This is a genomic window from Enterococcus sp. DA9, from assembly GCF_008000875.1.
GTDB lineage: Bacteria > Bacillota > Bacilli > Lactobacillales > Enterococcaceae > Enterococcus_B > Enterococcus_B lactis.
In genome coordinates this window covers 2,117,572-2,232,914 of sequence record NZ_CP042839.1, presented here as the reverse complement: position 1 = coordinate 2,232,914, position 115,343 = coordinate 2,117,572, and the positions used below count along the sequence as shown (strand labels likewise).

At 38.5% G+C, this 115,343-nt stretch carries 108 protein-coding genes, 2 tRNA genes, 1 other RNA gene and 2 pseudogenes (2 of these 113 only partly in view); 89 read left to right on the top strand and 24 right to left on the bottom strand.

Going from position 1 to position 115,343, the window contains the following annotated elements:
* On the bottom strand, positions 1–127 hold the 5' portion of the coding sequence (locus tag FTX43_RS11690) for an MBL fold metallo-hydrolase (RefSeq protein ID WP_047929585.1). The gene continues 500 nt to the left of window position 1, outside the view; the window shows 127 of its 627 coding nt (coding positions 1–127); the start codon lies at positions 125–127; the stop codon falls past the left edge of the window.
* Positions 128–453: 326 nt separating this feature from the next.
* Here FTX43_RS11690 and FTX43_RS11685 point away from each other — a divergent pair, with 326 nt between their 5' ends.
* Entirely contained in the window at positions 454–2,829 is a 2,376-nt protein-coding gene (locus tag FTX43_RS11685; RefSeq protein WP_002348579.1) for an ATP-dependent DNA helicase, read from the top strand.
* A 24-nt stretch (positions 2,830–2,853) separates the two neighbouring features.
* On the opposite strand, the gene FTX43_RS11680 is transcribed toward FTX43_RS11685, so the two are convergent.
* On the bottom strand, positions 2,854–3,345 hold the full coding sequence (locus FTX43_RS11680) for a YajQ family cyclic di-GMP-binding protein (protein WP_002309430.1): 492 nt from the start codon (positions 3,343–3,345) through the stop codon (positions 2,854–2,856).
* A gap of 184 nt (positions 3,346–3,529) precedes the next feature.
* On the opposite strand from FTX43_RS11680, the gene FTX43_RS11675 reads away from it, so the two are divergent.
* Both FTX43_RS11675 and FTX43_RS11670 read left to right on the top strand, forming a co-directional pair.
* A complete protein-coding gene (locus FTX43_RS11675; protein WP_002316215.1) occupies positions 3,530–4,450 on the top strand; it encodes a YitT family protein in 921 nt (306 codons plus the stop codon).
* Positions 4,451–4,601: 151 nt separating this feature from the next.
* Entirely contained in the window at positions 4,602–4,946 is a 345-nt protein-coding gene (locus FTX43_RS11670) for a metal-sulfur cluster assembly factor (protein WP_002292174.1), read from the top strand.
* Between the two features lie 188 nt (positions 4,947–5,134).
* Here the strand turns inward: FTX43_RS11670 and FTX43_RS11665 are convergent, their stop codons facing one another.
* Positions 5,135–5,635: a GNAT family N-acetyltransferase gene (locus FTX43_RS11665; protein WP_047929586.1), complete on the bottom strand. Its 501-nt coding sequence runs from the start codon at positions 5,633–5,635 to the stop codon at positions 5,135–5,137.
* A 295-nt stretch (positions 5,636–5,930) separates the two neighbouring features.
* On the opposite strand from FTX43_RS11665, the gene FTX43_RS11660 reads away from it, so the two are divergent.
* Both FTX43_RS11660 and FTX43_RS11655 read left to right on the top strand, forming a co-directional pair.
* A complete protein-coding gene (locus tag FTX43_RS11660) occupies positions 5,931–7,451 on the top strand; it encodes a hypothetical protein (protein ID WP_047937668.1) in 1,521 nt (506 codons plus the stop codon).
* A 21-nt stretch (positions 7,452–7,472) separates the two neighbouring features.
* Positions 7,473–7,556, top strand: a tRNA-Leu gene (locus FTX43_RS11655).
* A gap of 225 nt (positions 7,557–7,781) precedes the next feature.
* Here the strand turns inward: FTX43_RS11655 and FTX43_RS11650 are convergent.
* Positions 7,782–8,408 carry a LysM peptidoglycan-binding domain-containing protein gene (locus FTX43_RS11650; RefSeq protein ID WP_002310878.1) on the bottom strand — a complete coding sequence of 209 codons (627 nt, stop codon included), beginning with the start codon at positions 8,406–8,408 and terminating at the stop codon, positions 7,782–7,784.
* A 334-nt stretch (positions 8,409–8,742) separates the two neighbouring features.
* Between FTX43_RS11650 and FTX43_RS11645 the strand changes: the two genes are divergently transcribed.
* The 3 genes from FTX43_RS11645 (at position 8,743) to FTX43_RS11635 (ending at position 9,854) form a co-directional block, all read left to right on the top strand.
* The gene (locus FTX43_RS11645) at positions 8,743–9,177 is read left to right on the top strand and encodes a universal stress protein (protein WP_147607078.1); all 435 of its coding nucleotides are present in this window, start codon (positions 8,743–8,745) and stop codon (positions 9,175–9,177) included.
* 22 nt (positions 9,178–9,199) lie between these two features.
* Positions 9,200–9,520: a hypothetical protein gene (locus FTX43_RS11640; RefSeq protein ID WP_002292931.1), complete on the top strand. Its 321-nt coding sequence runs from the start codon at positions 9,200–9,202 to the stop codon at positions 9,518–9,520.
* Between the two features lie 142 nt (positions 9,521–9,662).
* Positions 9,663–9,854 carry a hypothetical protein gene (locus FTX43_RS11635; RefSeq protein ID WP_002344183.1) on the top strand — a complete coding sequence of 64 codons (192 nt, stop codon included), beginning with the start codon at positions 9,663–9,665 and terminating at the stop codon, positions 9,852–9,854.
* 69 nt (positions 9,855–9,923) lie between these two features.
* Here FTX43_RS11635 and FTX43_RS11630 read toward each other — a convergent pair whose 3' ends face one another.
* Positions 9,924–10,181 (bottom strand): hypothetical protein, encoded by a 258-nt coding sequence (locus tag FTX43_RS11630; RefSeq protein ID WP_002292934.1) that lies wholly within the window; start codon positions 10,179–10,181, stop codon positions 9,924–9,926.
* 157 nt (positions 10,182–10,338) lie between these two features.
* Between FTX43_RS11630 and FTX43_RS11625 the strand changes: the two genes are divergently transcribed.
* Both FTX43_RS11625 and FTX43_RS11620 read left to right on the top strand, forming a co-directional pair.
* Entirely contained in the window at positions 10,339–10,602 is a 264-nt protein-coding gene (locus FTX43_RS11625; protein WP_002292935.1) for a hypothetical protein, read from the top strand.
* Positions 10,603–10,625: 23 nt separating this feature from the next.
* The gene (locus FTX43_RS11620; protein ID WP_002344185.1) at positions 10,626–10,814 is read left to right on the top strand and encodes a hypothetical protein; all 189 of its coding nucleotides are present in this window, start codon (positions 10,626–10,628) and stop codon (positions 10,812–10,814) included.
* 154 nt (positions 10,815–10,968) lie between these two features.
* On the opposite strand, the gene FTX43_RS11615 is transcribed toward FTX43_RS11620, so the two are convergent.
* Positions 10,969–11,157, bottom strand: a complete 189-nt coding sequence (locus FTX43_RS11615) for a hypothetical protein (RefSeq protein WP_002292937.1) — start codon at positions 11,155–11,157, stop codon at positions 10,969–10,971.
* Positions 11,158–11,372: 215 nt separating this feature from the next.
* On the opposite strand from FTX43_RS11615, the gene FTX43_RS11610 reads away from it, so the two are divergent.
* Positions 11,373–11,744 (top strand): YxeA family protein, encoded by a 372-nt coding sequence (locus FTX43_RS11610; RefSeq protein WP_002292938.1) that lies wholly within the window; start codon positions 11,373–11,375, stop codon positions 11,742–11,744.
* A 147-nt stretch (positions 11,745–11,891) separates the two neighbouring features.
* Here the strand turns inward: FTX43_RS11610 and FTX43_RS11605 are convergent.
* The 3 genes from FTX43_RS11605 to FTX43_RS11595 all read right to left on the bottom strand — a co-directional run bounded on the left by FTX43_RS11605 (position 11,892) and on the right by FTX43_RS11595 (position 13,256).
* Positions 11,892–11,964 (bottom strand) — tRNA-Gln (locus FTX43_RS11605).
* Positions 11,965–12,009: 45 nt separating this feature from the next.
* On the bottom strand, positions 12,010–12,438 hold the full coding sequence (locus FTX43_RS11600) for a hypothetical protein (RefSeq protein ID WP_002292939.1): 429 nt from the start codon (positions 12,436–12,438) through the stop codon (positions 12,010–12,012).
* Between the two features lie 59 nt (positions 12,439–12,497).
* The gene (locus FTX43_RS11595) at positions 12,498–13,256 is read right to left on the bottom strand and encodes a C39 family peptidase (protein WP_002292940.1); all 759 of its coding nucleotides are present in this window, start codon (positions 13,254–13,256) and stop codon (positions 12,498–12,500) included.
* A gap of 294 nt (positions 13,257–13,550) precedes the next feature.
* On the opposite strand from FTX43_RS11595, the gene FTX43_RS11590 reads away from it, so the two are divergent.
* Complete coding sequence (locus FTX43_RS11590; protein ID WP_002288059.1) at positions 13,551–13,748, top strand: hypothetical protein; 198 nt, start codon at positions 13,551–13,553, stop codon at positions 13,746–13,748.
* Positions 13,749–13,853: 105 nt separating this feature from the next.
* Positions 13,854–14,336: a hypothetical protein gene (locus tag FTX43_RS11585; RefSeq protein ID WP_002292941.1), complete on the top strand. Its 483-nt coding sequence runs from the start codon at positions 13,854–13,856 to the stop codon at positions 14,334–14,336.
* A gap of 55 nt (positions 14,337–14,391) precedes the next feature.
* Here FTX43_RS11585 and FTX43_RS11580 read toward each other — a convergent pair whose 3' ends face one another.
* Complete coding sequence (locus FTX43_RS11580; protein WP_002309425.1) at positions 14,392–14,988, bottom strand: nitroreductase family protein; 597 nt, start codon at positions 14,986–14,988, stop codon at positions 14,392–14,394.
* Between the two features lie 386 nt (positions 14,989–15,374).
* On the opposite strand from FTX43_RS11580, the gene FTX43_RS11575 reads away from it, so the two are divergent.
* From FTX43_RS11575 to FTX43_RS14980, 8 genes are all read left to right on the top strand, one after another.
* On the top strand, positions 15,375–16,841 hold the full coding sequence (locus FTX43_RS11575) for a peptide MFS transporter (RefSeq protein WP_002309423.1): 1,467 nt from the start codon (positions 15,375–15,377) through the stop codon (positions 16,839–16,841).
* 180 nt (positions 16,842–17,021) lie between these two features.
* Positions 17,022–20,549 (top strand): PD-(D/E)XK nuclease family protein, encoded by a 3,528-nt coding sequence (locus FTX43_RS11570; RefSeq protein WP_002309421.1) that lies wholly within the window; start codon positions 17,022–17,024, stop codon positions 20,547–20,549.
* Positions 20,546–24,268 (top strand): helicase-exonuclease AddAB subunit AddA, encoded by a 3,723-nt coding sequence (gene addA / locus FTX43_RS11565; protein WP_002335032.1) that lies wholly within the window; start codon positions 20,546–20,548, stop codon positions 24,266–24,268. The genes FTX43_RS11570 and addA overlap by 4 nt, the downstream gene beginning before the upstream one ends.
* 68 nt (positions 24,269–24,336) lie before the next feature.
* Positions 24,337–24,678, top strand: a complete 342-nt coding sequence (locus FTX43_RS11560) for a helix-turn-helix domain-containing protein (protein ID WP_002292948.1) — start codon at positions 24,337–24,339, stop codon at positions 24,676–24,678.
* 310 nt (positions 24,679–24,988) lie between these two features.
* The gene (gene pheS / locus FTX43_RS11555) at positions 24,989–26,032 is read left to right on the top strand and encodes a phenylalanine--tRNA ligase subunit alpha (RefSeq protein WP_002292949.1); all 1,044 of its coding nucleotides are present in this window, start codon (positions 24,989–24,991) and stop codon (positions 26,030–26,032) included.
* A gap of 4 nt (positions 26,033–26,036) precedes the next feature.
* Positions 26,037–28,457: a phenylalanine--tRNA ligase subunit beta gene (pheT, locus tag FTX43_RS11550; protein ID WP_002309416.1), complete on the top strand. Its 2,421-nt coding sequence runs from the start codon at positions 26,037–26,039 to the stop codon at positions 28,455–28,457.
* Between the two features lie 500 nt (positions 28,458–28,957).
* Positions 28,958–29,092 carry a hypothetical protein gene (locus FTX43_RS15275; RefSeq protein WP_002292952.1) on the top strand — a complete coding sequence of 45 codons (135 nt, stop codon included), beginning with the start codon at positions 28,958–28,960 and terminating at the stop codon, positions 29,090–29,092.
* A gap of 270 nt (positions 29,093–29,362) precedes the next feature.
* Entirely contained in the window at positions 29,363–29,536 is a 174-nt protein-coding gene (locus FTX43_RS14980; protein WP_002309415.1) for a hypothetical protein, read from the top strand.
* A gap of 164 nt (positions 29,537–29,700) precedes the next feature.
* On the opposite strand, the gene trpS is transcribed toward FTX43_RS14980, so the two are convergent.
* Positions 29,701–30,711, bottom strand: coding sequence for a tryptophan--tRNA ligase (gene trpS, locus FTX43_RS11545; protein WP_002288045.1), 1,011 nt, complete (start codon positions 30,709–30,711; stop codon positions 29,701–29,703).
* A 253-nt stretch (positions 30,712–30,964) separates the two neighbouring features.
* On the opposite strand from trpS, the gene FTX43_RS11540 reads away from it, so the two are divergent.
* The 9 genes from FTX43_RS11540 (at position 30,965) to FTX43_RS11495 (ending at position 38,875) form a co-directional block, all read left to right on the top strand.
* Positions 30,965–31,702 (top strand): amino acid ABC transporter ATP-binding protein, encoded by a 738-nt coding sequence (locus FTX43_RS11540; RefSeq protein WP_002309413.1) that lies wholly within the window; start codon positions 30,965–30,967, stop codon positions 31,700–31,702.
* 13 nt (positions 31,703–31,715) lie between these two features.
* On the top strand, positions 31,716–32,531 hold the full coding sequence (locus FTX43_RS11535; protein WP_002309411.1) for a transporter substrate-binding domain-containing protein: 816 nt from the start codon (positions 31,716–31,718) through the stop codon (positions 32,529–32,531).
* 12 nt (positions 32,532–32,543) lie between these two features.
* Positions 32,544–33,191: an amino acid ABC transporter permease gene (locus FTX43_RS11530; RefSeq protein WP_002344190.1), complete on the top strand. Its 648-nt coding sequence runs from the start codon at positions 32,544–32,546 to the stop codon at positions 33,189–33,191.
* A gap of 15 nt (positions 33,192–33,206) precedes the next feature.
* Complete coding sequence (locus FTX43_RS11525) at positions 33,207–33,863, top strand: amino acid ABC transporter permease (protein ID WP_002309409.1); 657 nt, start codon at positions 33,207–33,209, stop codon at positions 33,861–33,863.
* 161 nt (positions 33,864–34,024) lie between these two features.
* Positions 34,025–34,858: a glutamate racemase gene (gene racE, locus FTX43_RS11520; RefSeq protein ID WP_002316225.1), complete on the top strand. Its 834-nt coding sequence runs from the start codon at positions 34,025–34,027 to the stop codon at positions 34,856–34,858.
* Positions 34,848–36,203, top strand: coding sequence for a ribonuclease PH (gene rph / locus FTX43_RS11515; RefSeq protein ID WP_002309406.1), 1,356 nt, complete (start codon positions 34,848–34,850; stop codon positions 36,201–36,203). The genes racE and rph overlap by 11 nt, the downstream gene beginning before the upstream one ends.
* Positions 36,204–36,722, top strand: a complete 519-nt coding sequence (locus tag FTX43_RS11510; RefSeq protein ID WP_002309405.1) for a metallophosphoesterase — start codon at positions 36,204–36,206, stop codon at positions 36,720–36,722.
* A 106-nt stretch (positions 36,723–36,828) separates the two neighbouring features.
* Positions 36,829–37,329, top strand: a complete 501-nt coding sequence (gene cbpB / locus FTX43_RS11505) for a cyclic-di-AMP-binding protein CbpB (RefSeq protein ID WP_002309404.1) — start codon at positions 36,829–36,831, stop codon at positions 37,327–37,329.
* 328 nt (positions 37,330–37,657) lie between these two features.
* Entirely contained in the window at positions 37,658–38,875 is a 1,218-nt protein-coding gene (locus FTX43_RS11495) for an IS110 family transposase (protein WP_073490895.1), read from the top strand.
* 345 nt (positions 38,876–39,220) lie between these two features.
* Here the strand turns inward: FTX43_RS11495 and FTX43_RS11490 are convergent, their stop codons facing one another.
* On the bottom strand, positions 39,221–40,141 hold the full coding sequence (locus tag FTX43_RS11490) for a mechanosensitive ion channel family protein (protein ID WP_002313813.1): 921 nt from the start codon (positions 40,139–40,141) through the stop codon (positions 39,221–39,223).
* A gap of 125 nt (positions 40,142–40,266) precedes the next feature.
* On the opposite strand from FTX43_RS11490, the gene FTX43_RS11485 reads away from it, so the two are divergent.
* Positions 40,267–41,319 (top strand): branched-chain amino acid aminotransferase, encoded by a 1,053-nt coding sequence (locus FTX43_RS11485; protein WP_002316226.1) that lies wholly within the window; start codon positions 40,267–40,269, stop codon positions 41,317–41,319.
* 110 nt (positions 41,320–41,429) lie between these two features.
* Here the strand turns inward: FTX43_RS11485 and fabI are convergent, their stop codons facing one another.
* Positions 41,430–42,185 (bottom strand): enoyl-ACP reductase FabI, encoded by a 756-nt coding sequence (gene fabI / locus FTX43_RS11480; RefSeq protein WP_002309397.1) that lies wholly within the window; start codon positions 42,183–42,185, stop codon positions 41,430–41,432.
* A gap of 218 nt (positions 42,186–42,403) precedes the next feature.
* On the opposite strand from fabI, the gene fabZ reads away from it, so the two are divergent.
* Positions 42,404–42,844 carry a 3-hydroxyacyl-ACP dehydratase FabZ gene (gene fabZ / locus FTX43_RS11475; RefSeq protein WP_002309395.1) on the top strand — a complete coding sequence of 147 codons (441 nt, stop codon included), beginning with the start codon at positions 42,404–42,406 and terminating at the stop codon, positions 42,842–42,844.
* Positions 42,845–42,969: 125 nt separating this feature from the next.
* Here the strand turns inward: fabZ and FTX43_RS11470 are convergent, their stop codons facing one another.
* Positions 42,970–43,722, bottom strand: coding sequence for a peptidylprolyl isomerase (locus tag FTX43_RS11470; RefSeq protein WP_002313811.1), 753 nt, complete (start codon positions 43,720–43,722; stop codon positions 42,970–42,972).
* 188 nt (positions 43,723–43,910) lie between these two features.
* Here FTX43_RS11470 and FTX43_RS11465 point away from each other — a divergent pair, with 188 nt between their 5' ends.
* Positions 43,911–45,005, top strand: coding sequence for a DUF871 domain-containing protein (locus tag FTX43_RS11465; RefSeq protein WP_002309391.1), 1,095 nt, complete (start codon positions 43,911–43,913; stop codon positions 45,003–45,005).
* A 162-nt stretch (positions 45,006–45,167) separates the two neighbouring features.
* Positions 45,168–46,103 carry an alpha/beta hydrolase gene (locus tag FTX43_RS11460; protein ID WP_047937876.1) on the top strand — a complete coding sequence of 312 codons (936 nt, stop codon included), beginning with the start codon at positions 45,168–45,170 and terminating at the stop codon, positions 46,101–46,103.
* An 85-nt stretch (positions 46,104–46,188) separates the two neighbouring features.
* Here FTX43_RS11460 and gap read toward each other — a convergent pair whose 3' ends face one another.
* Positions 46,189–47,199, bottom strand: coding sequence for a type I glyceraldehyde-3-phosphate dehydrogenase (gap, locus tag FTX43_RS11455; RefSeq protein ID WP_002309387.1), 1,011 nt, complete (start codon positions 47,197–47,199; stop codon positions 46,189–46,191).
* Positions 47,200–47,487: 288 nt separating this feature from the next.
* On the opposite strand from gap, the gene obgE reads away from it, so the two are divergent.
* From obgE to FTX43_RS11420, 7 genes are all read left to right on the top strand, one after another.
* Complete coding sequence (gene obgE / locus FTX43_RS11450) at positions 47,488–48,801, top strand: GTPase ObgE (protein ID WP_002313807.1); 1,314 nt, start codon at positions 47,488–47,490, stop codon at positions 48,799–48,801.
* Positions 48,802–48,965: 164 nt separating this feature from the next.
* Positions 48,966–49,553 (top strand): hypothetical protein, encoded by a 588-nt coding sequence (locus FTX43_RS11445; protein ID WP_002309384.1) that lies wholly within the window; start codon positions 48,966–48,968, stop codon positions 49,551–49,553.
* A gap of 184 nt (positions 49,554–49,737) precedes the next feature.
* Positions 49,738–50,679 carry a ribonuclease Z gene (gene rnz / locus FTX43_RS11440; protein WP_002313806.1) on the top strand — a complete coding sequence of 314 codons (942 nt, stop codon included), beginning with the start codon at positions 49,738–49,740 and terminating at the stop codon, positions 50,677–50,679.
* Positions 50,676–51,464, top strand: coding sequence for an SDR family oxidoreductase (locus FTX43_RS11435; protein WP_002309381.1), 789 nt, complete (start codon positions 50,676–50,678; stop codon positions 51,462–51,464). Before rnz ends, FTX43_RS11435 begins: the two co-directional genes overlap by 4 nt.
* Positions 51,465–51,908, top strand: coding sequence for a lipopolysaccharide assembly protein LapA domain-containing protein (locus FTX43_RS11430; protein ID WP_002309380.1), 444 nt, complete (start codon positions 51,465–51,467; stop codon positions 51,906–51,908). It abuts the gene before it with no gap.
* Positions 51,909–52,049: 141 nt separating this feature from the next.
* Complete coding sequence (gene recJ / locus FTX43_RS11425; RefSeq protein ID WP_147607077.1) at positions 52,050–54,347, top strand: single-stranded-DNA-specific exonuclease RecJ; 2,298 nt, start codon at positions 52,050–52,052, stop codon at positions 54,345–54,347.
* Between the two features lie 13 nt (positions 54,348–54,360).
* The gene (locus FTX43_RS11420; RefSeq protein ID WP_002295813.1) at positions 54,361–54,873 is read left to right on the top strand and encodes an adenine phosphoribosyltransferase; all 513 of its coding nucleotides are present in this window, start codon (positions 54,361–54,363) and stop codon (positions 54,871–54,873) included.
* Between the two features lie 221 nt (positions 54,874–55,094).
* On the opposite strand, the gene FTX43_RS11415 is transcribed toward FTX43_RS11420, so the two are convergent.
* Together FTX43_RS11415 and lexA are read right to left on the bottom strand one after the other, a co-directional pair.
* Positions 55,095–55,313 (bottom strand): hypothetical protein, encoded by a 219-nt coding sequence (locus FTX43_RS11415; protein ID WP_002297436.1) that lies wholly within the window; start codon positions 55,311–55,313, stop codon positions 55,095–55,097.
* Positions 55,314–55,490: 177 nt separating this feature from the next.
* Positions 55,491–56,114, bottom strand: coding sequence for a transcriptional repressor LexA (lexA, locus tag FTX43_RS11410; RefSeq protein WP_002309378.1), 624 nt, complete (start codon positions 56,112–56,114; stop codon positions 55,491–55,493).
* Between the two features lie 146 nt (positions 56,115–56,260).
* Between lexA and FTX43_RS11405 the strand changes: the two genes are divergently transcribed.
* The 8 genes from FTX43_RS11405 (at position 56,261) to FTX43_RS11370 (ending at position 64,241) form a co-directional block, all read left to right on the top strand.
* Positions 56,261–56,512, top strand: coding sequence for a DUF896 family protein (locus tag FTX43_RS11405; RefSeq protein WP_002309377.1), 252 nt, complete (start codon positions 56,261–56,263; stop codon positions 56,510–56,512).
* A gap of 101 nt (positions 56,513–56,613) precedes the next feature.
* Positions 56,614–58,611 (top strand): transketolase, encoded by a 1,998-nt coding sequence (gene tkt, locus FTX43_RS11400; RefSeq protein ID WP_002309376.1) that lies wholly within the window; start codon positions 56,614–56,616, stop codon positions 58,609–58,611.
* A gap of 246 nt (positions 58,612–58,857) precedes the next feature.
* The gene (locus FTX43_RS11395) at positions 58,858–59,751 is read left to right on the top strand and encodes a glucosaminidase domain-containing protein (RefSeq protein ID WP_002309375.1); all 894 of its coding nucleotides are present in this window, start codon (positions 58,858–58,860) and stop codon (positions 59,749–59,751) included.
* 140 nt (positions 59,752–59,891) lie between these two features.
* Positions 59,892–60,818: a cysteine synthase A gene (gene cysK, locus FTX43_RS11390; protein WP_002309374.1), complete on the top strand. Its 927-nt coding sequence runs from the start codon at positions 59,892–59,894 to the stop codon at positions 60,816–60,818.
* 240 nt (positions 60,819–61,058) lie between these two features.
* The gene (locus FTX43_RS11385) at positions 61,059–61,505 is read left to right on the top strand and encodes a Fur family transcriptional regulator (RefSeq protein ID WP_002289542.1); all 447 of its coding nucleotides are present in this window, start codon (positions 61,059–61,061) and stop codon (positions 61,503–61,505) included.
* Positions 61,506–61,775: 270 nt separating this feature from the next.
* Positions 61,776–63,128 (top strand): NADH oxidase, encoded by a 1,353-nt coding sequence (locus FTX43_RS11380; protein WP_002348029.1) that lies wholly within the window; start codon positions 61,776–61,778, stop codon positions 63,126–63,128.
* A 232-nt stretch (positions 63,129–63,360) separates the two neighbouring features.
* Positions 63,361–63,648: a DUF5960 family protein gene (locus tag FTX43_RS11375; RefSeq protein ID WP_002309371.1), complete on the top strand. Its 288-nt coding sequence runs from the start codon at positions 63,361–63,363 to the stop codon at positions 63,646–63,648.
* A 149-nt stretch (positions 63,649–63,797) separates the two neighbouring features.
* Positions 63,798–64,241 (top strand): MarR family winged helix-turn-helix transcriptional regulator, encoded by a 444-nt coding sequence (locus tag FTX43_RS11370; RefSeq protein ID WP_029743112.1) that lies wholly within the window; start codon positions 63,798–63,800, stop codon positions 64,239–64,241.
* 2 nt (positions 64,242–64,243) lie between these two features.
* On the opposite strand, the gene FTX43_RS11365 is transcribed toward FTX43_RS11370, so the two are convergent.
* Positions 64,244–65,431, bottom strand: coding sequence for an MFS transporter (locus FTX43_RS11365; protein ID WP_147607076.1), 1,188 nt, complete (start codon positions 65,429–65,431; stop codon positions 64,244–64,246).
* Between the two features lie 267 nt (positions 65,432–65,698).
* On the opposite strand from FTX43_RS11365, the gene FTX43_RS11360 reads away from it, so the two are divergent.
* Positions 65,699–66,397, top strand: coding sequence for a DnaD domain-containing protein (locus FTX43_RS11360; protein WP_002309366.1), 699 nt, complete (start codon positions 65,699–65,701; stop codon positions 66,395–66,397).
* Between the two features lie 6 nt (positions 66,398–66,403).
* On the top strand, positions 66,404–67,081 hold the full coding sequence (gene nth / locus FTX43_RS11355) for an endonuclease III (RefSeq protein ID WP_002309365.1): 678 nt from the start codon (positions 66,404–66,406) through the stop codon (positions 67,079–67,081).
* A gap of 16 nt (positions 67,082–67,097) precedes the next feature.
* On the opposite strand, the gene FTX43_RS11350 is transcribed toward nth, so the two are convergent.
* Together FTX43_RS11350 and recU are read right to left on the bottom strand one after the other, a co-directional pair.
* Positions 67,098–69,473 (bottom strand): PBP1A family penicillin-binding protein, encoded by a 2,376-nt coding sequence (locus FTX43_RS11350; protein WP_002309364.1) that lies wholly within the window; start codon positions 69,471–69,473, stop codon positions 67,098–67,100.
* Complete coding sequence (recU, locus tag FTX43_RS11345) at positions 69,463–70,110, bottom strand: Holliday junction resolvase RecU (protein ID WP_147607075.1); 648 nt, start codon at positions 70,108–70,110, stop codon at positions 69,463–69,465. Before recU ends, FTX43_RS11350 begins: the two co-directional genes overlap by 11 nt.
* A 63-nt stretch (positions 70,111–70,173) precedes the next feature.
* Here recU and FTX43_RS11340 point away from each other — a divergent pair, with 63 nt between their 5' ends.
* The 11 genes from FTX43_RS11340 to FTX43_RS11290 all read left to right on the top strand — a co-directional run bounded on the left by FTX43_RS11340 (position 70,174) and on the right by FTX43_RS11290 (position 82,664).
* Positions 70,174–70,713: a DUF1273 domain-containing protein gene (locus FTX43_RS11340; protein WP_002309361.1), complete on the top strand. Its 540-nt coding sequence runs from the start codon at positions 70,174–70,176 to the stop codon at positions 70,711–70,713.
* Positions 70,714–70,802: 89 nt separating this feature from the next.
* Entirely contained in the window at positions 70,803–71,222 is a 420-nt protein-coding gene (gene gpsB, locus FTX43_RS11335; protein WP_002309359.1) for a cell division regulator GpsB, read from the top strand.
* Between the two features lie 21 nt (positions 71,223–71,243).
* Positions 71,244–71,611: RNase P RNA component class B (gene rnpB / locus FTX43_RS11330), an RNA gene on the top strand.
* Positions 71,612–71,768: 157 nt separating this feature from the next.
* On the top strand, positions 71,769–72,935 hold the full coding sequence (locus FTX43_RS11325) for a class I SAM-dependent RNA methyltransferase (RefSeq protein ID WP_002309357.1): 1,167 nt from the start codon (positions 71,769–71,771) through the stop codon (positions 72,933–72,935).
* A 45-nt stretch (positions 72,936–72,980) separates the two neighbouring features.
* Positions 72,981–74,477: a carboxypeptidase M32 gene (locus FTX43_RS11320; protein WP_002309354.1), complete on the top strand. Its 1,497-nt coding sequence runs from the start codon at positions 72,981–72,983 to the stop codon at positions 74,475–74,477.
* An 80-nt stretch (positions 74,478–74,557) separates the two neighbouring features.
* Positions 74,558–75,241, top strand: a complete 684-nt coding sequence (locus tag FTX43_RS11315) for an HD domain-containing protein (protein ID WP_002313797.1) — start codon at positions 74,558–74,560, stop codon at positions 75,239–75,241.
* Positions 75,242–75,736: 495 nt separating this feature from the next.
* On the top strand, positions 75,737–76,927 hold the full coding sequence (locus FTX43_RS11310) for a glycine C-acetyltransferase (protein WP_002309350.1): 1,191 nt from the start codon (positions 75,737–75,739) through the stop codon (positions 76,925–76,927).
* A 101-nt stretch (positions 76,928–77,028) separates the two neighbouring features.
* The gene (locus FTX43_RS11305; RefSeq protein WP_147607074.1) at positions 77,029–77,982 is read left to right on the top strand and encodes an L-threonine 3-dehydrogenase; all 954 of its coding nucleotides are present in this window, start codon (positions 77,029–77,031) and stop codon (positions 77,980–77,982) included.
* 63 nt (positions 77,983–78,045) lie between these two features.
* A complete protein-coding gene (locus tag FTX43_RS11300; RefSeq protein ID WP_002309348.1) occupies positions 78,046–79,395 on the top strand; it encodes an APC family permease in 1,350 nt (449 codons plus the stop codon).
* Positions 79,396–79,483: 88 nt separating this feature from the next.
* A complete protein-coding gene (gene pepV, locus FTX43_RS11295; RefSeq protein ID WP_002348020.1) occupies positions 79,484–80,902 on the top strand; it encodes a dipeptidase PepV in 1,419 nt (472 codons plus the stop codon).
* Between the two features lie 220 nt (positions 80,903–81,122).
* Positions 81,123–82,664 carry an AbgT family transporter gene (locus FTX43_RS11290; protein ID WP_002344202.1) on the top strand — a complete coding sequence of 514 codons (1,542 nt, stop codon included), beginning with the start codon at positions 81,123–81,125 and terminating at the stop codon, positions 82,662–82,664.
* A gap of 39 nt (positions 82,665–82,703) precedes the next feature.
* Here FTX43_RS11290 and FTX43_RS11285 read toward each other — a convergent pair whose 3' ends face one another.
* Positions 82,704–83,027, bottom strand: coding sequence for a hypothetical protein (locus FTX43_RS11285; RefSeq protein ID WP_002309344.1), 324 nt, complete (start codon positions 83,025–83,027; stop codon positions 82,704–82,706).
* A gap of 128 nt (positions 83,028–83,155) precedes the next feature.
* Between FTX43_RS11285 and FTX43_RS11280 the strand changes: the two genes are divergently transcribed.
* Together FTX43_RS11280 and FTX43_RS11275 are read left to right on the top strand one after the other, a co-directional pair.
* The gene (locus tag FTX43_RS11280) at positions 83,156–84,319 is read left to right on the top strand and encodes a VanZ family protein (RefSeq protein WP_147607073.1); all 1,164 of its coding nucleotides are present in this window, start codon (positions 83,156–83,158) and stop codon (positions 84,317–84,319) included.
* 69 nt (positions 84,320–84,388) lie between these two features.
* A complete protein-coding gene (locus tag FTX43_RS11275) occupies positions 84,389–85,738 on the top strand; it encodes a DEAD/DEAH box helicase (RefSeq protein ID WP_002309341.1) in 1,350 nt (449 codons plus the stop codon).
* Positions 85,739–85,782: 44 nt separating this feature from the next.
* Here the strand turns inward: FTX43_RS11275 and FTX43_RS11270 are convergent, their stop codons facing one another.
* Positions 85,783–86,214: a GNAT family N-acetyltransferase gene (locus FTX43_RS11270; protein WP_002309339.1), complete on the bottom strand. Its 432-nt coding sequence runs from the start codon at positions 86,212–86,214 to the stop codon at positions 85,783–85,785.
* 390 nt (positions 86,215–86,604) lie between these two features.
* Between FTX43_RS11270 and alaS the strand changes: the two genes are divergently transcribed.
* The 3 genes from alaS to FTX43_RS11255 all read left to right on the top strand — a co-directional run bounded on the left by alaS (position 86,605) and on the right by FTX43_RS11255 (position 91,319).
* Complete coding sequence (gene alaS / locus FTX43_RS11265; RefSeq protein ID WP_002313789.1) at positions 86,605–89,247, top strand: alanine--tRNA ligase; 2,643 nt, start codon at positions 86,605–86,607, stop codon at positions 89,245–89,247.
* Positions 89,248–89,451: 204 nt separating this feature from the next.
* Positions 89,452–90,048 carry an ECF transporter S component gene (locus FTX43_RS11260; RefSeq protein ID WP_002309336.1) on the top strand — a complete coding sequence of 199 codons (597 nt, stop codon included), beginning with the start codon at positions 89,452–89,454 and terminating at the stop codon, positions 90,046–90,048.
* A gap of 122 nt (positions 90,049–90,170) precedes the next feature.
* Entirely contained in the window at positions 90,171–91,319 is a 1,149-nt protein-coding gene (locus FTX43_RS11255; RefSeq protein WP_002309334.1) for a cation diffusion facilitator family transporter, read from the top strand.
* Between the two features lie 46 nt (positions 91,320–91,365).
* On the opposite strand, the gene FTX43_RS11250 is transcribed toward FTX43_RS11255, so the two are convergent.
* Positions 91,366–91,770, bottom strand: coding sequence for a ribonuclease HI family protein (locus tag FTX43_RS11250; RefSeq protein WP_002309332.1), 405 nt, complete (start codon positions 91,768–91,770; stop codon positions 91,366–91,368).
* A 78-nt stretch (positions 91,771–91,848) separates the two neighbouring features.
* Here FTX43_RS11250 and FTX43_RS11245 point away from each other — a divergent pair, with 78 nt between their 5' ends.
* A complete protein-coding gene (locus tag FTX43_RS11245; RefSeq protein ID WP_002309331.1) occupies positions 91,849–92,298 on the top strand; it encodes an EbsA family protein in 450 nt (149 codons plus the stop codon).
* Positions 92,299–92,401: 103 nt separating this feature from the next.
* Here FTX43_RS11245 and FTX43_RS11240 read toward each other — a convergent pair whose 3' ends face one another.
* Entirely contained in the window at positions 92,402–92,632 is a 231-nt protein-coding gene (locus FTX43_RS11240) for a cold-shock protein (RefSeq protein WP_002309330.1), read from the bottom strand.
* Between the two features lie 182 nt (positions 92,633–92,814).
* Here FTX43_RS11240 and FTX43_RS11235 point away from each other — a divergent pair, with 182 nt between their 5' ends.
* The 21 genes and pseudogenes from FTX43_RS11235 to FTX43_RS11140 form a co-directional block, all read left to right on the top strand.
* Entirely contained in the window at positions 92,815–94,485 is a 1,671-nt protein-coding gene (locus tag FTX43_RS11235; protein ID WP_025478054.1) for a formate--tetrahydrofolate ligase, read from the top strand.
* A 173-nt stretch (positions 94,486–94,658) separates the two neighbouring features.
* Complete coding sequence (locus FTX43_RS11230; protein WP_002309328.1) at positions 94,659–95,045, top strand: hypothetical protein; 387 nt, start codon at positions 94,659–94,661, stop codon at positions 95,043–95,045.
* Positions 95,032–95,730, top strand: a complete 699-nt coding sequence (locus tag FTX43_RS11225) for a CBS domain-containing protein (protein ID WP_002309327.1) — start codon at positions 95,032–95,034, stop codon at positions 95,728–95,730. Before FTX43_RS11230 ends, FTX43_RS11225 begins: the two co-directional genes overlap by 14 nt.
* A 4-nt stretch (positions 95,731–95,734) precedes the next feature.
* Complete coding sequence (gene lspA / locus FTX43_RS11220; RefSeq protein WP_002309326.1) at positions 95,735–96,199, top strand: signal peptidase II; 465 nt, start codon at positions 95,735–95,737, stop codon at positions 96,197–96,199.
* On the top strand, positions 96,196–97,107 hold the full coding sequence (locus FTX43_RS11215; RefSeq protein WP_002309325.1) for an RluA family pseudouridine synthase: 912 nt from the start codon (positions 96,196–96,198) through the stop codon (positions 97,105–97,107). The genes lspA and FTX43_RS11215 overlap by 4 nt, the downstream gene beginning before the upstream one ends.
* Positions 97,108–97,342: 235 nt before the next feature.
* Positions 97,343–97,881 (top strand): annotated as a pseudogene (gene pyrR / locus FTX43_RS11210) (bifunctional pyr operon transcriptional regulator/uracil phosphoribosyltransferase PyrR).
* A gap of 13 nt (positions 97,882–97,894) precedes the next feature.
* Complete coding sequence (locus tag FTX43_RS11205; protein ID WP_002309324.1) at positions 97,895–99,178, top strand: solute carrier family 23 protein; 1,284 nt, start codon at positions 97,895–97,897, stop codon at positions 99,176–99,178.
* 12 nt (positions 99,179–99,190) lie between these two features.
* A complete protein-coding gene (locus tag FTX43_RS11200; RefSeq protein ID WP_002309323.1) occupies positions 99,191–100,117 on the top strand; it encodes an aspartate carbamoyltransferase catalytic subunit in 927 nt (308 codons plus the stop codon).
* An 18-nt stretch (positions 100,118–100,135) separates the two neighbouring features.
* Positions 100,136–101,416 carry a dihydroorotase gene (locus FTX43_RS11195; protein ID WP_002313786.1) on the top strand — a complete coding sequence of 427 codons (1,281 nt, stop codon included), beginning with the start codon at positions 100,136–100,138 and terminating at the stop codon, positions 101,414–101,416.
* A 4-nt stretch (positions 101,417–101,420) separates the two neighbouring features.
* A complete protein-coding gene (locus tag FTX43_RS11190; protein ID WP_002309321.1) occupies positions 101,421–102,497 on the top strand; it encodes a carbamoyl phosphate synthase small subunit in 1,077 nt (358 codons plus the stop codon).
* A gap of 4 nt (positions 102,498–102,501) precedes the next feature.
* Positions 102,502–105,687 (top strand): carbamoyl-phosphate synthase large subunit, encoded by a 3,186-nt coding sequence (carB, locus tag FTX43_RS11185; protein ID WP_002309319.1) that lies wholly within the window; start codon positions 102,502–102,504, stop codon positions 105,685–105,687.
* Between the two features lie 53 nt (positions 105,688–105,740).
* Positions 105,741–106,517 carry a dihydroorotate dehydrogenase electron transfer subunit gene (locus tag FTX43_RS11180; RefSeq protein WP_002309317.1) on the top strand — a complete coding sequence of 259 codons (777 nt, stop codon included), beginning with the start codon at positions 105,741–105,743 and terminating at the stop codon, positions 106,515–106,517.
* Positions 106,514–107,446 carry a dihydroorotate dehydrogenase gene (locus tag FTX43_RS11175; RefSeq protein ID WP_002309316.1) on the top strand — a complete coding sequence of 311 codons (933 nt, stop codon included), beginning with the start codon at positions 106,514–106,516 and terminating at the stop codon, positions 107,444–107,446. The genes FTX43_RS11180 and FTX43_RS11175 overlap by 4 nt, the downstream gene beginning before the upstream one ends.
* Positions 107,443–108,156, top strand: a pseudogene (pyrF, locus tag FTX43_RS15270) (orotidine-5'-phosphate decarboxylase); the annotation flags it as partial. The gene FTX43_RS11175 and the pseudogene pyrF, both read left to right, overlap by 4 nt.
* Positions 108,157–108,165: 9 nt before the next feature.
* Positions 108,166–108,795 carry an orotate phosphoribosyltransferase gene (gene pyrE, locus FTX43_RS15265; RefSeq protein ID WP_029680876.1) on the top strand — a complete coding sequence of 210 codons (630 nt, stop codon included), beginning with the start codon at positions 108,166–108,168 and terminating at the stop codon, positions 108,793–108,795.
* 452 nt (positions 108,796–109,247) lie between these two features.
* A complete protein-coding gene (locus tag FTX43_RS11165) occupies positions 109,248–109,664 on the top strand; it encodes a PTS sugar transporter subunit IIA (protein ID WP_002309312.1) in 417 nt (138 codons plus the stop codon).
* On the top strand, positions 109,661–110,131 hold the full coding sequence (locus tag FTX43_RS11160; protein WP_002309310.1) for a PTS sugar transporter subunit IIB: 471 nt from the start codon (positions 109,661–109,663) through the stop codon (positions 110,129–110,131). The genes FTX43_RS11165 and FTX43_RS11160 overlap by 4 nt, the downstream gene beginning before the upstream one ends.
* A 19-nt stretch (positions 110,132–110,150) precedes the next feature.
* Positions 110,151–110,930: a PTS sugar transporter subunit IIC gene (locus FTX43_RS11155; RefSeq protein WP_002313784.1), complete on the top strand. Its 780-nt coding sequence runs from the start codon at positions 110,151–110,153 to the stop codon at positions 110,928–110,930.
* Positions 110,931–110,944: 14 nt separating this feature from the next.
* A complete protein-coding gene (locus FTX43_RS11150; protein WP_002344209.1) occupies positions 110,945–111,757 on the top strand; it encodes a PTS system mannose/fructose/sorbose family transporter subunit IID in 813 nt (270 codons plus the stop codon).
* A 52-nt stretch (positions 111,758–111,809) separates the two neighbouring features.
* A complete protein-coding gene (locus FTX43_RS11145) occupies positions 111,810–112,787 on the top strand; it encodes an SIS domain-containing protein (RefSeq protein ID WP_002313783.1) in 978 nt (325 codons plus the stop codon).
* 105 nt (positions 112,788–112,892) lie between these two features.
* Positions 112,893–115,343: the 5' portion of a sigma 54-interacting transcriptional regulator gene (locus tag FTX43_RS11140; RefSeq protein ID WP_147607072.1), read on the top strand. The gene runs 279 nt beyond the window's last position; the window shows 2,451 of its 2,730 coding nt (coding positions 1–2,451); its start codon is at positions 112,893–112,895; its stop codon lies off the right edge, out of view.

Genomic DNA, 115,343 nt, shown 5'->3' with positions numbered 1-115,343 from the left:
TTTTTTTGATTTCTTGTTTGATTTGTTCCGCATCTTCTCCAGGGTCAATGATCAAAAGTGCTTCTTCGTTGTAGACCAAATAACAGTTTTCTTCAATCATTCCTGTTTTTAATCTTTCGATATGCATGTGCATTCCTCCTTGATAGCCAAAACTTCTTTCATCCATTAGTATAACGCATTCATTGCTAGGAAACAAAAACAGGTACTTATTTCTCTTTACTTATCTGAATTATCAGACTATATGAAAAGTATTTGGATATTCTAAAGAGAAGGAAAGTAAGTTTTCATAGCATTTTAATATGTCCTTGTTACATTAGACTCATCCAAAAATCCAAATTCTATATCCTATATCCCTGCCTAATCAGCAGGGTGTTTTTTTTATGCTTGAAAAGAGAGCTCTTTTTGCTAAACTAGGCTTTTTCAGGTAATCTTAGAGAGAAAGAGGTGGTGGAAATGATCAAACAGTCAAAAATATCTGTGCGGCACTTAGTAGAATTTATTTTGCGACGTGGAAGTATCGACAATCGTAAAAAAAGTAGCCATACTGCATTGGAAGGAGCAAGAATCCACCGCAAGCTCCAAAAAGATGCGGGAGAAGACTATGAAAAAGAAGTTTTTTTAAAAACAACAGTTCCATTAGATGAATATCACCTGATCGTTGAAGGCCGTGCAGACGGTATTTTCAAAAGAGACGGTATTTATTATATAGATGAAATCAAAACCTCCGAACCACGATTTGAAGATTTAGAACCAGAACAAGTGGAACTTTTCTTTCATCAAGCAAGGGTATACGCCTATATCTATAGTCAAGAGCATGATTTACAAGAAATAAATCTGCAGTTGACTTACTTTCAGACGGCAGAAGAAGTGATTACGAGAAAGGTCGAACATCAGACAAGAGAGCAGTTAGAAATTTTTTTTAAAAAACTGACTGAAGATTATAAAGAATGGCTTGTTTTTCAAGAAAACTGGCGTACTGTACGCAATGCCTCTTTGATGGCTTTGAAATTTCCCCATGATGAGTATAGGAAAGGCCAGCGTGAACTAGCAGTAGCTGCTTATAAAACAATCCGTACGAAACAGAAATTGTTTGTAGAAGCACCTACCGGAACTGGAAAAACAATCTCTACGTTATTCCCCGCTTTGAAAGCTGTAGGGGAAGAAGAGGGAGAAAAGATTTTTTATCTAACGGCCAAAACAATAACTAGACAAGTAGCTGAAGATGCCATGACAGCATTAAAAGATACTGGAGCTGAAATAAAAAGTGTCACTTTGACGGCTAAAGATAAGATCTGCTTTTTAGATGAGACGACCTGTAATCCAGATCAGTGCCCGTATGCCAATGGTTATTACAATCGTATCAACGAAGGATTATGGGATCTTTTGAATCATGAGAATCAGATCACTCGAGAAGTCATCGAAACTTATGCAAGGAAGCATACACTTTGTCCTTTCGAACTATCATTAGATGTCAGTATCTGGTGCGACGTGATCATTGGGGATTACAATTATTTGTTTGATCCCACTGTTTATTTAAGACGTTTTTTTGAAGATGAAAAAAACGAGGATTATCTGTTTTTGATTGATGAGGCACATAATTTGGTGAATCGTTCCCGAGAGATGTATTCGGCAGAACTATCTTATGAAAAAACGAAACGAAGTAAGGAAGCTATACCAAAGGAATTCAAAAAACTCCATCGTCGTTTCAACAAACTATTGAAAGAATTTGATTCGATCCGAGAAATAGCAAAAGAAGATCATTGGGATTATCATCATCAAAAAGCACCGGCTGAATCTTTAGTAAAGGCAGGTTATCAATTAAGCGAAAAAATCAAAGAATGGCTAGCAGAATTTCCTGAGCATCCATCACAAGAACAATTGCTTCCTTATTATTTTGATTTGCTTCATTTTTTGAAGGTCAGTGAATTTTATGATGATCACTATGAAACAACGGTCGAAAAAACGTATCGCGATCTGATAGTAAAAGAGTTTTGTATTGATCCAAGCTTGTTTCTTGAGCATTCGTTGGATAAAGGAAGAAGCAGTATCCTTTTTTCTGCGAGTTTTTCACCCCTATCTTATTATCAGGAAACACTGGGCGGACAAAAAAGTCTCGCTTACAAACTGCCGAGTCCTTTTCCAGAAGGAAACCAGCAAGTTTTCATCGCAAATTACTTAGAGACGACTTATCGAAAAAGGGAACAAAGTCTGGCACAATTAGTTGAGACAATCCATGCTTTTGCTGATGGAAAGGTCGGAAATTATTTCGTTTTCTTTCCTTCTTATCAATATTTAGACCTTGCGGCGGAAGCATTCAAACAGCAATATCCTGACAGCGATGTGCTGATTCAAGAAACGGACATGAATGAAGAAGAACGCGAACGATTTTTAGCAAAATTCCAAGCAGATCCCGATGAAACATTGATAGGATTTTGTGTACTTGGTGGGATTTTTTCAGAAGGAATCGATTTGAGAGGGAACCGATTGATCGGCAGTATGATTGTAGGTGTAGGTTTGCCGCAGATGAATCATGAGCAGGAACTGATCAAATCATATTATGATGAGAAGGAACACCTTGGATTTGCTTACGCTTATCAGCTTCCTGGAATGAACAAAGTCTTGCAAGCTGGTGGTCGAGTGATTCGTGGCATGGCGGATCAAGGAATCGTAGTATTGGCAGATCAACGATTTGCTCGTTTTTCTTATCGACGTTTATTCCCACAACATTGGCAAACAGCAAGAGAAGTACGAAGTGTTGGAGAATTGGAAGAAGGAATACAGCGTTTTTGGTCATCCAAAGAAGCAGTAAATCAAAAAAACGAGGGATGACAGATGTCAGCCTCGTTTTTTTCATTAACGATAGTTAGTGAATTGCAACTCGATTGGTAAGTCAAGTTTACGTAATAAAGCAATCACAGCTTGAAGATCATCACGGTTTTTACCTGTCACTCTAATCTGATCTTCTTGGATTTGTGCTTTTACTTTCAGTTTTTCATTTTTGATAGCTGTAGTGATTTTTTTCGCGTTTTCACGATCGATTCCGTTGACAAGATCGGCAGTTTGACGAGCTTTGCCACCTAGCGCGTGTTCCGATTCGGAAAAATGGATATTTTTGATTGGCACATTTCTTTTGATCAACTTACCAAATAATACATCTTTGATCTGTTCGATTTTGAAATCATCATCGCTCAAGACAACTAGATTGCTGTTCTCTAATTTGATTTCTACCGTAGAATCCTTGAAGTCAAATCGATTAGTCAATTCTTTTGTTGTTTGCTGAATCGCATTTTTTACTTCTTCTGTATTGACTTCTGATACAATGTCGAAGCTAGCATCTTTTGCCATAAGAACCCTCCTGATATACGTATAAGTTTACTATACATCTATCTTATCATAGGAATGGGGCAGATTCTTACTTGTTTGCTAAAATTCTTCTCATTTGAGTTCGAAGTATTTTATTTTAATAGATAAACTGTTATTCTTACATTTGGAATAACAAAGTAGAGGAGAGGTGCTTGTGAGCAAAATTATGACTGCGTATCATAAAAATGAAAGATTAAAAAAAATAGTGGTTATTTTGATAACCGGATTGACCGCTGCGGTCGCTTTAAATTATTTTTTGATTCCAGCCAATGTCTTTTCTGCAGGGATGAATGGGATCGCTCAAATCATTTCCTCGCTTTTATATGAATGGTTTCATATCAAGGTAGACACAGGAACATTTATTTTTATTTTGAATATCCCTGTGTTTGTATTAGGGTTCCTCAAAGTAGGAAAACGAGCAACGATCCTTAGTTTTGTGAACGTTGTATGCGTATCAGTGATGACGATGCTACTTCCAGTCGGACAGATCACTGATAATATTTTGATGAATGCCTTAGTAGGCGGTGTTTTATTAGGTCTTGGCGTAGGGTTATCTTTAAAAATGGGCTTTACAACTGGGGGAATGGACATCATCTCTCTTGTGCTTTCACAAACAACTGGAAAAACAGTCGGAAATTACATGCTGATTCTAAATGGGATCATTGTAGTCATCGCAGGCTTCTTCTTTAACTGGGAAAGTGCCTTGTATACGATTATTTCCATTTATGCAATGACTCAAGTGATTGATGCCATCCATACGAGTCATCAAAAAGTAACAGCGATGATCGTGACCGTCAAACCGGAAGAGGTAACAGAAGAACTAGCGAAACGGATGGTACGTGGAATGACATTGCTTCCGTCTGTCGGTGGCTATTCAAAAAAACAAGGAAATATGATCATGATGGTCATCACCCGCTATGAAATGTATGATCTTGATCAGATCGTTCATGAAATCGACGACGATGCATTTATCAATATTTTACCAACTCATTCAGTATTTGGCCGATTTGCAAATGAAAACGAACAAAAAATGTATCGAACAACAGGTGTGTTGCCAGAAATAAAAAATCGTTCACAAAAAAAATGAGGAATCAGTTTTATTTAGAATGAATTTAATGTATTCCATCTAATAAGGACATTTTATAAATTTAAACGAGAATCTTCCTTCTAAATTCTCATTTACAAGTAGTTAAAAAAAGAGTATGATAAATAAAAATCGTGTTAAGGAGTGTCGTACGATGAGCGAAGCAAACCAAGAACGGTCTGCGCAAGAAATAGAACTGATCAAAGAACGTATTCTTGCTGCCTTGGAAATGGTGATCGATCCTGAATTAGGAATCGATATTGTCAACTTAGGCTTGATTTATGATATAGAATTCAATCCTGAAAACGGAGAAACAGTCATCAAAATGACGCTAACAACTATGGGCTGTCCACTAGCCGATATTTTAACAGAATCTATCCATGACGCATTGAAAGAAGTACCAGAAGTAACGAAAGCAGAAGTAAAACTTGTCTGGTATCCCGCATGGACGACCGATAAGATGAGCCGTTATGCACGGATTGCGTTGGGGATTCGATAGGGATCTTGACTGACTAGCTATGAGAAGCAAATAGTAAAAACAAAAAACCTTTTATCCTTTCTAGAAGAAAAGAGATAAGAGGTTTTTTTGTTTATAAAATTTTGTCTGCTATATTAGAAGTTAATCAAATAAATGTGTTCTATTGATAAAGGACATTCAAATCTCTTTTCTTTTGCCATCCATATTTTTTACATCAATTTGATTTTCGTATAGTATTCTTTCCCATCTTCACGATAAATCGTGGCCCCATTTTTTTGCTGCGCCTTAAGACTGCCAAGATTTTTTTTATTTACAGACAAAAGTGCCTCATCGATGCCGATTTTTTTTGCCTCTTGTAGTACTAATGCTAAACCTTGTGTTGCATATCCTTTTTTACGATAGTCAGGGGAGATGCCGTAACCGATATGGCCAGCGCCGTTTCTTAATGATTCGTTCAGTTTATGGCGCAGATTAAAAATTCCTACATACTCATGTCCATCATTTTCCAAAATAAAGACGGTTGCGGGAACGTAATTCTCAGGAAGATCAATACCTAAAGAAGTGGTTTCGCATTTTTTTACATAATCTAAAAATTCAGCAAGTGTATAGCCATAAGCACTGTTGATAAATCCATTCTCGTTTGGTCCGAAGCTAGTTTGCAGCCGATAAGCTTTCTCCAAATCTGCTTCCCATAGTTTGATCAATTTCATCGAATCCGCCTCTTCCTAAGTAAACATATTTTTTCTACTATAGCACTATTTTGGCGAATAGCCATTCTTATTTTTATTTTTTTGTGATGTATCGTATTAAGAATAATTTAACAAAATAAATGATTGCAGATTTTTGTTATTTATTGTATTGTTTTTATAATAGATGAATCCTCGTTATCTTTTAAAAATGATCTTATTGATTGATATTGAAAGTTCAAGATAAATTGAATTTTTAATAAATGTGTTATTTAAAGTTTTTTCGTCCGTTGCTTATGATCACTAGAAAGGAGATCTCGTGAACTACTTTTGCGGTTATAAAAGAATTCCAGAAGGATGGCGGCAAACAGAAGCAAAAAATGATCAGTATCAAAATGAAAGAAGAAGACAGTTGTTGGAGAAAATGCAGCAAAAACAGCTGAATCGAGAGAAAAAGAAGAACAAAGAAACGAAGAAAAAGCAGCAAAATAAAATAGCTACCGATCCCAGAATCGTTCGTTTAAACAATGAAATGAATCAATTGAAGCAAGAATTGAGTAAAGCAAAAAAACAAGTAGCTACTGTGAGCAAGAAAAGAAGAGAGGACAAGAAACACATCAGAGAGCTGTCACAGCAACTCGAACGACAGCACCAACAAGCAAAAGTAGAAAAAGAAGAGATGAGACAAAAAGCCATCGAACAGCAGAGGAAAACAGAACTATTGTATCAAAAATTAGAAGAAGTGGGCTGGAATACAGATAATCACGCACTTCAGGAACTCCAAAAACGTAACCAGATCATCATTTATTTGCTGCAAAAAAATAGCCAAATGCAACATTATCTAGAGAGCATACATAAAGCGTCAGGTTTATTAAAGAAAAGAAATGATCGACTGAACAAGAAATTAGAAAAGCTTTCAAATAGAAATGCTACGTATCTGAAAATCATGGAGAAGAAAAAACAAGAACTGCAACAGTTGTATAAAGTCAACCAGCGACAAACAGAACAATTAGCAAAGAAAAAACAAAACTTCGTACAAGCAGCTCCTCAAGATCTGATCCATGCATTGATCCAACAGTTAGATACCCAATCATTTTATAAGTTCAATCAGCTGAACAAGCTGTTCAATAGGTATCAATGGATCTTTGAACAACAAGCGAATAATTTGCAGTATCAAGAAACAAATATTTTTTATGGTTTTGTAGAAATAGAAGAGGACAACATTTATTTCTATGAGGTCAATACGGAGCAAAGAAGACCACTGATAGTAGAAGAGAGCTTTAAACGCAAAGATCTTTTAACAGATGGCATAGCAGTACGAGTACATCAAAAAATAGTAGACGGTCCAGTATATCTAAGGTATTGCTATCCTATCGTTGAACAGAATAAGTCAAAAAGAAGAAGCGACAAATATCTAAAGAGAACAAGACAAAAATCTAAACAGTCAAGTAAAAAGCAATTGAGCATAGACGCTGAAAAGTGGGCATCATCACTCAAAATTGCTGTGATCGGGAACAAACAAATAAAAGGATTCGTAAAAGGATTGCAGAAATATGTAGAAACTGTCGAAAGAATCGATGCATATGAGTACGGGGAGAAAGCACTATTTGAAAGAATCCGTGCTGTTGACTATGTCTATGTTTGCATCGACAGCGTCCCGCATCATGTGACCAATTTTCTGAAAAGTGAAATTGAGCTTATGGAAAAAACAGAATTTTTTTATCGCCCTTCAATAGATGATGGAGTTATTCGGATGAACTATTTGTATTGGTTGCAAGAGGGAAAACGCGTAGAGATAAAAAAGAACAAAAAATATGTTCTTGACAAAAAACAAATGTAATCCTAAACTAGAACATATGATGCGGCTATGGCGGAATTGGCAGACGCGCTAGCTTCAGGCGCTAGTGAGGGCGACCTCGTGGAAGTTCGAATCTTCTTAGCCGCATAATTTTTATATATACTGAGAAAAGATGTCGAGGGAGAGATCCCATCGGTATTTTTTTATAAAATCTGATATAAAATAGATTTCGGTAAGAAAGTCATAGAAGTAATAGATGAGCAAAAAACTCGCTCTAATGTGACAAAACAACTCAAAAAGAGGCCATGCGATGTATTCTTTCGCATGGCCTCTTCCTATTTTGAATGTGTTTAAACGTTCAAATAATGAATCTTAGTACCAACCGTTTGCTTCCCAGAATGCTTTCGCAGCTTCCCAAGAACCATAACGTGAAGCAACATATTGTTCTGCCACTTTTTCTTGGTTCGCAGCAGAGTAATCACCATTCAAGTAAGAAGAATCTAATTGGTAACGTCCGATGTAACGTCCGTTCGTTGCTGTGTAAGAACCGCTTGATTCTTTTTGTGCGATCCATTCTTTTGCAGCATTCGTGCTTGTTGCCGTTGTTTCTGTTGTAGCAGATTGTGTTTCAGCAACAGGGGCTGCTTGTGTTTCCGTTTGAACCGTTTCTTGTACAACAGGTTGTTCAGCTTGAACAGGTTCAGCTTGGACTGGTGCTTCTTGAACGGCTGCTTGAGGTTCAGCAGCTGCTTGTGTAGAGCCTTCTGTTGGAATCGTTAATTGTTGTCCTGAGTAGATCAGGTTAATGTCAGAAATTGAATTTGATTCTGCAATGGCATTGATCAAGGAGTTGTCACCAACGTATTTTTGAGAAATCGTTGATAGAGTATCACCTGATTGAACGGTATAAGCTTCGTCCGCATGAGCAGTCGTTCCCATGAAGAATGCAGCACCGGCAGCCAAAGTTGTTCCAAAAAGTAAAGTTTTAAGTGATGTCATGAAAAATCTCCTTTATTCGTTAAAAAGTTTTATTTGTTGTGTTCAACGAGGAATACTTTAACACGTGAAAATATTTCATAGGTAAAAGAAGCATGACAATTTATGACAAATCCACGTTTTTTGTAACAGAATGATGTTCATCTCATGTGAAAAATGATGAGGAAATTCACATAATGCAGAAATAATAGGTTTAGAACAAGAGTTCTGATGAGAACAGAAATGTATAAATAACTTGAAAAAAATTGCTATTAATCATCATTTTATTTACACATTGCGTATATTTATTGTATTTTTGCTTGAGATGTTACAATAAAAGAAAAAGGAGGCGGTTCCAATGAATAAGAGATACCAGAACATCATGGTAGCAGTTGACGGATCAAGACAATCGATCAAAGCGTTCGCTGAAGCCCTTGACTTAGCAAAGGACAATGAAGCCCGCTTATTTATCGTGTCAATCATCAACAAAGTTGAGCTGACCCATAGTGCCTATGCCTTTTCAAAAATCTATGCAGATGAAAAACAAAGAACAGAAGTAGCCATGCTGAAAAAAATCAATGATGCCAAAGAGTTCGGTATTGCTGAGATCCATGCAATAGTTGAAACTGGAGATCCAAGAAATTTGATTGCCAATGTCATCCCTGGACAAGAAAATATTGATTTGATTGTTATGGGAGCGACAGGAAAAGGAGCGATACAACAAGCACTAGTAGGATCGACCGCTTCTTATGTCGTTTCACATGCCCCTTGCAGTGTATTGGTTGTGAAGTAATTAGATAAGGGAGGAATAGAAAATGGTTCGCCCTCAAGAAGTTCGTGCACCAAAAGAAAAAATAGAAATTTTAGCAATTATTGAAGACGGCACACAAACAAAAAAAGGATACTCGATTGCTTTAATAAAGTGGAAAGGAAAAAAAGGTGTTGCTGTAAGGTGGGATGGAGATAATCAACAAGACAAAGGATTCCCAATCACTGCGAACGGCTACCATCCAGCGTGGTTTGTTCTGCCTGATAAATTTACAGAATTATACAGCTATGATTATGCGAAAACCGTCACATCCCTCAAAGCATTAGACAAATTAGCAGAAGAGCAGCATAAAATGGATGAAAAATAAAAAAGACGAACCAATCAGTCTTTAGAAAACTGACTGGTTCGAGGAGTAAAAAATGAAAAAAGGTTATTTGGGATGAATATAGAATAATGCGTATAGCTTAAATCAAACTTAAAGCCATAAAAAAGGCAAGAGGGTGAGGTAAATGGAAGCAGGAAAAGTTTTACAGGAAGTAAAAGTATTATGTGCAGATAAAAAATATGAAGAAGCAAAAAGTCTGATTGAAAAGAACAAAGAAAATTTGGAAGAAAAATATTCGATTGCACAAGAATTTGTAGAATTAAAACAAGGAACGCTTCTTCACCGATTCAAACATTTTTTTGGTATCACAGAATAGAAAAAAACGATTAAAGATACAGCAAATCTCTGCTGATCTTTAATCGTTTTCTTTTGAAACTGCTAGGATTCAATTCTGATTTTTATATAAAAAATAAATCCAAATGATTAGAAAAACTACTGCAAGCGTCAATTCGATGATGTGTATCACTAATACAGATGTTGTTTCCCAATGTCTAAAAGAAAAAATCTGATAAGTAAAATATACGGCAGGTAAAGAGGCCAGTAAAACTGAAAACTTCTTTTTCGTCCATTTTATGTAATAGAAAAGAATGCTTAGCATAATAAAAAAAGGAATATAAAAAACAAACTGACCGATCGCAATCATACTATTGCCTCCAATAAATAAAGTCCAAGATACAAAATAACACTTTGTGCGTGAAGGCGCAAGCAGCTCTATGGATTTATCCAGTAAAATATGTATTGTTTTTGAATTTATAGGGGAAAATTGCTATAATCAAAGTGAAAGAAGGAGTGGAATTTTCATGGATCATGTAGTGTTAGAAATCGATTTGCATTTAATCAATAATATTCGGGTGATTTACTATGTTGTAAGCAATAGTGTCGAACAACGTGTACTGACGAATAAAATCAATGGTATTTTAGCAAAGAAAGACGTTCACCGATTCAATAACGGTGAAGGTAGTTATTATAGTATCCCAGTAGAAAAAATCATTTATACGACAGTCAAAGTCAGAGAAGATCTGGATACTAAAAAGGCATATGAACCTATTTTTACAACTTATTGATTAACAGCAAATGGAGGAAAAAAATGAATCCATATGAACAACTTATCCAAGATTTGATTAATGGAAAAATCGAAAAAATTGATGTAAAAAGAGAAGAATTGATGGCTTTTCGAGAAGCATGGCTGAAATTGGAGAATCGTAAATATGTGGTAGGAAAAGCATCGCTGAACGGCAATGTGACTTATCATTATGATCCAACACGCTTATTTTAGTAAGGATGATTCAGAAAGAAGAAGGGACTGTGACAAAAATCGTGTCACAGTCCCTTCTTCTGGACAAACGGTGTTCAAGAGACAGCCTATCGGCAATAAGGCTGAACGTCTCTTTTACAACTTCTGATTCCCGGTGTTCCAGAAATGAAAATTCCTACTTATTAAATAGATTTTTGAATTTGTCTTTCACACTGTCGATATTTACGTCTTTTAGAAGATTTTGTGCTTTCTCTTTGTAAGGACCTAGTTGTTCTTTATGTTCTTCGATAAATCGTTTTGCGCCGTCGAAGTTGCCGCCTTTTATCATTTCCTTGACTTTTTGAAATAATTCTTCTTGATTCATTTTGAACACATCCTTTGCCATCAACTTGATTTTTTAACATGGATAAAGTGAGAAAAACTACATTATCCACACCTCCATAATATCAAATAACGATCATTTTTACTAAAAAAACATTTGTTTCTCGCTTCTAAAGTAGGAGAAAAATCTCCAACTTAGGTCGGATGGAATTTTTCTAATTGCCCCATATACTGAATATATAACAAGGAGGTAGAAAGATGAAAGTGATTAAATATTTGATAGGATTGGCGGCGATTAGTGGTATTTTGCTATTTGGACTGAAATACTATACTGAAGGAAGTTACGGGGAAATCCCTGGTATACTTGATCAACTAAATCCATTAGTTGAAAAAGGTGAGGTCTATGTAAAAACACAAAAACCAGAGGAAGTAAATGAACATGGAACGGCAAGGTATGTTCAAAAAGCTGCTAATGTCGATGGGGAAGAGCGTACAATTGAATTTAATGGACTTTCTGTGTTAAAAGAAAATCATTATTTGAAAATCAGCAATAAAGGAGCGCACATAGAAACGTATGAAGAAGTTCCTAGAGAAAAAGTTCCGGAAAAAGCATTAGCAATTATTGGCTAAATTTACTGTATGAGTGCTACAGATTTAATTGTTAATTATAATAAAATTATGTAAACTATATAATAAATAATAAAAATATTCCAAAAACCCCTGAAAAAAGATTAATCTTTTTTCAGGGGTTCATTTTTTATCAACAAGTCCATCAAATTGGGATGGCAGGGTTCGAACCTACAATTGCTTGATTCAGAGTCAAGTGCCTTACCAGTTTGGCTACATCCCATTTATTCAACAAAATAATCATAGCACTTTTCTAAAAAAACGCAAGTTATTTTTCTTGATCAGATAGTTGTTGTTTTACTCGTAAAAGGCGGCGCACCAGTTTCTTTTCCAATCCAGCAGGAAGGGCAATCCGCTCTGCTACTGACAAGACGGAGTCAAGCAAGTGATATTCTTTGACAGGTTCATTCATGATATGGTAAATGTTTGCTAAACGTTCGATATATTCAAAATGGGTGTACTCCGTTCGAGCGATCAGAAATTTTAATAAATCGATTGCTTTTCCATACTCTTGGTCTCCATAATAGACAAGAGCTTGACGATACAGTTTGATTTCTAGTTCATTGAGGGTAGCAGGTCTGCACCGTTCGTTCCACTCATTAATAGAAACTTTACCTTGAACATTTCCTTTGCGGTCACGGACAAAAATAATCGGAATTTCATTTGGATCCATTTTTTTATGAGTGAATTTTTCCATTATCTGTGCTCCCTTCAAAGGTTCGGTATCTAGAGTATAAGGGATTTTTACTTTAATTACTAGCTTTTCTCCAAAGTTAGCATTTGTCCACCCATTGCAGTGAAAATGGCCGAAAAATCATTGATCGGTACTGCTCGATTTTTTACGCCATAGGGGTCGTTGACGTAAATATTTTCTTTGTCGTATCCAGTGACTACACAAGCATGAACAAGTGGAGTGACTCTTACTTCTCCGTTGTTTGTTGTCCAAGTCATAAAATCAGTTTCATCAGGGACTTCAAAATTGATAGTCACGGAAGTCCATACAGGATTTCCTTTAGATAGAGCTTTTTTGATATCATCTAGTTGAGCGTCTGTTTTTGGAAAAGTATGATAATCCGTTTGGACGATTTGTTGAGCAAGAGAGGCAACAGGAGGGACATAGACGCCCATAGCCCAGTCTCCGCCACTGATATCTCCAACAAATCCTTCATTAGGATCGCCGTGAGTCCCGTCTGCATTGAAAACAAGGACGTAATCCAATTGTTCAGCTAACTGGTTTTTAGTCGTTTCATAACCATAAAAAGATAAAAGCATGGAAAGCGAAGTGACCTCGCAGCCATTTTCTAGAGAAGGAGAGTCAAACTGGCTCTCTAATGGAACATCTAGCAAAACTTCTGCTTTCTCTTTTGTCTTTTTCGTTTTTTGTGTTGAACTTTTTTGTGTAGTATTCATTGTATGTTCTGGAGAATGGATATGTAGGTAATAACTTGTACCGCTTAATAAAAGAGTAGCTGTACCTCCTAGAAACAATAGTTTTTTAAATGTTTTTTTCTTCATTGGAAATCTCCCTTTTCAGCTGTTTATCTTTCCTATTATAAGTGTATTTTTATTGGGAAGGGAAGTATTTTATTTAAATATGTAAGAAATAATCAGTTTTTGAGGAATATTATTTATTATTCTAGAACAAATTCTTCTAGATACAACAGCTGTTTTAATTGTGAAAACGAAAACAGTACGCTATAATGCCTGTAAGGTTGATTTTTGACTGTAAACAAAAAATCAAATAATTAAATCTCCAAAAAATAGCAGTTGTAATATGGAGAAAAGTTCCAGCAGTTTAGGAGGATTTTGATGACGGAAGAAATGATTAATTTAGGAGAACAATATGCATGCAAACCAATTGGCTTTACAAAAACGGTCATTGGTGAAGTTGTATCAAAAATGACAAACTGTGCCGTGGTCAAAGTTGCCCAATGTGCTGCAGAGGATCAAGAGTTATTAGATGAAAAAGCAAGCATGGTTGTTGCAAAATATGATACATTTGAATAAAGAAAATAATTGGACGTGCGGCGTGCTGCAAGTCCAATTTCTTTGAGAAGGTAAATCAGTATTCTTTTCCTGTTTTCAGGAGAAGAAAAAGCGAGGCGAGTTGTCATGGTAACATTTTTTACGGTTCTATTGTTTTTATTCGTTGTTGTTATGTTCTTATTTCTTTGGCTGGTTCGAAAAGAAATTATTTATCGGACTGTTCGGAATCGATGGGTTTACTTGGTCATACCATTCTTAGTAGTACTAGTCGTTTGGTACACACTCATCAGTCAGCCTACAGCAGATGAATTGGCAAAAGGGATTTTGTCAGCGATGATTTTTATTAGTTTTTTGTTGGACAGTCGAGGAATTACAGAAGAAGGGCTTGTCTTGAATAGCTTTGATAAAAAAGGTGTTCCTTTTTCTGAAATCAATAAAATCGTGTTGTACCAACCAAAAGGTTCTAAAATTGTAAAAATGAATTTTTTCCGAAACGGATGGCGGGGACCAATGCTGAAATTTTCTGCATCATTAGAAGAATTAGTTCCATTTTTGTCCCAACGCTTGAACGATGAGGCGGAGATTGATATTATGATCGATCCAGAATAAAAAACAGAGGTTACGACAAGATGTTTGTCACAACCTCTGTTTTTTTCAAGTAAAATTATCCGAATACACGGAAGCGATCTGCATCGTTCATATATTCTTTTTCCCCAGCTGGTGTTTCTGGTGAACCGAATACTAATTGTGAACGTAGTTTCCAGTTTGAAGGGATATTCCATTCTTTTGCAACTGCTTCGTCAATAACTGGGTTGTAATGTTGCAAGTTTGCGCCCAATCCTTTATCAACTAATGCTACCCAAGTGTTCGCTGTTGCGATTCCGTTTGATTGTTCTGACCAATCTGGGAAGTTGTCTGCATATAATTCAAATTGTTCTTGTAGACCTTTTACCACGTCAGTATCTTTGAAGAATAATACTGTACCATAACCATTTTTGAAACCAGCTAATTTGTTTTGTGTATTTGGAAAAGCTTCTGCTGGAGTCAATGGGCGAAGTGCTTCTTCAGTGATTTCCCAAAGTTTTTCATGTGCATCTCCGAAAAGAATAACTGCGCGTGTTGATTGAGCATTGAAAGCAGTTGGGCTTTCTTTAATTGCTTCTTTGATCAAAGCTGTCAATTCTTCATTAGAAAGTGAAACGTTACGTCCTAGATGATAGATTGAACGGCGGTTTTTTAAAGTGTCAGTAAAAGTTGTCATATTAAAATTTCTCCTTTGATTTGCGTTTTGCATTTTTTTAATTGATTACGAAATGAAGTATATCATCTTACAAAAAGTAAGTAAATAGATATGCTCACAAAAAATAAGCGAAGTTCAAAAAACAATTTTGATAAGGGAAATCGTTAGAAAAGGATTTCCTTGGTTATCGCTTTCATTGTTGTGTTTGAGGAATTTTTGCTTATTTGAAAAAAACGTCTGATATATAATTATTAAATCTCTATCTTCTTTTTTTTATGATATTGCCATTAAAAATTACTTGTTTTTATAGAAAATTAGTTTATATTTCTTAAATAAGTTTTTTAGTTAAATTTTTCGGTAAAGATGTATAATATTTTCTGAAAATTTAAAGAATTGGGGTATAGATTATGGAAAAACAGCAAGACAAGGGCTTCTTCGGGCAGCCGAAGGGATTGTCAACTTTGTTCTTCACTGAGATGTGGGAACGATTTAGTTATTATGGTATGCGTGCATTACTTATCTATTATATGTACGATACAGTTGCCAACGGGGGACTTGGATTACCACGAGCAACAGCATTAGCTATCATGTCGATATACGGATCTCTGATCTACATGTCTAGTATCGTCGGCGGATGGGTATCTGACCGAGTGTTAGGAGCAAAACGCACTGTATTCTTTGGTGGAGTCTTCATTATGCTTGGACACATCGTCTTGGCTTTACCATTTGGTGTAAGTACATTATTTGTTTCAATGGCATTGATCATTATTGGAACCGCCTTTTTGAAACCGAACGTTTCTGGCATGGTCGGACATCTTTATTCAAAGACTGATTTGCGAAGAGATGCAGGATTTTCGATTTTTTACATGGGTGTCAACTTAGGGGCGTTATTAGCACCACTAATCGTTGGGACAATCGGTCAAGAATATAACTACCATTTAGGGTTCTCTTTAGCTGCTATTGGGATGTTCTTTGGATTATTACAATACATCATCCAAGGGCGCAAGACATTAGACGGAGTGGGTACAACACCACCGAATCCTTTGACAACTGAAGAACGTAAAGGATTCATCCGTAACTTGATCATCGCACTTGTTGTTATCGTTGCAGTATTCGGTGGCGCACAATTAACTGGTCATTTGACAATCGACTTTTTTGTCAATACAATCAGTGTATTAGGGATTATCTTACCGTTGTATTACTTTATCAAAATGTTGACTTCAAAAGATGTAACTGCTGAAGAAAAACCAAGAGTATGGGCGTATATCCCATTATTCCTTGCAGCAATCATTTTCTGGTCATTACAAGAACAAGGTTCATCTATCTTAGCTTTATTTGCTAGTGAACGTACGCAATCTACACTATTTGGTGTGACGATCCAAGCAAGCTGGTATCAATCATTGAATCCGATTTTCATCTTTATTTTGACGCCGGTATTCGTAACAATGTGGACAAAACTTGGCAAACGCCAACCATCTACAGTAGTGAAATTCTCTCTTGGTCTTTTGTTTGCAGGATTATCATACTTACTATTGATGTTGCCAGGTATGCTTTACGGAACAAGTGGAAAAGTAAGTCCATTGTGGTTGTTAGGAAGTTTCTTCATCGTGGTTATTGCTGAATTGTGTCTTTCACCAGTTGGTTTGTCTGTGACAACGAAATTAGCACCACGAGCATTTGAATCACAAACAATCGCTATTTGGTTCTTAGCTGATGCTTCTTCACAAGCAATCAATGCACAAATTGCACGCTTCTACACACCAGGAACAGAATCTGCCTACTTCGGTATTATCGGTGCAGTAGCAATCGTCGGTGGTATCTTGCTATTTACTGTGAAAGAACCAATCAAAAAACTAATGGGATCTATCCATTAATCAACTCATGAAAAGACAGGAATTGCTTATTTGTAGCGATTCCTGTCTTTTTGCGTATACTCAAAAAAGATAGAAATATCAGAACCATAAAAGTATATAATTTGAAGAATATAGAACAAATGTTCAGTATTTTTTGATATAATAAAGAAGCACCGTATCATGTGTTGAAGGAGGAAAAGCATGTCTTTACAATTTATTCTTGGAAACGGGAAAAAAGATCACCGTCAAGTCTTGATTGACGAAGCATCAGCTTGGCTCGACCAAGATGCAAGCAACCAAGTATTTTTCCTTGTTCCCAATTACAGCAAATTCGAACAGGAACAAGAAATTTTAGCGGAGATGCGAAGAAGAAGCGGGAAAAAAGCTTTCAGCACAACAAATGTTCAAGTATTCAGTTTTTACCGTCTGGCTTGGTATTTGCTGCAACAGACAACCCTTCTTACAGGAAATGAATTATCAGAATCCGGATCTGCGATGATCTTGCGACAGATTTTAGAAAAACATGAGGAAGAATTAACGATCTTTCGCGGAGAAATCAATAAAAGAGGATTTATTCGCCAATTGCAAGAACTCTATAGTGAGTTGCGCACAGGGAATATTCAACCGGAAGACTTGATGCTTTTATTTGGTGATTCACCGAATGCAGAAGACCAGCAACTTAAAATGAAAGACTTGAAGCTGATTTTTTCAGCTTATGACAGCGAATTGACCGAACGTGCACTATCAAATGAAGATGCACTGGCTATACTAGCAAATTATATGCAGACACAAGATTTCACCAACGTCCAATTTATCGTCAGCGGTTTTTCCCGAATCAATGGGCAAGAGTATCAATTACTGCAGGCAATGATGGAAAAGGGGCAATTAGTTGTCGATTTATTGTTGGATCGTCCTTATACAGCGGATCTTCCAGAAGTACTTACGCTCTTTCATGAGACTGGAAAGCTTTATTTCCGTCTTTTTCAAAGTGCGAGAGAACGGAAAGTTCCTATATTAGTAGATCGTTTTGCGCCAGAGCAGAATCGTCCGACAGAGCTTCAGTTGCTGCAAACGATGTGGGAAGAGACTTCCAGCCAAAAGAAAGCAACCGTCCGCAAATTAGGGGAACAAGAGGCTCTCCATTTGTGGGAAGCTGAAAATCCAACTGAGGAAGTCCGACAGCTAGCTGTTGAAATCAGACGGCTAGTCAGTGAAGAAAACTACCGTTATCGTGATATCCAAGTACTGACAAAAAATATGTCCTTATATGGAAATATTCTTCGACCAATCTTTCAAGAAATGGCGATTCCTTTTTATATCGATGAAGAACAAATGATGGAAAATCATCCGCTGATTGAATGGGTCAACAGTCTGTTCGCTCTTGACCGATATTCTTATCGACTAAGTGATATTATGCGTTTTTTCAAGACGGAATTGTTCCTATCGATGGAAACAGAAACCGAACTGGATGAATGGAAACAAGAACGAGATGAATTCAGGAAAAAATTGGACATCACAGAAAATGTTGCACTTGCTTATAATTATCAAGGCACTTACTGGACGCGTGAAAAAGACTGGCAGTTTGTGGCGTATGATTTTGAAGCAGAACAGATTGAAGACGTACAGTATCTGGAAGAACAGTCAAATACGATTAGACGATTATTTCAGAAATCTGTACCTGCATTTTTTAAAAAAATAAAGAAAAGTAAAACAGGTCAAGCGGCCGCAAATGTTTTTTATCAATTTTTGATTCAAAGTGGTGTACAGCAACAATTATTGTTTTGGCGTAATCAGGAAGTAGACAGAGGAAACTTAGAAGCGGCAAGAAACCATGAGCAGACATGGGGAGCGCTGATTGATCTGCTGGATGAATATGTAGTCATTTATGGTGAATCGGCTTTTGACTGGTCTCTGTTCCAAGAAATCATTACGAGTGGTCTCGAAAATCTAAGTTATGGTAAAATCCCTACCGCAATCGACCAAGTGCGAATCAACCGTTTGGAATTAGTTCGACCGAATCAAGCTGCCGTCACTTTTGCATTAGGTTTGAATGATCAAGTGTTTCCAGACCGTAAAGAAACAAAAGGATTGTTGTCCAGTGAAGAACGAGAAGTATTAAATCAAGCTTTGCCAGATGGACAGTTTTTATTCGACCCATCAAAAGAAAGTATCTCTTTTGAGCCTTTCCAAGCCTACCTTGTTTTTCTTTCCGGAACGGATCGATTATATCTTAGCTATGCACAAAGCTATGACACAGATGGTTCACTGAAGATGTCTCCTTATTTGCGCAGAATCACAGAATATTTATCAGTTCCCGTCGAGAGAAAAGAGCATTTGACAATCGAAAGCGATCCTGATTGTTATGTAGGAACTTACAGAAGCGGAATCAATACAGTCAATAGGATTTATCGATTAGCTTTAGATGAAAAGAAACCTGTACCAAAACATTGGCAAAAGCTCAAAGAATTAGTACTGAATTCCTCATGGCGCAATTTTGCTTTACAAATCTTTGAAAGTCAGGAACATTTGAATGTGCCTGTTTCGATGCCAGAAAAAATGGCGGAAGAGCTTTATGGAAAAGAAATTTATACTTCGATTTCACGTATGGAGAATTTTTATAATTGTGAATACAAATACTTCATGCAATTTGGGTTGAAATTGAAAGAACGAACTGTTTATGGTTTGACTCCAGCAGCAACAGGTGATTTTTATCATGAATCATTGGATCGTTTCTTCAAGCTACTGTTTTCAAACCAATTATCCTTAGTGAATATGACCGATGCGCAGCGTAAAGACTTTACTGAAAAAGTGCTGCAAGAAGTGTTCGGAGAACTTCGGTTTGAGATATTGGATAGTTCCGCAAGAATGAACTATATCCGCTATCAGTTAGGACAGACGATCCAAAAAGTAGCATGGGCTTTGCAAAAACAGAGCAAAAATACGGGCATGCATCCTCTTCAGACGGAGATTTTATTTGGTCAGATTGCTGGAGCAAAAGGTATCACAGGTCTGGAATTACCGTTGAGTAATGGTGGAAAACTCCACGTTCGAGGAAAAATCGATCGGATCGATGTAGCTTCTGAACAAGAAGATACTTGGTTAAGCGTTATTGATTACAAATCTAGTGGACGTTCATTCGATGTCACAGAAGCTTATTATGGCATGGCTATGCAATTATTGACGTATCTGGACGTAGCATTGATGGATGCGGTACGTTTGACTGGAAAGGCGGCTGTTAAACCAGCAGGATCATATTATTTACATGTTCATAATCCTGTATTGACGGAGACCGATGATGTAGAGAAGAATACATTGAAAAAATTTAGTTATGATGGCGTTTTTGTCGATGATCCCGCTCTTTTAGAAGTACTAGATCATTCACTGGAAGCAAAAGAACAATCACTGATCTATCCAGTGAAAAAAAATGCGAAAGATGAATACCAAAAAGGTAGTTTCAGCAAAGATAAATTTTTCACGGAAGAAGAACTGCAACTGTTCATGGCGCATAATCGGGAAAATATGCGGTTAGCTGGAGATGCAATCACTTCCGGAGAAATCAAACTGAACCCAGCTTATAAAGATAAACAGCGAATTGCCTGTGAATTTTGTCCATTCAGAAGCATCTGTACGTTTGATGTGATGCTGAAAGAAAATAATTACCACCGTCTGGAGAAAATAGATAAGGAAGAAGCACTGCGCAGAATATTGAAAAGGAGTGAAGAAGAGTGAATCAAATTCCTTTAAAACCGCAAAATGAACGATTTACAGATGATCAGTGGCAGGCGATTTTCGATCAAGGAGATAATTTGTTAGTCTCTGCGTCTGCCGGATCAGGTAAAACTACAGTGCTTGTTCGAAGAGTGATTGAAAAATTAAAAATGGGTTTTGATATCGATGAATTACTGATTGTGACATTTACTGAAGCAGCTGCAAGAGAAATGAAAGAAAGAATTCAAGAGGCATTGCAAGAAGCGGTCAACAGCGAAAGCGACCCTGTACGAAGACAGCATTTTACTAAGCAGTTAGTTTTATTGCCCACAGCGAATATCTCAACCTTACATGCTTTTTGTCTAACAGTTATTCGACGTTATTATTACTTAATTGATATTGATCCGGTCTTTCGCATGTTAACAGATGAAACAGAAACGATCTTGATGAAGGAGGATGTGTGGGACGAGCTGAGAGAAGCACTTTATGCAGAAAATGATGAACGATTTTTCCAATTAACAATGAATTTTTCTAATGATCGTTCAGATGACGGCTTGACGAATCTGGTATTTTCGCTTTATGAGTTTGCCCGTGCCAACCCTGACCCCAAAAAATGGCTAGAACAGTTAAGCGCTAATTATCGTTTGACTGAGGGGCTAGCGAAATCTCGATTATATCAAGAACAAATCCGTCCTTTAGTTTTGGCAGATGTATACCAATGTGTACAATTATATGAACAGATGACTCAGTTAGCACAAGGTGAAGGATTAGAAAAAATGTATGAGCAAGTAGCTGGAGAACAACAGCAGATCAAAAATATCTATGAAGCTTTCTCGCAAGATCGGTTAGAAGATGCTTATGCTAGTTTGGAACAACTGACTTTTTCAACTTTTAAGAGCAGTCGTAAAGCAGAATTGAAAGAAATCTCCAATGAAGTCAAGGGCATGAGGGATAAAGCAAAAAAATTGATTCAGCAGATAAGTAAAAGTTACTTTCCTGTTTCACCAAGCCAAATGGAAGAATTAACGGAAAAAGCACTACCGTTAGTCGAAGAAATGACAAAAGTCACGCAAAGCTTTATGGACGGTTTCAGTATGCGTAAACGGGAAAAAGGCGTATTGGACTTCAATGATCTGGAACATCTAGCGTTGCAGATTCTCACAGAAAAAACGAAAGATGCATGGCTGCCAAGTGAAGCTTCAAAACATTATCGAAAAAAATTCAAAGAAGTAATGGTAGATGAATATCAAGACGTGAACCAATTACAAGAAGCCATTTTATACTGGCTAAGAGAACCTGATGATACAAAAGGAAATATGTTCATGGTTGGGGATGTCAAACAATCCATTTATTCTTTCCGTTTAGCAGATCCTAGTTTATTTATCGGGAAATACGAGAATTTTTCAAAGAAAGAAGGCGGACGTCGGATCGTTTTGGCTGAGAACTTCCGCTCTAGAAAAGAAGTCCTTTCTTTTACGAATCTTATTTTTGAACAACTAATGGATCCAGCAGTTGGTCAAATCAATTATGACGAAGCAGCCAAACTGATACAGGGATTTTCAGACTTTCCAGAGAATGAACAGTTTGAGCCAGAAATCATGATCTATGAAAAAGAACAGGAAGAATCAGAGATCGAGATTCCCACTGACGATATACTGGAGGACAAAACAGAAGGCGAACTTTTTATGACAGGACTGAAGATTCGTCAATTGATTGATTCTTCCTTTATGATTTATGATAAAAAATCAAAGAAAGATCGTCCGATAGAATACAGAGACATTGTTCTCTTGACACCTACAAAAAAGAACAACTTAACAATTTTAGAGATTTTCAAAACATTGGATATTCCTTTGGAGATGAATGATGCTCAAAATTATTTTCAAGCGACAGAAATTCGCACGATGATCTCGTTGCTACAATTAATTGACAATCCCTATCAAGATATTCCGCTTGCAGCTGTATTGCGTTCGCCAGTCGTGGGTTTGATTGAACCAGAATTAGCAAGTATCCGATTAGCCGACCGTGCACATACTTACTATGATGCTGTGCTTGCTTATCAAGCATCAAACGAAGATGAATTAGCGGTTAAGCTGGAACATTTTGGCAAACAACTAGATCATTGGCGAGAACTTGCTCGCCGTTCTTCGATCACTGACTTACTATGGGATATCTATTATGAGACGGGATATCTAGAGTATGTGGTCGGTCTGCCAGCAGGGGCACAGAGACAAGCCAATCTTTATGCATTGGTCGATCGTGCCAAAGCATACGAGCAAAGTTCTTTCAGAGGATTATATCAGTTCGTGCGTTTCATTGAAAAAATGCAAGAAAAAGATAAAGACTTAGCAGAACCAGTCATTTCAATAGAAGATAATGCTGTTCGCGTAATGACGATCCACGCAAGTAAAGGCTTGGAATTTCCAGTTGTATTTTTGTTAGATATGACGAAAGAATTCAACTTACAAGACTTGCGCAATCGGTATGCTTTTGAAGAAAAACTTGGAGCAGGTATTCGCTATATGGATCCTGAAACACGGGTACTGTATGATACGTTACCGTTTCAAGCCATCAAATTGGCAAAGCAAAACAAATTGTTATCGGAAGAAATGCGTAAATTGTATGTAGGATTGACTCGGGCAGAACAAAAGCTTTTCATTGTCGGTTCCTATAAAAATAAAGAGCAAATGATCCAAACGTGGTCTGAAGCAGCTGATCATGAGGAGTTGGTTTTTGATCCTGCGCTACGTTTGAAGGGCAGAAGCAGCTTGATGAATTGGATTGGTTACGGATTGATCCGTCATCCTGAAATGCAGAAATACTTAGAGGAAGAAGTTTCGACTTCTCTCCTTCAATATTCAAATGCACAGTTTTCCATTTCATGGATGAATCAGCAATCAATCATTGAACAAAGACAGTTGCTTGCTGAAAAAGAACTGGTTAACTTAGATCAGCAGGTGAAAGAAAAGGAAACTGTATTAGCAGATTCGTTACAAAAACGTCTAGCCTATGAATATCCTTATCAGGCTTCTTCGCAAACCACAAGTTATCAATCTGTATCTGAGATCAAACGATTATTCGAAGATCCAGATGATACACAAGAATCACGCTTGACTCTGGAAAGTAGTCAGACAAAGGCAGCATCTCGTCAATTCCGTTATACGCAAGAACAACTAGCAGAACCAAAATTTTTACAAAAAGATCGGCAAGTGTCGGCAGCTGCTGTTGGAACAGCTACCCATGCTTTATTGCAATTGCTGCCATTAGAGATGCCAACTACAGAGAGCATCAATCAAAAGTTGCAGGAATTAGTAAAGAAACGTTTAATAGACGAAAAGGTCGCAAAAAAAGTAGATGTTTCTTCTATTATATGGTTCTTTCAAACAGAACTTGGGCAACAGTTGATTGCCAACAAAGAAAACGTAAAACGGGAACAACCTTTTTCCATGCTGCTTTCTGCTGATGAAGTATTTCAAGACTATCCAAATCAGGAAGATGAGCTATTGATCCACGGAATCGTCGATGGATACTTAGAAGAAAAAGATCATCTCCATATCTATGATTTTAAAACAGATTTCATTTTACATCCGGATGATCCAGCAGAAATAGACGCGATCGTCCAAAAATATCAGGGACAGCTAAGACTTTACCAACAAGCAATGACAGAAGCACTGAATAAACCTGTAGAAAATGTTTTCCTAATTTTACTTCGAGTGAAACGAATCATAAACATTAATAAATAATTATAATTGAGCAAACTTGACTTATATTTTGTAAGGATTATGCTATACTCTGGGAAGAGGTGAGTATGATGGAGCTAACACAGACAGAATTCGTTTTGTGTCCTAAATTTGAAAAAACGTTCTCTATTTTAGGAAAAAAATGGAACGGATTGATTATCGATGTACTACTCGAAAATGGTCCGCAACGCTTTGTCGAGCTTGCGGCAAAAATCCCGATGGTTAGTGATCGGGTATTGGTCGAACGCTTGAAGGAATTGGAAAAAGAAGGAATAGTCACTCGAAACATTGCCTGTAGTGAAAAAAGCCGTTCAGAATATCTCTTGACTGAAAAAGGAGCAGACTTGCAAAAAGCAATGCGTCAAATACAAGTTTGGAGCGAAAAATGGGTCACAGAGGAAGAATGCGGTTGATTTTGTAAAAAAAATCTTGTAAACTATAGTCCATACGAATAAGTAAAAGAACGATGACGAAAAAGAGTAGTTTGGCTAAACCAGTTCAGGGAGATCTGTCACAGACTGAAAACAGGTCCTGTGTTTGAAAAATGAAGTTCACTTTCCGAGTTCGTCTGATCATTATCAGACCGGCAACTGTCGTTAACGAAGTAAGAGTGCGATGTAAGTTTATTTATCGCAAATTAGGATGGTAACGCGAAGACCTCGTTCCTTAACAGGAATGAGGTCTTTTTGTTTTGTATTTGGAATTTAAAGGAGGAACAAGCACATGTCTTTACAAGCACAATTAGAGAGCTTGAAAGAAGAAACAATCGTCAAAATCACGGCGGCACAAGATTTAAAAGAATTAAATCAAATACGTGTTGAAACGTTAGGAAAAAAAGGACCGATCACAGAAGTATTGCGTGGGATGAAAGATCTAAGTCCAGAAGAACGTCCAAAAGTCGGAAGTTTCGCAAATGAGATCCGAGACCTTTTGACAGAAGAAATAGAGCGAAAAAAACAAGTGTTAGAAGAAGAAGCGTTAAATGCGGCTTTGGCAAAAGAAACAGTAGACGTGACATTGCCTGGTAGAAAAGTAAAGCATGGTACACGTCATATCGTGACACAAATCATGGAAGAAATTGAAGATATTTTTGTAGGTATGGGGTATCAGATCGTGGAAGGTTACGAAGTAGAGTCTGACCATTACAATTTCGAACGGATGAACCTGCCAAAAGACCATCCGGCAAGGGACATGCAAGATACTTTCTATATTTCAGACGAGATATTGATTCGGACACATACTTCACCAGTCCAAGCACGGACAATGGAAAAGCATGATTTCTCTAAGGGTGCTCTACGAATGATCTCGCCTGGAAAAGTTTTCCGCAGAGATACAGATGATGCGACCCACAGCCATCAGTTCCATCAAATTGAAGGGCTAGTTGTTGATAAAAACATCACGATGGGCGATCTTAAAGGAACATTAGAAGTCGTAATGAAAAAAATGTTTGGGGAAGATCGTGAAATCCGTTTGCGTCCAAGTTATTTCCCATTTACGGAGCCATCAGTAGAAGTAGATGTCAGTTGTTTCAAATGTGGTGGTGCCGGTTGTAACGTATGTAAATACACTGGATGGATCGAGATTTTAGGAGCTGGCATGGTGCACCCGAATGTGTTGAAGATGTCAGGAATCGATCCAGAAGAATATTCAGGCTTTGCTTTCGGCCTTGGACCAGACCGCGTAGCTATGTTGCGGTATGGAGTGAATGATATCCGTAATTTCTATCAAAATGACTTACGTTTCTTAAGTCAGTTCAAGGGGGAGTAAGAAGATGTTAGTTTCATATAAATGGCTTAATCGTTATTTGGATTTATCGAATGTAACACCAAAAGAATTAGCGGATAAAATGTCTGTAACAGGAATCGAAGTCGAGGGAATCACGGTTCCAGAAGAAGGCTTGAAAAAAATCGTTGTCGGTGAAGTCAAGGAATGTGTACCACATCCAGATTCCGATCACCTTTCTATTTGTCAAGTCGATATTGGCGAAGACGAACTGTCTCAAATCGTTTGTGGAGCGCCTAATGTGAAGGTCGGAATCAAAGTGATTGTTGCGCTTCCTAACTCACGGATTGCTGGAAATGTGAAGATCAAAAAAGGGAAAATGCGTGGTCAAGTATCAAATGGCATGATTTGCTCGTTACAAGAAATTGGCTATTCAGACAGTGTTATACCGAAAGAATACGCTGAGGGTATCTATTATATGCCACAAGAAGCTGTAAATGGCGATCCAGTTTTTTCTTATTTAGATATGGATGATTCGATCATTGAATTGTCTATCACACCAAATCGTGCAGATGCATTGTCAATGCGTGGCGTAGCTTATGAAGTTGGAGCAATCTATCGTCAGACGCCTACATTCGATGACGAGAAATTAGTAGAATCATCACAACTTGCTAGCGATAAGATCCAAGTGACAGTTGAAGATAAAGAAGTCGTTCCTGCCTATCAAATCCGCATCATTGAAGGAGTAAGAATCCAACCAAGTCCTCAATGGCTGCAAAATCTTTTGATGAATGAAGGCATCCGCCCAATCAACAATGTAGTAGATGTGACGAACTATATTTTGCTTTTATTCGGACAACCACTACATGCATTTGACTACGACAAATTGAAATCAAACGAGATCCTTGTCCGACATGCAAAAGAAAATGAGACATTAGTCACGTTAGATGGAGAATCTCGGAAATTGACAACTGACAATCTTGTCATCACTAATGGCAAAGAACCAGTTGCTTTAGCTGGTGTCATGGGTGGATTAGATTCAGAGATCACGAATGAAACAACAACAGTGGCACTGGAATCTGCTTTGTTTGATCCAATTTCGATCCGTCGTACAGCAAAACAATTTAATTTGCGTAGCGAATCTTCTGCACGCTTTGAAAAAGGGATCAACCATGCAACTGTTGGAGAAGCCAGTGAGGTTGCTGCAGCAATGATCGTTTCTCTTGCAGGTGGGGAAGTTCTACAAGGCGCGGTCAAAGGTTCAGAGATCAAAGCAGAAGACGTATCAGTGAAGATTTCACTTGAACGCATCAATCAATATTTAGGAACATCTCTTGTCGTTAAAGAAGTAAATGAGATTTTTGAAGCACTTGGATTTGGCTATGAAGAAAAGGATCATGTTTATTCCGTAGTCGTACCACCAAGACGCTGGGATATCCAAATCGAAGCAGACATTATCGAAGAAGTTGCTCGTATTTATGGATACGACCAGTTGCCATCTACACTTCCAAGTGGAGAAACGGTTGCTGGAAGCTTGTCAAAAGAACAAGAAACTACTCGTAAAATTCGTACAATCTTTGAAGGAAGCGGATTGAGCGAAGCAATCAGTTATGCATTGACAACAGAAGAAAAATCAAGACAGTTTGTTATAAAAGAAAGTAATATTACACGTTTGGACTGGCCAATGAGCGAAGAACGTTCTGTATTACGAATGAATTTGATCAGCGGACTATTAGATGATATCAGTTATAACACTGCTCGAAAAAATACAGAGATTGCTTTATATGAAATCGGTCGGGTATTCTTCCAAGAAAATGATCCGCGCGCACATCTGCCACAAGAAGTAAAACATGCAGCAATCGCTATTTCTGGTGTTTGGGAAGAAAAAGATTGGCAGACGAAAGCACAAAACGTAGACTTTTTCACCATCAAAGGTCTTTTAGAAAACTTATTTGAACAACTAGGTATCCATGAAGATATCCATTATCAAACAGTGACAGAAATAAAAGAAATGCATCCTGGAAGAACTGCTGCGATTTACCTTGGCGAACAATTTATCGGTTTTGTCGGTCAAGTGCATCCGACAATTGCCAAAAGTTATGATATTCCAGAAACATATGTAGCTGAGTTTGATTTATCTGCTGTAGTGGAAGCTGCTCAAAAAGGAATCGTTTTTGAAGCAGTGACAAAATTCCCAGCAGTCAGCCGGGATATCGCTTTGCTTGTAAAAGAAACTGTGACAAATCAGGAATTAACAGAAGTTATCGATTCTGCTGCCGGAAGATTTTTAACAGATATCCAATTATTTGATGTCTATCAAGGAGAAAACATCGAAAAAGGACATAAATCCATGGCTTATAGCCTGACATTCGTCAATCCTGAAGCAACATTGACAGATGAAGAAATCAATAAAGCAATGGATAAGGTAACAAAAGCTTTGACAGAAACGCTTGGAGCAAGTATTCGTTAAAAGTTAGAAGCAAAATAGTTATCAGTCGTCCATGCTTTTGAAAATGTTTTTTTAAAAACACTTTATATAGAGTAGATACTTGAGCAGATCCATCTTCGGTTCTGCTCTTTTTTATTTTTCAGGTAGATTCCATAAATTTCTAAAATCAGAAAAATAGGTAGTTATCGAGCCGTCGTATTCACAGTGAAAGACTATCAATAACACGGCTATGTAAGTATGAAAAAAAGAGAAGATGAAATTGAAAAGGGAGAGTTTTATTACACAAGTAATTAGATTTTAAATGAACAGGAAAATCATTATTTTTATCGCTAATTTTCAAAGAACAGTTTTGGCTATATACTAATAAGAGGTTTATTGGATAAGAAATCATGACATTTAATCTGCTGAATATGGAAAAATGACCGAGGTGGTAATCCCAACCATTTTTTCTTAGTGTATCATTAATTGAATTTCAGACGTTTTGCACATGGCTACTTCAGAGATTAAAGGAGGTGGTAGTGGTGTTCATGTTAGTTGTTCTTGGTCTTTTATTAATAATCGTTGGTATTCAACTTAGAAGAGGCAAATGGTATGGAATAGTTGCTGGGAATACTTTTAAAGATAAACCGATTGAAGTTCAAAAAAAGGTGCATTAGGAGCTTCATCTATTGCTTTTTTTGTAGGAGGCTTTTTACTAATCGTTTATATTTTAATGTTTTTTGATATTCAAACTAGATTTTTAATCATTCCAGTAATTGTAATAGCGATAGTATATTCTTTGTTTACCTTATATAAATATCTTAAACACTTCATTAAATATGGAGAATAAAGGAACTATTTAGTAAGAAAAGAAATAGTAGAAAATCTATAAAAAACTACCAATAAAAATGAGGGGGACACAGCTTTTTGCCCTTCTTTGACGACAGTTGAACAAAATATCCGCACTTGAAAAAGGGAATGTCACTGAAGCTGTGGTCGCCACTCAGCCGATCAATGAATACGAAGATGCATTGAAAAAACTGATCAACTGTGAAAAGCAGTATACGACACTTCTTGAAGAAACCACTCAAGTGATCGACAAACAAGTCGTCACGGACTAAGAACTGGCCAATTATTTCAACTAAAGTGAAAGTCTCTGATTCTGCTTTTGAACATCAAAAAACCGAACGATAGAGAGCGTACGCATGCAAGTAAGCAGCTACTCAACTATTGTTCGGTTTTTTGAGTTTGGTAATGATGTCACTAAGATGGATTTACCGGTGTATTAATGGAAGTAATTGATCCCCATTGCTGATTTTACTTCAGAAAGTGTTTGTGCAGCTACTTTAGCAGCTTCTTCACTACCTTTACGTAAGATTTCCATAACAGCTGAAGGATCTTTTTCCAATTCTTCTCGGCGCGCGCGGATCGGTGCAAATTCAGCTTCCAATACATCAATGAGGTATCGTTTGATCTTTACATCACCAAGTCCGCCGCGGCGGTAATGAGCTTTCATTTCTTCAATTGCTTCTTTATCTGTTCCGAATACATCCAAGTAGGTGAAGACCATATTTCCTTCTACTTGTCCAGGGTCTTGTACATGGATGTGGTTTGGATCAGTATACATACTCATGACTTTTTTCTGTAAGACATCGGCAGGATCGGAGATATAAATACCGTTTCCTAACGATTTACTCATTTTGCCATTTCCATCGATTCCAGGTAATCTACCCATTCCTTTTGGTGGGAATACGCCTTTTGGTTCCACCAAGACTTCACCATATGTATGATTGAAGCTTTGTACAATTTCCTGTGTCTGCTCTAGCATTGGTTTTTGATCCTCGCCAACAGGAACGAGATTCGCTTTGAATGCAGTGATATCTGCTGCTTGAGAAACAGGATAGATAAAGAATCCTGTAGGCACGCTTTCACCGAATTTCTTTTGTTCGATTTCTGTTTTGACAGTCGGATTGCGACGAACGCGTCCTACGCTGACTAAGTTCAAATAATACATGGTTAACTCAGCTAATTCCGGAATTTGTGATTGGATAAATAAAGTAGATTTTGCAGGATCTAATCCCACGGCTAAATAGTCTAAAGCAACTTGCAAGACATTTGATGAAACCTTCTCAGGATTTTTAGCATTATCGGTCAGTGCTTGCATGTCAGCAATCATGACAAACAGTTGGTTGTCTTCATCTGCTTGCATAGCCACTCGGGTTTTTAGAGAACCGACGTAATGCCCTAAATGCAGCTTCCCAGTTGGTCGATCTCCCGTTAAAATAATATTTTTCAAAAAAGACACCTCTTTACGATTTGTAAGTCTGAGCACTTAATATCTTACCGTTTTTCCTGACAAGAAACAACAGTTCCTAAGGAAAAAACAAGGAAAGAGGATAAAATAACTAATAGATTAGAAATGAAAGAAATATTTATGGGAGAATAAACGTTCTAAGAAACTTTACAAATTACTAAACTATCAGATATAATGTATTTTATTATACATCTTTAAAAGAAATCTTACTAAATAATAATGGGAGTGTAATTCTATGGCAATGATTAAATTTGATCACGTGGATAAATATTATGGCAAGTTCCACGCATTAAAAAATATCAATCTCGAATTCGAGAAAGGAGAAGTTGTCGTTGTCATTGGTCCTTCTGGTTCAGGAAAGAGCACGATGCTTCGCTGTATCAATGGATTAGAGACGATTTCTTCAGGCAAGCTACTAATTAATGATGCTGACTTGCATGATAAAAGGACAAAATTGACAGAAGTCCGAAAGAATATCGGCATGGTTTTCCAGCATTTCAATTTGTATCCTAATAAAACCGTTCTGGAAAATATTACATTAGCACCAATCAAAGTGTTAAAGCAAGACCAGGCAACTGCAATCAAAAACGCGGAGAAATTTCTGAAAACTGTCAATATGTTAGATAAGAAAGATTCTTATCCTTCCATGTTATCCGGTGGACAACAGCAACGGGTGGCAATCGCCAGAGGTTTAGCGATGAATCCTGAGATGCTCCTGTTTGATGAACCTACTTCTGCTTTGGATCCGGAAATGATTGGTGATGTATTGGACGTCATGAAAAAATTGGCGCATGATGGTATGTCAATGATTGTCGTGACGCATGAAATGGGCTTTGCCAAAGAAGTTGCGGATCGTGTCATCTTCATGGCTGACGGAGAAGTATTGGAAGATAGCAGAAATGTGAGAGACTTTTTCGAAAATCCAAATGAAGTCCGAGCACAGCAATTTATCAGTAAAGTTATCAATCATTGATAGGAGGAAAAAGATGCGCAGGTTTAAAAAGATACGCCTGATTTTCCTTTTAGGCATTGCTTTTCTTGCACTAGCCGGATGTAAAGGAAATGGGTTGGCAAATGAAGATATTTTAGAGCGAAGCAAATCTACCAATGAAATCATCTGGGGTGTCAAATATGATACTCGATTATTTGGAATGATGGATATTGAGAGCAGAACCGTACAAGGATTTGATGTAGATATTGCAAAAGCTATCACTGAAAAGATCCTTGGTGAAAATGGAAAAGCGGAATTTGTTGAAGTCACTTCTAAAACGCGGATCCCGTTATTGAAAAACGGAAACATCGATGCAATCATTGCGACGATGACGATCACAGATGAACGAAAAAAACAAGTCGATTTTTCAGATGTCTATTTCGATGCTGGCCAAGCTTTGTTGGTAAAGAAGGGAAGCCAAATCAAAAGTGTAGATGATTTGAATGCTTCTACAACAGTTCTAGCAGTCAAAGGTTCTACGTCGGCTGCGAATATCCGACAGCATGCACCAGATGCAAACATTCTGGAATTGGAAAATTATGCAGAAGCATTTACTGCCTTACAATCTGGCCAGGGAGATGCGATGACTACGGATAATGCGATCTTGTTAGGGATTGCAGATGAAAATCCAGAGTACGAATTAGTCGGCGGAACGTTTACTAATGAACCTTATGGAATTGCAATCAACAAAGGACAAGAAAACTTCTTGAAAGCTGTTAACCAGGCGCTAGAGGAAATGCATGCAGATGGCACATACGATAAAATCTATCAAAAATGGTTTCCAAATGAAACTGAAGGAAAAGTAGAGTAAGGGGGAGAGGCAATGAGCGAATTGATACAGACTTATGGACCAATCTTTGTCGACGGGTTCAAGATCACATTGTTTTCGAGTGTCTTAGCACTTGTGTTTAGTTTGATTATCGGAACGTTGATGGCAATCTTCCAATTATCAAAGAATAAAATAGTGAGTGCCTTAGCAAAGGCATATGTAGAATTTTTTAGAAACATTCCATTATTGATTATCGTGATGTTTTTTTATGTTGTCGTACCGATTTATTGGTTTAATCTAGACGGATTTCAAGCTGGGACGATTGGATTGACTATCTATACATCCGCTTTTATTGCTGAAACGGTACGTTCAGGGATTCAAACCGTACCAAAAGGCCAAACAGAAGCAGGATTGTCTTCTGGATTTACCTATTCAGAAATTATGCGTTATATTGTTTTGCCGCAAGCATTCAAAATCGTTATTCCGCCATTAGGCAACCAATTTATTAATCTTGTGAAAAACTCGTCTATTTTAGCAATCGTAGCTGGTTTGGATTTGATGTATCAAGGAGACTTGATCGCCAGTGAAACATTCAATACCTTCGATACGTATATCATCGTTGGGTTATTTTACTTAGTTATTACGCTGCCGTTATCTTACTTAATGGTTTATCTTGAGAAAAAATGGGCGGTTCGTTCATAGAAGGAGGGGAAATACATGGATTTTAGCGGCGCTTTTTCATGGATGAATGTCCGTTTTTTATTGGAAGGATTAAAGGTTACTGTTGAAGTTTCATTGTTTTCGATCATTTTCAGTTTCTTGATTGGTGGTCTGGCAGGTGTGATTCGTTTTGCGAACATCCCTTTCTTGTCCAAAATCCTTGGTATTGTGATCGATATCATACGAAATCTTCCATTATTATTGATCATTTTCTTCACTTATTTTGCCTTGCCTCAGATTGGTATTCAGATGAACATCTTCTGGTCCGCTGTTGCAGCATTGACGATCTTTGAATCAGCTATGCTGTCGGAGATTTTCCGAGCAGGACTTAATGCTGTTCCGAAAGGGCAGATGGAGGCAGGATTGTCAACAGGACTGACTTATGTAGAAACGATGCGGACGATCGTCTTGCCGCAAGCATTCAAATCAATGATTCCGGCAATTGTGAGCCAATTGATTTCACTGATCAAAGATACTTCATTAGCAGTAATCATTTCTTTACCTGAACTTTCTCATCAAGCACGTATTATTTATGGACAGAATACCAATTATGTGCTTCCGATGTTCATCATCATGACACTTATGTATTTCGTGGTGTGTTACGCGCTTTCTCTGCTTTCCGGTTACTTGGAAAAGAGACGGTACAGTTATTAATAGATGATTCTTTTAGCGGTTGTGGCAGACTAAAGTCACAACCGCTTTTCCTCTTTCCATTCGAAAAAAAGAGAGTTTGATTGTTTTAAGCAAGTGAGAGCACTTGAAAATTCACGCTAAAAAGTACACAATAGGGAGGATAGAATTTATTGAAAAAAAGGATGATACGATTGACAGATAATCGCCCTATCGGATTTATTGATTCAGGTGTCGGCGGCTTGACTGTAGTAAAAGAAGCCCTGAAACAATTACCGAATGAAAATATTTTATTTGTAGGAGACACAGCACGCTGCCCATATGGCCCTAGACCCGCGGAACAGGTAATCCAGTATACTTGGGAAATGACGGATTATCTGGTGGAGCAAGGAATCAAGATGCTAGTGATTGCTTGCAATACCGCAACTGCGGTTGCTTTAGAAGAAATCAAAGCTGCTCTTTCTATTCCAGTCATCGGTGTGATCCTTCCCGGTACAAGAGCGGCAGTAAAAAAAACACAAAATAAACAAGTTGGCATTATCGGTACGATTGGTACGGTAAAAAGTCAAGCTTATGAAAAAGCACTGAAAGAGAAAGTGCCAGAATTGACTGTGACAAGTCTTGCTTGTCCCAAATTTGTTTCAGTTGTCGAAAGTAATGAATACCATTCATCTGTGGCAAAAAAAATCGTGGCAGAAACATTAGCTCCGTTAACGACTAAAAAAATCGATACATTGATTTTGGGATGCACCCATTATCCATTATTACGCCCCATCATTCAAAATGTAGTGGGTGAAAATGTTCAACTGATCGATTCTGGAGCAGAAACAGTAGGTGAAGTATCTATGCTACTCGATTATTTCAATTTGAGCAATTCACCGCAAAATGGACGGACATTATGTCAGTTTTATACAACAGGATCTGCTAAACTTTTCCAAGAAATAGCCGAAGACTGGCTTGGAATCGGACACCTAAATGTAGATCATATTGAATTAGGAGGAAATAAGGATGCGTCATGACGGGAGAAAAGCCCAAGAGCTTCGTAAACTGGAGCTTCAAACAAATGTTTTCAAATATCCAGAGGGATCGGTTGTGATCCGTTTTGGTGATACAACAGTTATTTGTTCTGCAACAGTAGAGGATTCTGTACCGCCCTTTTTGAGAGAAACAGGAACAGGGTGGGTAACTGCTGAATACAGTATGCTACCTCGAGCAACGAGTACGAGAAATCGTAGAGAAAGCAGCAAAGGGAAACTTTCTGGTAGAACAATGGAAATCCAGCGTCTTATTGGTCGCTCCTTGCGTGCAGTAATAGACTTGGAAAAGCTGGGAGAGCGTAGTATCATCATAGACTGCGATGTGATCCAAGCGGATGGCGGAACTAGAACAGCTAGCATCACTGGGGCATTCGTCGCGTTGAGACTAGCAATTGAAAAGCTTTTAAGAGAAAAGGAATTGTCAGAAGATCCAATCAAAGAGCATCTTGCTGCAGTTAGCGTAGGGATCTTGCCGGATGGGACTTGCGTGACAGATTTGGACTATCAAGAAGATTCCGCAGCACTTGTAGATATGAATCTCGTGATGACAGAATCAGGAAAATTCGTGGAGATTCAAGGAACTGGAGAAGAAGCAACGTTTGATGGAGAACAGTTGAATGAAATGCTCTTTTTTGGAAAAAACGCGATTGAAGATTTGATCAAAGAGCAAAAACATGCTTTGCTAACAGAATTTGCTCAAGATAATGAGCGGATAGAAGAAACAAAAACAATCATCATTGCGACAAGAAATCCAGGAAAAGCAGAAGAGTTTCGAAATATGTTCAAAGAAGCGGGATATCATGTAAAAACATTACTTGACTATCCTGAATTGCCAGATGTAGAAGAAACTGGCAGCACATTTGAAGAAAATGCCCGATTAAAAGCAGAAACGATTGCACAATTACTTGATCAACCAGTCTTAGCAGATGATTCAGGTTTGAAAGTGGATGCATTAGGCGGTATGCCAGGAATCTATTCTGCACGTTTTGCAGGGGAACAAAAAAGTGATGCGGGGAATAACGCCAAATTATTATATGAATTGACAGATGTACCAGATGAAAAAAGAACAGCACAATTCCATTGTACACTAGTATTCGCGGCACCAAAAAAAGATAGCCTTGTAGTAGAAGCGGAATGGCCCGGTCGAGTAGCCCGTATACCATCTGGCGAAAACGGCTTTGGATATGATCCTTTATTTATCCCAGAAGGTAAGAAACAAACAGCAGCAGAATTATCGAGCGAAGAAAAAAACAAGATCAGTCATCGGGCTCAAGCAATGAAAAAATTGAGTGCCGAGTGGAAACAATGGCTGGAAGGAGAGAGATAGATGCGGTATTTAGTAGTAAGTGATAATCATGGAGACAGAGATATCCTCGTTGACTTAGTAGATCGCTATCGTTCTGAAGTGGATATCTTTTTCCATTGTGGTGATTCGGAATTAGAAGCTTCTGACCCATTATGGGATACATTCCAAGTGGTTCAAGGTAATTGTGATTATGGACCAGGATTCGAACAGAAAAAAGTGATCCAAACTGGTCAGGATACAGTATTCATGACTCATGGTCATTTATCGAATGTCCGATTTGGTTTGACACAGTTAGCAATCGAAGCTCGAGCTGCAAATGCCGATATGGTGTTTTTTGGTCATACCCATCAAATAGGCTGTGAGATGGATCAGAAAATCCTATTTTTGAATCCTGGAAGCATTTCTCAACCTAGAGGCCCGATCCAAATCCCATCATATGCTCTTATTGAAAGTTTAGATGACCAAATTTCTGTTCAATACTATAACCGTGCCCATCAGGCAGTTGAAGAGTTGGCCTTTTCTTTTTCGAGAGAGCGCTGAATAAAAAAACTCTAATTTTTAATAAAAATAAGCTTTATTTTGTGAATTTTGCATCCGGTTTCGGTAAAATAGTAGTGTTGAATGAAATAGAAATGGAGGCCATCAGATGATTGGACCTATAGTAAGAGAAATGCTGCTGGAAAATCAGGAAACGTTTTTGATTCCTGCAGAAAATGTGGCAAATGTTATGTATCATCATCCATTATCCCATGGTTTACTTGTCTTATCGAAGGTCGGTTATTCCAAAATTCCTGTATTAGGAAAAGATGATCACTTTGTAGGACTAGTAAGTTTATCAGATGTGGTCAATAAAATGATTGACTTGCAAACAATCAGCATGGATCCCTTAGAAGGACTAACAGTTGCTGATGTAACAGAAACGGATGTTCCGACGATTGATGAAAATTGGGAACTAGAAGAAGTACTCCATTTGTTAGTTGATTCGCCTTTTTTACCGGTTGTCACAGAAGAACGGGTTTTCAAAGGAATCATCACAAGGAAAGAGCTGCTTAAAGCCGTAAACTTCATGGTGCATGAATTAGAACGTCGCAATATATTGTCTCCAAAAATCGAAGAATTAAAAGAACAAATCGATATTGTGAGCTAAAGAACGAGAAACTGAAAGATAATCAAAAAATAAGTAGAAACAAAAGCGTACCGGTTTTGACTTTATCTTGAAAAACATACTAAGATTAGAGGGGAACATCATTGACGAATGATGTTCTCCTCTATTTTCTATTTTTAGATTATAGTGAAGAGTGAAAGAAAGTTCGAACAAAGCCTTGAGGACTACGAGTCCCTATCAAAAACCGAACTTCTTTACTGTCATTTTAGAATCAGGTTTACGTATGTTGGGGCCATGAGCCCGTGTATAGGAAATTGGAATCGAAATGAAGCAGTAAAGTTCTTTCAAAACTTAAAAAGGAGGAAAACAAATGCCTTACATTCTTGCATTAGATGTTTCAATGGGACACAGCTACAGTGTCCTATACAAAGACGACACCTGCTTATTTGAAGACGAGATTGAACACACTCAAAGAGGATTTCATGCATTACTCGAAGAGATCCAGCACTTGCCTGAACGTCCATTGATTGTTTTTGAAGCAACGGGGATTTATTCCAGACCAGTCGAAAAGTTCTTTCAAGATCATCACTTTTCTTACTGTTTGTTAAACCCGTTAGAAGCGAAAAAACAGATGGAAGAAAGCACCTTACGCAGTTGGAAAACAGATAAATCGGATGCCCATCGGCTCGCACAGACTCATCTTAAAAGTCAACGTCAGCCAAAAGAAGTACAAAGCAATTTTTACTTAGAGATGCGCGATTTAGCCCGTTTTTATCAAGAAATTGAGAAGAAAATCACTCGTCTGCGCATGGATTTACACAACTGTCTTCAGTTGACTTTTCCAGAGCTTGAACAGTTCTTTTCAAACAGGCTGACCCCTTACGCATTGACATTGATCCGTCTTTTTCCCCATCCAGATTTTGTATTGGCATCTACTCGGACAAAAATAAAAAATAAACTGATCAACGAAACACGGAAAAAAATCTCCGCGAATCGTGCCGAGCAAAAGGCAGATCAAATCATCCACTATGCACAGTGTGCCTATCCAGCTGTTGAAAAAGACAGTATCCAATGTCAAAAAACAATCTATTACGCCGAACTTCTCCAAGATTTACTCGAACAAAAAGAAGCACTGGCGACACAAATGATCAAAAAAGCCGAAGGCTCTCCTTGCTTTTTGTTGTACCAAACGTTCCCTGGGATTGGCGCACTCACAGCCGCTTTATTGCTCGGTGAATTAGGAGATATCACACGATTTAAAACCCATAAACAATTGAATGCTTTTGTCGGAATCGACATCCGACGGTATCAATCAGGTAAGTATACTGGCCAAGACCGCATCAATAAGCGTGGTAATCCCAAAGCACGGAAAATTATTTTCTTCACCATTCGAAATATGATTCGCCAGCAACGCGCAGCTCCTAATCATATTGTCGATTATTACTACAAATTAAAAAAGCAACCTATCCCTAAGAAAGAGAAGGTTGCCACAGTTGCTTGTATGAACAAGCTTCTGAAATGTATGCACGCTATGGTTAGGGCACATACAGAGTACGACTATGCGTACGCGGTCTCAGTGGACCATTAACTAAACCACTTACAGTATACCACTTCTTTGCCCAGATCGAAAATTTTTTACGAACGGGGCTTTATTTGGTGTGCCTTGATTTTGTCGCTTTCGTTTACGAGCTATTTTTCTTGCACCTTTTACTTGACTAATCGTAGGAAAGAGGCTGGGACAGAAGCGTTTAACTCCAAGAAATAAAAAGGAATTCACGAAAATTGCTTTTCGAATTTTTGTAAATTTCAGCTTATTTCCGAAGGATTTGCTTCTGCTTCCGCCGTTTATACGTGTTTAGAGTGTGGGACAAAAGTGTTCTTTACTTTTGTCCCACGCTCTTTTTAGTGAGATTCGTTGCATCGTTTGACCAAATTATTTTCCGACAGCAATTGGACTGTTCGGAATCGTGAACCCAGAAGCTGTCAATTCTTTGACATAGGAGCTCAAAAACTCTTCTTTTAAGGCATATTGTTTTCCGTTCAATGCGTAGCAGACCGTACGAATAGCAAAATTACTATTACCAAGATCCACTAAACCAAATATGGAAGGTTCAGTTTGAAGCTCTTCTTGGTATTTTTCAGCTAATGTATGATTTACTCGATCAATGATCTCATAGATTTTGTCATATCCTTCTTCAGGAACGATCCGGATATCTAAAAGTACTTGCATATTTGCACGAGAAAGATTGCTGATCGTGGTGATGTTTCGATTCGGGATGAAATGGACAGTACCATCCGTTGCTTTTAGCTGAAGGGTACGGATACCAACAGATACGACGGTTCCTTCAATCGTTAAGTTTGCTAACTTGATGTAGTCTCCAACATCCATCTGTTGTTCCATGATAATAAAAAATCCGGTAATAACATCACTCATGAACCCTTGGGCACCAAGACCAATCGCCACACCTGCAATTCCGGCACCAGCCAAAAGTGATCCGATCGGTACACCGATAGCAGATAAAATTGCATAGATAAAGAAGAAACCAAGGGTATAATGAAAAATAGTATTTAAAAGACTATGTAAAGTCTTTAAGCGGCTCTCGTTTAGAATGGCTTTTTTAGAATACTGATTAAAAGACTTATCAATCAGATATTTTCCCACACGGTGAAGAATCCAAAAAAGGATGATCAAAAAAACCAGATATAAACTTTTTTGGATAAAGGCAGCCAAAATAGCGTCCCAATCAATCCCGTCCCAAAACCGCTGAAACGCATTTACTTTGCTGACAGCTTGATCTGTCAATGTCTCGCCAGAAGAGTCTGTCGTACCGGCAGTTGCTAATAATGAAAACATAAAATCCTCTTTTCTAAAATTTGATTCTTTCTGTATTGTACCAAGAAGTTTTCAAAAAAGGAAATAGCAAAAATAACTATAATGAAGGAAAAAAGCTGAAAATAAAATGACAAACAATATGGATAATGATAAAATGTGGAGAAAATAACGAAGGTGGTAAATATATGCAAATCGATTGGAATAATTTAGGATTTTCTTATATCAAAACTCCTTGGCGTTTCATTGCCAAATGGAAAGACGGACAATGGGAAGAAGGGGAATTGACAGAAGATAATTACCTGACGATTCATGAAGGCTCTCCAGCGCTTCATTATGGTCAGCAATGTTTTGAAGGTCTAAAAGCTTATCGTCGAAAAGACGGGAAGGTCAATCTCTTTCGACCTGAACAAAATAGTCGTCGGATGAATCAAAGTGCTAGACGCTTGCTGATGCCGATGGTCCCTGAAAAAATGTTCGTTGATGCTGTTAAGCAAGTGGTAAAAGCAAATGAAGCTTTCGTGCCTCCGTATGGAACAGGCGCTACATTATACTTGCGTCCTTTACTGATTGGGGTCGGTGAAAACATCGGTGTCCATCCTGCTCCAGAATACTTATTTGTCGTCTTCTGTACGCCAGTAGGAGCGTATTTCAAAGGTGGGCTAAAACCAACGAACTTTATTGTATCTGATTACGATCGTGCTGCTCCTAAGGGAACTGGCGCAGCAAAAGTCGGCGGAAATTACGCAGCAAGTTTACTTCCAGGAACAGAAGCAAAAGAACTGGATTACTCAGATTGTGTTTATCTTGATCCAGCCACACACACGAAAATCGAAGAAGTAGGGGCAGCAAATTTCTTTGGGATTACGAAAGACGGAAAATTCATCACCCCGCAATCGCCATCTATCTTACCAAGTATCACGAAATATTCTTTGCTGCAATTAGCTGAAGAACGACTAGGACTTCAAGCAATAGAAGGAGATATTTTCATTGATGATCTAGATCAATTTGCAGAAGCTGGTGCATGTGGTACAGCGGCTGTTATTTCTCCAATCGGCGGGATTTATCACAATAACAACCTGCATGTATTTTATAGCGAAACGGAAGTAGGACCAGTAACAAAGCGGTTGTATGATGAATTGACAGGTATTCAATTCGGGGACATAGAAGCACCAGAAGGCTGGATTGAAGTCGTGGAATAATTTCAAAGTAATAAGTTGAAAAAACGTAAAAAAGAAAAAATCAGGAAGAGACTTTAAAAAGTTTTTTCCTGATTTTTATATGTTTTGCTTTAAAGAATGCAACAAAAGGATTATGAAAGATGGACACCTTTGTCAACGTAGATAATATCACCGATGATTCCGCTGGAAAGAGGACTAATCAAGAAAGCACAAACATTACCGACTTCTTCGATCGTTACACCTTGCTGATCAGGCGTACGAGATTCAGATAACTGGATAAGTTTTTGATAGTCTTTAACCCCTGTAACAGCTAATGTTTTGATTGCTCCAGCTGAAATACCATTGACTCGGATGCCTTTAGGTGAAAACTCAGCTGCCAAATAACGGATAGCTGCTTCAAGAGAAGCTTTCGCGATACCCATCATGTTATAATTCGGGATTGCGCGCTCTGAACCTAGATAAGTCATGCTAACGATTCCGCTATTTGGTGCAAGAAACGGTTGTGCGTATTTTGATACAGCAATCAAAGAGTAGCTACTGATATCTTGAGCTAATTGATAGCCGTCTCTGGAAATATCAGACACATTTCCAGACAATTCTTCTTTGTTGGCGTAAGCAACTGCATGGACAAGGCCGTGGATCTCTCCAGCATATTCACCGATGGCATTCATTGCTTTTTCGATGCTTTCGTCGCTAGAAACATCACATTCTACAGTGAATGCTTCTTCGCCGACCAATTTGACTAATGATTTTTTCATTCGTTCATTTTGGTAAGTATAGATAATCTCTGCCCCTTGTTTCAACATTGCTTCAGCGCACCCCCAAGCAATGCTTTTTTTGTTAGCGACGCCCATGATGACGATTTTTTTTCCTTCTAGAAATGACATAATGACTCTCCTTTGTTTCTGATAAAAATTTGATAGTCGTAAAAAATAGAAAATAATAGCTAAAATAACTTCTTGATTTCTTAATTATTAGTCAAAATGTTTTGATTGTCAAACTATTTTTTCTTAAATTAAAAAAAGATTGCTAAATATTTAGGAATATGATACTTTGATAGTCAAAGTAATGAAAATGGCAATTGCCTGAAAGAAGGAGTTTAGTTATGTCTTACGTATTATCTGCTACTGAAGTAATGGACTTGATCCCTAATCGTTATCCTATTTGTTATATTGATTATGTAGATACATTAGAACCAGGAAAAAAGATCGTGGCGACAAAAAATGTAACGATCAATGAAGATTTTTTCCAAGGTCACTTTCCTGACAATCCAGTGATGCCGGGTGCGTTGATCCTAGAAACACTGGCACAAGCAGGTTCGATTCTTATCCTAAAATCAGAAGAGTTCCTAGGAAAACGAGCTTATATAGGTGGAATCAATAAGGCCAAATTCCGTCAAAAAGTTGTTCCAGGAGATGTACTGAAATGTCATTTTGAAATCACCAAAATGAAGGGGTCAGTCGGTACAGCGTTATCTGCAGCATATGTAGATGATAAAAAAGTCTGTGAGTGTGAATTCACGTTCATCGTCAACCAAAATGCTTGATCATAAAAAAGTTGTTATAGAAAAATAGAAGGATGCTTACCTGCTTTTTTATGTAAAAAGAAGACGTCTGAATCTAGCACATTTTGTCATATTTGCTAGATTCAGACGTTATTTTTATGTTCTGTTTATTTTGCTTCTTGCAGTATATTGATTTTATCAATTTTTACTTCTTCTTTTGGTTTGTCTGAACTATCTGTTTCGACATTTGCAATAGCATCCACGACATCCATTCCTTCAATCACTTGACCGAAGACAGTGTACTGACCATCAAGGGAAGGATAACCGCCGTTTTTATAAGCATCGATAATCGCTTGAGGGTAATCATCTTTTAAAAGACCATCATGCATGTCATCTGAATTTTGAACGATAAAGAACTGGCTGCCGTTACTATTAGGATCTTGTGAGCGAGCCATAGATAACGCACCTCTTATATTGTAAAGGTGGTTGTTAATCTCTGTCTCAAATCCTTCTCCCCAAATGCTTTCGCCTCCAGTGCCATCGCCTTTAGGATCGCCGCCTTGGATCATGAAATCTTTGATGACGCGGTGAAAAGTCAAGCCATTATAGTAACCATCTTTTGCGTGTGTCATAAAGTTTTCAACTGCTTTAGGTGCATATTCAGGGAATAATTTGATTTTGATTGTGCCTTTATTTGTCACCATTTCGACCAAATCTTCATTTTCAGCTACATCTTTCGTCAATTGTGGCAATTCCAATGCATTCAAATCGACACTACTGGCAGTTGTACTTTCCGCAGTGGATGTACTCTTTGAACTTTCAGCGGATGAACTAGGAGAAGTCGTACTGTTTGCGGAACAACCAGCAAACAATAATGCTGCAGCTAAACTAATACTTAAAATAACTTTATTTTTCTTCATAACTATTCCTTTCCAATTTACTATTTTGTTATCTTTAATGATAACAAAATAGAGGAGAAATACCTACTTAAATTATTGGAATTTATCATTTATTTTAAAAGAAAAAGAAAAGGTGTAGACCATTTGTCTTGTCTTTGCTATAATGTAAGTGGATACAAAAACGAAAAGATGCAGGAGGAAATGGTAATATGGGAAAATTAGGAATCTCGATTTATCCAGAACGATCAACATTTGAAAAGGACAAAGCGTACTTGGATTTAGCTCATAAGTATGGGTATAAACGGGTTTTTACCAGTTTACTGCAAATCAACGACGACAAAGAAAAAGTTCTTTCAGAATTTAAAGAAGTAGTTGATTATGCGAATAGCCTAGGCATGGAAGTAATGGTGGATATCAATCCAGCGTTATTTGAACAGTTGGAGATTTCTTACGATGACTTATCTTTTTTCCATAAGATGGGTGCCTATGGAGTTCGCTTAGATATCGGGTTCACCGGAGCAGAAGAAGCAAAAATGACGCGTAATCCTTTCGGTATCAAAATCGAGATCAATATGAGTTCGGGCACGAATTATGTTGACAACATCATGAGTTATTCGCCAAACACGGATAATTTATTAGGTTCTCATAATTTTTATCCTCATCGATATTCTGGTTTAGGCTACGACCATTTTGTTTTTTGTTCAGAAAAATTTAGAAAATATAATTTGAATACGATGGCGTTCGTCAATTCGCAATCCGCTGAGTTTGGCCCTTGGCCTACACAAGATGGCTTGTGCACACTAGAAGACCACCGAGACCTTGAGATTGCTACACAAGTGAAGCATTTGATCCTTACAGGGCTGATTGATGATATTTCTATTGGAAATGCGTATGCAAGCGAAGAAGAATTGAAAGAAATGGCAGAAGCTTTTAATGCAGATTATCCAACATTGAAAGTAGATACGGAAGAAGGGATTACAGAAAACGAACGAATCTGCTTATTTGACAACCTCCACAGTTATCGAGGAGATCGCTCAGAGTATATCCTTCGTTCGACGATGACTCGTGTATATTATAAAGAAAAAGATTTTCCACCTCATAATACGCGAGATATGCATCATGGTGATGTGCTGATTGATAATGATGGGTATGGTCAATATAAGGGAGAAACACAAATCGCCTTGAAGGACATGAAAAATGACGGACGGGTCAATGTTGTAGGAAGAATTTCTGATGACGAACTGTTCCTCCTTGACTTTTTGAAACCTTGGTCAAGCTTTAAATTAATTGAAAATAAAAAATAGATAATGAGTTGCTGCAGAAATAATCCGCTAGAAATAGCCAGTTATTTCTGCTTTTTTATTTTGTTTTTTTATAGGTTATAAAAATGAACATTGCATAGTAGAGATTCTTTGATTATACTAATTCAAGGTTAGATGAAAAAAGAGAAATGAGATGGATAAATTATGAAACTTTGGATGAAAATCCTTCTAGGCGTTGCCCTAGTTCTAATCATTGCGCTATTGTTTGCAGGGAATTATTTTTATAATTATGCTGTCGTGCCGTCTGAGAAAGACTTTTTAGATGAAGATACACCAGGTACAACACAGACATCCAAAGAAACGGATGCACATAAGTGGTTTAGTTCAAAAGAGAACCGAAGCAATTGGACAATCACTTCGAAAGACGGTCTGAAATTATCAGCGATTTATCTTCCTGCTGAAACGAAAAGTGAAAAAACAGCTCTAGTTGCTCATGGCTACATGGGAGATGCTGAAACGATGACCAATTATGCAAAGATGTTCCATGATATGGGCTACAATGTCCTTGTTCCTGATGCAAGAGGGCATGGAAAAAGCGAAGGGGATTATATTGGATTTGGATGGCCAGAGCGTAAAGACTATGTGCAGTGGATCAACAAAGTGTTAGAAGAAAATGGAAACTCGCAAGAAATCGTTCTGTATGGTGTCAGCATGGGGGCAGCAACTGTCATGATGACTAGCGGAGAAAAATTACCAAATAACGTAAAAGCAATTATTGAAGATTGCGGTTATTCTTCTGTCCATGATGAGCTTGCGTATCAGCTAGACGATATGTTTAGTCTTCCAGCATTTCCGCTTATGCAAGTAACGAGTCTAGTGACAAAAGTCCGTGCCGGCTACTTTTTCGGTGAGGCAAGTGCAGTGGATCAATTGAAGAAAAACCAGCGTCCAATGCTATTTATACATGGAGACGCAGACACATTTGTACCATTTGAAATGTTGGATAAGGTCTATCGTGCAACGAAGGGACCAAAAGAAAAGTATGTTGTAAAAGGAGCCGAGCATGCGGAAGCATACAAGACAGATCCCGAAGAGTATCAGCAAGTAGTCCAACAGTTTTTAAGCCAATATGTTCATTGAACTAGTTTAAATGCAAAAGGATAAAAAGAAACAAGCCTTTGACTAGACCCAGTCAAAGGCTTGTTTTATTGTTTGATTTATTAAATTACAAGTTAGCGAATTTTTCTAGTAAGCGAATCATTTGGCAAGTGAATCCGTACTCATTGTCATACCATGCAACAGTTTTGACAAGTTGGAAATCGCCAGCAGTTGTTACTTCTGTTTGGGTTGGGTCAAAGATCGAACCTTGAGTTGTGCCAATGACATCGCTAGAAACGATTTGACGGTCATCATACCCAAATGAAGGATTGTCAACTGTGTGTTTTTTGATTGCTTCATTTACTTGATCAGCAGTTACTTTGGTTTTCAATACTGAAACTAATTCAGTTAATGAACCATCAACGACTGGAACACGTTGCGCATGTCCTTGTAATTTTCCTTGTAACTCAGGGATAACTAAGCCGATTGCTTTTGCAGCACCAGTAGAATGTGGAATAGTGTTGTCAGCAGCTGAACGAGCAGCACGTAAATTACCGCCTCTTACTGGTCCATCTAACAGCATTTGGGTTGAAGTGTAGGCATGGACTGTTGTCATTGTACCAACTTCGATCCCAAATTCATTATTCAAGAAATAAGCCATAGGTGCTAAACAGTTTGTTGTACATGAACCTGCTGAGATGATTCGGTCGTTTTCATCTAATGTATCATCATTGACGTTATAGACGATGGTTTTCATTGCACCAGCTGGGGCAGAAATAACTACTCGTTTGACACCAGCATCTAAATGTGCTTTTGCTTTTTCTTCAGATGTATAAAAACCAGTACATTCTAGTACGATATCTACACCGTTTTCTTTTACCCAAGGGATTTTGCTTGCGTCGGGTTCTGCATAAACACGCGTTGCTTCGCCATCCACTACGATTGAGTCTTCTGTTGCAGTAACTGTGCCAGGATAAGTACCGTGAGTAGAGTCAAATTGCAATAATTGTGCCAACATAGTTGGACTTGTTAAGTCGTTGATTGCTACTACTTCAATATCATCTGATACTTCTTTGATGCGGCGGAAAGCCAGACGGCCGATACGCCCAAATCCGTTAATACCTACTTTTACTGTCATATCAAAAGTTCCTCCTTTATTAGGGGTGCTATGAAACGGCATCCTCAATTAATACAATTAATACACTGTTATTCTGCTACGCAAAGCATATTTTGTCAAAAAATTATACTCGATAGCAGAAAAATGGTTGGAAACCTTACCAAATAATAAAAAAAGAAGAAGGCAATCAATCTTTTTGCTGAAATGATAGACAAAAACAGATTTCACCGATAAAATAAGGAAGACTTTTGTTTATTGTGGAAATTCAGGCAGTCAAATAAATAAATTGAATAATAGGAGGACTTAATTATGTCCATGTTTTTAGATCAAGTAACGATCGATGTGAAAGCTGGCAAGGGCGGAGACGGAATGGTTGCATTTCGTCGCGAAAAATACGTTCCTGACGGCGGACCGGCTGGTGGAGACGGTGGTCGTGGTGGTGATGTCATCTTGGTCGTCGATGAAGGTTTGCGTACATTGATGGACTTTCGTTTTAATCGCCATTTCAAAGCGCAGCCAGGTGAAAATGGAATGAGTAAAGGGATGCACGGCCGTGGTTCAGAAGATACCTATGTGAAAGTACCGCAAGGAACCACTGTCCGAGATGCAGAGACTGGTGCTCTTTTAGGAGACTTAATTGAAAATGGTCAAACACTAGTTGTGGCGAAAGGGGGACGTGGCGGACGAGGAAATATTCGGTTTGCCTCTCCTCGGAACCCTGCACCGGAAATTGCTGAAAACGGGGAACCAGGACAAGAACGAAAAATCGAACTGGAATTGAAAGTATTGGCAGACGTTGGGCTTGTAGGCTTTCCATCTGTTGGAAAATCGACTTTGCTATCTGTGATTTCATCTGCTCGTCCAAAGATCGGCGCTTATCATTTCACGACACTAGTCCCTAACTTGGGAATGGTTACTACAAGTGATGGCAGAAGTTTTGCCGCAGCAGACTTGCCAGGGTTGATTGAAGGAGCTTCGCAAGGTGTTGGGCTAGGTACACAATTCCTTCGTCATATCGAAAGAACGCGAGTTATTTTACATGTGATCGATATGAGTGGGATGGAAGGACGAGATCCTTACGAAGACTATCTTGCCATCAACAAAGAATTATCTACTTACAACTTACGCTTGTTAGAGCGTCCGCAAATCATCGTGGCTAACAAAATGGATATGCCGGATGCACAGGAAAACCTAGTGAAATTCAAAGAACAGCTGAACAAGGAAAAAGAAGACGAATTCGCTGATGATATCCCAGTATTTCCAATTTCTGGAGTGACTCGACAAGGATTGGATGCGTTATTGAATGCTACAGCAGACTTGTTAGAAGTAACGCCAGAATTCCCATTGTACGAGGAAGAACTGGAAGAAGAAACTGTACACTATGGATTCAATCCAGAAGGTCCTGAGTTCCAGATCAATCGTGATTCAGATGCAACGTGGATCTTATCCGGTGAGAAGATCGAAAAATTATTCCAAATGACGAATTTCGATCATGATGAAACGGTAATGCGTTTTGCTCGTCAATTACGTGGTATGGGTGTGGATGAGGCACTTCGAGCACGTGGGGCGAAAGATGGCGACCTTGTCCGTATCGGTGAATTTGAATTTGAATTTGTCGAATAGGCAAACAAATAAAAACAAATACCAAAAAATATAGATTCAAATCTAAGGGGAGTATGGCTGAGGCCATTCTCCTTTTTTATTAGGTAGAAAAGAGTGCTTTTCTTTTCTTATTTTACAATTAAAGGTAAAATAAATAACAAGAAGGTATGAAAGGGGCGTTTTCAATGAGCAAGCGAGTAATCATTTTAAATTTTCAAGTAGAAAGCCAAGCATATCAGGCATTTTCAGAAATCAAAAAACTCCATGCTGTTCGTTCGATCAAAGGAGAACAGATGGCCGTTGTCAGCCATGATCCCAATGGAACCCATCAATTCAAAATAGAAGATTTTATCGACTTTACTGGTAATAACAAATCTTCTACTGGTGGGTTGATTGGTATGTTGGTTGGCGTATTAGGTGGGCCGCTAGGGATTCTATTAGGATGGTTTGCTGGAGGGATGATCGGTGCGACACAAGATGCAAAAGAAATAAAAGATGCTCAGACTGTGTTCGACTTTGTAGGAAATAAAATCGGTGAAGGAGCTACAGGACTGATTTTGATTGCGGATGAAGAAGACAATCGTCCATTGAATCAATTAGTGATGATGGAATTAGGCGGAGAAATCACCCGTTTGGATTATGAAGATGTCGAAAAAGATGTGCATGATGCGAAGGAAGCCGAAAAGCAGGCGAAAGAAGCTGCCCAAAAGACTTGGGAGGACAAACATCCGCAATCTTCCGATGACAATGAGAGTTCCGAATCTTCAAATTAATAAAAACAGCAGAGAATCTCAAAAGGATTCGCTGCTGTTTTTACAATGGAGTTTAAAGGAGTTTAAAGAAAACGTTATCACAGAAGAACATTATTTTTATTTGAAGCCTTTCTCGACTTACGGTTGATTATCCTATCTTTTTCCCCTAAAATTAAAGAGGAACTTAAAGAAAGTCAGGTAGATTATGGAATTACAATTTTTAGGAACAGGCGCAGGTGTTCCTGCAAAACATAGAAATGTGACAAGCATAGCATTGAAACTTTTAGACGAACGTAATGAAGTTTGGTTATTCGACTGTGGTGAAGGCACGCAAATGCAGATTTTGCGAACGACTATCCGTCCGAGAAAAATCGGAAAAATTTTCATTACACATTTACACGGCGATCATATTTTTGGGCTTCCCGGACTCATCAGCAGCCGTTCATTTCAAGGTGGGGATACGCCATTAGAGATTTACGGGCCAAAAGGGATAGAGGAATACATAAAAGTCTCTTTAGGCATTTCGCAAACACGGTTAAGTTATCCGCTGAAATTCATCGAGTTAAATGAAACAGACCCGATTTTTACTGATCAGCAATTTTCTGTTTATGCAAAAAAACTAAATCATGGAATCGACAGTTTCGGTTATCGTGTGGTTGAACATGATCATAAAGGAGAATTGCAGGTGGATCGTCTGAAAGAATTAGGCATTCCCGCTGGACCACTGTACGGCAAGCTAAAGCAAGGGGAAACGATCCAACTAGAAGATGGTCGGACGATCAATGGAAAAGATTTCGTAGGCCCAAATAAAAAAGGGCGGATCGTGACTATTTTGGGGGACACGAGAAAAACACATAATTCTGTTGTGCTTGCGGAAAACAGTGATATTCTGGTACATGAAAGCACATTTAATAAAGATGAAGCAAGAATGGCGCATAACTATTTCCATTCCACGACTCATCAAGCTGCTGAAGTAGCAAAAGAAGCGCAGGCAAAACGGTTGTTGCTTACTCATATCAGTGCAAGATATTTAGGAAAAGCAGCTCTAGAGCTTGAAAAAGAAGCAAAAGAAGTGTTTGAAAACACAACGATCATGAAAGATTTTGATAGCATTGAGATACCATTTCGTGAGGAGGATGAGGCATGAATTTAGAAGATAAAGTTGTTTTAGTAACAGGTAGTTCAGGTGGTCTAGGCGCGCAAATCTGTTATGAAGCAGCAAAGCAAGGAGCAATCGTTATAAGTTGCGCACGAAGAATGGCATTTGTAGAAGGTGTCAGAGACGAGTGCAGACGCTTGAGTGGCAAAGAGGCTTATGCTTTCAAAGTAGACGTCAGCGATCCTTATAGTGTGGATGAACTATATGAAAAAGTAATGGAAGAAGTTGGACGTGTCGATATTCTGGTAAACAATGCTGGTTTTGGTATTTTCGAGGACTTCCTTACATTCGATCTCGGAAAAGCGTACGATATGTTTGAAGTCAATATCTTAGGAATGATGGTTTTGACACAAAAATTTGCGATCAATATGGCAGAAAGAAGACAAGGACATATTATTAATATCGCCTCAATGGCTGGGAAAATGGCAACTGCAAAATCAACGGTTTATTCTGCCACGAAATTTGCAGTCCTTGGCTTTTCCAACGCCTTGCGATTAGAATTGAAACCACTTGGTGTAGCTGTTACGACAGTAAATCCAGGTCCAATCGAGACAGATTTCTTTGACAAGGCTGATCCAAGCGGAAGCTATTTGGAAAAAGTCGGGCAAATCGTTTTAGAACCTACTAAGTTGGCAAAAATGATTGTCCGCAATATGAGACATCCAAAACGGGAAATCAATCAACCGTTTATTTTAGAAGTTGCATCAAAATTTTATACGCTGTTTCCAACGATTGGTGATTATTTAGCCAGCGGAATTTTTAACAAAAAGTAGGTGGAGGAATTGAAAAAGCAAAGCAATGTGATTCTTGGATTTATCTTAGTTTTGATTATTGTTCTTTTTGCTGTATTGAACAATAAAAATGTCCCTGTAAGTTTTGGCTTCACTTCCTTTTCTGCACCGTTGATCTTAGTGATCATCGGTTCTGCGCTGATTGGTGCACTGATCGTATTCTTGACTGCTTCGGCAACACTATGGCAGCAAAAAAAGCAAATCAAGCAGCTGACTCAGGAAATATCAGAATACCAAACAGATCTGCAAAAGAAAATTGAAGAAGCAAAAGAAGAACAGCAACGCGAGTTTAGAAACGAACGCGCGGAGTTGGAAGCTGCTTACCAGGCGGAATTACAAGCGAAAACAACACAAATCAGTCAATTGAAAGCGCCGGAAGAACAAAAAACGCAAGTACCAAAACAAAGCTTCAATTATTTTGACTAATAGGGATATTTCATAAATGGTCGTATAAAAGATCGGGTCCTGCTGAACATCAGTCTAGCGGATCTGATCTATTTTTATTCTTTCTTTCTGCTTTTTTTTGCTGATTTCCTTTGCTATAATAACTAAGTTAGGAGTGAGAAAGTGAGACAAACAAATTTTGATTGGAAGTTAAGCGAGACAGAGCCTTCTGAATCCTTTCTCCAAATGATCCGTGAACTGAAATTATCTCCATTTGTCGGTAAGTTACTGTGGCAAAGAGGTTACCATGAGGAAGAGGATATCAACCGATTTTTACATCCAAAGGAACAAGAACTACATGATCCGTATCTGATGCACGATATGGATAAAGCAATCAGTCGAATACAAGAAGCTGTAATCAGTGGAGAAAAAATCCTCGTTTACGGTGATTATGATGCAGACGGAATCACCAGTGCAACGGTAATGAAAGAAACACTGGAATTACTTGGCGCAGAAGTAGAAGTATTTTTGCCAAATCGATTTGAGCACGGGTATGGACCAAATCGATCGGTATACCAAGAAAAGATCGAAAAAGGCATCCAGTTGATTATCACTGTTGATAACGGGGTAGCAGGAAATGATGCAGTAGCATATGCTCAGCAAGCTGGTGTAGACGTGATCATTACAGACCATCACGAACTACCTGAGAAATTACCAGACGCCTATGCGATTGTTCATCCTCGTCATCCAGCGGGGCAATATCCATTTCCAGATCTGGCAGGAGTCGGAGTAGCATTCAAAGTAGCTTCTGCATTGTTGGAAGAACCACCTGCAGAATTTTTGGATTTAGTAGCGATAGGAACAATCGCCGATTTAGTTTCATTGACTGATGAGAATCGAATCCTTGTTTCATTAGGAATCGATGCCATCCATCATTCAGAACGGATAGGACTTCAGGCACTGTTTGAAGAAAGCGGCATAAAAATGAGGGATGCAGACGAAACAACGATCGGCTTTTCGATTGCGCCCAGACTAAATGCCATTGGTCGAATGGGTGACCCGCGACCTGCCGTTTCATTGCTTGCAACGTTTGACGAAGAAGAGGCATCCATTCAAGCAAAAAAATTGAATGAAATCAATGAAGAAAGAAAAGCAATCGTAGAGCAGATAACAGAAGAAGCATTAGCAATGGTCAATAAGGAGAATCATATCCATCTATTGGTAAACCGAGGATGGCATGAAGGTGTTTTAGGTATTGTTGCAGGAAAAATAATGAACGAAACTGGTAAACCAACGCTTGTTCTTACTTTAAAAGAAGACGGATCAGCTAAAGGTTCTGGACGTAGTGTTGAAGCTTTGAACCTTTTTGAAATGCTTGACCAGATGCGAGATCTATTTACTTATTTTGGAGGACATCATGCAGCAGTCGGGTTAACGATGCCAAGTGAAAATGTCACAATACTACAGGAGAAGATGAACCAATATATAGTCGATCGTCAAATCGATTTGACAAGAGGACCTGAATTAAGAATTGATGAAGTGCTACTTCCGAATGAAGTAACAGTAGAGCGTATTGATGAACTAAAATTATTAGCGCCATTTGGTACAGATAATCCTTTACCTCAATTTTTATTTCGGCAAGTCCAAGCAGCGAATGTCAAAAAAATCGGAGCAAACCAACAGCATCTGAAATTTGTCCTTTCCGATGAATCTAGTCAGCTTGATGCGGTCGCTTTTGGTTTTGGAACTCAAGAAGAAGAACTGCTGAATAATCTAGTAGATGTAGTAGGAAAGCTTTCGATCAATGAATGGAATGGACGTAAGAAACCACAACTGATGGTATCTGATTTTGCAGTAGGTGGTCTGCAGGTATTTGATTGGCGGGCAAAACGTTTCCGTGAACAGAGCCGAACATCTGAAGACAGTCTTTATTTAGCTTTTGATTCTTCGACGTTGAAATTCGTGCCGGAGAGCATCCAAGAAACGGCGATTGTTTTCGAAGGAATGGACTTTATACAAGCAGTAATTGAAAAAAGAAAACCGAAATCTCTGGTTATTATGGATTGTCCAGATGATTTAGCAAAGCTGAAAGAAGTCTTTGGGTCTTATTCATTCAATCGTGTTTATCTGATGGGGATTTCACCTGATGAGGCTTATTTGAATGGGGTAGGCACAAGAGAACAGTACGCAAAATTGTTTAAATTGATCCATTCTCAAGAACGAATAGATATACGTCATAAAATAAAAGCAGTAGCCCAATATTTGCATATCCCTGAAAAATTATTAATTTTTATGATACAGGTGTTTTTTGAATTGAAATTTGTTACAATAGAGAACGGTGTTTTACAAAAAGTCGCCAGCCCAGAAAGTCATCCTTTGACTGAGAGCAAATTATACCAGCGGCGGCTAAATAAAATCAAAGTTGAGGAATTTTTGCTTTTGAGCGATATTCCTACCATAAAGAAATGGTTAACAACCTAGGAGGAAACAAAGAGTGGATTTAAAAGATTATATTGCCAGTATTCCCGACTATCCGTCAAAAGGAATTGTGTTCAGAGATATTTCCCCGCTGATGGCAGATGGTGATGCTTATCGGGAAGCTACGAAGCAAATCGTAAATTATGCAAAAGAAAAACGAATTGATATGGTAGTTGGACCAGAAGCACGTGGGTTCATCGTAGGATGTCCTGTTGCTTATGAGTTAGGAGTCGGTTTTGCACCAGTCCGCAAAAAAGGAAAATTACCTCGAGAAACCATCGAAGTGACTTATGGATTAGAATATGGAACAGATACATTGACATTGCATAAGGATGCCATTAAACCAGGTCAGCGTGTGCTGATTTGTGACGATTTGCTGGCTACAGGTGGAACGATCAAAGCGACAATCGAACTGATCGAACAATTAGGTGGTGTAGTCGTAGGCTGCGCATTTTTAATCGAATTGATGGATCTCCATGGACGCGACAAAATCAAAGGATACGACATTATTACATTAATGGAATATTAAGCAGAAAAAGCGATTTATGATTTATAATTTATAAAGAAGCGATTTTGAAGCGACCCTCAAAAGTCAGATAGGCACTCTGACGCTTGAGGGTCGCTATTTTTTTATAAATGGAGCCAGTCAAAGTCCAGTAAAAGTTCGAAAAAAAGGATGTGACCGTTTTTTGTCACACCCTCGTAAAAGTTTAACTTTTTGTCTTTTGAACAATTAGCAGTCAATCCTCATTATGATTGCCTGGATCTGTAGTAGGGTTCATGATAGAAATGATCTTCATGAATTCTGCGCCGCTCAGATTGACGGTACTTCTTTTCATCCCACAACATGAACCACAAAGTAAATAACGGAACAAACACAAGTAAAGCTGGACGTATGCCGAAATTACCAATAATAATACCTAAAAACAAAACAGTTAATACTAAGCCAAGACGTCTCATTGATTTCATGAATTCTCACCTCGTTAATTTATGCGAACAATTGTTCGTATATTTAGTATACGAATATTTGTTCGGTTTGTAAAGAGGGAAGCGATAAAAATTTGAAAGAAGAAGAACTTGGGCGAAAAAAGAGTTTGAGACAATGGTCTCAAACTCGGTTTTAAAAAATTTCTTTTTTAGTACTAATTAATAGATATGACTACGATAAAGCCCTACTACTCGTCCTAATATAGATACTTGATCTAAAATGATTGGTTCGAGTAAGTCGTTTTCAGGTTGAAGACGGAAGTAGTTTTTTTCTTTATAGAATCGTTTGCAAGTCGCTTCATCCTCTGCAGTCATTGCAATGACGATATCACCGTTTTGTGCAGTTTCCTGCTTCCGAACGATCACGTTGTCGCCATCCAAAATTCCAGCATTGATCATACTATCTCCACGAATCGTCAGCATAAAGAGACTGCCTTCTTCAGAAGAAAGATTAGGAGGGATCGGAAAGAAGTCCGAAGCATCCTCTACTGCTAAAATTGGTTCTCCAGCTGTTACTACGCCAAGTACTGGAATAGTTGTTGGACGAATCCCAATCTTTTCTAAACCTTGTTTTGTCAACTCGATTGCACGAGGTTTCGTCGGATCTCTTTGGATAAACCCTTTTTTTTCAAGCCGTGCAAGATGACCGTGAACAGTAGAAGTAGAAGAAAGCTGAACAGCTTCCCCGATTTCACGGACAGTTGGCGGGTATCCTTTTTGGGTTACTTGTTCATGGATATAACGTAAGACTTCAATTTGTCTTGATTCAGTTTGTCGGGCCACAAGGTACACCTTCTTTCACTTGATAAATAAATAGTACCATATAAAAAGCGCTAAATCAAACGAATGTTCGTATTTTATTTAGTTTATCTAGTTGTTTTTTTTTCAGTTTTTATATAATATGAAGGAGAGTAAAAGGAGGGCTGAGCATGCTGTCACCTGAAAAAATAGAGCGGATCAATGAACTTGCACGTAAAAAGAAGGAAAATGGTCTCTCGAAAGCCGAAGAACAAGAACAAATCAACTTGCGTAAAGAGTATTTGGAAGCTTTTCGTTCCGGTATGCGTCATCATATCGAAGGAATGAAAATCGTCGATCCTGAGGGCAATGACGTGACCCCGGAAAAATTAAAAGAAATCCAAAAGAAAAAAGGCTTACACAACCGAAATGACAACTTTTAGTAAAAAATACTGAAAATGATTGCTTTTTCGTTTGACATCTTATAGAATGAGAGTGTAAGAAATAAAGGTAAAAAAAACCTAAATTAATAGGAGGGGTTATTTTGTTTGACAAAATTGACCAACTTGGCGTTAACACAATTCGTACATTAAGTATTGAAGCAGTCCAAAAAGCAAACTCAGGACATCCTGGATTGCCGATGGGCGCAGCACCTATGGCATATGCGTTATGGACAAAACACCTGAAAGTAAATCCAACGACATCGAAAAATTGGGCTGATCGCGACCGTTTCATTCTTTCAGCAGGACATGGGTCAGCAATGTTATATAGTTTACTTCATTTAGCTGGCTATCAAGTGACAATTGATGATTTGAAACAATTCCGTCAATGGGATTCTAAGACACCGGGACATCCTGAAGTCCATCATACAGATGGTGTAGAAGCTACTACAGGCCCATTAGGCCAAGGAATTGCAATGGCTGTTGGTATGGCGATGGCAGAAGCACATCTTGCAGCCACTTATAACAAAGAAAACTTCAACGTAATGGATCACTATACGTATGCAATTTGTGGGGATGGAGACTTGATGGAAGGAGTCTCTCAAGAAGCAAGTTCGATGGCAGGTCATATGAAGTTAGGTAAATTAATCGTTTTATATGATTCAAACGATATTTCATTAGATGGTCCAACTTCAAAAGCGTTCACAGAAAATGTTGGTGCTCGTTATGAAGCATATGGCTGGCAACATATCTTAGTGAAAGACGGAAATGACCTAGAAGCAATCTCTAAAGCGATTGAAGAAGCAAAAGCTGAAACAGATAAACCAACGTTGATCGAAGTAAAAACAGTCATCGGCTACGGTGCTCCTAAAGAAGGAACATCTGCTGTTCATGGTGCTCCTCTTGGTGAAGATGGTATCAAGATGGCTAAAGAAGTTTACGGATGGGATTATCCAGACTTCACTGTTCCCGAAGAAGTAGCTGCCCGCTTCCATCAAACAATGATAGAAGAAGGACAAAAAGCTGAAGATGCGTGGAATGAAATGTTTGCCAATTATAAAAAAGCTTATCCTGAATTAGCACAACAATTTGAAGATGCCTTTGATGGAAAACTGCCAGAAAACTGGGATGCAGAATTGCCAACTTATGAAGTGGGAAGCAGTCAAGCAAGCCGTGTTTCAAGTAAAGAAGTCATCCAAGAATTATCGAAAGCTATACCAAGTTTCTGGGGTGGTTCAGCAGATTTATCAGGTTCCAATAATACAATGGTAGCTGCTGATAAAGATTTTACTCCTGAACATTATGAAGGACGTAACATCTGGTTTGGCGTTCGCGAATTTGCGATGGCTTCGGCTATGAATGGTATCCAACTTCATGGCGGAACTCGTATCTATGGCGGAACATTCTTTGTCTTTGTCGATTACCTAAGACCAGCTGTTCGTTTAGCAGCGATTCAACATACGCCTGTTGTTTACGTTTTGACACATGACTCCGTTGCTGTCGGAGAAGACGGACCAACACACGAACCGATTGAACAATTAGCTTCTGTTCGTTGCATGCCTGGTGTCCAAGTGATTCGTCCAGCAGACGGAAATGAAACACGTGCTGCTTGGAAAGTGGCGATGGAGACTACTGATGCGCCTACTATCCTTGTATTGAGCCGCCAAAACCTTCCTGTATTGCCTTCTACAAAAGAAGTAGCAGATGAAATGGTCAAAAAAGGCGCATACGTTCTTTCTCCAGCTAAAGGAGAAACACCAGAAGGTATTTTGATTGCAACTGGCTCTGAAGTTGATTTAGCCGTGAAAGCTCAAAAAGAATTGGCAGAAAACGGGAAAGATGTTTCTGTTGTCTCTATGCCAAGCTTCGACCTGTTTGAAAAACAATCTTCTGAATACAAAGAAAGCGTACTTCCTAAAGCAGTGAAGAAACGCGTGGCGATCGAAGCTGCTGCATCATTCGGATGGGAACGCTATGTGGGTACAGAAGGAACAACGATTACCATCGATCATTTCGGTGCATCTGCTCCTGGTGCTAAAATTTTAGAAGAGTTTGGATTTACAGTAGAAAATGTTGTGAATACGTACAATCAATTATCATAGACACCAATCATTGTTTGAATGATAAAGACAGCTGTCTGCAAGTTGGAGGCAGCTGTTTTTTATGTGGTGGTAAGAATAAATCAATGTTACTTTTCGTTTTCTTTTATATTACATTTAAATGACAAAACAAAGAATTCTTCGGATTAGTTTGTGTTTCTTGAGAATTAAAAGTATAATTTAATTAATTAAGTTTGTTTTAAGAAGAGAACTTTTTAGTAAGTTTTTTTATTTTGAGGAGGAATTTGAATGCAAGAGCTGAAGACCCGCAGTGCCCGACACCATAGACCTAAAAGAAACATGGTGATCAATAAAAAAGCGATTGCTCCTTTAATTGGAACGAGTCTTTTAGTTGGGCCGATGATGGTTACAGCGGTACCGCAAAGTGTTCATGCAGATGAACAAGGATCTCAAACAGTTGCTGATCCTCAAGCGTTTATCGATCAAATCGGCTGGTCTGCATCAGAAGTTGCTGCAAGTAATGACTTGTATGCTTCAGTCATGATCGCTCAAGCGTTGTTGGAAAGTGCATATGGTACTTCCGGATTAGCTAGTGCGCCCAATTATAATTTGTTCGGTGTAAAAGGAAGCTATAACGGACAGGTCGTTTATATGGCAACCAAAGAATATGTAAACGGACAATGGGTAACGATGAATGAACCATTCCGAAAATATTCTTCTTATTGGGAATCCTTCCAAGACCACGCAAATGTTCTTCGTTCAACCAGTTTTTCAACAGGCGATTATCATTATGCTGGTGTATGGAAAAGCAATACAACAAGTTTTTATGATGCAACAGCGTACTTGACAGGTCGTTACGCTACTGATCCAGATTATGGAACCAAATTGAACTCATTGATTAATACTTATAATTTAACCCGTTTTGATACACCATCAACTGGTTCGGCGACAACAACAACTACAAGTACAACAACAACAACTACTACGACGACTTCAACGTCATCATCATCGTCGACAACAGGTACGGATACAAATAGTAGTCAAACATATACAGTTGTATCAGGAGATACGCTATGGGATATTGCACAAAAATTTGGCATGTCTGTTGATGATCTAATGGCGAAAAACGGCATGTCCATGTCCAGTTATTCTTTATTAGTCGGACAAGAATTAAACGTGTGATTTAGATAAAAAGGCAAAGAAACGACCATATCTGGTATATCTTTGTCTTTTTTTTACTAGTCAAAGACGAATCACTCGCCAGAAATGAACAGATTGTATTATGATAAGTAGGGAAGAGCAAAGACAAGGAGGAATTGAAGATGACAGCTATCTATAACTCAGTCACCGAATTGATTGGTAAAACGCCAATCGTCAAATTAAATAAACTCGTACCAGAAGATTCAGCAGATGTATTTGTGAAACTTGAGTTTTTTAATCCAGGAGGAAGTGTAAAGGACCGGATTGCTCTAAGTATGATAGAAAAAGCGGAACATGATGGATTACTGAAACCAGGAGATACTATCATTGAACCTACCTCCGGAAATACAGGAATCGGATTGTCGATGGTAGGAGTCGCGAAAGGATATAAAGTCATTATCGTGATGCCTGAGACGATGAGTATCGAAAGACGTTTATTGATGAAAGGATACGGCGCAGAGTTGATTCTGACGCCTGGTGTGGATGGTATTTCTGGATCCATTAGAGAAGCAGAACGTTTGGCAAAAGAAAATGGCTACTTTTTACCATTACAATTTGAAAATGAAGCAAATCCTCTTGTACATGAAAAAACGACTGGTCCAGAGATTCATCAAGCCTTTGGAGTAAATGGATTGGACGCTTTTGTCGCAGGTATCGGGACAGGCGGGACAATCACTGGTGCTGGCCGAGAATTAAAACGTGTGTATCCAAAAATCGAATTAGTAGGGGTAGAACCGGCAGAATCTGCCATTTTAGAAGGAAAAGAAGCGGGCCCTCACAAGATCCAAGGAATCGGTACAGGATTTGTCCCTAAAACATTGGATACCTCTGTATATGATAAAGTCCTTTCCGTGACTGGTGACGAAGCGATGGAAACAGCTAGAGAAGTCGGACGAAAAGAAGGGATTTTAGTTGGTATCTCATCTGGTGCTGCAATTGCTGCCGCATTAAAAGTCGCAAAAGAACTAGGGAAAGGCAAAAAGGTATTAGCAGTCGTTCCCGACAATGGTGAACGTTATTTATCTACAGCCCTTTACCAAGAAATGTAAGTAAACTTGTTTCTCTATAAATAGGTTTATGTGGAAGGCTTTTACAGATGAAAAGAGAAAACACAAAAATCTATGATAAGAAAAGAGTTAGTTGAATAGAGACGTAGAATGGTGAACATGACTGTTTTACGTCTTTTTTTCATTAAAATACAATAAAATTGAATTTTCTTTTCATGTTAAGTGGATTTTAAAATGTAAAAATAGTATGATAAGACGAGAATAACAACGTGGGGTGTTTACATGGAAAATAAGTTAGTCGAAGAGGTTATCGAAAAGTTAAAAAAAGAGAACATTCGAATCACACCTCAACGGTATGCGGTTTTAGAATATTTGATTGAACATCATTCCCATCCAACAGCTGATGAGATTTATAAAGCACTTGAACATCGTTTCCCAAACATGAGTGTTGCGACCGTTTACAACAATCTTCGTCTGTTTACTTCGATTGGATTTGTTCAAGAAATGAAGTACGGCGATGCTTCTAGTCGCTTTGATTTCAGCTCAAAGCGTCACTATCATGTGATTTGCGAAAACTGCGGTAAGATCGTTGATTTTCATTACCCAGGGTTAGAAGATATAGAAATGGCTGCGAGTAGGCTGACTGATTTTGAGATTAACGAACATCGGTTGGAATTGTATGGACTTTGTCCAGACTGTAAAGAATCAGCAAAAAAGGCACAAATGTAAAACAGTTTCTACAAGTGTTACACTTAAAAAAGCTGGCTACGTAAAAAAACGCTAGCTTTTTTTATTTTTTTGTCTTTTATTCACAAGGACAAACGTTAAAGTGAATGTTATCACAATGAGGATCTTGCTAACAATGGATTTCTATGATTGTAAATGAGTAAAACTACAAATAAACCTTTGTGAATTCACAAGCATTAAACTGTTGTATCCGTTTTATTTCTGTTATAGTAATTTTGTCGAAGGACAAAATGTTAATCGGAGGGACCATAAATGAAAGTAGTAGTAATTGGCTGTACTCATGCAGGTACTGCAGCTGTAAAAAGTATTTTAAAAAATCATCCAGAAGCAGAAGTGACAGTGTATGAAAGAAATGACAATATTTCTTTCTTATCTTGCGGTATCGCACTTTATGTCGGCGGAGTAGTAAAAGACCCAGCAGGCTTGTTCTACTCAAACCCTGAAGAATTATCTTCATTAGGAGCAACAGTTAAAATGGAACACGATGTAACAGACGTCGATACAGAAAACAAAACAGTGACGGCAAAAGATCTGAAAACAGGAGTAACAGAAACGGTTTCTTATGATAAATTAGTAATGACAACTGGTTCATGGCCTATCATCCCACCGATTAGTGGAATTGATGCAAAAAATGTACTCCTATGCAAAAACTACAACCAAGCAAATGAAATCATTGCACAAGCGAAAGAAGCAAAACGTGTAGTAATCGTTGGTGGTGGGTATATCGGTATTGAATTAGTCGAAGCTTTTGTCGAATCTGGAAAACAAGTAACATTGATTGATGGGTTAGATCGCATCTTGAACAAATATCTAGATAAACCATTCACAGATATCCTAGAAAAAGAATTGACAGACCGTGGTGTCACTCTTGCATTAGGTGAAAATGTTACTGAATTCATCACAGATGAAGAAGGAAAAGTGAAACAAGTAGCTACACCAACAGATACATTTGATACAGATATGGTCATTTTATGTGTGGGCTTCCGTCCAAATACAAAACTGATCGAAGGAAAAGTAGAGACACTGCCAAACGGGGCAATCAAAGTAAATGAATACATGCAAACAAGTGATCCAGATATTTTTGCCGCTGGAGATTCAGCAGTAGTCAACTACAATCCAAGTGGCACACAAAACTATATTCCTCTGGCAACAAATGCCGTGCGCCAAGGATTGCTTGTAGGAAATAACTTGACAGAGCATAAAATGGCGTATCGTGGGACTCAAGGAACTTCAGGACTTTATCTCTTTGGCTGGACGATTGGCTCGACAGGAGTGACCAAAGAAAGCGCAACATTGAACGATCTAGAAGTCCAAGCAACGGTATTTGAAGACAATTATCGTCCAGAGTTCATGCCGACTACCGAAAAAGTAATGATGGAGTTAGTTTATGAAAAAGGCACAAATCGTATCGTTGGTGCTCAGTTCATGTCTAAATACGACATTACGCAATCAGCAAATACTATGTCTTTAGCTGTTCAAAATAAAATGACTGTAGAAGATCTTGCTCTTTCAGACTTCTTCTTCCAACCACATTTTGACCGTCCTTGGAATTACTTGAACCTACTTGCACAAGCAGCGCTAGGCGAAATCGAAACAGCACAATAAAGAAAGACAGACGAGAGCGGTTAGGAAAAAGCTGTTTAGTTTTGACTAAATACCGTTTATTTTGGAAAAAGGGTTGTGACGTATTTTTTGTCACGACCCTCTGTCTTTTTGTGAAAAGTACAATTAGTTGTCTTTCTTCGCATTTTTTGTCACAATAAGCAACAAAGATAAAGTTGTTACGTAAAAGAACAAGCAGTTTTACTTGAACTTGAAAAGAAAGGTGAGAAAGAAGATGAATAAAGAATATTTTGTCCAACAAGATGCATTTTTAGAAGATTATAAAAATGTTGCGAAGGAGTCGACGATCAATATAGATGAGTTGGCGGAGCAAGTGCTCTCTCAATTGAATGAAACACAAGAGGAATATTATACGATGCCAGCAGAAGATGCGAAAGATAATGCTTCTCATCGTTTTCCTTTCAGTCGGCGTATCTACTCAGATGAAAATGACGGCACGTTGAATACGGAGTACACATATGAAGGACAGCCGTATGAACTAGAAACAGAAGATGATGTTTAAACACCGTTTATTCGGAAAAAGGGGTTATGACATTTTTGTCAAACCCCTTTTTTCTTGATTTCATTCTCTTTTTTACTACAAAAATCCTTTTAACTTTGTTGTTTAGGAAACAAAAAAATAATATAATGAAAGAAAAAGAAGGTGTAGAAATGGATAAAAGACAGCTGCTAATAGAAGAATATCTGGATTTAGCTAATGAGATTATTCATCGTAATAAACCAGAAATGGAAAAAGAATTTGCAGGATTTACGCTAAATGAACTAGAAGTGATTGAACATATCGGGAAAATCCCTGATCCTAACGTGACAAAATTAGCGAATGCTAGTTATATGACTAGAGGAGCCATCAGTAAGCTAACAAAAAAACTGATAGCCAGAGGGATCATAAACACTTATCAAAGCGAAGAGAATAAAAAAGAAATCTATTTTCAATTGACGCCAATCGGACAAAAAATAAAGAATAGACACGAGCAACTACATCAAAAATGGGTCCAGCGAGATGCTGCTGTATTTGAAAATATGTCAAAAGAAGAATTTGACACAGTATTTCGTTTTATCGGTCGATACAGAGAATTTATACGGAGTAGCAAATGAAACTAATGTTTTATATTGTAATAATAATAGGCAAAGATTATAAGCAAAAACCCGAATATCGTCGGAAGAACTGGTGCTGCGGCATAAAGCTGTCCTGCGATTAGCGGGCCGATGACGCGCGATAGAGATTGTATACTTTGGGTACCGCCCATTACAAGACCTTGCTGGTTTTCTGAAACAGAATTGGATAGTTGGCCATTGAATACAGGAGTAAAAATAGAATCGCCGAAACCATAACAGATAATCCCAAATAAAAACAAAACCGGCAGTAGAAGAATTCCAGATAATGTGATGAATAGATAGGCGAGGATTTCACTGCACATTCCTATTCTTGTGATCTGCTGTTCTGAAAATTTTTTGAGCAATCGAGGCATAATGAATAATTGCGAGACAATATCCAAGATTCCAATCAAAGAGAAGCTTAAACCAACCAACCCCGCTTTCCACTGAAAGGTGTCAATCGAAAATTGAGAAAAGATAGATTGCAGAGAGCCAGCCGCTAACCAAACAGCAAAACCGACTGTCAATAAAGGAATAACGGATGAAATCTTGAATAATTGTTGTAATTGGTGAAAAGGTCTTACATGGGAGAAACTTAAATCTACTGAACGTTTTTTTATTGGAAGGCTTTCTTGCATAAATGTGTAGCCATAAACGGCATTTAAGAAAGTAAAGAGTGCTCCAATAAATATAGGAACAGAATTTCCCAATTCAGCTAATAGACCACTTATAATAGGACCAAGCGTTGTTCCTATACCGACTAAAGCACCCATCCATCCAAAAACTTTGGTTCTTTCATTAGGTTCCGTGATGTCGGCAAAGTAAGCATATAAGGTGGAGATTTCTCCTGCTGTCAATCCTTCAATGATACGACCAAGGAACAACATCCATATCGAATTTCCTAAACCAAAAATCAAATATCCAATACTTGATCCTAATAAACTGATAATAAGGATCGGACGACGCCCGAAATGATCACTTAAGCTACCGAGAATGGGGGCAGATAAGAAGGCAGCTAGAGCATAAACAGACATGAGCAAAGTGATATAGAAAGCTTGCTGATGTGCGGAGTGGGAATAAGGAAGCACTAAAAAAGGAAGTACAGGACTGACGATAGTAAATCCTAATCCAGTGAATAAGACAGAAATACATCCAAAAACTTTAGAATGTTTATTTGTGAAACTGAACATTTAAAAAACTCCTTTATACAATAATGTTAACTCGGAAACAAAAAAAGTGTACAGTAATTTTGTTTCCTTGTCAACATTATGAGGAGCAGCGAAATCTACTTGACTTATTTATTCCGAAAAGTGAAAATGCACATCAAAAAAATAAACAAACAAAAATCAAGTAGACGACACTATAAATCTGACCGATCAGTGAAGCAATAGAAAAGAAACCTGTTCTTGCTTCCCATGTTTTTTTTACGTATACTGTGATTGAGCGGAGGAGAAATCATGTTGAATTTAGAAAAATACTTAAGCGCTGGACAAACAGTCATATCTAATCTTTTACTTAAAAATTATCATAGGATCGGTCTGCAATCTGAAGAATTTTTATTTGTTCTACAGTTGCACATGGCACAGCTTGAAGGAGATACTTTCCCTGATTTGCAGATGATTGCTATAGATATGGGAATCAAACAAGACCAGATTTTTCAAATACTGGATCGTCTCGTAACAAATGGATTTATCAAGATAGAAACGACGATTGTCAATGGTAAAAAAGCAGATCGATATAATCTTTACCCTATTTATGATCAATTAGGTGAGTATTTAAAAACACAAGAAAAAAAATACGAAGAAAAAATACAAGAAAAAGAAATCCAGTCAGTGTATCAATTATTTGAACAAGAATTTGGACGCCCGCTTTCTTCGATCGAGTTCCAGCGGATTGGTCAATGGCTAGAAGAAGACCATTATCAGCCGGAAATTTTGAAGCTAGCACTACGGGAAGCCGTATTGAATCAGGCTTATAGTTTTAATTACATTGACCGCATTTTGCTATCGTGGGAAAGAAAAAATCTACGTACAAAACAGCAAGTAGAAGAAGACCAAAAACGAAGGAAACAGCAACTTCTTCAAAGAGAAGTAGAACAGCCGACTCAACAAGAAGAATTGCCAAAAGTTTCGCTGAAAAATTGGTTGGAGGAGTAGCAGAATATGTTAAGCAAACAAAAGACGATGGAAGCTCTAGAAACGATGTATGAAATGTTCCCAGAAGCACACGGAGAACTGAAACACAATAATCCATTTGAGTTATTGATTGCAGTGATCTTAAGTGCCCAAGCGACAGATGTATCAGTAAATAAAGCAACGCCAGATTTGTTTGCCTCCTTCCCGACACCTGATGCATTAGCAGATGCTTCAATCGATGAAATCATCCTCAAAATAAAAACGATTGGTTTGTATCGTAACAAAGCAAAAAATATCAAAGCGTGTGCGCAGCAGCTGATTGAACGTTTCGACGGACAAGTACCAACGACAAGAGAAGAATTGATGTCTCTTCCTGGCGTGGGCAGAAAAACGGCAAATGTCGTATTAGGAGATGCATTCGGGATACCAGCAATCGCAGTAGATACCCATGTTGAGCGTGTTTCAAAACGACTGAGGATCTGCAAACTAGATGCCTCGGTCATGGAAGTAGAAGAAACACTGATGCGGAAAGTGCCGCAAGAATTATGGGTAAAGACACATCATACACTGATTTTTTTCGGTAGATATCATTGTACAGCAAGAAATCCTAAGTGTGAGGTGTGTCCTTTGCTATCAATATGTCAAGATGGGAAAAATCGGATGCGCCTAAAAGAAAAGACGCTAAAAAAGAAACCACGCCTGTAGACGTGGTTTCTTTTTTCTATCTGTTTCCAGAAGCTGAGGTGCTACTGGATGGTGTATGGTCATTTGCAGCATCCGCTTCGCTAGTTGCTGGTTCACTGGAAGAAGGAAGAGTAGATGAAGACGGCGTCGAGCTTTCTTCAGATGAAGAAGAAGGAACCGTCGTTGATGACGCTGGCTCACTTGTCTCTGCTGTCGTGCTTTCTGTTGAGGACTCAGCGGTTGATTCACTTTGACTAGTAGAGCTAGTTTGAGTCGTCGTCTCTGTTGTTGAGCTTTCAGGAGCCTGGACATAGCTGGAAGAAGGAATAGTTGTTGATGGCGCAACTGTATTTGATTTCACTGTATATTGATCCTTATAGTACAGTTCACCGCCCACACGAATCAAACCGCTTGGCATCTCCCAGTCTGTATTTGTCACGTTAGCTGAAACATATTGCATAAGCTCGCGATAAACATCAGAGGCCACGTGTGACGATTCTGAAGTGACAGGTGTCATTTTCTTGTTGTAACCTGTCCACACGGAAATCGAATAATTTGGTGTATAGCCCGCAAATAGGATATCTGGATATACACCAGAAGAAATACCAAGTTTCGCATATTCGTCATCTGTATAATTTGATGTTCCGGTCTTACCGGCTTGATATAACCCAGCGATTTGCGCATTCGTACCAGTACCTTCAGTGATTGTATCTTTTAAAATGTCTGTGATCATATAAGCTGTTTCTGGAGACATGGCTGTTTTTCCATCAGGTTCATAAGTTTCTTCTGTACCGTCTTGGAAGACGATTTTATTAACATATTGAGGTTTGTAATAGGTTCCTCCATTGGCGAAAGCCGCATAGGCTGCTGCCATTTTTAAGGAAGAAGCTCCGTATTTTGTCCCATCTTGTTCTTCCGTATTACTAGAGATCGCATTCGATTGATGGATCGTGCTGTATTCGATCCCAAGATTTTTTAAGAAAGAAGCCACTTTATCTGAACCGACTTCATTGAATAATTTGACTGCTGGAACATTACGGGATAAGTAAAGTGCTTGGCGTAAAGTAATGGTGCCCATATATTGATTATCCCAGTTTCCTACAGGAGTAGAAGTGCCTTCATAGTTATACGGCGCATCAGTGATAGTTTTTCCAGTAGAATATTTCAAATATTCAAAAGCTGGTCCGTAATCTGTGACAGGTTTCATCGTAGAACCAAAATCACGGGAAGTATTCACTGCTAAGTTGTTGCCTAAAGTCACGTCTTCTGCGATGTGACGCCCGCCAATCTGGGCTTTGACTTTCCCAGTATTTGTGTCGATAAGCGTGGAGGCAACTTGCATCTCGTCGTCTGGATAAGAGACATACTGATCCGTATTGACGATATCATATAGTTTCTTTTGAGCATCCAGATCCAAATTCGTATAAATCTCTAAACCGTCTGTGTAGACATTCTTATCTGTTTTTTCTTGTACTTCATTGATGACTTCTTTGACATAATTATCGACGATCTTAGTGTTGTCATCAGATTGAGTTAGCTCTTGCAAACCATCCGTTACCGGTACATTGACAGCTTGATCATATTCTGTTTGAGAGATTTTTTCGTTTTGAAGCATCGTATACAAAACAGTATCTCGTCTTTTCTTCGCCTGATCGGGATAAACATAAGGATCATAGGCAGAAGGGGCTTGCGGCATTCCAGCAAGCAATGCTGTTTGTGGTAAAGAAAGTTCTGATAGTTTCTTACCAAAGTACATCTCAGAAGCTGTTTCCATCCCGTACAAACCATTTGACATGTACACTTTATTTACGTAGTAGGTCAAAATTTCTTGTTTCGATTTTTTCTGTTCCAATCTTACAGCCATCCACGCTTCTTGAGCCTTACGTTTCAGGGTCTGATCCTCGGCGCTGGTGGAGAAGAAGGACAGTTTGATCAATTGTTGTGTCAAAGTACTTCCGCCTTGTAGACCGCCAGAGGTGAAATTAGAAAGGGCAGAACCGATGATCCGAATAGGGTCAACCCCGATATGTTTATAAAAACGCCGATCCTCTACTGACACGATCGCATCTTCCAATGTTTTCGGTAATTCATTTGCAGAAATCTTTTCTCGCTTTTCCGCACCTAGATCTTCGAATAATTCGCCATCTTGTGTATATAATTTGGAAGATACGGTAGCGTCCAATTTTTTATCTGTCAATTCGGGTGCATCTTTTGCGTAATACCAGAACAGTCCTACACCTGCTAAAAAGAGGATACAGAAAAACGAGAGGATGCCTAAAAGGATTTTAATAAATAATCCTTTTTTATGTGGTCCAGAAGTCTTCCCAGAACCTTTGCCAGAATTCTTCTTCACACTCTTTTTAGGAGTAGGCTGTTTCTGTCGTCTAGAGCTTCTAGTTTGTTCATTTGCCATTCTTGCTTTCTCCTTCAATAGATAATGTTGATAAATAGAAGTCAACCGCGTCCAAATAAGGAATCTGCGGAGAAATACCAGTTTTGATCTCTATTCCTAGTTCTTCGATCAATGATAAAGGCAGTGATTTGCGTCCTTTTTCCTTTTGAGCATCCCAGTAAGCAATCAAATGAACACTATTCAAATAAAAACAGCGTTTCAATGTCGAAAACCATAATAAGACAAAGCAGACTCCTTTTTGTTCGAGGCATGCTTTCATGTGTTCGATTTGATGGGCATGGAAGTTTTTAAAGGGAAACGATGTTTTGTTCTTGGTTTCTTTTGCTTCAAAGTCCAAGTAAAAGCCTCGATAGACGCCATTATAGTCTGTGGTTGAGGCTTGGGTAAAGTAGGCTTCTTTGATTACAGCAGCGCTTCTCTTAGGATAGTCTACTTTCACGATTTGGATAGGGGTAGGCTTTTTATGGATAACTGCCAACCCGCGGGAAAGATAATACTCATTACTTTCATTGATTGCTTCTTCAAAGCGCATCCCCCGATTGCCGAATTCGGTGATTTGTTTTCTTTTTTCTTGAATTTTTTCGACGGGAGAGGCATTCTTATAATAAGGTTGGCCGTTTGGATAGCGCAATACCATCTTTAATCACACTCCTAGGCCACATTATAGCAAAAAAGCAGATAGAAAGAAAAGGAATCTGAGATGGATAAGTCAAAAGTAATCTATGTGTCTGGGTATCGAAGTTTCGAACTCGGTGTTTTTAAAGAAAATGACCCTAAAATCCAAGTTGTTAAAAATGTTTTAAAAAGGGAACTCCGCCAGTTAGCAGAAGAAGGGGTGGAATGGGTACTTGTCAGTGGGAATTTGGGCGTTGAACTATGGACCGTGCAAACAGTAGCGGAATTGAAAGAAGAATATCCGGAACTTTCCATTGGTATTTTGTATCCTTTTGCTGATTTTGGTAATAACTGGAATGAAGGGAACCAAGAGAAAAAACAATTAGCAGAGCAATTAGCAGATTATGTCGAAGCTGTTAGCCATCAACCCTACCAATCACCTAGTCAGCTAAAGAATCATACTCGTTTTATACTTGAACATACAGTAGGCTGTCTGCTGATCTATGATGAAGAATTCCCTGGGAAAACGAAGTATTTTTTTGAAGATGCACAGAATTACCAAGCGGATCATCCCTACGAAATTCGGCTGATCAGCATGGACGATCTTCAAAATTTTAGTGAATAATCGATATTGTGTTTGATTTATCAACTTTTTTCCTATACAATGAAAAAGGTAGAAATGTTATTACGTAAATGAAAACTAGAGGTGTAAATATGGCGAATTTGGTTTATAGTCCTAAAGACATTTTACAACAAGAATTCAAAACAAAAATGCGCGGCTATGATCCCGTTGAAGTTGATGAATTCTTAGACAATATCATCAAAGATTATGAAACTTACAGCAAAGAACTCCTTGCTTTACAAGAAGAAAACGATCGATTGAGTGCAAAAGTAGCTCAATTATCTAAAACTCAAGGAGCAGCTCAAACACGTGTGCAGCAAACAGAAGTACCGAAGAGCGCAGCAGTAACCAATTTCGATATCTTAAAACGCTTGTCAAACCTTGAACGTGAAGTATTTGGTAAAAAGCTTGATCAACAAGCAAGTGCAGTTAAACCAGCACAACCTAATCCAAATAACTACACAAATGCAGATACAAGCTTAGATGATAATGAAAAAACACGTCAATTTTAATTTTTGACTAATGAATTTGCGGTTTTCGGGTAATCGCGGTCTGACTTGATCAGGCTGAGGAAAGTCCATGCTCGCACAGGCTGTGATGCCTGTAGTGTTCGTGCTTAGCGAAAACATAAGCTAAGGTACTCTTTGGAGTAACGGCAGGAAAACAAGCTAAGGCTTCGGCTATGCTTAAGTATCCTTGAAAGTGCCACAGTGACGAAGCGGCTGGGGAAACCCATCCGGTGGAACGCGGTAAACCCCTCGAGCGAGCAACCCAAACAATGGTAGGGGCGCTTTTTGTTTGGAAGAAGAACAAGACAAAAAGGCAGTACAACTGCAGATAGATGGTTACCACTTTGCTTTTTCTCCCTGGAAAAGCAAAGTACAGAACATGGCTTATAGAAAACCGCAAACATCAGGGAATAAGGTCGTGACAAAAGTATTTTGTTCTTATTACAAAACAGACTTTTGTGTCACCGGTTATTCGGAGTTTGAGTAAAAGCGTGGGGTAGGACTGACTGATGTCCCACCCCCCTTTTTTTATAAATAAGGAGATTATGTATGGAAAAAAACAGGAAATTCAACCTCGTCGCAACTGCGGCAAGCGGTCTCGAAGCACTGGTTGGTAAAGAATTAAGAGATCTTGGAATTGAATGCCAAGTTGAGAACGGACGTGCACGATTTGAAGGAACAATGGAAACAATCGCTACAGCTAATTTATGGTTACGTACAGCAGATCGAGTAAAAATCGTGGTTGGGGAATTCGATGCGTATACGTTTGATGAATTGTTTGAAAACGTAAAAGCATTGCCTTGGGAAGATTTTCTTCCACTAGATGCAGCTTTCCCTGTAGCTGGAAAATCAATCAAGTCGAAACTATATAGTACGCCTGATTGCCAGGCAATCACAAAAAAAGCAATCGTTGAACGTCTTCGCACGTATTATCATCGTCCAGCTTCTGTTCCGCTGACGGAAACAGGCGCACATTTCCAATTGGAAGTAGCTTTGCTGAAAGACCATGTGATGCTAACTTTGGATACGACAGGACCAAGTTTATTCAAACGTGGTTATCGCTTAGAAAAAGGTGGTGCACCATTGAAAGAAAACATGGCGGCCGCGCTTGTGATGCTGACAAATTGGCGGAAAGATCGTCCATTTTATGATCCTGTATGTGGTTCAGGTACGCTTTGTATTGAAGCAGCCTTAATAGGCCATAATATCGCACCAGGATTCAATCGTGAGTTTGCTTGCGAATCTTGGGACTGGTTCAGTCAGGAAATCATGGAAAATGTTCGATCAGCTGCAGAAGAAAAAGCAGATTATGATATTGTATTAGATATTACTGGTTCAGATATCAATGGACGAATGATTGAAATTGCCAAAGCCAATGCTGAAGAAATCGGACTAGGCTCTTCGATTGTCTTTAAACAACAAGCAGTGAAAGACTTCAAGACAGATAAAGAATATGGGGTCATCGTTGCTAATCCGCCATACGGAGAACGACTAGGAGAAGAAGAAACCGTTCGAAAATTATATAAAGAAATGGGCGATGTATTCCGTCCATTAAAAACATGGAGTAAATATATCTTGACTAGCGACTTAGCGTTTGAGGAATTTTACGGACAAAAAGCAACCAAAAAAAGAAAATTGTATAATGGTGCTTTGCGTACGGATCTGTTCCAGTATTGGGGAACTCGTCCGCCTAGAAAAAAAGAGAAAGACGAATAATCTGACTAATTGATTCATTCAATTGGATGTTTGGAGGAATAGGGAATGAAAGAAAAAGAGTTTTTACAAGAAGTAAAAGAAATCAATCTTCTACAACAAGCTTTAGGAATCCTCGATTGGGATACACAAACAGGTATGCCAGAAAAAGCTAGTGAATACCGGAGTGAAGTAGATAGCTATCTTTACAGTATTTATTTTTCAAAAAAGATCGGTCCAAAAATTAAAGAAGCCATTCGCTATTTTTCTGAACATCCGGAAGAATTATCGGAAGTCGGAACGTCCGTTTTTGACAAAGTAAAAGAAGAGTATGATTTAGAACATCGCGTACCGGAAGATCTCATGAGAAAATATACAGCTGCTGTTTCTTCCGCTCATGGTCAATGGCAAAAAGCTAGAGAAACACAACAGTTTTCTGATTTTCAAGAATCATTGAACCAAAATATCGAATTGACAAAACAATTGATACCTTATTGGAAAAAAGAAGAAAAGACAGATTATGATGTTCTACTTAACCAATATGAACCTGGGATGACTGTTGAAATCCTCGATAAGGTATTTGATCAACTCAAAGAAGGAATTCTTACGATCCGCCGTGCGCTCCAAGAAAAAGGGACGGAACCTGAAACAGACTTCTTAAATCGGAGAATGACAAAGGAACAACAGAAGAGATTTGTAGTAAAAGTGATCGAACAACTTGGTTATGATTTTAGTCGTGGTCGTCTAGATGACACTGTCCACCCATTTATGACTGGAATCAATCCAAATGATGCACGGATCACGACACGCTGGAACGAAACAGATTTCAAAATGGCTGTTTTTGGAGTGATCCACGAGGCTGGTCATGGAATGTATGAACAAGACATCGATGATAAATATGCTTATACACCGGTTTATCAAGGCACATCAATGGGTATTCATGAATCACAATCGTTGTTTAATGAGATCATTGTGGGAAGTAGTCGCAGCTTCTGGAAAAAGCAATATCCTTTCTTCCAGGAATGTGCAGAAGGAACATTCGATGATATTCCTTTTGACAAGTTTTATCGTTCATTGAAACATACACAATCAAGTTTGGTTCGTATCGAGGCAGACAGTTTGACTTACCCTCTCCATATCATCATTCGTTATGAAATCGAAAAAATGATTTTCAATGAAGGCGTAGGTGTTGCTGAATTACCTGAAATATGGAATCAAAAATATGAAGAGTATCTGGGAATACGACCAACAAATGATGTGGAAGGTATCCTACAAGACGTTCATTGGTCAGGTGCAAGCTTTGGTTATTTTCCATCTTATGCATTGGGGTACATGTATGCGGCACAATTACTTCATTCTTTGCAGCAAGAAATAGATGTGGAAAATGTTCTAGCGTCAGATGATTACTCTCCAATCAAAAATTGGATGTCAGAGCATATCCATCAATATGGTGCATCTAGAAAGCCAAATCAATTGATTATGGATGCAACGCATGAACCACTTAATCCGCAATATCTGATCGATTACATGAGAGAGCTATATTTCAATGTATATCAAGTAAAATAAAACCTATTTATAAAGATAGCTGGAATTCATCTAATCGATTAGATGTTTTCAGCTATTTACTTAAGAAAGAAGTGGACTGGATGGATAAATTACAAGTAATCGCTGATTATAGCATGGAAAAATTAGCACATGATCAAACGGGACATGGAAGCGATCATACCAAAAGAGTCGTCAAGCTAGCAGAGAGAATTTTGGATACGGAACCGCAGGCAGACCGTTTTGTGACGCTTGCAGCAGCTTACTTGCATGATACGATTGATGATAAAGTCGTTAAAGATGAGAACGAAGCAAAGCAACAGCTTCGTGTATTTCTTCGCTCTTTGCCAATCACAGAGGAACAGATTTCAATGATTTTTGCCATTATCGAAAATATGTCCTTTTCTAAAAATCTCTCTGAAGCAGTCGAACTATCTTTGGAAGGGAAGATCGTTCAAGATGCTGATCGTATCGAAGCGTTAGGAGCAATCGGCATTTTGCGAACTGCTTATTTCGGTGGAGGACATGGACACCCGATTTTTGATTCTGAACTGTATCCACAAACATTCAAGGATAAAAAAAATTACCGAAAAGGCACGACAGTGATCAATCATTTTTATGAAAAACTGTTCTTGTTACCTGATAAAATGAACACTGATTACGGATACAAAGAAGCCAAACGTAGAGAAGGCTTTATGCGTGAATTTTTAGAAGAATTTTTTCTAGAGTGGTCTATTGACGATCCATCTTTCACACCAGAAAATTGGATCAAAAATAACAAAAAATGATGGAGATTGTGACCGAGGAGTTGGCAGGAGAACACCGTTTATTCGGAAGAAGGGACTGTGATAAGACATTTATCACAGTCTTTTTTCAAATTCAATATAAATATTTTGTGAAAAAATGATCAGATAATAAGATTAAAAATTGCTGATAAATAAAGATGAAAGCTTTTTGCTTATTTTTTTATTTTTTATTGGTCTATGCGATAAATAGTTTAAAAATTCAGAATATACTAGATTTTATCTAGCTAGCTTCCAACAATGGTTTTGTTGTGTTTTCTTTCTAGGTAAATCAATATACCACCATTATTTAAAAGTTAACTTTTCATACTATCCAAGTTCTTGGAAAGTAAAAAGATGCAGTAAATAAAAAATATGGTTAAATAACTCTCATAATTAATGTAAGCGTTACCAATCGTGTGGCATACTTGCTTCGTAGATGAATGACAAGATATATGTTTGGGATGTTCTGCAAGACAGATGAATATGGAGGTGGAGACCATGTCTTCCAAAGAGTTAATGACGTATTTGGAGAGAGAATTGGAGCAACTGAAAGAAAAGGGATTGTACAACACGATCGATATACTAGAAAGCGAAAATGGTGCTTGTATCATCGTAGACGGAAAAAAGATGATCAATCTGGCATCCAACAATTATCTCGGGTTTGCCAATCACAAAGAATTGAAGAAAGCATGTATTGAAGCAACTGAAACTTATGGCGTAGGAGCAGGTGCAGTCCGAACAATCAATGGCTCGCTGAAGATCCATCAACAATTAGAAGAAAAAATCGCAGAATTCAAAGGGACAGAAGCTGCAATCGCCTTTCAATCTGGATTCAACTGTAATATGGGCGCTATCTCTGCAGTAATGACAAAAGAAGATGCTATCTTATCGGATGAATTAAACCATGCATCTATCATTGATGGATGTCGTTTATCCGGAGCAACAATCATCCGAGTCAAACATCAAGATATGGAAGACCTTGAGAATAAAGCAAAGGAAGCCGTAGAAAGTAAGAAATATAAAAAAATCATGTATATCACAGATGGGGTTTTCTCCATGGATGGAGACATTGCACGATTGCCGGAAATCATCCCAATCGCCGAAAAATATGGACTCATCACCTATGTAGATGATGCGCACGGCTCAGGTGTAACTGGAAAAGGTGCAGGAACCGTCAAACATTTTGGATTAAGCGACAAAATTGATATGCAAATGGGTACGTTATCGAAAGCTGTAGGTGTTGTTGGGGGTTATGTAGCTGGTTCAAAAACACTGATTGACTGGTTGAAAGCCAGAAGCCGGCCATTTCTATTTTCTACCTCGCTAACTCCTGGAGCAGCTGCATCTGCGTTGGCTTCGATCTCTTTAATGCAAGAACATCCGGAACTTGTCGAAAAAGTTTGGGAAAATGCTAATTATTTTAAAGAAGAATTGAAAAAAGTCGGCTATAACATCGGTGTGTCTGAAACACCTATCACTCCAGTTATTTTAGGAGATGAAAAAGTGACTCAGACTTTTTCTAAGAAACTGATCGAACATGGGATTTATGCTAAACCAATCGTTTATCCAACTGTTCCTCTGGGGACAGGTAGAATCAGAAATATGCCGACTGCGGAACATACAAAGGAAATGCTTGATGAAGCAGTAGCGATTTATCAAAAAATAGGAAAAGAAATGGAAATTATTTAACTAATTTATTTTTTTCGCATATTTAAAATTAGAGAACATGTTCACGCATATATTGTTAATCATCTGAAGATAGTAGTAAAAAAAGATCAGGGAGGATCATCATGAAAAAAGTATTGGTGACAGGATGTTTAGGACAAATTGGTTCAGAGTTGATCACGCGGCTACGTCAAGAACTAGGCAGTGAAAATGTCATTGCGACAGATATACGCATGCCTGAAGTCATTGGGAAAAACGATATCTTTGAGATCCTAGATGTAATGGATTACGAAAAAATGCGCAGCATAGCAGAACAATATCAAGTGGACACATTGATCCATTTGGCTGCTCTTTTGTCAGCTGTTGCAGAAGCAAAACCACAGTTAGCATGGGATTTGAACATGACTGGGCTGGTCAATGCATTGGAAGTCGCTAGAGAATTCCAGCTGAAATTTTTTACGCCAAGTTCAATCGGCGCGTTTGGTCCAAATACTCCAAAAGATCATACCCCACAAGACACTCTTCAGCGCCCTACAACCATGTACGGGGTAACGAAGGTAGCTGGAGAACTACTATGTGATTATTATTATGTGAAATATGGCGTAGATACTCGTGGTGTCCGTTTCCCTGGATTGATTTCTTATGTGACCTTGCCAGGAGGCGGTACGACAGACTACGCAGTCGATATTTATTATTCAGCAATCAAAGAAGGAAAGTACACTAGTTTTATTGATCAAGGTACATCAATGGATATGATGTATATGCCAGATGCGATCGATGCCATTATAAAGCTCATGAACGCAGACCCTAATCGACTAGTTCACCGAAACGCCTTTAATATATCGGCAATGTCTTTTGAGCCTGAAGAAATCAAAGCATCTATTCAAAAAATCATACCAGATTTTGAAATGGATTACGATGTCGATCCTGTGCGTCAATCGATAGCAGAATCTTGGCCAAACTCACTAGATGTTTCTTGTGCGCAAGAGGAATGGGACTTTTCACCAAAATACGATTTAGATGCAATGACAAAGGATATGTTGGAAAAACTGAGAGAAAAATTAGCAGAGACGGTATAAAACAAGAACTATAGCCAAAAAGGTTTCTATACTTTTTGGCTATGGTATGTAAGGAGGTAAGTAATGGAAGAATATCAAGCCACGCCAATAAAGGAAGTAAAAACGGAAAATGAATTGAAGCGTACGATGGGTTTTTTCACTGCTTTATCGACTGTTATGGGCACAGTGATCGGTGCAGGGGTGTTTTTCAAAGCCGCAAGCGTAGCAGAAGTAACAGGTACCGTCAGTTTGCATATGTTTTCCTGGTTTCTAGGTGGTGTGATTTCTGTTTGTGCAGGACTGACAGGAGCTGAATTGGCAGCGGCTATTCCTGAAACAGGCGGGATGATCAAATATATCGAACGGATTTATGGAAATACAGCAGCATTTTTACTTGGCTGGGCTCAAGTCGTGATTTATTTTCCAGCAAATGTAGCAGCCTTGTCGATCATTTTCGGTACACAGTTCGTCAATTTATTTGATCTTTCCCAGTCGATGATTGTTCCTGTAGCTGTTACAGCTGCTGTATCGATCATGCTGATCAATTTTTTAGGTTCTAAAGCTGGAGGAGCTTTTCAGTCGATTACGCTTGTCTGCAAACTCATTCCTTTGTTTGTGATCGTTATTTTTGGTTTATTCAGACAAGAAGGAGTAGACTTCCAACTGTTTCCGATCCAAGCAGGAGAAAACCTTTCATTTTTCTCTGCTTTGGGAGCTGGCTTACTAGCAACGATGTTCGCATACGACGGTTGGATACACGTAGGAAATATTTCGGGAGAATTGAAAAAGCCGGCGAAAGATTTGCCAAAAGCCATTTCTTTAGGAATCATCGGAATCATGATCGTTTATTTATTAGTAAATGCGGTTTTCTTAAAAACTGCGTCTATCGACGGAGTCGTAGGAAACAGCAATGCGGCAAGTGATGTTGCAAAAATGATTTTTGGCGGCTTTGGTGGAAGACTAGTCACAGTTGGTATCTTGATTTCTGTTTATGGAACTATCAATGGCTATACTCTTACTGGAATGCGTCTTCCTTACGTTATGGCAAAAGAAAACAACCTGCCTTTTAGCAAGCTTTTTGCTAAACTTCATGATAAAACTAAAGTTCCTGTAGCCGCGGGTATCTTAGAGCTAGTCATCGCTATTGGCATGATGATGGTCGGTGGTTTTGATACACTAACAGATATGCTGATCTTTGTCATTTGGATTTTTTATACGATGGTCTTTGTTGGTGTCATCCTTCTTCGTAAAAAAGAACCTGATCTGATTCGACCATATAAAGTTCCAATGTATCCGTTTATCCCATTAGTAGCAATCATTGGAGGAACCTTTATTGTATCAAGCACACTTATCACTCAAACTTTTTTAGCTTCGATGGGGATTGCATTGACACTTGCTGGTGTCCCGTTTTACCTTTATTTGAAACGTAGATAGCAAAAAATGATTTGAAATTCATTGGAAACAAACTTTTGACCATAAATACCCGTTAAGAAATTAAGTCATTTCTACCAAGGAGGATCTTATGGAAATAAACTGGTTGCAAGAAGCACAAAAGAGAAAAGAGATGTTGCTAGAGGATTTAAGTGAATTGCTACGCATCAATAGTGTAAGGGATATCGAACATCAGACAGATGAATATCCACTAGGTGCTGGTCCTGCTTTAGCATTGAAAAAAGTACTGTCATTTGGGGAAAGAGATGGCTTCAGAGTTAAAAACATTGATAATCTAGCCGGACATATAGAATATGGGGAAGAAACAGCAGAAGCACTTGGTATCTTAGGACATGTAGATGTCGTACCGCCAGGAGAAGGGTGGGCAACTGATCCGTTCGAACCAATCGTCAAAGAAGGGAAATTGTTCGCAAGAGGTTCAAGTGATGACAAAGGTCCTTGTATTGCTGCCTATTATGGGATGAAAATTATCAAAGAACTGCAATTATCAACATCGAAAAAAATTCGATTCATTTTCGGAACAGATGAAGAGAGTGAGTGGATAGGTATCCATCATTATATGGAAAAAGAAGAAATGCCAGCATTTGGATTTTCGCCAGATGCCAATTTCCCAATCATTAATGGTGAAAAAGGGATTTTATCTTTCGAGCTGAGTTTTTCTTTGAAGGAAGAAAAGGCAGACAAAATGCAACTGAAAAGATTCTCTTCTGGTTTGCGTGCAAATATGGTACCAAGCGAGGCAATAGCCGTCTTGGAAATTCCTGATTTGGAAAAGTTATCTTCTTTAGAAGCTGGATATACAAAATATCTAGATGACAAAAAATTGAAAGGGACTTTTGAATATAAGGAAGGAGAAGCATCCTTCGTTCTGTATGGAAAAGCTGCACATGCCCAAGAACCAAAATTTGGTATCAATGCGGGAACTTATCTCGCCGACTTTTTGCATCAATATCCATTAGACAGCTCAGGATCTGCTTATCTTTCTGTCATTGCCAATTATCTGCATGAAGACTTTAATGGGCATCGGTTAATGGTCGATTATGAAGATGACGTGATGGGAAAAGTGACTTCAAGTGCTAATGTATTCATTTATCAGCAAGAAGGAGAGAAAAAGATCATTCTTAATATTCGTCATCCAAAAGGGATTACAAAAGAAAAAATTCAAGAATCCTTGCTGACTGTCCTTCAAAATGAATCAGTATCAATTTCGATAATTGGAGATATCAAGACTCCGCATTATGTTTCAGGAGATGATCCATTCATCCAAACATTATTGTCTGTTTACGAAAAACATACTGGGGAAAAAGGTTATGAACAAACAATTGGTGGAGGTACGTATGGACGAATCTTGGAAAAAGGATGTGCGTACGGTAGTTTATTTCCTGGTAGAGAAAATGTAATGCATCAGCCAAATGAATATATGTACGTAGAAGATATCTTGAAAGCAACAGCTATTTACGCTGAAGCAATCTACCGTTTGGTTAAATAAACGTATTCATAGAAAAAACGTTACCAATCAGTCGTAACTATTTTCACACTCGTAACGTTTGTATCCTTCAGTAAAAAAGAATATTCATGAAAGTTTGAAAGATTGCAGAGAATAAGACGGCAATTTCCTTGAAGTAAAGAAGCTTCTAAAAATAAAAATGAACCAGATGATAGAAAAAGCTTGTTTTTCTTTCATCTGGTTTGAAAAAGGAGGAGAATAGATGCCAAAAGAAAAACATTCTAGATTAGATAAAGTGTTAGATACAGTAGAAAAACTAGGGAACAAGGTGCCCCATCCAGCTATTATATTCTTAATTTTGATCGTTATTGTAGGAGTACTGTCTCATATTTTTTATCTAATGGGTCAACACGTTACGTTTGATGCTATTAATGCTGAAACAGGAGCACTAGAGCTTACTACTACACATGTAAAAAGTTTGTTGAGTGGTGAAGGGATCCGTTTTATGTTGACTTCGATCGTCTCAAATTTGATGAGCTTTCAGGCTCTTGGAGTCACTTTAGTGGCGATGGCAGGCGTAGGATTTGCAGAAGAGGTTGGCTTAATCGGTGCGATGATTCGAAAGCTGGTAAAGGTAGTACCAAAATCTAGTCTGACAGCGGTACTAGTACTTCTTGGCGTAATGTCGAGTATTGCCTCTGATGCTGGGTATCTAGTATTGATTCCATTAGGTGCAGCAGTATTTTATAAAGTCGGGCGACATCCTTTAGCAGGTTTATCTGCGGCCTTTGCAGGTGTTTCAGGAGGATTTGGTGTCAACTTAGTTATTACGCCAGTGGATGGAATGCTTACCGAAATATTAAATGATGCAGTACATATCATTAATCCATCCTATTCTGTTGATTTAATGGCAAATTTTTATTTTTCGATTGCATCAACCATCTTAGTAGTGATTGTTTCCACTATCATTAACGAAAAACTCATTGAACCTCGCTTAGGAACTTTCCAAGAAAAAGGAATGATTGCTAACGATGAGATTACCGATGAATCGAAAGGCTTACATTGGGCTTTTTGGGGATTTACAGTGGTACTGGCATTTATGCTGTTGATTACGATACCAAGTGGTGCCCCACTTCGCCATCCTGAAACTGATGAATTGATTGGTTCTACACCTTTTATGGATAGTTTAATCGCTTTGATCTTGATTTCATTTTTGATTCCAGGGATATGTTTTGGAAAGGCAGTTGGAAAAGTCAAATCCAGTTTGGATGTAGTAAATCCGATTATTAAAGTATTCAGCAACTTAGGCGGGATGATTTTCTTATTGTTAATCATTAGCCAATTCATTTCATATTTCAATTTTACTAATTTAGGTACTGTTTGGGCAGTCAATTCAGCCACGATTATTGAAGATATGAATTTGAGCAGCTTAGCCTTGTTACTTAGTTTCTTAGCACTAGCACTTATTCTTGATTTTATTTTAGTGGGAGCGATACCAAAATTTGCTATTTTAACCCCAATATTTGTTCCATTACTCTATCAGTTGGGAGTAGCTCCAGAAGCTGTTTTGGCTGCTTATCGAGTAGCTGATTCTCCTGTCAATATTATCACGCCACTGATGCCGTATTTTGCTTTGATCGTTACATTTGCCACGAAATATCAAAAGAAAACCGGTGTCGGAACGATTATTTCCATAATGCTACCACATGCTGTAAGTCTAACTATCACATGGATCATTTTATTTATTCTCTATTATGTATTCCAGCTACCGCTAGGACCAGGGATCGGTATGCATTTGAATTGAGAAAACAGGCAGAAACCGGGTTCAACCGATTTCTGCCTGTTATTTTGCTTTGCGTAAGAGAAATATTCGGCGTACACCGCGATAAATATTTAATAAAACCAAGCAACCAGAAATGAAAATGGGAAGCCAAATCAGATAGACAGGGTAGCCAATCATTTTAGACAAAGCATGTGGAGTCATTTTATCCATTTCAAAAAGCGCTTGCTGCCAAGTCTGAAGGTTGAAGACAAGCATGAAACCTGAAATAATCAGGAGAATAAATCCTAAATAATGAATCGTAGTTCTTTTTCTTACATAAGCAATTGTTGCATAAAGGAACAGTAAAAAAATAGGTACGCCAAAAACAAAGTACATATTCAGCATCTCGACACCCCCTTTGAGTTTATCTTACTTTACTTTGAAAGAAATGAGAAATAATAGCCTCGTTACTTGCTTGAAACAGCAAAGGACTGCTAAGATAAGGGAGATACAAAGAATCAAGGAGGAGTCACATGGCAAGTTATATCGAACCGATTCATTTTGCGCTGGTTGTTTTTCCATTTTTAGCCTTAGCGATTTCATCTGTTTTTTTTATTTATGAATATCGAAAGTATGGAACATTTCTAGTAACAAGGGCAGTTATTTTGTATTCCTTTGTTTTCTATTTATTGTGTGCATACTTTCTGGTAATCTTACCACTTCCGGCAAAGGAGACGGTTGCCCAAATGACAGGACCAAAGATGGAGCTGCATTTATTTGCTTCATGGCAACATTTCAGAGACAACACGGTATTGGTATTATCTGAACCTAGTACCTATCTGCCGGCGATGAAGCAGAGTGTGTTTTTGGAACCAGCTTTTAATGTTTTATTACTCATACCATTTGGCATTTATTTAAGATATTATTTCCGGCTTTCCTTTATGAAAACGATGATTGCTAGTTTCTGTCTATCACTATTTTTTGAGCTGACGCAGCTAAGTGGCCTTTATTTTATCTACCCAAGACCATACCGCTTATTTGATGTGAATGATTTAGTGACAAATACATTGGGTGGAATCATTGGTTTTGTTGTTACGCCGTTATTTACATTTATGCTTCCTACGAGAAGACGGATGGATGAACTTTCTTATGAAAAAGGAAAAACTGTCTCGTTGACACGACGTTTGGTCGCTTATTTGATCGACTGGACATTCTTATCTATTGTCAATTTTATCGCAGCGATTTTCTTTAAACTTGCGTTCGATTCAGGGACAGTTACTTCTCATATCTGGTGGCTTTTATTGGAAGTAGGGCTATACTTTATGATTGTACCGTTTATAACCAATGGATGGACACTTGGGAAAAAAGTTGTACGCATCCGCTTGGTGGAGCAAGACCGCGAGCGAATTTCTTTGAAAGCATTGATCATCCGCTATGGGTATCTATATTTTCTTTTTTATGGTTTAAGCTGGTTGGGGCAGTTGCTTCAGCAAATCATGAATTCGACAACGAATACGGTGTTGCAGATGAGTGCAGTATTCATTTCTCTCGGTGTCTTGCTACTGCAAGGTATTTTTATTTTAAATATCTTGCTATCATTTTTGAGAAAAAAACGGATTCTGTTTTATGAAAAAGCTAGTCACACATATACCGTTAGCACGATTGCTCAAACAAAGGATGATGATTCTCGAAATTAGCTGAGCAAAAATACTTTGTCTATGTTATAATGCCAAAGTCGTGATAATTTAAAGAGAAGAGGTGCACGAATGAATAATTTTGATATATTTCGCTTCAAACCATTTATCAATGAAGCGTTAGCCGCAAAGGGCTTCAAACAGCCCACAGAGGTCCAGGAACGTTTGATTCCTTTAATTGCAAAAGGAAAAAATATCATTGGGCAATCTCAAACTGGTACAGGAAAAACACATACGTTTTTGTTGCCGTTGTTTGAAAAAATCAATGCAGATAAAGAGGAAGTACAAGTTGTTATTACAGCTCCAAGTAGAGAACTGGCTGCACAAATTTATGAAGCAGCTACACAAATCGCTAAATTTTCTACACCGGAGATCCGTGTTTCGAATTTTGTCGGGGGGACAGACAAACAGCGTCAGTTAAACCGTCTGCACCATCAGCAGCCACAGGTCGTAGTAGGCACGCCAGGTAGAATATTAGACATGATGAATGAACAAGCGTTGAAGATTCACACAGCATTTGCATTTGTTGTTGATGAAGCGGATATGACATTGGATATGGGTTTTTTAAATGAAGTAGACCAAATTGCAAGTCGGTTACCAGAAAAATTGCAGTTCTTAGTCTTTTCTGCCACTATTCCAGAAAAACTGCGTCCATTCTTGCGAAAATATATGGAGAATCCAATCATTGAAGAAATCAAGCCGAAAGCAGTTATTTCTGAAGATATCGAAAATTGGCTGATCTCAACAAAAGGTAAAGATGAGAATCAAATGATTTATCAACTGCTGACGATTGGTCATCCTTATTTAGCAATCGTATTTGCCAATACAAAACAGCATGTGGATGAAATTGCTGATTATTTGAAAAACCAAGGATTGAAAGTAGCAAAGATTCACGGGGACATCACACCAAGAGAGAGAAAACGAGTGATGCGACAAGTACAGAATCTGGAGTATCAATATGTTGTAGCGACTGATTTAGCTGCTAGAGGAATCGATATCGAAGGTGTTTCTCATGTTATCAATGCAGAAATCCCGGAAGATCTGGACTTCTTTATCCATCGTGTCGGACGTACTGGACGTAATGGTTTAAAAGGAACGGCCATTACGTTGTATTCACCAAACGATGAACAAGCCATTGATGCGATCGAGAAATTAGGCGTCTCATTTGAACCGAAAGAAATCAAAAATGGTGAAATCGTTAAAACATATGATCGTAATAGACGTACCAAACGAGAAAAATCAAAGGATGTATTAGACCCAACTCTGATTGGACTTGTGAAGAAGAAAAAGAAAAAGATCAAGCCTGGTTATAAGAAAAAAATCGATTGGGCAATTGCAGAAAAAAATAAAAAAGAACGCAAAATCGAACGCAGACAGCAAAGTCGTATTGCTCGTAAAAATAAGAAAAATTCGCATAAATAAAAAACAAGAGATTGTGACACGCCTTTTGTCACAATCTCTTGTTTTTAAGCGAGACTTTTTTCCATTCCGATACAAAGTACTTCATCTTCAATAAAAGGTTTCGTGCAAGTATGATACCCTTGTTTTTCATAAAAATCTACAGCCGTCATTTCAGCTACTACATAACTAGTCTGACAACCTTCTGACATCGCCCGTTTTTCTGCAGCTTCAAGCAACTGACCGCCTAACCCTTTTCCTCGGTATTCTTTTGCTACGCAAAAGCGTTCTGGCTTGAAGCAAGTAGGTGTTTTCTTTTCATAACGCAATGTGGCTACTGGTCTTTTTTTATCAAGAAATAGATAATAGTTTTGTTGCGGGATATCTTTTCCGTCGAATTCTAGTTCTGCAGGAATTCCTTGTTCTAATACAAAAACTTGATATCTCAAAAAGCAGCTAGCTGCGCGGATCCATTCATCTGCGCCAACTATTTTTTTCATCATATTCCTCCTTATCATGAATAACAGAGATGTATTGATTTCTTTATCCTTATCGTACCAAAAAATATGGAATATGACCAAAAGGAAATAAAAATAGGTAATTGAGATATTGACAGTGATTGACAGAATGCGTATACTTATTAAAGTACGAAAAGGACATGATTTGTTTTTTTAAGACTCACAGAAAATTCTTTCTTGGCTGAAAAAAGAATAGTCACTAATCAAATTGCTCCCTTTTTCTATTTTGGTAGAAATACCGACGCAGCTCAGCGTTATCGAGTTTAAGAGGTAATGATTACACATCATTGCAATCAAGGTGGTACCGCGAGTTTTCGTCCTTGGCTGTAATGGTGTTTTTTTGTATTTAATTTATAGAAAGCAGGTAATGATATGAAACAATTAAGTAGTGCACAAGTTCGACAAATGTTTCTTGATTTCTTCCAATCTAAAGGACATACAATTGAACCTAGTGCGTCTTTGATCCCCGTGAACGATCCAACCTTATTATGGATCAACTCTGGTGTTGCAACATTGAAAAAATATTTTGATGGTTCAGTTGTACCAGAAAATCCAAGAATCACAAATGCCCAAAAGTCTATTCGAACAAATGATATCGAAAATGTCGGTAAAACAGCACGTCACCATACGATGTTTGAGATGCTGGGCAATTTTTCTATTGGTGACTATTTCAAAAATGAAGCCATCCACTGGGCATGGGAATTTTTGACTGATCCAAAATGGATGGCATTCGATCCAGAAAAACTTTATGTAACAGTTTATCCAAAAGATACAGAAGCAAAACGCATCTGGCATGAAGAAGTCGGTCTACCGTTAGATCACATTATTGATGTAGAAGACAACTTCTGGGATATCGGTGCAGGCCCATGTGGACCAGATACAGAAATTTTCTATGACCGAGGAGAAGCTTATAACGATTTAGCAGAAGATGATCCTGAAAACTATCCAGGAGGAGAAAATGAACGTTATTTAGAAATCTGGAACTTGGTATTTTCAGAATTCAACCATAAACCTGATAATACATTTGAACCACTTCCTCATAAAAACATTGATACGGGCATGGGATTGGAACGTATGGTCTCAATCGTTCAAGATGCGCCCACGAACTTTGAGACAGATTTGTTTATGCCTATTATCCACGCCGTAGAAAAGCTAAGCAAACAAGTAAAATATGGTGAAAACCCAGTAACAGATATCTCTTACAAAGTAATCGCAGATCATATTCGGGCCCTTTCATTTGCTATTGGCGATGGTGCATTACCATCGAATGAAGGAAGAGGGTATGTCTTACGCCGTTTGCTTCGTCGCGCGGTCATGCATGGGAAAAAATTAGGTATTGAACAAGCATTCTTATATCGTTTAGTCCCTGTCGTTGGGGAAATCATGGTAAGTTATTATCCTGAAGTACTTCAACAAAAAGAATTTATTGAAAAAGTTATCCGTACAGAAGAAGAACGTTTCAATGAAACAATCAATGAAGGATTGGAAATCTTGAATCAAGTGATCCAAGAAGTGAAAAACGAAAACGGTACGACTCTATCAGGAAAAGACATCTTCAAATTATACGACACATATGGCTTCCCAGTAGAATTAACGGAAGAAGTGGCAGAAGATGAAGGACTGAAAGTTGATCATGCTGGTTTTGAAAAAGAAATGGACGCACAACGTGAACGTGCTCGCTCTGCCCGTAGTACAGAAAAATCAATGGGTGTACAATCTGCTTTATTGACAGATATCAAAGTAGAAAGTAAATTCATCGGATACACGGAGCAAGAATCAGATAGTCAATTATTGGTCATCGTAAAAGGCGAATCTCTTCTGAATGAAATCGCAGAAGGTGAAGCTCAAATGATCTTTGACCAAACACCTTTTTATGCAGAAATGGGTGGCCAAGTAGCAGACCAAGGTTGGATCATGGATGAAGCAGGAGAAATCGTTGCAGTTGTTACAGATGTTCAAAAAGCGCCTAATGGTCAATTTATGCACACAGTAGAAGTAAAAGCACCAATGAGCGAAGGACAAACTTATCATCTATTGATCGATCAATCGATGCGCAACCGTATCATCAAAAACCATACAGCAACCCATTTACTGCACAAAGCATTGAAAGAAGTACTTGGCGAGCATGCAAATCAAGCTGGTTCTTTAGTCGCTCCTGGACATTTACGATTCGACTTTACCCATTTTGGTCAAATCACTTCAGATGAATTAGCTGAAATGGAAAGAATCGTCAACGAAAAAATCTGGGAAGCTATCCCAGTTGAAACAATTGAAACAGATATCGATACAGCCAAAAATATGGGTGCAATGGCTTTGTTTGGTGAAAAATACGGACATGACGTTCGCGTAGTCAATATTGGCGGTTGGTCAATCGAACTGTGCGGAGGCACACATGTAGCAAACACAGAAAACATCGGAATCTTCAAAATCGTTTCTGAATCAGGAATTGGTGCAGGCGTGCGACGAATCGAGGCTGTAACAAGCAAAGAAGCGTATGAACTACTTGAAGAAGAAGAAAAACAACTAAAACAAGTAGCAACAATTGTTAAATCACCTCAATTGAAGGAAGTTGTTTCAAAAGCGGAACAATTGCAACAGCAAGTAAGAGAGCTACAAAAGGAAAATGAACAATTAGCTAGCAAGTTAGCGAATCAACAAGCCGGTGATGTATTCAAGAATCCAGAAAGGATCAATGGAAAAACAATCATTGCAGCACAAGTAAAAGTGAAAGACATGAATCAGCTGCGTCAATTAGCTGACCAATGGAAACAAAAAAATATTTCAGACATTCTTGTTTTAGCAAACGAACAAGAAGGAAAAGTCAGTCTGCTAGCGGCAATGACGAAAGAATCAAATGAAGCTGGACTAAAAGCTGGCGACTTGATTAAAGCAATCGCACCGAAAGTAGGCGGTGGCGGTGGTGGACGTCCAGATATGGCACAAGCTGGTGGGAAAAATCCTGCTGGTATTCCAGATGCACTTAAAGCTGCGAAAGAATGGCTTGCGCAACAATAGACCGTTTATGTTTGATAGAAAAAAACAACTGTTCAATCATTGAACGAAACACGATCATGGGGGCGAAGACAAATAGTCTTGCCCTCATACTTTTTTCGATGGAATAGAAGAGCGCATCTAATCAAATGGTCGATTTCGGATGGTCTTTAGTTGACGAAAGTGACAGAAATTTTTACGATTAGTATAAATAAAAGGGGTGAAAAAATGAATAGCAGAAATAAAACCTTTCGACTAGTCTTACGTGCTATCTTATTAGCAATCATCATCGTACAAGCTATGGTACCTTGGCTTGGCTTTATTCCATTAGGGTTCATTAGTTTAACGATTATTCATATTACAGTAATTATTGCCGCAGTAGTATTGGGTCCAAAAGATGGGATGGTAATTGGCCTGTTTTGGGGAATTGCTACAATTGTCCGTGCCTACGCCATGCCGACAACGCCATTTGATACATTGGTATTCACGAACCCGATTATTTCGGTAGTTCCCAGAGTGCTTGTTGGCTTAGTAGCTGGTTTGGTTTTCCACTGGATTTATCAAAAAAATAAATCAATAACGATCAGCTCGGTCTTTGCAGGGGTATTAGGTTCATTGGTCAATACAGTCTTAGTGTTAGGATTCATGGGATTATTTTATACAGGTGCAACGGCAGATGCCTATGGTGTAGATTCTGCTCTTTTATTTAAAACCTTAGCAGGAGTTGCAGCAATCAATGGGATACCTGAAGCAATAGGAGCGGGAATCATAACACCATTACTAGCAAAAGCGTTATTTGCAGCAACGCCATTAAAACCAGAATAACGGCCATCTTTGAATGAATAGTAGGACGCATGATAGATGGAAAAAGGAAGAGAGGAGAGGAAAAGAATTGTCCTCTCCATCTTTTTACCTGAGCAACAAGCAAACTAGAAGGGGTAAAAAACTTGGTTAAGAAACAAGAAGAAAAAAAGAAACAAATACCGCAACAGCGGACAAAAAAAGGAGTACTAGCTGGCATATTAGGATTGGTTACGAATCTAATCTTGTTTGTCTCTAAGCTAATGATCGGGCTTTTTTCAGGGAGTGTCTCCATTATGGCTGATGCAGTGAATAGTCTATCAGACACTGCTTCATCTATATTGACTTTGATTGGATTTAAAATTGCTGCAAAGCCAGCGGATCAGGAACATCCTTATGGACATGAACGTTTCGAATATATCAGTGGGTTATTTGTTTCGATCATCATTACTTATGTAGGATTTCAATTTTTAGAGTCATCCGTTGAAAAAATCATCCATCCAGAAAATGTCTCTTTAGCACCCATCGTCTTTTTTGTCCTGATCATTTCCATCTTTTTGAAATTTGCACAAGGAAAAATGTACCAGGTTATTGCACGATCCATTGATTCTGAAACATTGAGAGCTACAGCAACAGATAGTTATAATGATGTCTTTACTACACTGGCTGTATTGCTTTCAGCAGCAATCGAATGGGTAACTGGATGGCGTATCGATGGATATATCGGTTTTGCTTTAGCATTATATATCCTTTATAGTGGTTTAACGATGCTTCGGAATTTTGTATATGAGCTATTAGGTAGTCGCCCAACGTCAGCAGAGATTGAAGAAATGGAAGAACACTTGAATGCCTGCGACGATATACTTGGCTATCATGATTTGCTGGTGCATAACTATGGACCCAATAAACGCTTTGCATCAGTCCACATCGAAGTAGATGAATCAATGAATTTGAATGAAGCACATAAGATTATTGACCTGATAGAAAAAGACTTCAAAAAGTCTTTAGACGTAGAACTTGTCTGTCACTTGGACCCAATGCCTGTTGATAACGAAAAATACTATAATATCTTGCATCAATTAAAGCAAATTCTTTTTGAAACAGGTAGAGGGCTCGATATACATGATTTTAGAGTCATCCATCAAGGGAAAACATTGCAGTTTGACGTAGTTGTTCCTGAAAAATTCCAATTTGATGATACAGAACTCGAAAGAATTTTACGTATTCAAATAGAAGAAAAAATCGGAGATTATCATTTGGAAATCACTTTTGATCACAATTATCTTTTGTATTAAAGACAAGATACTAAAAAGACTCTTTAAAGTTTTTTCTTCGAAGAGTCTATTTTTCTTTTAATTGTTTTTGTAGGGCTTGTCGTGCGAGGTTATCTGCCCCTTTGTTTTTGTTTTCGGGCAACCATTGTAGGATTAACAAGGAAAAGTCGGGCAGAAGTTCTTTGATTTTTTGGAGATAGGGAAGGAAAAGCTCGTTTTTCGTTGTGTTTTTATCGACTGTAGAAACCAGTGTTTTGCTGTCTGAAAAACAGAAAATCGTTTCATTCTGTAAACCCTTATTCTTTAGAAATTCTAAAGTTTTTAAAAAGACTTCGAACTCTGCTTGATGGTTTGTCCCTACAGAAAGGGGAATAGATAGCTGTTCTTGTTTACCTTGATAGACAATCAAGATCCCTCCTCCGCTAGGTCCAGGGTTGCCTTTTGTAGAGGCATCAATGTATACTTTTAACATAAAAAGAGATTCTCCTTTTTGTTCAAATTAATGTTATGGTAAGATTATATCATTACTGAATCGGTGAGAGGTTAGAGAATGAAAAAAAATATTCGATGGCAGCCTGAATTGGCACATACGATCATCTATTGGTCATTGACCTTGATCATTCTGTTTTTTAGTCTGATTCTTTCTTTAGAAAACACAGGTCCGTATTGGAAAAGCAATATTGTTTTAGGTGTTTTTCTTGTTTTTCTATTTCTAGGATGGCGGCGTTCTTTTATTTTAAAATCCAACTCGGTAATCATACGCTATGCTGCTTTTTGGAAAGACCGGGAAATAACTGTCGGACAGATTCGATCTTTGACACCGACTAATACAGGAGTACAAATGACATTGCAAAATGAGAAAGCCCCATCTGTTTTTATGATGCGAAAAAAAGATCAAGTGGTTCTTTTTGATCATCTTGAAAAAAGTGGGCCTAAAGTAGGACCATCTTCTCAACAGCAAAGAAATAATACCCCATATACGAAAAATAGAAAAAGTTAATTTTAAAAAATAGGCCCTGAAGAAATGAATCTTTGTAGGAAAAGAAAAGAGTGAGACGTACGGATCAACCCGTTAAACGTCTCACTCTATTTGATTATCTAAATCAATGTATACTGGATTCGGAAGTGTGAACACTGCCTTTCTTGACATGGGCAGCTTGTGTTCCTCGATTCCCCTCGATGATCTCAAATTCGACCACTTGATTTTCTTCCAAAGTTTTGAATCCCTCTTCTTCAATCGCAGTAAAATGTACAAAAATTTCTTCTGTGTCATCATAACTGATAAAGCCGTATCCTTTTTTGTTGTCAAACCATTTTACAATTCCTGTGGTCAAAGCACTCACGACCTTTCTAAAGTCTGATCATAGCCTTCATTATAAAGAGTATTTATAAGTACGTCAAATAAATTAAAAACCCGTAATTTAATGTTTTTTTTCTGAATAAAACAAGGTATAATTGGCATATCTTAACAAAGAAGGTATTTTTTTAAATAAAGTTCGTGAAAAGGGGTAATCAAATGAAGAGTGATCTGCAAATTTCACAAGAAACAGATCTAGAACCGATTATTGAAGTAGCTAGTAAATTAGATCTTAAGGAAGACGATTTGGAACTGTATGGGAAATATAAGGCGAAAATCAATTTTTCTGGAATCAATCGCTCAAAGGATAACGCTGAAGGGCATTTGATCTTAGTTACTTCCATCAATCCAACACCAGCTGGCGAAGGAAAGTCAACAATCACTGTAGGGTTAGGAGACGCGCTCAATAAAATCAATAAAAAATCTGTTATTGCATTGCGAGAACCCTCACTTGGTCCTGTGATGGGAATCAAAGGTGGTGCTGCAGGCGGAGGATATGCACAGGTATTGCCTATGGAAGATATCAACTTGCATTTTACTGGTGACATGCATGCTATCACAACAGCTAATAATGCATTATCTGCTCTTTTAGATAATCATATTCATCAAGGAAATGAATTGAACATCGATGCTCGCCGAGTGATTTGGAAACGGGTAGTTGATCTCAATGATCGTGAACTGCGTAAAGTAATCGTTGGCTTGGGTGGGCCAATCCAAGGTGTCCCAAGAGAAGATGGGTTTGATATCACAGTTGCTAGCGAAATCATGGCTATCTTGTGTCTTGCGGCAGACCTCGAAGATTTAAAGGCTCGTCTTGCAAGAATCGTTCTCGGCTATACATTTGACCGTCAGCCTGTGACTGCTGGAGACTTGAAAGCAGAAGGCGCTCTGGCATTACTGCTGAAAGATGCCATCAAGCCGAATCTTGTACAAACAATTTACGGAACACCAGCTTTTGTCCACGGGGGACCGTTTGCCAATATCGCCCATGGCTGCAATAGTATTTTAGCTACCAAGACAGCATTGAGATTAGCAGATTACGTTGTCACAGAGGCAGGATTTGGTGCAGATCTTGGCGGAGAGAAATTTTTAGATATCAAAGTACCTAACTTGAAAAAAGCGCCGGATGCAGTGGTGATCGTCGCAACAATCCGCGCATTGAAAATGCATGGCGGAATGAAAAAAGATGAACTTAAAAATGAGAATCTTGACGCTTTGAAAATAGGTTTTGCAAATTTAAAACGTCATATACGTAACATGGAACAATACCAACTCCCTGTGATCGTTGCAATCAATGAATTCGTAACAGATACAGATAGTGAACTTACACTGCTGGAGCACTTGTGCGAAGATCAGGGAATCCTTGCTAAAAGAGCAAGTGTATGGGCAAATGGAGCAGAAGGTGGCGTTGATTTAGCAGAAGCTGTGGTACGATTGATTGATAGAAAAGAAGCTGATTACAAGCCATTGTATCTCCTAGAAGAAACGATACAAGAAAAGACTGAAACAATCGTCAAGAAAATCTACGGAGGAAATGGTGTTGTTTTTAGTAAAAAGGCGCAAAAACAAATAGAAGAATTTACGAAAAATGGATGGGATAATTTGCCGATTTGTATGGCGAAAACCCAATATTCATTCTCTGATGATCCTTCATTGCTAGGCGCACCTGAAGATTTCACCATCACCATCCGAGAAATCATCCCAAAAGTAGGGGCAGGATTTTTAGTAGCCTTAACTGGGGATGTTATGACGATGCCTGGTTTACCTAAAAAACCTGCTGCATTAAATATGGACGTGACAAACGACGGAGAAGTATTTGGTTTGTTTTAAGCTTGATTATAATCTACCGTATACTAAATGACTTTCATTAAACATAAGAGGAGCTGTATTTTGACTACAGCTTCTTTTTTTGAAGGTGTCAAGAGATTAATTGTGTTTGCACTAGGATCATTCTTTTTCTTTATTGTATTTTGAGCTATACTAAAGCATAATAGGAGGGTACGATGAAAACGACATTTATAAGAAAAACCGGTTTTTACGGTATGGGCAGCTCGATTCAATTAAGAATCAATAATGAAAAACGCAGTTTTCTCAATCATGAACAAAAGATAACGCTTGATCTGGAAGTTCCCTTTACGATGCAGGTCACCTTTTATTGGCTAAAAAGCCCCGTTTATACAGTGAAAGAAGCAAAGCCTGTTTATGTGATCACAATGAATAGTTTGATTCTTCAAATCTACCCGTTCTTATTTCTGGCAACTGGGTTGGGGGCCGTTTTCCTACAAAATCTATTTTTCAGTTTTTTTGCAGTTGTCGTGATGTTTGCGTTCTTTTTCTATATAAAAAACCGGGCATATTTGATCAAGGAGGAAAATTATGGCAAACTCTGATCTTTTTTTAATCAGTTTCAATCGAATCGAAAAATGGATGAGAGACGAGATGGGAAATGCACGAAACATGGGATTTACCGAACTTGTCAGACGCCTAGCTCAAAGAAAACAATTGATGATCAGAAAATATGAAGATGATCTTTTACAGCTTGCTCAGTTAAGGAATGCAATCGTCCATGACCGAATCGCCGTCGATTTTGTCATTGCAGAACCAAATGATTGGACAGTCAAGCGAATCCAGCTGATCGAACAAGAACTGATACGCCCAGAAACCGTACTACCTCGATTTGCAAAACGTGTAACCGGTTTTGAGCAAGATCTTCCGCTACTTGAACTGTTAAAGATAGTAGCAGAAAAAAGGTATTCACAGTTTCCGTTATATAATAAAGGAAAATTTGTAGCATTGATTACTTTACGGAATATCGGATTTTGGCTAGCAAAAGAAAGCCAAAAAGGTCCTGTTGATTTAACAAATAAACGAGCATTGGATTTGATTATCCAAAATGGGAAGTACACAAATTATCATTTTGTTCCAGCTAAAACACATATTTACGAGGTTGAAGCGATGTTTCGTGAGCAAGGAACTTTGGAAGCCGTACTTATCACTAAAGATGGTAATCCCGATGGTAATCTGCTTGGGATCATACGACCTCGCGATATTTATAAACAAATAGAAAAGGATTGATTTTTTGTTAATTATTTATTGGATATTCAGCGCTCTGCTAGTGGGAGTGGATCAGCTGGTCAAATGGTGGATCACTGATAATTTAGCGCTTGGAGAGACGAAAAGTCTTATACCAGGTATATTGTCACTGAATCATATTCGAAACACTGGAGCCGCATGGAGTATGCTAGAAGGGAAGATGTGGTTCTTTACTATAGTGACACTCATTGCAGTCGTTGTGATTCTCACATTGATGATTAAAAATCGTGAAAAAGGTAATCGCTGGTTCATGATTGGATTGAGCCTGATTCTAGCTGGTGCGATAGGTAACTTTATTGATCGTCTCCGACTTGGCTATGTAGTAGATATGTTTCAAACAGACTTTATGAACTTTCCAATTTTCAATGTAGCAGATGTGACACTTGTATGCGGAGTGATCTGTATATTAATTTATATTATTTTAGATGAAAAGGATCAAAGAAAAAAATGACAGAACTTAAAACAACGATTTATCATGAATCTGGTAGGATCGATAAAGTATTGACTAATCTATTCAGTAATTACAGCCGTTCGCAAATTCAATTGTGGCTGAAAGAACGTGCGGTTTCTGTCAATGGAGAACCAGTCAAAGCAAATTACAAAGTAAAACAAGGAGACGAGATCACTGTCTTGATCCCTGAACCAGAAACATTAGATGTTGTCCCAGAGAACATCCCGTTGACCATTGTTTACGAAGATGAAGATGTCGCGGTAATCAATAAACCCCAAGGAATGGTCGTTCATCCTTCAGCAGGTCATACGCATGGTACAATGGTCAATGCGCTGATGTATCATGTCAAGGATCTTTCTACGATCAACGGAGTTATCCGACCGGGTATCGTCCACCGAATCGACAAAGATACTTCAGGTTTGCTGATGGTTGCCAAAAATGACCAGGCACATGAATCATTAGCTAAGCAATTAAAAGATAAGACTTCTTTACGTAAATATGTTGCTTTAGTCCATGGAGAGATTCCTCACGAAAAAGGCACGATCAATGCGCCAATCGGCCGTTCGAAAGAAAACCGAAAAATGCAGGCGATAAGAGAAGATGGAAAGCCAGCTGTCACGCATTTTACTGTATTGGAACGTTTTGAAGGATTTACTCTAGTTGAATTAAAACTGGAAACTGGAAGAACACATCAGATCCGCGTGCATATGAAGTATATCGGTTATCCGTTAGCTGGAGATCCAGTATACGGACCGAAGAAAACTTTGAAAGGCAATGGTCAGTTTCTCCATGCGCAAATGTTAGGTTTTACGCACCCGACTACAAACGAAAAGATGATCTTTGAAGCACCTCTTCCAGAAGTTTTTGAAAAAACTTTAGAAAAATTAAGAAAAAACATTGCATTTTAATTTAGATAACGGTATAGTAATTAACAACGAAAGCATAAAACTTAATAGAATTCCTTTAAGTTTAGTCCCGTGAGGCTAAGAAGGGTGGGAGCAAGGATACGTATGGTGCGCCATAAAGTAAATTGCTCATTGACATAGTATAGCTATCAGTGTATCAGTATACGCTCAGTCTAAACATTCCTCCTGTCCTCTTAGGGCAGGAGTTTTTTTATGCAAAAAAGTAGGGGGAATGAAAATGCAAGCAAAAGAAGTAGTAGATCAGGTAACGATGAAGCGAGCATTGACTCGAATTACTTATGAGATTATCGAGAGAAACCATAGTATCCAAGATATCGTATTGGTAGGTATCAAAACACGAGGAATCTACATTGCATCAAGAATCGCTGAACGTCTGAAGCAGCTAGAAGATATCGATATTCCTGTAGGAGAACTAGATATCACTTTATACCGAGATGACAAAAAGAAAATCCAGAAGAACCGGAACTTCATTCTTCTGACATCCCAGTTTCCTTAGAAGGAAAAGAAGTTATTTTGATTGATGATGTTTTGTATACAGGACGAACGATTCGAGCGGCAATGGACGCAGTAATGGATTTTGGCAGACCAAGAAAAATTTCATTAGCAGTCCTAGTAGATCGTGGGCATCGAGAATTGCCAATCCGTGCAGATTATGTTGGGAAGAACATTCCAACATCTCGGGCGGAAGAGATTTTAGTAGAGATGCAAGAGCTTGATGGACAAGATCGCATCATGATTTTGAAAGAGGAAGATTAGAGGAGAGAGAAACATGTCGGAGAAAAAAGGATTTCATAATGATGACGTGGTGTTAGATATCCACGATCGCCCAACCCCAGGACATTGGGTTGGATTAAGTTTACAACACTTGTTCACGATGTTCGGAGCAACCGTGTTAGTACCTATCTTAGTAGGGATCGATCCAGGTATCGCACTAGTCAGTTCAGGACTAGGTACATTGGTGTACTTATTTACTACTAAAGGAAAGATACCTGCGTACTTAGGAAGCAGCTTCGCTTTCATTGCAGCGATGCAGCTTTTGATGAAAACAGATGGTTATCCAGCGATTGCACAAGGAGCAGTCACAACTGGATTAGTCTACTTGATTGTTGCGCTGATCATCAAAAAGATCGGTTCAGCATGGCTAGATAAAATCTTGCCTCCGATCGTCGTCGGCCCAGTCATCATGGTTATCGGGTTGGGACTTGCGGCAAATGCAGCAACAAATGCTATGTATAATCAAGGCACATATGATTTCAAGTATATTGCCGTAGCACTGATCACATTAGGATTGACCATCTTCTTCAACATGTGGCTAAGAGGTTTTCTCGGATTGATTCCGATTTTACTAGGTATTATTAGCGGGTACATCGTAGCCTTGCTGTTTGGAATCGTGGATACTAAGCCAATCGTAGACGCTGCCTGGTTTGCTGTTCCTAACTTTGAGATTCCATTTTTACAATATGAACCAAAGCTATATCTTGGAGCAATCACAACAATGGCGCCCATCGCTTTTGTGACGATGACAGAGCATATCGGCCATCTTATGGTATTGAATAAACTAACTAAACGTAATTTCTTTGAAGAACCGGGTCTTCATAAGACGTTGACAGGTGATGGCTTAGCACAAATCGTAGCAGCCTTCGTTGGTGGACCTCCTGTAACAAGTTACGGCGAAAACATTGGTGTTCTGGCTATCACACGCGTCCATAGCGTGTTTGTGATTGGGGGAGCTGCAGTTTTTGCAGTCGTTTTGGGATTCGTAGGAAAATTAAGCGCTTTGATTTTAAGTATCCCTGGACCAGTCATCTCAGGAATCAGTTTTATCTTGTTTGGTGTCATTGCAGCAAGCGGAATGAAGATTTTGATCGAGAACAAAATCGATTTTGACAAAAAGAAAAATCTGTTGATTGCTTCAGTTATACTAGTAGTAGGAATTGGCGGACTTGTCTTTGAAGTAGGCACATTTACATTGTCGGCAATGGCGTTAGCAACTGTACTTGGCATCGTTTTAAATCTTATCTTACCAGAAACTTCACGAAGCGAAGAAAACTAAGGAGGAAACATTATGATCATCAAATCAGAACGTATCAGTTTAAAGCATTTATTGACCGTTGAGGCACTTACTGACCAAGAAGTTATGGGCTTGATTCGCAGAGGGCAAGAATTCAAGCAAGGGGCTAATTGGACTCCGCAAAAGCGCCAGTACTTTGCTACAAACCTCTTTTTCGAAAATAGTACCCGCACACATAAAAGTTTTGATGTAGCGGAGAAAAAACTAGGGCTTGAAGTGATTGAATTTGAAGCAAGTACAAGCTCTGTCCAAAAAGGAGAAACGTTATACGATACAGTACTGACGATGTCTGCATTAGGTGTAGATGTAGCGGTCATCCGTCATGGTGATGAAAACTATTATGACGAACTGATACAAAGCAAAACCATCCAGTGCTCGATTATTAATGGGGGAGACGGAAGCGGACAGCATCCAACCCAATGCTTGCTTGATTTGATGACCATTTATGAAGAATTTGGACACTTTGAAGGACTGAAAGTTGCCATTGTAGGGGACATCACCCACTCTCGGGTAGCGAAATCCAATATGCAGATGTTGAAACGCTTAGGTGCACAAGTATTCTTCTCAGGTCCTAGAGAATGGTACGACGATGAATTCGAAGTATACGGACATTATATGCCATTGGACGAACTACTAGATCAAGTTGATGTCATGATGATGCTTCGAGTGCAACACGAACGCCATGATGGAAAAGAAAGCTTCTCAAAAGAAGGCTACCATCAGGAATATGGTTTAACAGTTGAACGTGCGAAGAAGCTGCAAAAACATGCAATCATTATGCACCCAGCACCAGTTAACCGCGATGTGGAATTAGCTGATTCATTAGTGGAAGGATTACAGTCACGAATCGTTCAACAAATGAGCAATGGTGTCTTTGTCAGAATGGCAATCTTAGAAGCAGTGCTAAATGGAAAAGCGTAATTATAGGAGGATGGAAAAATGAAAACACTCATTAAAAACGGTCAGATCAATACACGAAAAAATATGACGACACCAGCAGAAATTTGGATAGAAGATGGGCGAATCAAAGCAATCGGTACAGGATTCTCAGAAGCCGAATTTGATGAAGTGTTTGATGCAAAGGGACAATTGATCACACCTGGTTTAGTGGACGTCCATGTCCATTTGAGAGAGCCAGGATTTACATACAAGGAGACGATCGAAGCTGGAACTCGCTCAGCTGCACGTGGTGGTTTTACTACTGTATGCGCGATGCCGAATTTAAATCCTGTACCTGATAAGGCAGAAAAGCTGAAACAAGTATATGACATCATTAGAAAAGATGCAGTTGTGAAGGTATTACAGTATGCGCCAATCACAGAAAATCTGCGAAGTGAGAAATTAGTTGATCAAGAAGCACTGATTGAAGAAGGTGCTTTTGCTTTCACAAATGACGGTGTAGGTGTCCAAACGGCTGGAACGATGTATCTGGCTATGAAAGAAGCTGCGAAAAACAATAAAGCACTAGTAGCCCATACAGAAGACGAATCTTTATTATTTGGCGGTGTTATGCATGCTGGCAAGAAGGCAGAAGAACTGGGTCTTCCCGGGATCTTAAGTGTAACCGAGTCTTCTCAAATCGCCAGAGATCTGTTGCTAGCTGAAGCAACTGGTGTTCATTACCATGTGTGCCACGTATCTACTAAAGAGAGTGTCCGAGTAATCAGAGACGCAAAAAAAGCAGGAATCCACGTAACAGCGGAAGTTTCGCCCCATCATCTTATTTTGATCGATGAAGATATTCCCGAAGATTTCGGCTTTTGGAAAATGAATCCACCGCTAAGAGGACGGAAGGACAGGGAAGCCTTGATCGAAGGTTTGCTTGACGGCACGATCGATTGTATCGCTACAGATCATGCCCCACATGGATTAGAAGAAAAAAGCCAAAGCTTCATGAAATCGCCATTTGGCATAGTAGGAAGCGAAACAGCATTCCAACTGATCTACACTCATTTTGTAGAAACTGGACAATTCACATTGGAACAAGTAATCAATTGGCTGGCAGTTAAACCGGCTGAGATTTTTGGTTTGAATGCAGGAACGCTGACAGTCGGCGCACCCGCTGATGTAGCAATTTTTGATATTACAAAAACTTGCACGATCGATAAAGAAGACTTTTTATCAAAAGGGGAAAATACACCTTTTATCGGCTGGAAAGTAAAAGGTGAAACACAAATGACTTTTGTCAACGGAAAACTTGTGTGGCAGAAGGGAGAATAAAAATATGGAACGTTTGCTTATATTAGAAGATGGAACAGTTTTCGAAGGAAAAGCTTTTGGCGCGGATGCAAATGTCTTCGGAGAAATCGTTTTTACAACAAGTATGACTGGTTATCAAGAAACCATCACCGATCAAAGTTTCAACGGTCAAATCATTACATTTACCTATCCTATGGTGGGCAATTATGGGGTAAATAGAGATGATTATGAATCGATTTCTCCAACATGCAAAGGAGTAGTAGTAAAAGAGCACGCGCGTGTAGCTTCAAACTGGCGAAACCAAATGACGCTAGATTCATTTTTGAAACAAAAAGGGATTCCTGGAATATCAGGTATCGATACGCGCGCCCTTACTCGTAAAATCCGTGAAGTCGGAACGATGAAAGCAAGTATCGTTGATGCTGGAGATTCCTTCGAACATGCATTTGATCAGCTGAAAGCAACCGTTCTAGCAACCAATCAAGTGCAGCAAGTCTCCACTAACAAACCTTATCCAAGTCCAGGAACAGGACGGAAAGTTATCGTCATTGACTTCGGCTTGAAACATAGTATTTTACGAGAATTGAGTAAAAGAAACTGTAACCTCACAGTACTTCCCTATAACACAGATGCCGAGACGATTTTAGCGTTATCACCAGACGGAGTCATGCTGACGAATGGACCTGGTGATCCAAAAGATGTGCCAGAAGCAATCGAAATGATCAAAAAAATCCAAGGAAAAGTACCGATTTTTGGTATTTGTCTTGGTCACCAGTTATTTGCTTTAGCCAACGGTGCAGATACCTATAAAATGAAATTCGGACATCGAGGATTAAATCACCCGGTACGAGAAGTAGCGACCGGAAGAATTGATTTTACTTCTCAAAATCATGGCTATGCAGTCGATGAAGCCACGATTGATTCAGAAAAACTCATCGTAACCCATGTAGAAGTAAATGACGGAACAGTAGAAGGAGTCAAACACAGAGATTATCCCGCTTTCAGTGTGCAGTTTCATCCAGATGCTGCTCCTGGTCCGCACGATGCACTACATTTATTTGATGAATTTATGGAAATGATGGATGCAGGAAAGGAGCAGTAAACAGATGCCGAAACGTACAGATATCAAGAAAATTATGGTGATTGGATCTGGTCCGATCATCATTGGTCAAGCCGCAGAATTTGACTACGCAGGAACACAAGCTTGCCTTGCTTTAAAAGAAGAGGGATATGAAGTGGTTTTAGTAAATTCTAATCCTGCGACGATCATGACGGACAAAGAAGTGGCAGATCAAGTATATATCGAACCGATCACACTTGAATTTGTATCAAGGATTCTTCGAAAAGAGCGTCCAGATGCTCTACTTCCAACTTTAGGCGGACAGACAGGCCTCAATATGGCAATGGAGCTGGCAGCATCAGGTATTTTAGAAGAATTGAACATAGAACTTCTAGGAACGAAGCTTTCTGCGATCGATCAAGCAGAAGACCGTGATTTATTCAAACAGTTGATGAAAGAATTGAATCAGCCAATCCCCGAGTCTGAAATCGTCAATACAGTAGAAGAAGCTGTAGCGTTTGCAAATAAAATCGGCTATCCCGTCATCGTTCGTCCAGCCTTTACTTTAGGCGGGACTGGTGGAGGCATGTGTGAAAATGAAGAAGAATTACGAATAGTCTCAGAAAATGGATTAAGTCTTTCCCCAGCTACCCAATGTTTAATTGAACGAAGTATTGCGGGTTTTAAAGAAATTGAATATGAAGTGATGAGAGATTCGGCTGATAATGCAATCGTTGTCTGCAACATGGAAAATTTTGACCCAGTGGGTATCCATACAGGTGATTCTATCGTGTTTGCTCCTAGCCAGACATTGTCTGACCATGAATATCAAATGCTTCGTGATGCTTCTCTTTCGATTATTCGAGCACTTAAGATCGAAGGAGGCTGTAACGTCCAACTTGCTCTTGATCCACATAGCTTTAATTATTATGTGATTGAAGTCAATCCGCGTGTTTCTCGTTCATCGGCGTTAGCAAGTAAGGCGACTGGCTATCCGATCGCTAAGCTAGCTGCTAAAATAGCGCTTGGATTAACATTAGACGAAATGAAAAATCCTGTAACAGGAACGACTTTTGCAGAATTTGAACCTGCATTAGATTATGTTGTAGCTAAAATTCCTCGCTGGCCGTTTGATAAGTTTGAAAACGGAGAACGGCTTTTAGGTACGCAGATGAAAGCAACTGGTGAAGTGATGGCTATCGGTCGGAATATCGAAGAGTCTTTATTGAAAGCTGTGCGTTCTTTAGAAATCGGTACACACCATATCGAACTTCCTGAGTTGGCAGACATCACGGACGATGACCTAATCCAAAAAGTGGTTCGAGCACAAGATGATCGCCTGTTTTATGTAGCTGAAGCTATTAGACGAGGGTACACCATAGAAGAATTGGCAGATTTGACAAAAATCGATTTATTCTTTTTAGATAAACTGTTGCATATCGTAGAAATCGAACAGCAGTTGAAACAGCAGCCGTTGGATGACAGGATATTGAAAACAGCGAAACAAAACGGTTTTACAGACAAAAAAGTGGCGGAGCTGTGGGAAATAAGCGAAGAAGCCGTTCGCCAGATGAGAAAAGAAAATGACTTGATTCCTGTATATAAAATGGTTGACACTTGTGCAGCGGAATTCGAATCAAAAACACCTTATTTTTATAGTTCCTATGAATATGAAAATGAAAGTTCACGATCAGAAAAGCCCTCAGTTCTAGTACTGGGATCTGGTCCTATCCGTATCGGACAAGGAGTTGAATTTGACTATGCGACTGTGCATTCTGTCAAAGCAATCCAGCAGGCAGGATACGAGGCAATCATCATGAACAGCAATCCGGAAACAGTTTCTACTGACTTTTCTATTTCGGATAAATTATATTTTGAGCCATTGACCTTCGAAGATGTGATGAATGTGATCGAGCTAGAACAGCCGATAGGAGTAATCGTTCAATTCGGTGGTCAGACAGCAATCAACTTAGCCGAACCTTTGACTACTGCTGGTGTAAAAATCTTAGGGACAACGATTGAAGACTTGGATCGTGCGGAAAATCGTGATTTATTCGAGCAAGCGCTGAAAGAGTTGGATATTCCTCAACCTTTAGGGGATACTGCTACAAGTAAAGAAGAAGCCGTGGTTATCGCTTCGAGAATTGGTTATCCAGTACTTGTTCGTCCAAGCTATGTATTAGGCGGGCGTGCGATGGAAATCGTTGAAAATCAGCGAGATTTAGAAGACTACATGGAACATGCTGTGAAAGCTTCTCCAGAACATCCAGTACTAGTGGACCGCTATTTGCTTGGTGGCGAATGCGAAGTGGATGCGATTTGTGACGGTGAAACAGTACTCATTCCAGGGATCATGGAACATATTGAGCGTGCCGGTGTCCATTCAGGGGATTCAATGGCTGTGTATCCACCTCAAACATTATCTGAATCAATCAAGAAAACGATCGAAGACTACACGATCCGTTTAGCATTAGGTTTGAACTGTGTCGGGATGATGAATATCCAGTTCGTCATCCATGAAAATGAGGTTTATGTGATCGAAGTCAATCCTCGAGCAAGTCGGACTGTTCCATTCTTAAGTAAGGTGACAGGAATTCCAATGGCACAAATTGCGACGAAAGCTATTTTGGGAGAGAAATTAAAGGCACTTGGTTATGAAAACGGACTTTATAAGGAAACAAAAGAAGTCCATGTTAAAGCGCCCGTCTTTTCTTTTACTAAATTGCAGAAAGTCGATACTTACTTAGGGCCTGAAATGAAATCGACTGGAGAAGTAATGGGGTCTGACAGACAATTAGACAAAGCTTTGTACAAGGCATTCGAAGCTTCTGGATTACACTTGCCTGAATATGGAGCCGTATTGTTTACGATTGCGGATGAAACAAAAGAAGAAGCACTAGAGTTGGCTAAACGTTTTACAGAAATCGGCTATAGTCTGATAGGAACGAAACATACAGCTGCCTATTTCGAAAAACATGGTTTGGTTGTTGAAACAGTTGCGAAAATTTCTGAGGAAGCAGCAGAAAAAAATGTAGTCGACTTAATACGAGATGGTAAAACACAAGTGGTTGTCAATACGATTGATAAAGATCGGGGAAATGCTTCTAAAGACGGCTTCATTATCCGAAGAGAAGCAGTCGAACATGGTATTCCGTTGTTTACTTCTTTAGACACAGCAGATGCGATCGTTCGAGTGATGGAATCCCGTGCATTTTCAACCAACCCTATTTAACGGTGTATACATGTTAAGACCGAAAGAAGAAAATCCGTTACAGGAGGGGACAGATGAAACAAGAAATGATGGAAATCGTTCAGCAAAAACAGCTGGCACCAAAGATTTTTGAAATGACATTAAAAGGTGATCTAGTAAAAGAAATGCAGCAACCAGGACAGTTCTTGCATATCCTCGTGCCGCGTGCAGACTTGCTGCTACGCCGACCGATTAGCTTGAATCATATCGATCACGAGACAAATACTTGCCGTATTATCTATCGGGTGGAAGGTGAGGGGACTAGCGTTTTCTCTACTCTTTCTGCCGGAGACTATTTAGATGTTATGGGCCCTTTAGGTAATGGCTTTGATTTATCTGATCTTCATACAGGAGACGAAGTATTTATAATCGGTGGAGGAATCGGTGTCCCGCCTCTGTATGAGTTATCAAAGCAGTTAGTCAAAAAAGGGATCAAGCCAACGCACTTTTTAGGTTTTGCCACACATGAAGTCGTTTATTATGAAAAAGAATTTAATCGTCTTGGAGAAACAAGAATCGCTACTGACGATGGCACATACGGTATGCACGGAAATGTCGGTAATTTATTATTAGGAACGAAGACGAAACCTACAGCAGTTTTTGCATGTGGTTCAAACGGGTTATTGAAGACAGTGGAACAGCTGTTTTCTTCGCATCAAAATGTCCAGTTATCATTAGAATCCCGCATGGCATGTGGGATAGGGGCTTGCTATGCTTGCGTTTGTCATACGCCAGAAGATGAAACAGGAACAAAAAGTGTGAAAGTTTGTGACGAAGGACCGATTTTTAAAATAGGAGAGGTAATTATATGAATGAGAATCCTTTAGCAGTCAAACTTCCTGGCCTAGAATTAAAAAATCCTATCATGCCAGCAAGCGGCTGTTTCGGTTTTGGCAAAGAATATGGAAAATACTATGATTTGAATCAGCTTGGTTCGATCATGGTCAAGGCAACGACTCCAAATGCTCGCTTTGGCAATCCCACACCGAGAGTGGCGGAAACACCATCTGGCATGTTGAATGCGATTGGTTTACAAAATCCTGGTCTAGACGTTGTTATGAATAAACTTCTTCCAGAATTAGAGGAGTACAATGAGTTACCCATCATCGCAAATGTTGCTGGTGCTTGTGAAGAAGACTATGTAGAAGTTTGTAGCAAAATCGGCGAAGCGCCAAATGTGAAAGCAATCGAGCTGAATATTTCCTGTCCAAATGTCAAGCATGGCGGTATCGCTTTTGGAACAGATCCTGATGTTGCTTTTCAATTAACACAAGCAGTAAAGAAAGTTGCTTCTGTTCCTGTCTATGTCAAACTATCTCCCAATGTGACAGACATCGTTCCAATCGCTCAGGCAATCGAAGCTGGAGGGGCAGATGGATTTACAATGATCAATACACTACTTGGTATGCGGATTGACCTTAAGACAAGAAAACCAATTTTAGCCAATCAAACAGGTGGACTATCCGGACCAGCAATCAAGCCTGTCGCTATCCGTTTGATTCATCAAGTGGCAAGTATATCCAATCTTCCAATCATTGGGATGGGCGGCGTGCAGACAGTGGACGATGTTCTTGAGATGTTTATGGCTGGAGCAAGCGCTGTAGCTATAGGGACTGCGAATTTCACCGATCCCTATATCTGTCCTAAACTAATCAAAGAGCTCCCAGTGCGAATGAACGAACTAGGTATTGAGTCACTGGAAAGATTAATCAAAGAAGTGAGAGAGGAACGTGAACGATGAACCAACTAAACCAACGACCAATCATTGCATTAGATTTTTCAACTTGGCAAGAAGTAGAAGACTTTCTTCTTTTTTTCCCAGAAGAAGAAAAATTGTTTGTGAAAATCGGAATGGAATTGTTCTACCAAGAAGGACCTGAAATCGTACGTTATTTAAAAGATGCTGGTCACGATGTGTTTTTAGATCTGAAACTTCACGATATTCCGAATACGGTCGAAAAAGCAATGCGGGGACTGGCAAAGCTTGGTGTTGATGTCACATGTGTTCATGCAGCTGGCGGTATTCGCATGATGGAGGCGGCAATGCGTGGATTAGAAGAAGGAACGCCAGAAGGTGGGAAACGTCCGCTACTTCTAGCTATCACTCAACTTACCTCTACAAGTGAAGAGGAGATGCATGCAGACCAACTAATCGAAGTTCCTTTAGAAAAAAGTGTGATCCATTACGCTAACTGTGCCAAAAAAGCAGGATTAGATGGTGTGGTTTCTTCTGCTTGGGAAGTAGAAGCGATCAAAGAAACGGCGGGAGATGAATTTGTTTGCTTAACTCCAGGGATAAGACCAGAAGGAACAGTCGTAGGAGATCAGACAAGAGTAGTCACACCTTCTCAAGCAAGAGAGATTGGCTCAACTTTCATCGTTGTGGGACGACCAATCACACAGGCAACTGATCCTTATGAAGCATACCGAGCGATTCAAACAGAATGGAGCCAACCTAAAATGAATGTAGAACAAAGTATCGCAAAAGATCTATTAGAGATTGAAGCAGTATTTTTAAATCCAAGTAATCCTTTTACTTGGGCAAGTGGAATCAAAAGCCCCATTTACTGTGATAACCGAATCACGATGAGCTATCCAAAAGTCCGAAAAGAGATCGCAAAAGGCTTAGCAAGAAAAATCAAAGAAGCTTTCCCTGAAGTACAAGTAATTGCTGGAACTGCAACGGCAGGAATTCCTCATGCTGCATGGGTAGCGGAAATATTAGACTTGCCAATGGTCTATATTCGAAGTAAGGCGAAAGATCATGGGAAAGGCAACCAAATCGAAGGGCGTATAGTTGAAGGTCAGAAGATGGTTGTGATCGAGGATCTGATTTCTACAGGAGGTAGCGTCTTGGAAGCAGCTGAAGCAGCAAAAAGAGAAGGTGCAGCTATCCTTGGTGTTGCAGCTATCTTTACGTATGAGTTGCCAAAAGGAAAAGCAAATTTCGAAAAAGCCGAAATCCCTCTTATGACGTTGACCAATTACTCTGTATTGATCGAAGCAGCTTTAGAAGATCGTTATATCGATGAGCAAGAATTAACTCTGCTAAAAGAATGGAAAAAAGATCCTGAAAATTGGCAGTTTTAAGTACAAAAATACTTAGATAATTGAAGAAATAAAGCTATATTATTTTGAATATTTCTAAATTACCATTTCTCTACACCGTTATATTTTTTAAGGATACAGTTTATGTAACTGTATCCTTATTTTTTTCATAACCCTGCATGGATGATTTGGATGAGGAGATACATCCATAAAATACATATGCATGATCTTCAATAGCGCTGATTACACAAAGTATGAACGACTTCAACGAGTCAAAAACAGCCCCTCAACTGTGTTCCTATCCCACAGTCGAGAGGCTATTTTTGTTTTATATATGTAGAAAAGCAGTTCAACACTTTTACAAAATAGATTGAACACTTATCAGTAAATGATAAAAGTGTTGGGAAATAGTTGTAACTATAGCTTTTACAGGCTGAACAGAAGTTGGCACGGTATTTGCTTTATATAAAACTGTCAGCGAGGAGGAAATAAAAATGAATACGATTATTCTAGCTAGTCATGGCGCATTATCTCAAGGTCTAAAACAAACAGCTGAAATGATCTTGGGACCTGCCACTAATATTTATGCATTATCGGCTTATCGCGATGAAGATGAGCCGATAGAACAACAAATACAAAGTATAGTTTCAAAATTAGGAAAAGAAAATCTATTTATTCTCACAGATATCTTAGGAGGAAGTGTCAATAATGAAATGATAGGACTGTTAAAGAAAGAGCCAGCAATACGCTTGATCACAGGAATGAATCTACCCTTAGTGATTTCAATCGCCACGCAAGTTAACCCAATTGCTGCTGCAGATTTAGAATTGATTATCGAAGAAAGTCGGCAGTCATTGATTGATTGCAATCGATTACTAAAAAAATCAAATGAAGGAGGAGATGATCTATGATCAAGTTCATTCGTATCGATCACCGATTGTTACATGGACAAGTGGTGTTTTCTTGGAGTAAATCTTTACAAATCAACCGAATTCTGGTGGTGAATGATGAAGCAGCCAATGATGAATTTAAAAAAATGTCTTTAGAACTATCAAAACCTCAAGGAATCAAACTCAATATATTTACCGTTGAAAATACCTTGACAAAAATATCTAAAATAGAAGCATTGAGTGAAAACATCATGATGATCTTTGGAAATACCAAGGATGTTCGTCAGTTTTGCGAAAGTTACTCAAACGTTAAGGAAATCAATTACGGAGGCATCATAAAAAAAGAAGGATCAAAACAATTCAGTAATGCTATCTTCTTGACTGAAAATGAGATAGAAGATGCGAAAGTACTAAAATCAATGGGCATCAAACAGTTCATGCAACAGGTTCCAACCTCCAAAAAAGAGGATTTGAATACAATGATTTAAAAAGAAAGGAGTTTACGTTATGTTGTTTCAATCGATTGCCTTAGGTCTGGTCGGAATCATGTGCATCTTGGACTCTAGACTACTAGGGAGGATGAATTTTGAACGGCCTTTAATCGTGAGTACGTTAGTTGGGTTAGTATTAGGTGACTTGGAAAAAGGTTTGTTGGTTGGTGCTTCTCTGGAATTGATGTCGCTTGGTCTGGTAAATATCGGAGCAGCAGCGCCACCGGATATGAATATGGCGTCCATTATTGCTACAGCTTTTGCTATTCTATCTGGCTCCAATGCTGAAACTGCTCTGACTATTGCCATTCCAATCTCTGTATTAGGACAAATGCTTGGAATATTGATGCGGACAGTACTCTCAAATCTGACACATTGGGCAGATAATTTAATCAATGAAGGAAAGTTCAGCAGAGCACGACGGATCCACATAATCTATGGTACGGTCTTATATTCACTGATGTATTTTATCCCTATCTTTTTAGCTGTTTACTTTGGAACAGATTTAGTGAAAAATATCGTGAGCAGTATCCCAGTATGGTTGACAAATGGTCTGACTTTAGCAAGCAAAATTTTACCAGCATATGGTTTTGCTTTGTTGTTACAAACGATGTTGACGAAAAAAATGATCCCGTTTTTATTACTTGGTTTTCTAATCACAGCTTACTCCGGATTAAGCATCACAGGTATCGCAGCTTTTGCTTGCATTGTGGCCTTTGTGATGGCACAAGTCAAATTCAATGGTAAAGATAATAGGACAGCTGTAAGCGAACCTGATCCTTTAGATGATTTATAGAAAGGAGTTTTTTTATGACTAAGAAAGATCAAAATAGTTGGAAGTATTGGCAATTTTTCTGGCGTTCGTGGGCAATACAAGCTTCGTGGAATTACGAACGACAAATGAATATGGGATTTATGTATGGTATTGCACCAATCATCGATAAAATCTATGACAAGCCAGAAGACAAACAAAAGAAAATCGATGCTTATGAGCGGCACATGGCTTACTACAATTGTACGCCGCAAACAAGTTCATTCGTTTTAGGACTAACAGCATCTATGGAAGAACAATATGCCGAAGATCAAGAAAATTTCAATCCGGAAACCATCAGTGCTTTGAAGACTTCGCTTATGGGCCCTTTGTCAGGAATCGGAGACTCTTTCTTCCAAGGAACCATACGTGTTTTGGCCTTTGGCTTTGGAATCAATCTCGCTCAGCAAGGTAGTATCTTAGGCCCTATCTTGGCCATTATCATCTCATTCATTCCGTCCTTTTTCGTTACATATTATGGCGGAAAAATTGGTTATAATACTGGGAATAAATATTTAGCGAAACTGTATCAAGAAGGTTTGATGGATAAAGTGATGTATGTTTGTACGATTATCGGTTTGATGGTCATTGGAGCCATGATTGCTAGTATGATTGGGATCACCACGCCGCTAAGATTCGGCAAGGCGTTTGTTTTACAGGATATTTTAGATAATATCATGCCCCAGTTGATTCCTTTAGGGCTGACATTTTTTATGTATTGGTTGTTGCAAAAGAAAGTTCGGACCGGTTTGATGCTCACTATTTGTATCGCTGGTGGTGTTTTACTAAGTTTATGCGGGATTTTTAATTAAGGGACCAACCTAATTTAGGTTAAAAATAAATAGTATGAGGAGGAATTCAAACATGAATTCAACATTAAGTCCAAAAGATATCGTCAAAGAAATCATCGCGAACAAAGAGGTGGAGTCCATCGTATTTGTCGGCTGTGGTGCATCGAAAGCAGATCTATATCCAGCAAAATATTTTTTAGAACAAAACGCAAACAAATTACGTATCAGCCACTTTACGGCAAATGAATTCAATTATGCGACACCTCGCTCGATCAACGATCATACTGTAGTTATTTCAGCTTCATTGGGAGGTACGACTCCTGAAACTGTTCAAGCTAACGCAGTAGCGAAAGAACAAGGTGCCACAGTTATTAGTTTAACACATAGCGTAGATTCTCCGTTAACGAAAGACGCAGACTATGTGATTTATCATCGTTTCACAGAAGATTACGCAGCAAAACTAGAAAAAACAGGTTACTGCTTAGAACTTGCAGTTGAACTACTAAATCAGATCGAAGGGTATAAAGACTACGATAAGATGATGGATGGTTTCGACAAAATTTATGATTTGTCGCAAGAAAGTGCAAAGGGAGCACGTCTACAAGCAAAAAAATTCGCCGAACGTTTCAAAAATGAAAAGGTGATATATGTTATGAGTTCAGGAGCGACTCATGAAGTTGCGTATTCCACTTCTATTTGTTTAATGATGGAGATGCAATGGATTCACTCTGGTACTTTCCATTCTGGTGAATTTTTCCATGGTCCATTTGAAATCACGGACAAAGACGTACCATTTATCTTATTGATGAATGATGGTCGTACGCGTCAAATGGATGCCCGAGCACTGACTTTTTTGAATCGTTTCGATGCAAAAATAGAAATCGTAGATGCACTGGATTGGGGACTGTCTGCCCACATTGCGAAAGAGGTTCTTGATTACTTCAATCCATTCGTCATCACAGCAGTATTCCGCGTCTATGCAGAAGAATTAGCTGAAGTACGCCAACATCCACTGACAAAGCGTCGTTATATGTGGAAATTAGAGTATTAAACTAGAGCTGAGGCCAAGTGCCTCGGCTTTTCTTCCCTTGCATTGAAAAGGGTTTCTTATTCTCGTACAATTGATTGAGCAAGAGTAAATTGGGTGGTGTTGATCATGAACAAAAAAGTAGAAAAATATTTAAAAGAGCTGACAAAAAATTACAGTGAGCATCATGCAGAAGATTTTTCAGCTTTATCAATTAGCGAAAATGTCGGTTTGAATCGAAGTACAACAAGCTTCTACTTAAATCAAGGAATGAAAGAAGGAGTATTGGTCAAGGTCAAGAGTTACCCCGTCTCTTTTTTACATGTTGAAGCTTTAGCTGAACTTGGCATTTTTCACAGAGAATCTGAATATGAAACTTGGGAAGACTTATTTGCAGCAGAAAAAGCCAATGCATTAGAAACGGTGATTGGAGCAAATGGCAGCTTAAGAGAAGCAGTTGATCAAATAAAAACAGCAGTACTTTATCCTGGGAATGGGTTACCTATTCTTTTATCGGGCAATAGCGGTTCAGGAAAAACATTTTTAGCAGAAAAAATCTATGAATATGCTGTAGCAGAAAAGGTCATCCCAAAAGATGCTCCGTTTATCTCTTATAATTGTGCCCAATATTTCAACAATCCTGAACTCTTGTCTTCTGCTTTGTTTGGCCATGTCAAAGGAGCATTTACCGGAGCAGAAAAAGAACATATTGGATTGATAGAAAAAGCTGATAATGGCGTATTATTTTTGGATGAGGTTCACCGCTTAAGTGATGAAGGGCAAGAAAAGCTTTTTACATTTATGGATACAGGAGAAATTTCACCGATGGGGGACAATGCAATCAGACATAAAGCAAACGTCCGTATGATATTTGCAACAACTGAGAATGTCTATCAAACATTTTTGCCGACCTTTATTCGCCGTTTGCCAGTGATTGTCATGTTGCCGAATTATGAACGTCGTCCGCAATCAGAACGTATGCAACTGATAGACACATTTTTTATCAATGAAGCGAATATTTTGTCAAAACGCATCGATGTAAGTTATCAACTAGTGGACTTTTTGCTTAATAGTGACTTAGAAGGCAATGTAGGGAAGATAAAGAACATCGTGAAATATGTCTGCGGTAGTGCGTACGCCAAAAACCAAAATAGTCTGTCTATTCGAGTTCGTTTGAAGGATCTTCCAACTGAAAATACCATGCAGCTAAAAGAGCAGCTAAAAAAAACGATTAAAGCTTTACCAGACCGCCAATATTTGCCGCATACAGCTAACCAAGTCTTTTTAGAATCTTCAGAAGTCAGGCAAATCAGACAGTTATTTGAAAAAATAGTGCAAATGTATCAAAAAGTTGAAAAGCAAGAATTAATGATCAAAGATTTTATTGATCATACGGTAAATCGAATCAATCATTTGATGGACGAGTTTATTTTTAAAGATAGTTATTCGAAAGAAGAATCATTTTATTCTGTACTAACCTATCAGATACGAGAAACTTTTTATTGGATGCATGAAAACTACGGATTGGAACAAGATGGTAATCGTGTGATTGCCCTAGCACAGTATCTCTACCATAAAAACAACACAGATATGATTGCAGAAAATCATGAATGGCAAAGTGTCAAAGACAAGTTGTTAGAATTGGTTTCGAGTTCCATAGATACTTCTTATTGGTATGCTAAAAAAGTACTAGGACATATTTCTCGACAATTAGATCAAGATTTTAAAGAGGAAGATTTGATTTTTATTTCCTTTTATTTTCATGGGTTGCAGATCACGCTAGGAGAAAAGAAAATCAAGAGTATCATTTTAGCTCATGGTTATTCTACTGCTAGCAGTATGGCGAACGTAGGCAATCGGATACTGAAGCAGAATATCTTTCAAGCTTATGATATGCCAATCAATATCACGTTAGCTAAAGTAGAAGAACAAGTTATTCGCTTTATCAATGATCATCAAACGGACGCCGGGTTGATTTTATTAGTAGATATGGGGTCGTTGAACGAAATCGGAAAAAAGCTAGCAGATAAAATACGTGGTCCACTGCTGATTATCGATTATGTCTCTACGCCTCTTGTATTGGAGATTGGGCAGTTGATTCAAAGACAAATGTCTATCGCAGAAATCAGCCAAAAAATCGATATAGAAAACAAAGTAAAAAAACAACTAATACTACCAAAAAAAGAAAAAACACAGGCAATCTTAACTTGCTGTTACACCGGAATAGGTTCAGCTACTCAAATACAAGAGATTTTGGAATCTTGTTTAGAAAATCATTGCAAAGAATTGACGATTATTCCGTATGATTACAAAAAATTGCAAAAAAATAAAATGTATGAGGATCCTTTCCAAATATATGAAGTATTGATGATTGTAGGAACAGAAGATCCCAAAATCGAACAGGTTCCTTATATTGGTCTTGATCATTTAATTAACGGTGAAGATGTTGAGAAGTTCATTTCAATTCTACAAGATTATTTTGACATACGTGATAAAGATTTAAAAGAACAGCTGATGTTCAGTTTTTCAATTAATAAAATCATCGAAAATTTAACGATTTTGGACGCAACCAAACTGTTG

Excerpts from the sequence above, each read along its gene's own strand:
- racE (WP_002316225.1), top strand. The coding sequence starts at position 34,025 with ATGATACGATTGACAGATAATCGCCCTATCGGATTTATTGATTCAGGT.
- FTX43_RS11275 (WP_002309341.1), top strand. The coding sequence starts at position 84,389 with ATGAATAATTTTGATATATTTCGCTTCAAACCATTTATCAATGAAGCG.
- FTX43_RS11575 (WP_002309423.1), top strand. The coding sequence starts at position 15,375 with ATGGAAAAACAGCAAGACAAGGGCTTCTTCGGGCAGCCGAAGGGATTG.
- FTX43_RS11205 (WP_002309324.1), top strand. The coding sequence starts at position 97,895 with ATGTCGGAGAAAAAAGGATTTCATAATGATGACGTGGTGTTAGATATC.
- FTX43_RS11650 (WP_002310878.1), bottom strand. The coding sequence starts at position 8,408 with ATGACATCACTTAAAACTTTACTTTTTGGAACAACTTTGGCTGCCGGT.
- FTX43_RS11540 (WP_002309413.1), top strand. The coding sequence starts at position 30,965 with ATGGCAATGATTAAATTTGATCACGTGGATAAATATTATGGCAAGTTC.
- FTX43_RS11620 (WP_002344185.1), top strand. The coding sequence starts at position 10,626 with ATGAATCCATATGAACAACTTATCCAAGATTTGATTAATGGAAAAATC.
- FTX43_RS11510 (WP_002309405.1), top strand. The coding sequence starts at position 36,204 with ATGCGGTATTTAGTAGTAAGTGATAATCATGGAGACAGAGATATCCTC.
- FTX43_RS11250 (WP_002309332.1), bottom strand. The coding sequence starts at position 91,770 with ATGTTAAAAGTATACATTGATGCCTCTACAAAAGGCAACCCTGGACCT.
- FTX43_RS11435 (WP_002309381.1), top strand. The coding sequence starts at position 50,676 with ATGAATTTAGAAGATAAAGTTGTTTTAGTAACAGGTAGTTCAGGTGGT.
- FTX43_RS11570 (WP_002309421.1), top strand. The coding sequence starts at position 17,022 with ATGTCTTTACAATTTATTCTTGGAAACGGGAAAAAAGATCACCGTCAA.
- FTX43_RS11560 (WP_002292948.1), top strand. The coding sequence starts at position 24,337 with ATGGAGCTAACACAGACAGAATTCGTTTTGTGTCCTAAATTTGAAAAA.
- FTX43_RS11535 (WP_002309411.1), top strand. The coding sequence starts at position 31,716 with ATGCGCAGGTTTAAAAAGATACGCCTGATTTTCCTTTTAGGCATTGCT.
- FTX43_RS11470 (WP_002313811.1), bottom strand. The coding sequence starts at position 43,722 with ATGAAGAAAAATAAAGTTATTTTAAGTATTAGTTTAGCTGCAGCATTA.
- FTX43_RS11680 (WP_002309430.1), bottom strand. The coding sequence starts at position 3,345 with ATGGCAAAAGATGCTAGCTTCGACATTGTATCAGAAGTCAATACAGAA.
- gpsB (WP_002309359.1), top strand. The coding sequence starts at position 70,803 with ATGGCGAATTTGGTTTATAGTCCTAAAGACATTTTACAACAAGAATTC.
- FTX43_RS11340 (WP_002309361.1), top strand. The coding sequence starts at position 70,174 with ATGGATAAGTCAAAAGTAATCTATGTGTCTGGGTATCGAAGTTTCGAA.
- FTX43_RS11370 (WP_029743112.1), top strand. The coding sequence starts at position 63,798 with ATGGATAAAAGACAGCTGCTAATAGAAGAATATCTGGATTTAGCTAAT.
- FTX43_RS11465 (WP_002309391.1), top strand. The coding sequence starts at position 43,911 with ATGGGAAAATTAGGAATCTCGATTTATCCAGAACGATCAACATTTGAA.
- FTX43_RS11645 (WP_147607078.1), top strand. The coding sequence starts at position 8,743 with ATGAATAAGAGATACCAGAACATCATGGTAGCAGTTGACGGATCAAGA.
- FTX43_RS11675 (WP_002316215.1), top strand. The coding sequence starts at position 3,530 with ATGACTGCGTATCATAAAAATGAAAGATTAAAAAAAATAGTGGTTATT.
- fabZ (WP_002309395.1), top strand. The coding sequence starts at position 42,404 with ATGTCTTACGTATTATCTGCTACTGAAGTAATGGACTTGATCCCTAAT.
- rph (WP_002309406.1), top strand. The coding sequence starts at position 34,848 with ATGCGTCATGACGGGAGAAAAGCCCAAGAGCTTCGTAAACTGGAGCTT.
- FTX43_RS11290 (WP_002344202.1), top strand. The coding sequence starts at position 81,123 with ATGCCAAAAGAAAAACATTCTAGATTAGATAAAGTGTTAGATACAGTA.
- rnz (WP_002313806.1), top strand. The coding sequence starts at position 49,738 with ATGGAATTACAATTTTTAGGAACAGGCGCAGGTGTTCCTGCAAAACAT.
- FTX43_RS11615 (WP_002292937.1), bottom strand. The coding sequence starts at position 11,157 with ATGAATCAAGAAGAATTATTTCAAAAAGTCAAGGAAATGATAAAAGGC.
- FTX43_RS11485 (WP_002316226.1), top strand. The coding sequence starts at position 40,267 with ATGATAAAATGTGGAGAAAATAACGAAGGTGGTAAATATATGCAAATC.
- FTX43_RS11230 (WP_002309328.1), top strand. The coding sequence starts at position 94,659 with ATGAAAACGACATTTATAAGAAAAACCGGTTTTTACGGTATGGGCAGC.
- FTX43_RS11395 (WP_002309375.1), top strand. The coding sequence starts at position 58,858 with ATGCAAGAGCTGAAGACCCGCAGTGCCCGACACCATAGACCTAAAAGA.
- fabI (WP_002309397.1), bottom strand. The coding sequence starts at position 42,185 with ATGTCATTTCTAGAAGGAAAAAAAATCGTCATCATGGGCGTCGCTAAC.
- FTX43_RS11285 (WP_002309344.1), bottom strand. The coding sequence starts at position 83,027 with ATGCTGAATATGTACTTTGTTTTTGGCGTACCTATTTTTTTACTGTTC.
- FTX43_RS11640 (WP_002292931.1), top strand. The coding sequence starts at position 9,200 with ATGGTTCGCCCTCAAGAAGTTCGTGCACCAAAAGAAAAAATAGAAATT.
- FTX43_RS11195 (WP_002313786.1), top strand. The coding sequence starts at position 100,136 with ATGAAAACACTCATTAAAAACGGTCAGATCAATACACGAAAAAATATG.
- FTX43_RS11270 (WP_002309339.1), bottom strand. The coding sequence starts at position 86,214 with ATGAAAAAAATAGTTGGCGCAGATGAATGGATCCGCGCAGCTAGCTGC.
- FTX43_RS11190 (WP_002309321.1), top strand. The coding sequence starts at position 101,421 with ATGGAACGTTTGCTTATATTAGAAGATGGAACAGTTTTCGAAGGAAAA.
- FTX43_RS11385 (WP_002289542.1), top strand. The coding sequence starts at position 61,059 with ATGGAAAATAAGTTAGTCGAAGAGGTTATCGAAAAGTTAAAAAAAGAG.
- FTX43_RS11310 (WP_002309350.1), top strand. The coding sequence starts at position 75,737 with ATGTCTTCCAAAGAGTTAATGACGTATTTGGAGAGAGAATTGGAGCAA.
- gap (WP_002309387.1), bottom strand. The coding sequence starts at position 47,199 with ATGACAGTAAAAGTAGGTATTAACGGATTTGGGCGTATCGGCCGTCTG.
- FTX43_RS11160 (WP_002309310.1), top strand. The coding sequence starts at position 109,661 with ATGATCAAGTTCATTCGTATCGATCACCGATTGTTACATGGACAAGTG.
- FTX43_RS11525 (WP_002309409.1), top strand. The coding sequence starts at position 33,207 with ATGGATTTTAGCGGCGCTTTTTCATGGATGAATGTCCGTTTTTTATTG.
- FTX43_RS11225 (WP_002309327.1), top strand. The coding sequence starts at position 95,032 with ATGGCAAACTCTGATCTTTTTTTAATCAGTTTCAATCGAATCGAAAAA.
- carB (WP_002309319.1), top strand. The coding sequence starts at position 102,502 with ATGCCGAAACGTACAGATATCAAGAAAATTATGGTGATTGGATCTGGT.
- FTX43_RS11635 (WP_002344183.1), top strand. The coding sequence starts at position 9,663 with ATGGAAGCAGGAAAAGTTTTACAGGAAGTAAAAGTATTATGTGCAGAT.
- FTX43_RS11200 (WP_002309323.1), top strand. The coding sequence starts at position 99,191 with ATGATCATCAAATCAGAACGTATCAGTTTAAAGCATTTATTGACCGTT.
- FTX43_RS11595 (WP_002292940.1), bottom strand. The coding sequence starts at position 13,256 with ATGAAGAAAAAAACATTTAAAAAACTATTGTTTCTAGGAGGTACAGCT.
- FTX43_RS11600 (WP_002292939.1), bottom strand. The coding sequence starts at position 12,438 with ATGGAAAAATTCACTCATAAAAAAATGGATCCAAATGAAATTCCGATT.
- FTX43_RS11360 (WP_002309366.1), top strand. The coding sequence starts at position 65,699 with ATGTTGAATTTAGAAAAATACTTAAGCGCTGGACAAACAGTCATATCT.
- FTX43_RS11610 (WP_002292938.1), top strand. The coding sequence starts at position 11,373 with ATGAAAGTGATTAAATATTTGATAGGATTGGCGGCGATTAGTGGTATT.
- FTX43_RS11670 (WP_002292174.1), top strand. The coding sequence starts at position 4,602 with ATGAGCGAAGCAAACCAAGAACGGTCTGCGCAAGAAATAGAACTGATC.
- pheT (WP_002309416.1), top strand. The coding sequence starts at position 26,037 with ATGTTAGTTTCATATAAATGGCTTAATCGTTATTTGGATTTATCGAAT.
- cysK (WP_002309374.1), top strand. The coding sequence starts at position 59,892 with ATGACAGCTATCTATAACTCAGTCACCGAATTGATTGGTAAAACGCCA.
- FTX43_RS11350 (WP_002309364.1), bottom strand. The coding sequence starts at position 69,473 with ATGGCAAATGAACAAACTAGAAGCTCTAGACGACAGAAACAGCCTACT.
- obgE (WP_002313807.1), top strand. The coding sequence starts at position 47,488 with ATGTCCATGTTTTTAGATCAAGTAACGATCGATGTGAAAGCTGGCAAG.
- pyrE (WP_029680876.1), top strand. The coding sequence starts at position 108,166 with ATGAATGTAGAACAAAGTATCGCAAAAGATCTATTAGAGATTGAAGCA.
- cbpB (WP_002309404.1), top strand. The coding sequence starts at position 36,829 with ATGATTGGACCTATAGTAAGAGAAATGCTGCTGGAAAATCAGGAAACG.
- FTX43_RS11150 (WP_002344209.1), top strand. The coding sequence starts at position 110,945 with ATGACTAAGAAAGATCAAAATAGTTGGAAGTATTGGCAATTTTTCTGG.
- FTX43_RS11460 (WP_047937876.1), top strand. The coding sequence starts at position 45,168 with ATGAAACTTTGGATGAAAATCCTTCTAGGCGTTGCCCTAGTTCTAATC.
- FTX43_RS11165 (WP_002309312.1), top strand. The coding sequence starts at position 109,248 with ATGAATACGATTATTCTAGCTAGTCATGGCGCATTATCTCAAGGTCTA.
- FTX43_RS11665 (WP_047929586.1), bottom strand. The coding sequence starts at position 5,635 with ATGAAATTGATCAAACTATGGGAAGCAGATTTGGAGAAAGCTTATCGG.
- FTX43_RS11315 (WP_002313797.1), top strand. The coding sequence starts at position 74,558 with ATGGATAAATTACAAGTAATCGCTGATTATAGCATGGAAAAATTAGCA.
- FTX43_RS11280 (WP_147607073.1), top strand. The coding sequence starts at position 83,156 with ATGGCAAGTTATATCGAACCGATTCATTTTGCGCTGGTTGTTTTTCCA.
- FTX43_RS11590 (WP_002288059.1), top strand. The coding sequence starts at position 13,551 with ATGACGGAAGAAATGATTAATTTAGGAGAACAATATGCATGCAAACCA.
- FTX43_RS11260 (WP_002309336.1), top strand. The coding sequence starts at position 89,452 with ATGAATAGCAGAAATAAAACCTTTCGACTAGTCTTACGTGCTATCTTA.
- FTX43_RS11380 (WP_002348029.1), top strand. The coding sequence starts at position 61,776 with ATGAAAGTAGTAGTAATTGGCTGTACTCATGCAGGTACTGCAGCTGTA.
- FTX43_RS11325 (WP_002309357.1), top strand. The coding sequence starts at position 71,769 with ATGGAAAAAAACAGGAAATTCAACCTCGTCGCAACTGCGGCAAGCGGT.
- FTX43_RS11490 (WP_002313813.1), bottom strand. The coding sequence starts at position 40,141 with ATGTTTTCATTATTAGCAACTGCCGGTACGACAGACTCTTCTGGCGAG.
- FTX43_RS11580 (WP_002309425.1), bottom strand. The coding sequence starts at position 14,988 with ATGACAACTTTTACTGACACTTTAAAAAACCGCCGTTCAATCTATCAT.
- FTX43_RS11445 (WP_002309384.1), top strand. The coding sequence starts at position 48,966 with ATGAGCAAGCGAGTAATCATTTTAAATTTTCAAGTAGAAAGCCAAGCA.
- FTX43_RS11495 (WP_073490895.1), top strand. The coding sequence starts at position 37,658 with ATGCCTTACATTCTTGCATTAGATGTTTCAATGGGACACAGCTACAGT.
- FTX43_RS11235 (WP_025478054.1), top strand. The coding sequence starts at position 92,815 with ATGAAGAGTGATCTGCAAATTTCACAAGAAACAGATCTAGAACCGATT.
- pheS (WP_002292949.1), top strand. The coding sequence starts at position 24,989 with ATGTCTTTACAAGCACAATTAGAGAGCTTGAAAGAAGAAACAATCGTC.
- FTX43_RS11215 (WP_002309325.1), top strand. The coding sequence starts at position 96,196 with ATGACAGAACTTAAAACAACGATTTATCATGAATCTGGTAGGATCGAT.
- FTX43_RS11625 (WP_002292935.1), top strand. The coding sequence starts at position 10,339 with ATGGATCATGTAGTGTTAGAAATCGATTTGCATTTAATCAATAATATT.
- FTX43_RS11415 (WP_002297436.1), bottom strand. The coding sequence starts at position 55,313 with ATGAAATCAATGAGACGTCTTGGCTTAGTATTAACTGTTTTGTTTTTA.
- FTX43_RS11630 (WP_002292934.1), bottom strand. The coding sequence starts at position 10,181 with ATGATTGCGATCGGTCAGTTTGTTTTTTATATTCCTTTTTTTATTATG.
- pepV (WP_002348020.1), top strand. The coding sequence starts at position 79,484 with ATGGAAATAAACTGGTTGCAAGAAGCACAAAAGAGAAAAGAGATGTTG.
- FTX43_RS11585 (WP_002292941.1), top strand. The coding sequence starts at position 13,854 with ATGGTAACATTTTTTACGGTTCTATTGTTTTTATTCGTTGTTGTTATG.
- FTX43_RS11320 (WP_002309354.1), top strand. The coding sequence starts at position 72,981 with ATGAAAGAAAAAGAGTTTTTACAAGAAGTAAAAGAAATCAATCTTCTA.
- FTX43_RS11305 (WP_147607074.1), top strand. The coding sequence starts at position 77,029 with ATGAAAAAAGTATTGGTGACAGGATGTTTAGGACAAATTGGTTCAGAG.
- alaS (WP_002313789.1), top strand. The coding sequence starts at position 86,605 with ATGAAACAATTAAGTAGTGCACAAGTTCGACAAATGTTTCTTGATTTC.
- FTX43_RS11365 (WP_147607076.1), bottom strand. The coding sequence starts at position 65,431 with ATGTTCAGTTTCACAAATAAACATTCTAAAGTTTTTGGATGTATTTCT.
- FTX43_RS11375 (WP_002309371.1), top strand. The coding sequence starts at position 63,361 with ATGAATAAAGAATATTTTGTCCAACAAGATGCATTTTTAGAAGATTAT.
- FTX43_RS11175 (WP_002309316.1), top strand. The coding sequence starts at position 106,514 with ATGAATGAGAATCCTTTAGCAGTCAAACTTCCTGGCCTAGAATTAAAA.
- FTX43_RS11300 (WP_002309348.1), top strand. The coding sequence starts at position 78,046 with ATGGAAGAATATCAAGCCACGCCAATAAAGGAAGTAAAAACGGAAAAT.
- FTX43_RS11685 (WP_002348579.1), top strand. The coding sequence starts at position 454 with ATGATCAAACAGTCAAAAATATCTGTGCGGCACTTAGTAGAATTTATT.
- FTX43_RS11180 (WP_002309317.1), top strand. The coding sequence starts at position 105,741 with ATGAAACAAGAAATGATGGAAATCGTTCAGCAAAAACAGCTGGCACCA.
- FTX43_RS11405 (WP_002309377.1), top strand. The coding sequence starts at position 56,261 with ATGCTGTCACCTGAAAAAATAGAGCGGATCAATGAACTTGCACGTAAA.
- recU (WP_147607075.1), bottom strand. The coding sequence starts at position 70,110 with ATGGTATTGCGCTATCCAAACGGCCAACCTTATTATAAGAATGCCTCT.
- nth (WP_002309365.1), top strand. The coding sequence starts at position 66,404 with ATGTTAAGCAAACAAAAGACGATGGAAGCTCTAGAAACGATGTATGAA.
- FTX43_RS11145 (WP_002313783.1), top strand. The coding sequence starts at position 111,810 with ATGAATTCAACATTAAGTCCAAAAGATATCGTCAAAGAAATCATCGCG.
- FTX43_RS11245 (WP_002309331.1), top strand. The coding sequence starts at position 91,849 with ATGAAAAAAAATATTCGATGGCAGCCTGAATTGGCACATACGATCATC.
- FTX43_RS11530 (WP_002344190.1), top strand. The coding sequence starts at position 32,544 with ATGAGCGAATTGATACAGACTTATGGACCAATCTTTGTCGACGGGTTC.
- FTX43_RS11155 (WP_002313784.1), top strand. The coding sequence starts at position 110,151 with ATGTTGTTTCAATCGATTGCCTTAGGTCTGGTCGGAATCATGTGCATC.